Here is a 115,343-nt window from a genome sequence, read left to right on the forward strand (position 1 = left end):
AGGATATAAGGATTTTGATGCACCAGGTGTGATTGTAGCAGCGCCGTTGCCTGCGTTTCTCATATTCTTGGTATAAGTTAATCCTACATCTATATTTATGTATCGGTGAATGCGCTACGGTAATCTTTTACCAATATCAATCCATTTCCTTGGTCATCTACCAGGTCTGCATAAGGATATAAGGATTTTGATGCACCAGGTGTGATTGTAGCAGCGCCGTTGCCTGCGTTTCTCATATTCTTGGTATAAGTTAATCCTACATCTATATTTAATTTATTATTTACTTTAAATGTGTTGTTTGTTCGCAAGTTGACTCGATCTATTTGTGCATCACCAAGATTGTTGGGGATCCCTTTACTCCAACCACCACTCAAATAATAATTGATACCGGAAGTGTTTCCACTTACACTTAAATGGTTATCTTGGTTAATTGCCGTTTGATAAAAATATCTATCTAAATCATTCCTAACATCCTGATTACGTAATTTATCAATATGTGCATTAGCTTCTGCTACTGTAAGCTGACCTTGTCTCTGCTTAGCCAGTATTTCTATAACAGGGGTTAAGGGCTGCGGTAAGCGGGTTGCATTAATTAATGCGTTATAGCGTCCCTGATTAAACAAATCTCTTTCTATGTCAATAAAATCGCTACTCGAAATCCTGCTGCTATAAAACTGATCAGGCTTTTCGCTGACCATTACATTCGAACGTAAAGAAACCTGTGGCTTTGCAGTTTTACCACGTTTGGTGGTAATTACAATTACCCCATTTCCTGCCCTGGCTCCCCATATAGCCGCCGCAGAAGCATCTTTGAGTATAGTAAAACTTTCTATGTCATTTGGATTGATATTATTGATGTCTCCATCGTAAGGGAAATTGTCCAGGACAATTAAAGGATAGGTATTGGAATTGATAGTATTCCGCCCTCTAATTAAAAGCTGGTTAGTCGAGTTAGCACCTCGAGTCTTATTAAACAAAACCCCAGGTGTTAAATCCTCAATCCTGCTCAGTACGCTCGTTCCCATTGTCCTGTTCACCAATTCATTGTCTATCACATCAAAACTTCCCGGATGGTTCTTATCAATCACCTGGTAACCTGTACTTCCTTTTACTGCCACTTCTTCCAACTCTCCCGTAACCTGGTTCAGCTTAATCTCCAACGGCATTACGGTGCCTTTTAAAGGCAGTTCCAATTGCTTGTAGCCTACATACGAGATCAACAAAACCGCATCATCGGCCAGGCCTTTCATCACAAATTCACCCTCACTATTGGTATTGGCTACTGTATTCTTTCCCTTAACCCTTACCGATGCCCCCGGTAGCGGTTTCCCCGTTTCATCCACCACACGGCCCCGCACATCCCGATCAGCCCAGCGCTCAGCCAGGCGCTCCAGAAAGGTGGGTTCTTCTTTTTTTAATACAATGTTGTTTTTAATAATCTGGTAGGTAAAAGGCAGGTCCTTAAGTACTGTTTTAATGGCTTCCTCAACAGAAACATTATTTAGTTTTAAACTTACCTTTTGGTCTTTAAGATCTTTTAAATCGTATAAGATCTCGTAACCACTTTGGTTGGTTATAGATTGTAAAACTTTTTCAATAGGCGTATGATTGGTGTTGAGCGTTATCTTCTGTCCAAATCCCCTGGCACTAACCTGTATCAGGGCAATAATTAATATGAAAATGGTTAGTTTCATTATTAATAATAGTTTAGGCGGTATACGCAAAGGCATACCTATGTTATCAGCAATAATTTGCATAACTTTACTTTGGTTGAGTTGATAATAAATTTGTTAGTCGATAAATTTTTATGCCGGTCTTGAATCGGCAAAGGTTGGCTCAATCATTTGCCGGCAAGTGGTCGAAACACTTTCCGGCTTCTTTTTGAAGCTCCTTTTTGGTTTAGTTTCTCTGGTTCATTAAGGCGTTGCTGCTGTTCCTCCTATTGTTTAGTTAGCTGATCATATGATTTAATGAGGGTTGGTTAAACCCTCTGATGATATCTTTTATTTTTTCACTATTATTTTTTTGTTTTCTATTGTAAACTTAAGCCCCGAAAATTTAAACAAACCGAGTGCTTCAGAAACATTTACATTACGGTTAATGCCCCCTGTAAATTTCTTATCCGGTATGCCATCAGGGTAAACCACTTCTACATCATACCATCTGGCCAGTTGTTTCATCACCTCTTGTAGCGGGGTTTCCCTGAACCGGAATTTGCCATTTTTCCAGGCTACGGCTTGTTCCGCATCTACTTCCTTTACTGTTATACCGGTGCTACCCGTGACAAAGGCTTGTTGATTTGGTTTTATAATTACACTACCTGTTTCACCTTCTTTCCCCGAAAGCCCAGGAGAAGCCACCTTTACACTTCCTTCCAGTAAAGTAGCTCTTGTGCTATTTTCATCGTCATAAGCACTAATGTTAAAATGCGTACCCAATACCGTTGTTGTCAAATTTTTGGACTTTACTACAAAGGGTTGATTTTTATTCCTAAATACTTCAAAGTAGGCCTCGCCGCTCAGTTCAACTTTACGTACACCGCCACGCTCATTTAGCGGCGCAGTATAAGTTAAACTCGATGCGGCGTTTAGCCACACTTTACTGCCATCAGGCAAACGCACCTGATAAGTTCCACCCCTGGGGGTGGCAAGGGTAAGGCTTCGTCCAGCCCCGTCATCTCGACCATATGGGAGAGATCTCTTGTCTGTGCTATTCAAGAGATTCCTCTCTTCGTTCGAAATGACAGGTGTGTTATCATTGTAGGTTAATTTTGAAGCATCAACAATTACCCCGGTTTTAACATCGCTTAGGAGTATGGTTTTACCATTGGCAAGGGTAAGGGTTGCGGTGTTTTTACCCGGGGCAATGTCGTTAGTATAGTTTGCAGAACCAGAACCAGGTTCAGGATTACCTGGCGCTTTAAAAAAGAATACCCCAAAAACAATGGCTGCTACCGCAGCAGCTACGCCGATGATACGAGACCAAAGTTTTATCTGGCTTTTTCTTGCATGACCGTGCAACTGATTATAAATCTCCTCCTGGGTTTCAGTAAGCATCTCTTTCCTTTGTTGCGCATTCAGTTCTGCCCATGACGGATATTTAAGCTGATAGGCATTATAGTAAGCATTGTACAATGCGATTTCCTTTTCTGAAGCTGTACCATCTGCTACTTTTCCTGCAATCTCAATATACTTATCTTTTTCCATCATCAATTGAATTTTGGCTTTATACCTGTAAGGCACAAAAAATAAACGTACCCCCCAGGTTGTGTTAAAATAATTTTAAAATAATATGAAGCTGTTGTTATAGAAAGAAAAACAATAGTGCACTGCCGGGGCCAAGTTTCTCTTTTATTTTTTTTAGGGCTATAGTCATCTGGTTTTCCACGGTCTTTTCGCTAATGCCCATTTGTAATGCAATTTCCTTATTACTCAGTTGTTGATAGCGGCTCAACCTGAATATTTGGCCATACCTGCCAGGAAGCTGATCTGCTAAACTTTTTATGAAATCTGATAATTGGCGAACCTCTATGGCATTTTCTTCATCATCGCTGCTAAGCTCTACCGTTGATAGTTCCATAAAAAATCCTTTACCGATCTTATTGTCGCGAATGTAGTTGGCCGTTTTAAATTTTACCGCAGTTAACAGATAGGCCCTGCAGTTAGAGATATTCAAATGTAACCTGTTTTGCCAAAGCCAAATAAATATATCCTGTATAACGTCTCGGCAGCTGTCCCGGTCACGGAGTATGTTATACGCCGATCCATATAAAGCATCGGCATGCCGGTGATATATTTCGTTAAAGGCAGAGTAATCTTCCGCTTTTATCAAAACAAGCAGTTCCTGGTCAGTGTAAGTACTGTAATCACCCATTCCCTTTGTATTTTTCCCTATTAAAATTACTGAATATTTTCTGCAATTGTATAGATAAATTCATATTACCTGGTTAAAATTTAGAAGATTTATTTTAATAGTGTATGGTTAACACTCAGGTATTTAATCCTAAAAACAGGTTTTTAGTTGCATCAAAGCCTGTTTTTAAAAGAAAATAAATTTCATCAGGAAATAGATTTATAACCTAGGCACATGTATTGCACAAAGCCTGCAGATGGCTTCGGAGATGGGGTACCTTTTTCCGAAGCCATCTGCGGGTAATCTGCTTTCTGTATGCTTTCTGCCCAAGGTAGTGGGATTTGTGAAACTGGTTTTTGGACAATCTTTTTATCTATAATGGAAACTTTATATTAAAGTGTATATTTATAAAAGGGAATTTATCAATTAACATAACCATGAAAATTTCAATAGGAAATATTTAATTTCACATGAAGAAACATTTTGAGATTTTAGATGCCTCAGAGGATTAGCTGCTATCATCGTTACTATCTATCATCTTTTAGAAGGCATAGCTGGCACTTATGATGTTAATCCCTTTCATCATGCCTACCTGGCTGTCGATTTCTTTTTTTTGCTCTCTGGTTTTGTAATAGGGCATGCATATGATAGCAGATGGGATACGATGACAATTTCGCAGTTCCTTATGATCAGACTACAAAGGTTACATCCGTTGGTTGTACTGGGAACAGTTATCGGCGCTTTGACCTATATATATGACCCTTTTGTAGGGAACAATCAGCAGGTTGGTACTGTTGCAATTGCTGTAGCATTTATACTTGGAATTCTGCTGGTGCCGGCTCCTACGTTACCAAATCGGTGGCATGAAACCCACTCTCTAAATGGGCCAGCCTGGTCTTTGTTTCAGGAATATCTGATTAATATATGCTATGCTTTTTGGGGTAGAAAAATGAAGATCAAAACATTGTTAGTATTTGTTGCCGGATCGGCCATTGCTTTAACTATTACTGCTGTTCATTACGGAGATCTTCAGGGCGGTTGGTCATGGCAAAATATCTGGGTGGGACCTGTGAGGGTGACCTTTCCTTTTTTTGCAGGTTTGTTAATTTATCGCCTGAATTTATTGGTCAATATTAAATTTCCTTTCCTATTAACATCTTTACTTTTGCTTGTTGTATTTGTCGTACCTCATATTCCTCGTTTTAGAACTAATGGGCTGTTTGATGCGGCCTGTGTAATCCTGGTATTTCCTTTAATTATTTCAATTGGCGCAGGTAGCCAGGTTAAAGGGAAGCTCGCTGCTGCATGCCTTTTTATGGGCCAGATATCTTATCCGCTCTATTTACTTCATTACCCATTTGTCCACCCTTATATTCATTGGGTTACAGATAAAAAACCAGGTAGCACAATGGCGGCACTTGTTGCCTGCATTTTAATACTTAGCCTGATAGTCGGGTCATGGATAATCCTTAAAGTTTATGATATTCCGGTAAGAAAAAAGCTGGCTCGGCTGCGCAATCCTACGCGGGGTCAGTAATCTATGCTGACTGGATGGAAGAAAGATAATGAGCCATAATTAGCGGGATTAGCTTTCGGGCTTGAGTTCCGCTTGTTTTCCAATTTAATGTTACCTTCCTTCAACAAAAACAGGTGTTTCGGTAACGGTTATTTCAAGAAAGCCGTTATTTGTTTTTACCTCTTTAGCCTGCATTTCATCAGCACCCGGAATTAAAGTATAAATTATGGCAGTTTTTGCGCCATTAAGGTCTAATTTATATTTTTCTTTTCTGTCTACCTCATCGGGAACAGTTAAAATATAAATGCTTTTTTTTCCTGACCGATAAATGTCAACTATCGGATCATCGTTTATGGTATTAAAATAGAAAAAATTTCCCATTAGCTTTTTAACCTGTAAAAAGTAATCGGCTACAGGTCTTCTTTTTCCGTTATCAACAAAACCTGCAGAGCCGAAAACGCCATTTTTTGGATCTGTATCATACAACTGATAATAACAAGACCTGTTTACACCATGTCGGGCATATAGCAGACTTGAACGTAACATCCAATCGGCCTGGGTAATCAGGGCCGACTTTGATCCTACAGGAACCGCCCTTTGTACGCTGCTTGTATTCAGGTCATACCCCGATTCAGTTACCCAAACTTCAAAGTTTTTTCTCAACATCTCAGCAAAATCAACAAAGGTATTTGCGATCTCTCCCTGATTGGTCAATTCGGGGGCCACTCCCCTCTTTTTATTTACAAAACGACCAAACCAACCCGTGTTATCATTTGAATAAAGATGATAATTGATCACGTCAAAACACAAATCTATAGTTCCGTCTGCCTTGTATCCCCTTTTTTCTTTGCACCACTCTACCATTTCTTTCAAATATTCTATGTCTGGCCGCCCCAATCCCCCCATTACCACTACCATATTTGAATCGGCGTTTTTTACACCAACCCCCTTCCCCATAGTTCCTTTATGACCATCATAAAAGGCAGATAGGTTAGCAGCATATTCCCTTCCAGTCTGGCGTGCTTTTGGCCCCTTCCACCACTTATCTGGTTCGTTGTTACACTCAAAATATTTTATCGTGTTCAGGCCAATTTTAACCGTATTTAGTACGTCATCAGGCCATCTTTTTTCCAGGTTAACTTTAACCAGAGCAGGATCCAGATCTTTATTAGATCCATAACGCGCTGCAAATTGAAATGCAGTTCTTGCCTGTGAAATATAAGAATTCGGATCTTCACGGTTTGCCTTGTAAGGTACTGGCACATGGTCATAATCCTGCTCAGCCTTAGGATAAGTAAGGTATAACCAGTCTGGTGTGCTCTTCATACAAACCAACACATCTATCCCTTCTTTCTTGCAACGTTCGTAAATCACGTCATAATTCCATCCGCCCCTTGCTGTAGGGTTAAAACTATACTTTCCTTTTTTATCTTCCAGCTTTTCCCAATCCAGATAATGCCTTACCATCCCAAACGATTTGATGAGCTCAAATTTAGGCTCATACATTTTGGTATTCACACCTGGCTCATCATGGTTCTGCAAAAAATCCCATTCAAAAGCATTGATGCCTAAAAGATTTTTCATTTGAATGTTTCTGACCCGAATCACCTTTTCGATCCTTTGGTCACTTATTTTGTCTGACTGACAAGCACTAAATAGAATAACTGCCAACACCATGGCGTATTTTTTTTTCATACCATTACATGTTAAGAACATCTACTAAGTTTAAGAAGGGTAACTGCTATTTTAAATGATTTTTTTACCGCTAAGAAATCCTAAGCGGTTTTTTATTCTGGATAGCAAATCATAATCGCGCATTTTTTTAGTAATTTGACTAAATCCTCTGGATATTGAATTTTTGATACTGTAAGGAATGCTATTTTCCGTTGATAAGTACTTCAACCTTCCATACTCTACGAAATTTTCCATCTTTGCTCCATACCTATCTACAATACTAGCCCATTCGTCGTGTGGACTAACACCAATTTTAAGGTACAGTTCCCCTCCGCCTACTGGAAGTGTGTGTTTCATAACTACTGTATCAAAAATAACCATTTTGTTTTTAGGATAGTTCAACAGTTTTGACCATACGGAATCAATTCCCCAGCTGGATTTGTTTTCCACAAAAGTTGGCAACATCAATTTCAACGTCTGACTGTTAAAAAGTGGCGCCATTACTTCAATCTGACCAACATATCTTAAAAATGCAGTTGGGTCCTGTTTAAAAATTGGCCAGCTACAAAAGGAATCAGCTGATAGTGCTGCACAGCTGATGCTGGTATCAAATGCCTTACTTAAATTAAAAAGCTGGTTTATCGATTCGGTATCGATATAAATATCGTCATCTAAAAAATAGAAATAATCATAATGCTGTAGCCATTCGGGATTTATTTTGGTCAATAAGGTAAAAATCATTTTATACTTAAAATCTTTTAAATGATAAAAATGATCCACACTTTTAACTACGTCCTGGTTGTTAATATGTTCATGATAAAAAAGCAGGCAAATGTCAAAATTACGCTCTTCTTTATTTTTAAGCCACGCTTCCTCAAATAAATATGATTTATTTCCACATGGAGCTATAACTATATTCCTTTTATGCATAAAGCTATTCTATTACTATTCTCATTTTAAATATACAATAATGAGAACACTAACCCGTTATTATTGCTAAAATAGTGCCATAGCTAGAATTTTTATTTTTTTTATTCGAAATAAAAAACAGCCCCCCCCTTCTAAAGGCATAAAAGAACCAAAGTTAAATTTTTATCTTTTTCTTTAACGTTTAATTAATTATTTCTACCCATTATACCGAGTAATATTTTCCCCATTTTAGGGGAAAAAACATAAAAATCTCAACAAATAAGTGTGCCAGTATATTTTTTTCATTTACTACATCCCCAAACTCAATTATTCAAGAAGCCTTAAACCATATTTAATGGCACAATTTCTATCATTTTGTCACATAAATGTCATATTGAAACATTTCTATTACACAACGGAACCGAGTAAAACATTCCCCATTTGTTTTAAAACGCATTTTTGAGGATTTTTTTTAATTATTAACATTTGAGTAACTATTTTCAGTTATAGAATTGAATTTAAATTTCCTTAAAATTGCATCAATCAATAGGGAAAAATATTATGATTACATTTATGGGAAAAAAACTAAACATGCATTATTTGTTTTACATGCTGATCATTGGCTGTGTAAGCTGTAAAAAAAATCCGAGTCTGATTGCAGACAGTGTTCAGCCCCCAATAGAAACTCCGGTTACACCTGACCCACCAAAGCCAAACCCACCTACCCAGGAAATTATTTATTCTCAAACCTATGAATTAGGAACCGGCTCCGGAAGGCTTACCATAGATGGCAAATCTTTAAACATAGATGGCAACATTTTAATAAAAGTTAAAGGCGGAAAATATGATGGGATATCCATTTCAAATATCAACGGAATTAAAGGGTCTGTAACCATACAAAACGACGGGTTGGTTTCGATGACCACAGGTCAAATGAGGCTTGCAAATTTAAACAATGTAATTATAACTGGAAACGGTACAACTGGAATTGATAAAGGATTCACTTTTACAGGTAATACCTTTAGACCAGTTGAAGTTGACGGAGTGCTAAATAACTTTACCTTTCAGTACGCTTCTTTTAAAAATATCGGCGACAACGTAATAACATATAAATATATAGAGCCTTACAATGGATCTGAAGATTCTTACTCTAAAAATTTAAAGTTCCTGCATATTGATTGCGACAATACAGGTCAATTCTATTCTGGTGCAGGTACAGCAGAAAATGGATCAATCCTGGGCTTGATTAAAAATATTGAAATTGCTTATCTGAATTTTCAAAATTCCCCAGGTGTTGGCTCCGTTGTTTGGATAGGAAATGCAGAAAACTACGATATCCATCACAATACAATTAACAATATAAACACTGCAAACAACAACCATAATGGAATATTTTTGCTGAACGGAAATGGTAAGTTTCATCACAACAAGGTCAGTAACCATCAAGGAAATGCAATAAGGGCTTTTTCTTTCAGTATAGGTACAACACCAAAATCTGTTTTGATCTACAATAACATTGTATTTAATTCACGTAAATATTCTGCTTTTGAAGTTCAGGCTTTCAACTATAACATTATGCCCGGAAAATCAACTTATGTTCATGCAGAGGTATTTAACAATACATGTGGCAGCTTAAACATGAATAACGAATGGCAGGGAAATCTTGTTGACGTATATGGTTTGCAAGGCGGTACTTGTAAAGTTTATAATAATCTTGCCTATAACCTACCGGCTCCCTATGTAATTGCAGGACAGGTTTCGGATTTAGTTCCTATTGCTTCTAACAACTTATATTTTAAAACTTATTCAGATGCGGGAATTGTTAACGAGCAGAGCTTTAACCTAAACGCTAATTCCCCTGTAAAAGCTAAAGGGATAGCAAGCCCTTTACTTTCCGACGATTTTTATGGTAACTCAAGAAGTGCTACTCCTACTATAGGAGCAGTTGAATAGACCGCACACTGATACAACTTTGAAGCACTTTTCCATTTAGTTCATCCTTAATGTGAAGAGTGCTTTTTTTGTTTTACAAATCTTAATTATATCCTATATTTGCCATCCGTACACTTGCTGCTATGGATAAACCCCTGACATTATTTGAAGACGTAACGCTATTAATAACCCATTATAATAGAAGTGAATCTTTAGAACGCCTTTTAAATGCATTTACCGATCTTAAACTTGGGTTTGGAGAAACTGTTGTTTCTGACGATTGTAGCAATGCATATCATTTGAACAAGCTTTACAGGCTGCAGGAACAATTTAATTTCAAACTGGTTACTACACCAGTTAATGGCGGGCTTGGACACAACATCAATAAAGGCCAGGACGCGGTAAGCAAAAAATACACGGTTTATATACAGGAAGATTTTGTTCCGCTGGCCCCATTTGAAGCACACTTTAAAGAAGCTTTAAACATGATGATCGAAGATCATTGCTGGGATCTGATCACATTTTATTCTTATGTTCCATATCCCTATCTCCGCCCCTATAAAAATGGTTTCTCAGAAAAGATATTCCATTGGAATCCCATTTATTCCAACAATCTTAAATTTTATCTTTATGGAGACCATCCTCATTTAAGAAAGAGCGATTTTTTCAATAAATTTGGCAGGTACAAAGAAGGTATAAATGGAGATGAAACAGAGATGGAAATGAGTTTATCTTTTATCAGGAATAAAGGGCGATCACTTTTTTACAATGACCATTATGGTTTACTGGACCAAATCAATTCAAATCTAGAACCAAGTACAGCTTCCTTTAGAAAATCATGGAAGCAAAGTAAATCGCCTGCTGTTACTTTAATCAGATGGTTTTACCTGAAGTATAAATTTTTAAGGTTAAATGCCAGATTGTTAAAAAAACAGTAAAAAGACCTTTGCTACTTTAATCAAAGTAAATAATCATTATATTTATTGCAAATAAAAATATTGATAGCATCTATAGCTTCTGACTAATCAACCATAATGACACAAAATTCAAATCTGCATATTTCGGAAGTCACCCTATTGATCACTCATTTTAACAGAAGTGAATCATTACAACGTTTACTGAATACCTTAAACTCATATAAAATCTCTTTCGACGAGGTCATTGTATCTGATGGTGGAAGCAGAGAAGAGCACCTGTCTGCAGTAATCAAACTGCAACAGGAATTTGGTTTTACCTTATTAACCTCAGAAACCAATAAAGGCTTGGGTAACACGATAAATGTAGGTCAGGACGCAGTTAAAACCCCATATATTTTATATATCCAGGAAGACTTTGTACCTAAAGCAGCGCTTGGGCAGGCCTTGATAGATGGACTGGAAATCATGAAGAACGAATCGCAATGGGATATTGTAAGATTCTATTCATTTCCATGGGCTCCATTCCCATACCTAAAACCCTACAAATCAGGGTTTTCAGAAATGAAATTCAGTTTATGGCCGTGGTATATCAGTCATATTAAATTTTATGTTTACAGTGACCATCCTCATTTAAAAAGACGCAGTTATCCAGAAAAGTTTGGAAGATACATTGAATCTCCGAAGGGAGATGTTACCGAAATGGGTATGTGTAGAACTTTTCTGAAAAAGAAAGGCAGAGGGTTATATTTTGATAATTTCAAAAATTTATTTGAACATGATAATAGTGATCATGAACCCGGGTTATTCCGTCCTGAAAAAATTAAAACAAAAAAATATTCAGATATAGCCCCCTTATATTGGCTTTATCTGAAATTCAAAACACTAAAAGAAAGTGTTGCATTTATCGTGAGTAAATAACATCGCATTACTCCAAATTTCAGGAATCAAGAAATTGAACATTATTTATGAGCAATAAGGCAAAGGCAATTAATGGAGCCAAGTGGACTACCATCTCAACTGTAGTGAATACTTGTCTGCAATTTGGACAAGTTGCGATATTGGCAAGGTTGCTAGAGCCCACAGCTTTTGGACTTGTCAGCATCAGTACACTGGTACTTAACTTTTTAAGCATTTTTGCGCATTTCGGATTTTCAAATTCCATTATTTACAAGCAGGAAAGCGATAAAAATATCTTGTCCACTATATATTTTCTAAATATTATGGTTGGTATACTGATGTTTATCGTAATTTATTTTACTGCACCATTATTAGTTTTATACTATAAAGAACCGGAATTGGCAGAGATCTTAAGACTTGCTGCTTTTTACTTTCCAATAGTGTTTTTGGGACAAATTTATAATATACTACTGGAAAAGGAATTACAATTTAAATCTCTGGCACTTACTGAAATTATATGTTCAGTACTAGGTACCTCTATTACTATTTATTTTGCTTATCAGGGATACCAGGCCAAAGCTTTAATATTTGGACTGCTCAGCGCTCAATTCCTCAAAATGATTATCCAAAACATCATAGCGAGAAAATATTTTTTTCCTTCTATACATTTTGATCTGAGTAAAATTAAAGAACACTTACGTTTTGGGATATTCAATATCGGGGAAAGTGTGATTAGTTTTGCAAACAATAATTTGGATACCATATTTATTGGGGGTTTTTTAGATGTAAAACAGCTTGGTTACTACACCATAGCTTCACAAATTGCAGTATACCCAGTAAGTAGGCTATGTCCTATAATTATCCAGATTTGTTACCCCATAATGGCAAAAATAAAGGACAATTTAGGGCAACTTAAAAATGCATATCTTAAAATTATTGATTTTTTAACTTTTTGCAACATCCCCCTCCTTGTGGGACTTTTTTTGATGGCAGAAAATGTTGTGCCCTTAATTTACGGTCCTGGATGGGAGCCCACCGTTCCACTTATTAAAATATTTATATTTATGGGTATATTCTCTTGTTTGGTCTATCCGCTATCTACGGTAGCTTATTCAACAGGGAAACCTAATCTATTGTTTTACCTGAGTTTAGTAATGCTCGTATTGAAATTTCCGATTATCTATTTTGCCAGCAATTATGGAATCTTAGGTATAGCAGTGGGATTTTTAATAACAAGCTTCATTGCTGTGATTTTAAATTTTATCCTTATTCAGCGTATGTTGGGTAGCTTTATGAAACCTTTCCTTGAAAACCTGTCTAAACCCATAATGTTCAGTTTATCAATGGTAGTGGTAATTTTGCTTTACAGGCAATTTATTGGAAACCTGGGCCTGGTGCATACCGTGATTCAGATTGCACTTGGAGGAGCAGTTTACGGGGTATTAACTTTAAAGTATAAAATATCTTTTTCGGAGCTTAAGAGCTTGAGAAGTTCGTTATAAGGCTATTCAAAACGCCTATAAAATGCATAATCAGCGAATTCAAGCAGTTCCCGATCTCCTTTACTATCTCCATAAGCATATAATATATACTCCTGTTTTTGTGGGTACTTTTCAAGGATTCGTTCAACTTTATGTTGTCCGTAACAGTTTACTGTTAAATATTCACCTGTTACAATTTGACCGTCCCTTTTTAATTGTGTAGCTAAAATTACATCAATCCCATAGGCATTAGCCCATGGTTTTATCCAGTTTTCGGCAGAAGCACTGATAATAATAACCTCATGATTCCTTTGCCGGTGCCACTTTATTCTTTCCATTGCAACAGGATTCAATACTGCTTCAACTGAAGGTACAAAAGATGCTGCTAAAGCATTCAGTTTGTCAATGTGCATGCCGTTAAGGAAATACTTGAACAATTGCCTTTTAGCCCTATGATTTGGGATTAACCTTAATTTAAATAGAATCAGGAAAGGAACCATATATAAGCTACCCAAAATTAATTGCTTTACAGAACTGATATGCCTGATAAAAAGGGGAAGCGTGTCACATGTGGTAATTGTTCCATCAAAATCAAATGCAGCTATTACCTGCTTATCCATCATCGGTTTATTGTTATCCATTTGTATTTACTATTTTCACCACATTACAATATGAATCCGAATAAATTTACTCAATCTATTAAGGCTAAACATCTTTAATTTCATCCGGAGGATAAAGTACAAAAGAATAAGGATTAGGTATAGGACTTTTATAAGAATTAAATAAGCCTAAATAGTTTACCGTCTTACTCTCGTCGGTCTTATTGATAAAAAAATCGCTGGATAAGAGATAGTACTTGATCAGGTCTCTGATACTGTCCGATTTTTCCCAGTTTGCATTGGTATAATAAAGAATTTTCCATTTTAAAGTTGCCACCGTATCATTTTTAATAAATTTAAAATAATCCTCTATATAGACAGAAAAACCTTTAGGTTCCAGCTTTAAATAGAACAGCTCCTTTTTGAGAATAAGGGCGGCGTATGTTTTCAGATCAGATCCTATAACATAAAGTGAAGCAGGTATAATACACAAGCCGACCCCCACTCCAGTTAATGTAATAAATTTTCTTCTTTCCATATTAAAATACCTTGTCTGCAGCAAATAAGGATAAGGCTGATAAAGTTAGTGTAGGATTGGATGGACCGTAAGTGGTAAAGGCACCCGCACCTATAACAAATAAATTTCGGTATTGATGATGGATCATGTATTTGTCTACCACCCCATCACTTTTAGCTGCACTCATGCGGGTTCCACCAATAATATGCCCTTCGTTTGGCTCGGTACCCTGATATATAATTTTTTCAACGGGTAAACATGATAAAACCCCTGGTAATTTCAACTTCATGTTATCTATGGCTTTTAGCGCATAATCAGACCTATCTTTGAAGTGGATTTCAGGCTTCAATTTATTTGATGTAGTTGCCACATAATTGGTATTGATCGGTAAATCTTCAAATACGAGTCTGAAACTGGCTACATTTAAATGTTTACCCCTTTCTACCCGGATATAATAAGGTGCATTATTTACTTCTATCAAACAGGCCGCAAAATCTTTTCTATGGTCTCCGTCATAAAACATATATCCATTTGCGTTTACCCAGCTGCTTCCGCCCACATTTTTTATATCATCCAGGTAAATCTGCACCTGCATCCCCAGCTGTTCACCTATCCCCCTCCCGGTTAAAGGGTTTTTATCGCCGGCATTTAATAAAATATTAGCATTAAAAAATGGATTGGCACCCAACACCACTACTTCACCTGAAATTGACAATACTTTACCATCTTTTTGAAAAAGCACTTTTCTGACTATATCATTTACGATTTCAAGGTTATAAACATCACAGCCATATTGGAGATCTACCCGTTCATCCTCATAAACACCTAGATTTCCATTTTCTATAGTAAATTTGGCATTTACCGGACAGGTATGACAGGTACTTAAGGCCATGCAGCCATTTCTATGCGCAATTTGCCTGCTGGCTCTGGCAGTTGGCTGACTGATGTATTTATTGCCATATTTTTTATGCAGTATTTTATCAACCAGGCTGAAGGTATGTGGCGGCAAAGGATATTTTCCTTTTCTTGGAAATGGGGTATCATCGGGCCCGGAGACTGTCATGATCTCCTCTGCTTCATAATAATAAGGATCCAGGTCATCGTAACTTACCGGCCAGTCCTGACCTACACCATATAAACTTTTTAACTTAAAATCGGCCGGCATAAACCGGGGTGTGCAACCCCACCAGCAGTTAGATGACCCTCCGTAAGCAGTGGTAAACTGCCATACCTTCTTCTCGTTCAAATTGAAGATATTATCCTGCCATGGTGAAGCATATTTTTGATAAGCAGATGATGCACCCTTTTCCACTTTAAGCCGCTCTGCATGTGGGTAAAAATAGCCCTTTTCTAAAACAAGTACTTTTTTGTTTTTTGAACCCGGTTTAGAAAGATACTTCTTTAAAAAAAAACTGGAAGCAAACCCGGTACCCACAACCACAAGATCGTAATGATCGTATTTCATTTCTTAAACAATTTTGGAAAAGCCTTTTCAGTTATAATAATAGTTATTTGCATTTTTCAGAAACCAATGTAACCAGGGTATGTCCACAAACATTAAAATACACAACAATATGGTAAACAAAAAAAGGTAGAGCATAAACCATTTCCTGGTATATAATTTTTCTGAACCCTGTACCGGCGAGTCATTTAAAAGCCCGATCCGCAGGTACCAGGAAAATAACAAAGCAAAAAAAGGAAAACTCACCAGCAATTCAATTCTGTCTTTGATTAGAAAAATCCCCATAAAAAACGCGGATGTAATACCATAAAAAAACATAGAAACCAACAGGCTGTTTTCGGTATAATATTTAAATGACCTTCTATATTGGCCGGCAATTTCCGGATTGGCGATTACCCTGAATTCTGCAAAACGTTTGGTGGCCATTAAAAATGCACCGCCCATCCAATAGGCAATAATAATACTTACAGGTGGAAAAGTATTGATCCAGTCTAAATCCCATTTGCTATTTGGAACACCTAAAGCCGGGCTAAAGATAAACCAACCAGCCGCAAACCTTATGGGGTTGTTTACAGATTCACTTAATACATCTAAAAAAACCCGGTCTTTACTTCTGAAAGGTTGTACATTATAAATAATACCCATAAAAAGTAAAAGTCCCGCCATCGACAAAAACTTCAGGGAAACAAGATAAGCTAAAAACAAACCTGCCACCGCCAAAAAAACATACTCCGTATATACGATTATTGGATTGATAACAGCAACGACCGAAGATCTCTTTTTCTTCAGCGGATGAAATTGATCAAAACCTGCGTCAAGGTATTCATTTATTACATAATTTGCTGAAGCGACCAAACAAATCCCAGCGATGCCACATATGATTTTATACAATAAATTGACATTAAACGGAGTATGAAAAATGGATAAGGCAAAGAGCATTCCGGGCACCATAAATAGATTTTTAACCCAATTATCTGGTCTTGCTATGGCCACATAATGGGATAATTTTGCCTTACTTCTTATATTTTTTTCAATGGGCTCGTATACAACCGTTGCCCCTTTTGGTTTATCTGTCATTTCATGACATAAATTTTCTCATTTCACGATGAATTCTGTACAAAATATTTATTTGGAGATAAAATTATCAAAAATTTCGATATTGTGCTATTGTAAACGAACAAAAATAAATGGCATGACAACTAAAAATCCGGATAAATCGGCTTATATTTTAAGTATGCTTATCCATTTGATTGTATTAGCTGGTATTAGCCTAAGATCATTTCATTTCATTTACAACAGATCGCTTTGGATGGATGAGGTTTACCTCTGTTCTACATTTATCAAAACCAGTTACAGCCATCTGGCAACAGCTGCGCTTGATTATGGACAAAAAGCTCCGATAGGATTCTTATGGTTAGTTAAATTAAGCGTGGATTTGTTTGGCTATACAGAGATGGTATTAAGAAGTATCCCATTTATTGCCGGAATAGTCTCCATCTTAATATTTTACCAGGTTTGCAAATACTTTCTATCCAAAGCCGGACAGATAGTAGCATTGAGTATATTTTGCTTTGCTCCGGCATTAATTTACCACAGTGTAGAGATTAAACAATATTCAATGGAATGTTTGGCAACAGTTGTAGCATTGTATTTATACGTATGCTATGCGCACAAAATCACCTTGAAAAATAACCTTTGCTGGGGCATTTTTGGTGCATTGATGATATGGTTCTCTTTTCCCATAATATTTATCCTTGCAGGTATAATTGGGGGGATTAGCTTAAACTATCTATTAAAAAGAGACTGGAAATCCTTACTTCCCAAACTTATCCCCTTTTCCATCTGGATTTTAAGCTTTGCGGTTAATTATTTTTTCTTTACCAAAAAACATGCAGATCCTTCAAATTGGGTAGTCTATTTTTTCAAAACCTATGATAACTTTATGCCCTTTCCGCCGCATTCGGCAGCTGAATTAAAATGGTATCCAAGAAACTATTTACAAATGCTGGACTATCCATTGGGCCTGATCTGGAATTTTAAAGAAACATCAAGTAACTCTTTAATTGTCCTGTTACAATGCGCATTACCCTCCATTGTATTATTTAGCGGTATATATAGCCTTTATAAAAAAAATATTCAGTTTTTTTATGTACTTACCTTCCCTATCGTATTGATGTTTTTAGCCTCAGGTTTATTGTTATATCCGATTATCGAACGGTTTTGGGTATTTATTTCTCCTATTTTTATATTGTTCATTGCCTATGGTTTTGAGTTTTATAGGCAGAAAATTAAATTGACTTATGGGGCTTTAATATTAGTGGTAGCTATTGTAGCCAGTCCGGTTATGCAATCAATTTATTACCTGGCTATGCCCATTAAATTTTATAAACATAAAAAGTCATTTATGAAGGAGGCCCTGCTAAATGTAAATGACCATTTCAAGCAAGGTGATGTTGTTTATAATTACTGGAACAATGCACCAGGCTATAAAGTATATCAGCATATACTTAATTTAAAATACACAGCAATTCAAGGTCAGGATTTTAGAAAAACAGCAAGAGACCATACGGATTATAACCAAAAGCTAAATAAAGATTTTACAAAGTTCAAAGGAAAAAAAAGGGTTTGGTTAATCTATAACAAGCAGTTTTTAACCGATATAGGGGATAAAATAGATGATCCGGACTGGTATTATAAAACCAATGTATCTCCCGGAAAAAATTTATTCAACGAATTTAATAAAATTGGAAAACCAGTATGGAATTTTGTATATTCGGACATTACAATTTATCTATTTGAAATTGAGGGATTTTAGATAAAAATCAATCGGGCAATGCTTTAGCAGATCTTTTTTATGCTTTTAAATGTGTATTCAAAAATATTAAACAGCCATTGATATGCGGATAGCTCATGTCATTATGGCTCATAAAAACAAGGATCAATTGCTAAGGCTAATTCAAAGCCTTAATCATCCTATGTTTGACATTTACCTCCATATAGATGCAAAAGTACATTTGGAACAATTTGAATCCTTCAATGCTATCCCAAATTTCAAGTTCATAAAAAATCGTTCCATATGCAACTGGGGAGGCTACAGTTTGTTTAAAGGAATATTAAATTGTATGGATGAGGTATTGAACTCGGGTGTAAAATATGATTTTATTAACCTGTTGAGTGGACAGGATTACCCCATTTGCTCAACTACTGAAATCTATAATTTTTTTAAAAACAACCAGGGCAAAAGTTTCTTAGCTTTTGAAGATTCTGACCAATCTTTATGGTGGAAAGAAGCTGCATATAGGTTTCAAATGTATCATTTTACTGATTTTAATTTTACGGGTAAATACTTTATACAAAAAATTATAAATAAAATTGCTCCAGCGCGAAAATTTCCAGAAGCAATGACCTTATATGGTGGTAACAAAGCTTGCTGGTGGACGATAAGCTCCGAAAGTGCTGTATATATATTGGAACAGTTAAAAAGTAAGTCTAAATTAAATAGATTTTTACGATTTTGCTGGGGTACAGATGAGTTTGTTATCCCTACATTACTGATGAATTCACCCCTGAAGGGAAGCATAGTAAACAACAATTTTCGTTACATTGATTGGTCTGAGGGTAATCCGAATCCAAAAATTTTGAGAACAGCTGATTTCATAAACATCATGGATTCAAAGATGTTATTTGCAAGGAAATTTGATATCGACATAGATCCTGCGGTTATGGATGAAATTGATACCGTCTTGCTGAATTTAAATCCGCCTGAATAACTTAACATAATATAAGGTTTATGATGACTATTGACAGAAGAGCCGATATATCTTACAAAGAATTTGTTAATGCTTATCAAAAGCCAGGAATTCCTGTAGTTATTGAAAATGCAACAAAAGTTTGGGGAAACAACCTCATGTTTACACCGGATTATTTCAGAAAGAACTTTGGGGATCGTGTGACCAGCTATGAAAACCAGAAATATACAATGACCGAAATTCTTGATATTGTAGGCAACAGTACCAAAGAAAATCCCGCCCCTTACCCCATGAAGTTTAATTTGCTAAGACAGCTTCCGGAAGTATTGGCACATATGGATCCCCTTGACCTCAATCTGGCAAAACCAAATTGGTTGTTTAGTAAAATATTTCCGAAAAATAAGATGGACCATAGTGTAGACCTGTTTATTGGCGGCCCTGGCAATCACTATTCTGTTCATAAAGATGCGTATGACGTACATGCATGGCTAATCCAACTTTATGGAGAAAAGGAAGTAATAGTTTTTCCAAAAGGTCATGATGAGCTGTTGTATGCAGGAAACATTGGGATAGAAAAAGGACGTTCGCCAATTAACATTTCTAATCCGGATTACGAAAAATACCCACGATTTAAAGAGGCATTACCAATGCGTGTAACCTTAAAGGCAGGTGAACTCATTTACATTCCAAATGACACCTGGCATACCACTATGGCCGAGGTCCACAACATTTCTATCATTATAGATCAATTGAATAATACCAACTTTAAGGCTTGGAGAAATGACATCTATAACTACAAAGCACACTACAATAAACCACGTGCAATTTTTGATTATTTTGCAGCAATAGCGATTGGAAATGCCTGCCGCATTGGGCAGATATTTGGAATGAAATTTTGACTCAAATACTACTTCTTTAGGATTTCTGAAACAAACTTTTTAGTGTAGAAGGTTGTTTTAAAGTAATCTGAATTATTTTCTTTGTAAACTGATACCAGGAGCGGTTAGCTAATGCAATACGGGCATGCTCTAGAATAAAAGTCATTTCAAGTTGCTTTTTCCATTTTTTAGTTATTGATCTGATAAAGGACCGATCCTTTAAATTTGCTTCATATTGCTCAAATAATTCAGAAATCAATTGGTCAACCTGTTTCTTCTGGCTTGCACTCCAGTAATGCAAAATTACTTGTGCTGCAGCTTTTATTTTTGTGCGGCGTTGTAGCGTAAATGAAAAAGCAAGTTGTTCACTGAGAAACCATTTGGAATGTTCATAAAATAGATCTGTTAGTTTCAGTATATCCGGAAGATAATTAAAGGAAGATTTGGAAATACCCAATATACCGGAATTCCAGCTATAATCAGTTTCGCTAAAAATTTCAGTTTTACCAGCAATACTAAAACTGGAAGAATTAAGGTATTTTATAAATGCAGTTGGATATTCAGGTTGTTTATAACTGGTAAACAAGGCAAGGCTTTCTGCTATCGTATGTTCCTTTACATGCATAAAACTCTGTCCACTTTTAAACTCCCCGGTTAAAATTTTAGGATTGGCAAAAAAAAATGTATCCGTATCTATAAACAGAAGATCTTGTTCCGGAAATCTCCGGGCTACATCATTAATGGCCACAACCTTTCTGCGATGTGAAAAATCAGTATTCCCCAGCATTTGTTTTAATAGCACAGGTGTTAAATGAATATATTGTATGGCTACTGAGAAGAAGTAAGGTTTAAAAAAATCTGGCTGGTCCGTATAAAGAATTATTCTGACACCTCTTTTCTCTACTTTTGTCCATGACAAAAAGCTTAAAATACAAAATACTGCCCTACAATATTCAGTTTTATTACCGTAAGAAAGCAATATCACATTTTTACTGATCATACAACTTTTATCCATATAAGAGAACCTACTGCACTTGCTGGTGTACGAAGTTACTACTTTCAAAGTCATTTTACTTTTTAGATATATCTTTCCTACTTGAACTCCAATATATTATTCAATTATCTGCGTTAAATAATTATATTCGTGCATTTAATAGACTTCATATAAAATGCAGCATCCTGGTCCAATCTATATTGTTTGTGTTTGTGACAATCACTACGCCATCCTATTAGCCGCTTTGATTAAATCAATTGAGATAAATCATAAAAGCAATGAAATTATAGAATATTTTATAGTAGAAGATGGGATTTCCAGGGAAAACAAAAATAGAATTACCAACTCTATTCATCAAAATGCTACAGTTATTCATTGGCTTCCGATGAAATCATGTCTTCCAGAAGAGGCTAAAATTCCAATTGATAAAAGCAGCTTACCCCTTAATATCTACACCCGTTTATTTATACCACATTTTATCCCTGACACAGTTAACAAAGTAATATTTCTTGATGTAGATATGATTGTATTGGAAGATATTAGCAAATTGTGGCACACTGACCTAGAAAATAATATTGTTGGCGCTGTTCAGGATCAGTTTATTCAGCTGGTAAGTCGCTGGGGCGGTGTAAGTAATTATAAAGAACTTGGCATTGCTGAAGATAATAAATACTTCAATGCAGGATTAATGGTGATTGACATTCAGAAATGGAAAGCCGCAGATATTACAGATAAGGTAATCCAATGTATATTTAAGAATAGTGCCTTAGCACAATTTCAGGATCAATATGGTTTAAATGCAGTATTGGCCAAAGACTGGAAAGAGTTGGACGCTTTATGGAACAGATTTGCCTATTCTGAAGACAAACGCCCTTTCTTAATTCATTTCACCGGTAGAAAGCCCATTTATAAAACTTATGAATTTAGTGAAGATTATAAAAAAATCTTCTTTGAGTATTTAAATCAGACAGACTGGAAAAACTTTAAGCCTATTAGTGAAACCAAAAGATACTTTAAAAAAGTAAAAAACATCCTGGATAAATTTAGTCAGATGTTAAAACGTTAGTTAGAGCAATCCATTTTTAAGCTGATCTGCAGCAAAATGGCATGCTCTGGCCGTTAGGGCCATATAGGTTAAAGATGGATTTTGACAGGCTGAAGAGGTCATACAGCTTCCATCGGTTACAAATACATTTTTAACGGCATGTATTTGATTAAACTGATTTAAAACCGAGGTCTTTGGATCTCTGCCCATCCTTGCCGTTCCCATTTCATGTACAGTGGTTCCTCCCGGCTTATTATAATTAAAACTTTTTGCAGTAAAGCCAGCCTTCTCCAAAATTTCTGCTGAGGTATTTTGTATATCTTTCATCATCGCCGTTTCATTGTCTCCGAAAGAAAAATCTATTTTAATAATTGGTATACCCCATTTGTCTTTCAACGTTGCATCTAGACTTATTTTATTGTTGTGATCAGGCAAACACTCTCCCCAACCAGCCATCCAAACTGTCCATGGACCTGGAGTGGTTAATTTTTCCTTAAAATCTTTACCAAATCCAGGATTATAAGATCGGTCTAAATAGGATTGGCGTTCACCATCTCCCTGAATATTGTACCCTCTTTTAAAAGCCAGGTTTTCATTGTCTTTTAAATTTCTAAATCTTGGAATCAAAAAACCACAGGGTCTTCTGCCTTTATAATAACTATCTCTAAATCCTTCGTGTACGCCATATGCTCCAGCTGAAGAATGGTGATCCATCAAATTATGGCCCAGCTCACCACTGTCATTGCCAAGCCCATCCGGAAAACGATCTGATATAGAATTTTTTAAAATAGCTGTTGTTGCTATTGTAGATGCATTTACGAAAATGATTTTTGAAAAAAACTCAAATTGCTCATTGGTATTGGCATCTATCACCCTTACTCCTTTTGCTTTTTGACTCTTATCGTCATAAATAAGCTCAGAAACAATTGAAAATGGTCTTAATGTTAAGTTACCCGTTACCATTGCCGCAGGAATGGTTGCACTGTTGCTGCTAAAATATCCCCCAAATGGACAACCTCTGGAACATAGGTTTCTGTATTGACAAGGCCCTCTGTTGTCCCATCCTCTGGTCAAGTTAGCTACCCTGGCTATGGTAAGCAACCTGTTGTCATAGTTTTTTTTAATAGACTGGGCAAGATGTTTTTCTATGCAATTTAATTCCATTGGACTTAAAAACTTACCATCTGGCAAATGAGGCAAATTTTCATTTTTTCCGCTTATACCAACAAAAGATTCGACGTAATCATACCATGGTGCAATGTCTTTATAACGGATCGGCCAGTCTACCGCAATGCCATCCTTAAGATTGGCCTCAAAATCCAGATCACTCCATCTATAACACTGTCTTCCCCAGGTAAGTGAACGTCCTCCAACCTGAAATCCTCTGTACCAGCTAAAAGGTTTTTCTTGGATATAAGGATGGTCCTCATCATTTGCAAAAAATTGTATATCTCCTGCATTAGAAATAGTTGTTTGTATAGGGTTATGCTGTGCCTCATTTAATGTATGAAACAACCTGTGCTTAAAATCCCATGGATTTAGATTGGCAGTAGGGTAATCTACTACATGCTTTACATCTCTTCCCCTTTCCAATAATAATGTTTTTAAGCCTAGCTTACATAGCTCCATGGCAGCAAAGCCCCCACTAATACCAGAGCCAATAACTATTGCGTCATAATTATTTGCTGCAAAGGATTTATTATTGATATTCATTCAGTTTATTATTTAGTGGCCCAAGACTTTTGATTGGGCAGCAATTTTATACAGGGCTGATAACTCGATGGTATATAATCATAGGCTAATCCTTCTGTTGCACCCAGATAGGAAGTACAATATCCAATAACGGTTAACTCTTTTAATTGAACAAAAAAAGGACGTCCCAAAAACTTATTTCTAATCTTATTAACTATTTCAAAACGGCTCTCAGCCTGTTGCTCAAAATGACCTAATATTTTAATCTTCTGATCCTGAGTGCAGGACTCGAAACTACTTTTGTAAGTATCCAGGGTATAATCTTTTAAATCCAATAGTCCGTTCATAAAGAGATTTTGATTTTGTTCACCTGTGCATTCGGTAATAAAGCTTATAATAAATTCTTCTACTTTAGCATCTTTAGAGCCGGGTGTATCAGTTCTCGGAATTATAGTTTCAGCAAGTTCCGCGATTAAAGATTTATTAGTACCTAGCATCTCCAGATCTGCTGGCCTAGGTGGTCTAAAGAACTTAAATATAGATATAGCAGAAACTGTAGCAAAACCAAAACCAATAATACCTATAGATGTCCTTCTGTTCATAATATCTTTGACGCAATAAATATAGTATAAGAATATAAATTGTGAACGCTATTCTCAAAATTAAAATTCCTAAACGAGCTACTACAGGCTGTTTCAAATGTAACCAGCAGAATTTTACTGTACTAGGATATTTCGATAATTATTGTGTAATTTGTAACATAACTAAGAAATATGACCTTATTTAGTAATCCATCTTGGATTAATGATTTTGAATTTAATTACACGAAATTAGAAGAAGTACCTCAAGAGGTATTTGATAACATTAATAAAGATCTTGATCTGATTATTGGGGAGAATCCATTAGTAACAGTGCTGATTTCGGCATGGAATGAGGAAATAAATATTTTAAGGTGCCTGGGTAGCCTTTCTAAAACGAAAGCCAATTTTCCTATTGAAATTATAGTAGTAAACAATAATTCTAAGGACAGAACTCAGGATACAATTGATAAACTGCATGTTACAGGCTTGTTTGAACAAAAACAAGGTTGTGGACCGGCACGTCAGTTTGGACAGGAAAATGCAAAAGGCAAATATGTTTTACTTGCCGATGCCGATTGTATTTATCCTCCATGTTGGGTAACAGAAATGACCAAAATACTCTCTAAACCAAATATAGTGTGTGTTTATGGCAGGTATTCTTTTATTAGTGAGCCCGGATTTCCAAGATGGAAACTGTTTGTACTGGAAAAGATGAAAGACGTAATTACCGAATTCAGGCAATTGAATCGTCCCTACTTTAATGCTTATGGTTTAAGCATGGGATATGTACATGAACTGGGATTAAAAGTAGGCTTTATTGAAACCAATTTTTGGGGAGATGATGGACAACTGTGTTTAGGCCTTATGAAATATGGTAAAGTTAGACAGGTTAGGAGTAACAAGGCCAGAGTATGGACGGGGCCCAGAACATTACAGCGCGACGGAAATCTTTCAAAAGCATTTCTGGTCCGGATAAAAAAAGAGTTAAAAAGATTCTTCAGGAATTTTGATTCAAAATTACCTGAAGATGCCACTCATGAATCAAAATCCCAAACCAATTGATGTTTTGCTGTTGTTTACCGCTCCAGGGTACTATCATAAATGCATTCTATTGACCGGGTCATTTTGACTACATTGAAATTTTCTTGTATAGTTTGCCCGGCAGCCTTACTGATCCTTTGTGTCAAATGCCGATCATGATAAAGCTGTAAAAGAGCTTCGGCTAGTTTTTTTGGATTTTGAGGCGGGATAAGTAATCCATTTTCTTCGTTGACAATTACTTCTCTGGCTCCGTCAATTGCGGTTACTACCACAGCTTTTTCCATAGCCATTGCCTCCAGCATACCTATGGGTAATCCTTCCCATAGTGAAGGCAAACAATAAACATTTATCGCATTCAGCACGTTTGGTACATCTTGTCTGAAATCCATGAAAATGATTCTGTCAGTTACATTAAGCTCTTTGGCAAGTTTTACGGCATCATTTTTTAAATCTCCATCACCTACAAACAAAAATTTAATGTCCAGATCTTCAGGCATCATCGCAATTGCCCTTACCAGAGTAAGCGGATCTTTTTGAATCGTCATTCTGACCACGTAACCTATCACAAAAGTATCTTTACTTAATCCTAATTCTGCTCTTAAATCAGAGAAATCGGCATCTGGATTAAATTTATTTAGGTTTATACCATATTTAACAACGGTAGCACGCTTCATCGGAAAAAGCTTTTTTGCATCATTAAGATTGTTGTCTGAAACACAGATCGTCAACCTTGATTTGTTGACCAGATATTTTTCCCCTAAAATTCTGAAATTTCGCAATAAAAATTTTTGATCAGGATGAAAAGACCAACCATGAACGGTATATAATACGGGAATGCCCAGTTTATTTGCACTAGAAAAAGTATTAGAATTAGCTCTTGTACCATGTGCATGTACGATGTCAATTTTTTCCTTTTCCAGGATAGCATGCACAGCACCCCACTTTGTAAAATCAAACGGTGTTTCTGTTTCAATTACATAAGTTTTGATCCCCTTAGCCTTCATCCGGTCAACCATTGGACCTTCAGTAAAAGAAAGTACAATGCTTTCATACCTATCCTTATTTAATTCCTCTACAAGATCAATAACATGGGATTCTCCACCACCAATTTTACCCTGGCGTATAGTTTGCAGTATTTTAATTTTTTTTGTTGTATTCATTCTTTTTCCTAAATAGACTAAGGCTTTACATCCTTAATTTGAGACCGGTATTCGTGTTTTGTAGCTACAGAAAATTTATTGGCCTTGTTTGCTTTCAGCAATGCAGCTATTTGATAATATATAAAACTAGGAGCATTTTTTAAAGACTGATAAATCTGTTCATTGGCCTGAAAATACTTCAGGGCTTTATAAAACATAAAAATAAATAATAGCCCTCCTATAATCCAGCCATAGAGTAGTTCGGGGAAAATAAAAAGATCAAAAAAGCCAAATAAACCACTTAACATCAGTAACATAAATAGTGGCGGGCGCAACAACATCAGGCTAAATAGAAACTGATTTCTATTAAAATTGATCACGGCGGTTACATTCATCTTAATGCCGAGTACAAAAAACTTAAACCAAGTATTGATCCATCTTGCTCTTTGTTTAACCAATTGATCTGATTTGGCCGTTTTCTCATCATAAACAATTGCCTTTTCTGCAAAGGCAATTTTCAACTTCCGTTTCAATAACTCGTATTGTAAAATTTTATCAAAGCCGGCACCTCCGATTTGCTGGTGTTCCAGACATGTTCTGTAAATGGCAGTGGTAAATGCCATTCCCGATCCGGCCAATGATGCAGAAGATCCTGCATCAAACAAAAGCTTGCGATCGATGAACCTATAATAAATGTCGCCAGCTTCATCAAGACAGGCATATTGGGAATTTAAATTTTTTGCTTGTCGTACACCCTGAACAGCAACATATCCCCGATCAAATAACTTATTTAGTTCATTCAAATATTCCCTATGAACTAAATTATCACTATCGATAATGGTCAGTCTTTCATGCAGTCTTTTAAAGTGTTGAATGGCATAAAAATGTGATTTAATATTACTTGCTAAAATATTTTCCGGTCTGAGTACAATAACTTTAGGATCGGAAAAAGTAAGTGAAGATATATCACAATTGTCAGCTACAATATAAATCAGATAATTGGAATAATCTAAATTAAGCAGAGAATCAACAACTGATGGAATCAGGTCCGTTTGTTCATAAGCTGTAACGATTATTGCATAATCTGCCTGATCAACAGTGGTTAAAATATCAGGTTGTTCCCTATTACCTCTAGTCAGTGTAAGCAGATATAAGATAAATGGGTATACTAGATGAAAACCAATAACACATTGCAAAAAAACGAGTAAAATAATTGGCCAGCTTGTAAGAAAAAAAACAATCATTCGATAAGTTATTTAACTTTTAGCATTTTATCAATTTCATTAGTCATTTTTTTTACACTTTCTTCCCATGTATGAGTAAGCGCGAAATTTATTCTCTTCAGTTTGGAAGCTTCATTGTTTTCGGCCAAAGCAATTCTGATCAGCATAATGTAATCCTGACCGGTTTCAGCAAGATAAACAAAATCTGCAAAAAACTCCATTGTTTTCGTTTTAGTAGCGACTACAGCTTTTCCCATAGCTAAATACTCATCAATTTTCCTTGGATAGTTACCTATAGTGATTTCATTGAGCACTTGCGGATTAATACAGACGTCAAATGAATTGATGTATGCGGGCAACTCATGAACAGGTTTTTGACCGGTAAAAATAACATTCTGCATTTGATGCAGTTTGCTTGATTTAAACTGTTCATCTTCAGGACCAACGAGCACCACATCACATTCTGGAAAAGCTTCAGCGATTTCTTCAATAACCTTTAAATCTAACCGTTCGCTATTGAGCGACCCGACATACCCTATTAATTTTCGGTCAAGGTTCTTTAATTCTTCAGGCACCGGAGTTGTTACTGCAATAAAATCCCGAACATCGCATCCCTGTCCTACATTGAATGAGTACGGGTTATATTGTCTGCAATATTCAGCAAGATATTCAGAATTACTAAAACACAAATCACTTTTCGCAATCAGAAGAGGTTCCAATCTTACACCATGCTTCTTCCAATAATTTACCCCAATCATATAGTCTCTGGAGTAATAAATGCTCAAAGTGGGCTTAAGGTATTCTTTTAAATAAAAAGCTTTAAACATCTCATTATCATTAAATAGAATTACGTTTTGAAAATCTAATTTTTCAATCGCACTAACTATTGATTTTGATAGTTTACCATTATTATTTTTGTTCAAAAAATTAAATAGTTTTGAAGAGTTAATCCAATTGATGGATTCAACAATACAGTCTGTATATAGGTTCCATAAATTATCCTGAACCTGATAAAGTCCCTCTTCTTTTTTACGGATTACCTGAAGTCTTTTTTGAATACGGGGGTTATTTTTACCCCTCATCATCGTAATTCTATCCAATGGGGAATTAATGTATAAAACCCTATTGGTTTTACTAAACTCCAATGCAATATCCTTACAATTACTACCAATTTCTGTATCCCAGGGCTGCTGACCTATGATAATGATGTCATTTTTGAATCCCATTTACCAAGTAATTGAATGAATCATATCCAGACTAATATTTTTTAAAATAAAGGCTGAAATTAAATAGTACATACCTATATACATATCTGATAAAATTAATGACAATATGATCTCTTTTTTTCCAGGAAGTTCTTTCCTGGGTCATGGTACTTGGTTCAGAGGAGGTATTGATCTGCTCAAATACTGTTTTAAACTGATCATATAATAATCCTTTCCCCTTCTTTTGTAAAAAAGAGATCATCATATCAAACTCTGTTTTTTCGGGATTTTTATTTTCAGCATATCTTCCAAACTTTTCTAAAAAATTGCTACGCTTCAGATGCGGATGATCGCTATACAAAGGGAATTTGTCAAGATTAAAAGAAAAATGGTTAAATACCATCTCTGAAAATCCTTCTTTGTAAGGCTTTTTATGGGTGTATTCTAAATAAGAATAGAATCTTACTGTATCCAATTCAGGCTGATTCATTAAAAATTCCAGCCCTTTTGAAAGTGGGATATAACAACCGGGTAACGGAATAAAATCCTCCTGAACATACAAAGTATAAGTTGAATTTACTGCATCCTGGCCTTTATTAATGTTATTTCCAAGACCTTTATTTTTAGCAGTGGTAATTAGATTAAATTGATAACGATGCTTTAGTGTTTGTATATATTCCAAATGCTCAGGCTTACTTCCGTCATCTGAAACCACAATTTCATTAAAAGAACAATCAACATTTTCAAAATTCTCCAATAGCCGCTCTAAAGATCTGCTTCTATTGTAATGCGTTACAAGTAGCGTAACATCTTTAAAGTGATGAGTTTTCTGATTCATGGGATATTTTCAGGTGTATATATTAATCAGGTTAATTTGTCCCAGTTTTTAGTAACCGGATTGTATTTTTTTATTATCCTGGCTGGATTTCCTACCGCCACACAAAATTCGGGAATGTCTTTGGTTACTATACTGCCCGCACCAATCACCGAGTGCCTACCTATCGTAACCCCTGCAGTGATAACACTATTGGCACCTATCCACACATCATCAGCAATAGTTATAAGTTTACAATTTACTTTTTGCTGTGACGGTGATACATCAGCATCCTCAAATCCATGGTTCAATCCTGATGCTACTATATTTTGAGCAAACATTACATTATTACCTATAGTAATTGGACCAATGATCACGTTTCCTAAACCAATAATCGTATGTTCGCCAATATTCACATCTCCAACACCATTATTTATTGTAGCAAAATCCTCAATAATTGATCTGGAGCCTAAATTAAATTCATTAAAGGGAAAAACGTCCATTCTTGTCTTTCTTCTGATTATGGTTTGCTTTCCCCTTGTATGTCTAAAAGGATTAAGAAACCATCTTACCCATAATCTCGGCTTATGATCATTGGCAGGAATTAAAAACAATAATGCTATCTTTTTAAGCCTGGGGTTAGATTTTATTGTAGAAATGAAAGATGGCATATCTTATGTATTATTATCAGTTTAAAATTCTTCCTGATCTTCTTCTCGTTTCATTGTATTAAGGCCACTGATAATCCCAATGATAAAACAAATTAGAACAGGGAGTGCAAATATTTCAAAAGGCATAGCGTTACAGTTATAAAAATAAATTACTCTTTTCTTTATTTTGCAATTCCGGACTGGAAAAAACCAAAACCCATGATAAATATACAACAATTGAAGTAGGCATAGTATTAATCACTTCATTTCCATAGCTGCAAAATAAAACACCGGCATAACCAGCTGTCAGTGCAATCATTTTGATTTTCAGTGCCTCATCTTCAATTTTCCAGACAATGCCACAACATCGTCCTAAAATAAACAACATAATACCTAGCCAAAGGGTAAGACCAACTATGCCATACATCGCCCAAATTTTAACAAAATAACTATCGGGCTGAACAGTAGACAAATATTTATCTTGATTATATTGTGTACCAAACGCACCAATAACCCCTAGTCCGCCACCAAAGGGCCTGGTGCTCATATATACTCTTAAATTTCTTTGCGTATTGAAACGGACATTTAACGAGGGGTCCTTAGGATTAAGCGCTGACCTTAAGCGGTAAATCTGATAATTGCCATCCCCAATATGGGTGAATTTGAGAAAACCTAAAAAACCTATCGCTAATATTCCACCCCAGAAGAGTACCTTAAATTTTTTACTCAGAAATATAGCTAAAAAGCCACCTACAACAAGGGCAAACAATGCACCTCTTGTTCCTGAAATTAACATGCCATACAACAGTAGAGCCGCGCATGCTAGAAAAGCAATTCGTTTCCATAGCTTAAAGGGACCAAGTGCCAAAATTAAGGCTATTAAACCAATATGTGCTTGAGATGCGCCAAACTGCCCGGCATCACTATAAAAAGAGAACACCCTTAATCTTCCCCATAAAATATGGGTTATGGAACCTCCGGAATCTAAAAACTGCTGTTCTCCTCTTGAAGGGCCAATGTACAATTGTTTAATACCGTTTAAAGCAGCTAAAGCTGATAATCCAATAATAAGAACAAGAAAAGTGTCTAAATGCTTATTCTTGTTTAAGATCAAAAACCCAAGTGGAATGATTAAAAAAGGATATAAAGCAGCCGATCTGATTTCCATAAGCCAGGCCATTTCATTTGATCCCGGATTTAAAACCTGTAAAATGCTCACTAAGAACCAAAATGACATTAGAAATAAAAGGCTGGAATTTAGTGCCTTCCAATCCTCTTTTGGTACACTAACAAATGCTGCAATCCAGGTTAACAGTATAAGGCCCTCTATAAGTGTCCCATATGGAATTCCTCCGATTTCTCTGGCAGGAATTCCGAATAGAAAGCAATAGGCTATTAAAATATATAAAAGGAAATTCCTCATGTTAAATTAGAAGTAGTGCTTCTTTTTGATCACTAGCTACGTCTTGATACAATTTCTACTTTGTTCAGCACCCAACCCAGAAATCCAGGCTGTTTTTTGATGTAGTTCACAAATTGTTTATCATTATCATGAATTGAGCAACCAGATTGAAATACTGCAATATTTTTCTCTGTAAACAACAACCACTCTTTTGCAAGATTGATATCATGAAGGCTATTTATATCAATAATAATAAGGTCAAATTCTTCACGGAGTACTTCAAAACCTGCCTTCAACGTTTTAATGTTCTGTAATTCCAGTAAAGAGTTTCTTGCAATATTCTTATTCATGACAGTGATGAGATCCTCAGTGTGAATTTCCCTTTTGATCAAAAAGGTCTGGAAATTCTGACCAGTAGTAAGCCCTTTGGTATCAGGTTTTACAACAGGTAGTTCATCTGCTATCAGCAATACTTTCTTACCTGTCATAGCGAAGGCATAAGCCAAACTATAAGCAACAAATGTTTTTCCAACTTCAGCAGTTAAACTAGTTATACCCAGAATTTTGCTATTATCAAGATCCATACCTGCACTGATCTCAAAGCGAAAAGATCTCAGAAGGTCTCTAAAAATTTCATAATTTTTATTATCCTCCTTGTCATCCCATATATTTCGCATGTTCCTTTCGTCACTTGTAATTCTGTTAAGTACACCTATGGTTTTAGATTTAGTGGCAAGCTCAAGCTGATTTCCAGTAGTGATGGACTGGTTCATGATAAAAAATAAGAACAAGCAACCAATTGTTAAGATCAAGCTGGAGAAACCAGCTCCGGCAAGGTATAAATTTGTTTTTGAAGGCTCTGCGTTTCCTGGCAATCCCATCTGATCAATTTGCAACCGCAGCCCCATATTTTGTTCTGTCCGCGTACCATTGTAACGGTCAAGTGCTGCCATGTAATCTTTGGTTGCTAAATCTGCCTCCCGCTGAAAATTTTGAATATCCGCATCATAAGGAACCATACTATTGTATTTGCCTCTTAAACTCCTCAATTCTGCGTCTAATGAGCCTAAACTACTCTTAGCCTGCTGAATAGCTATTTCAAGGGCCAATTTTTGCTGAATTAGCCCTTGTTTTGAAGCTTTCGGGTCCAACACATTTTCTTCTGCATTGAGTACGCCTTTTGCCGCCATAATTCTGTTCAGGGAATCAATTCTCTTTTGGTCAGAAGCCTTAAAACCACCATCAACCCATCTGTTATTGGCTATTTCCAGTTGTTTCTTTAAATTAATAATTTCCATATTATCCGATCGGCTGCTTCCTGAAAACACAGGATCTCCCCCCCTCAACTTGTTATCTATTGCAGCTATACCGCCAAGGTTAGACTGGATCAACTTTATCGCATCAGCCCGCATTGCTTCGTTTTGAGAAATTTGCGCATATACTGCGCCAGACTGACCTTCTAAATTAAGTACCCCCTTTGTTCTTTTAAAATTTGACAACGCCTCATTCTTGGCATTCATCACTACCTCTTTCCTTTTCAGTAAGGAATCCAAAAGAACGATTGAATTATTTTGATTATAATTTACATCGGCGCTATAATAGGATATGAATTCAGCAGCAAGGGTGTTAACCACATAAGCAGAAAGGTCTGGATTTTCCGATTCATATTTAAGACTGATAAAATCACTGTTATCTGCATGCGTAATTTCAATATCTTTCTTAAAACCATCTTCACCGTATCCCATAGATGCGACAATATCATAGAGTTTATATTTTCCTTTGTTATCGCTTAATGTCAATATTGATTTATTTAATAACTTTTCTTTAAATAACCTGATCACTTCCTGTCGATCCTGTTGATTTAAGGAGTCAATATTTGGACTGTATTTCCTAAATGCTTCCTTTGGTTGTTCTAAATCATGTAATATCAAATTATATGATAAAATGTTGATGATTTTTTTTAGTTTCAACTTTTCCATAATACTATTGAATTGTTGATTAACCTTAAAAAAGTCAACGTTCTGATCAGAAATCACTTGCTTAGAAGGATCTAATAATCCTGTTGCAATCTGAACTTCCGAACTATACTGACTGGGCAAATTTTTAACCAGGTAATAGGTAATGCTCACAGCAATTATTGGCACAATAATTACTACCCATTTGTATTTATATATATACTTCAGGAATGATTTAATATCCATTTATGAATTGCTTTATTCGGGGGATTACTTTTTAACGTCAGAAAGTTTAACTCCGATCATCTCTTCTAATAGATCTTTTGCTTTCAAGTAATTAACTTCAGCTTGAATCTGGCTAAGATCAGTACCTGATTGTGCTATTCTTGACTGATTGTAAGCGTCTAATGTAATCTCACCTTTTTCAAATTTATTCTTTAAACTTTCAGTAACACTTTTATTATCCTGGGCGCTTTGAGTATTAATTTTAAGTTGCTTTAACATTAATATATAGTCATAATACCTCCTTTTAACTTCCATTGTAAGCGTAGTATTATACTCTTCATCCTCTAACTGGCTAATTTTATACTCCCCCTTTGACCTTTTGACATCAAATGGTTTGGAGAGGAAACTTCCCAAACTTATATTCACACCAAATTGAACCCCATTTACATTATAAGGATTTATTGGATCAATCACCCTTCGGTCACTTGGTCTGTAATAATAAGATGCATTAAATATATCCAGATAGGACAGCTGTGAAGTAGTAACTCCCACTTTGGATAACTTTACCCTTTCTTCAAACATTTTTTTTCTAGGGAAGTTTTTCTTGGCCAAAGAAATGTAATTCTCCAGATCATTATAATTTATTTCACCAATTACAGATTGTTGGGCGGAAGCTCCAAAAGCTATAAACATCGAAGAAAATAGGGCAATTTTTAGTAAAGTTTTCATGGATTCTATTTAATAAATAAGATGGTCAATTTTTATTTTTTATGTGGTTGATATTATACTTTTTCTTTTTGTATCAATGCAGGTATTGTTTTTAATATGATCTTAAGATCCAAAAAGATAGAATAATTATCTGCATAATAATTATCCAGTTCTTTCCTTTCTGTCTCCGACATATCTTTTTTTCCCCGCTTACTGATCTGCCACAAACCTGTTAAACCTGCAGGCCCTAAAAACCTTGTCGACCATTCATTTGTAGTCAGCTGTTCAGCCTCATATAATGGCAGTGGTCTGTTACCGACCAGCGACATATCTCCAATAAATACATTGATCAACTGAGGCAGTTCATCTATACTGGTTCTTCTCAGAAAGGAACCGAGTTTTGTAATTCGCGGATCATCTTTAAATTTAACAAAAGCAGCCTTACCATTCTTTTTATTGGACTCATTCGAATATTGGTTCAGTTCAGCAATGGAAGCAATCATTTGATCGGCATCACTGCGCATTGACCTGAATTTATAAAAATCAAATATCCTGTATCCTGCTCCTACTCTTTTACTTCTGTATATCACCTCACCTTTTGATTCGAGTTTAATCAAAATGGCAACAACAACAAAAACAGGTGTTAAGAACAATAATGCAAAACCTGAAGCCAAAAGATCAAAAACCCGTTTGGTCAAAGGAATCTGATACTCCACATCCATCTGTTTAGAGAGTTCCAGCAGCTTTGGCTTGATCAATTTAAATTTTATCAGAAAATTCAGCCTTTCGTAAAAATCTTCAATCGGGAAAGGATAAGTATAATAATCATTTACTTTTAAGTCCAGTGCTTTCTTTCTCCATATTTTATCTTCCTTAACACCTAACAGTACAATAACCAGCCCATGAAGCAATGGATTCTTCTTGATGTACTTTACCTGATCAAAACAATCCTTGTTGTCATCTACCTCTATTAATATAATATCCGGTAAACTTAATAAAGACTGGTTATCCAGATGCCGCCTAAAATCATCAGGATTTTCTAAATGCTCTATATTAAAATTCGAATCAAAATCTTCAAAAACCACACTTTTGAGTAGTTTACCAAAATACACAATTTTTGCATTGATCTCAGGTCGATTTATAGTAGCTGTTATCATCATGAGAGGAGTTGTGTGATATGGGATTTTAAAATTGTAGGATTAAAAGGCTTCTCCACAAAACGATCTATTTTAAAGGGCATTTCTTTTACTTTATCCTCCAGATCATCAGCACCGGAAAGCAATATAACTGGTGTATTTCTATAAAAACCGCTTATTTTAAGATTTTTGATCAGTGTACTTCCGTCAAAATAGGGCATCATTAAATCAGAAATAATCAGATCAGGATCATTTCCCTCTTCCAGCCAGGCTATCGCTTCAATACCGCTTGTTTTGATAACCAATGTATAAGTAGATGATAATATAAAATTTAACAATTTGAGTATGCTTGGTTCATCGTCAACAACTAATATTATTTTTTTAACGCCTTCCTTACTCTCCATGGCTTATAAAGCATTTTTTTGGTTTATTAAAATTAATTCAAACGTAAACAAATAATTTCAACTAACTTGTTTTATTAAAGGTTTTTATAATTAAATATTCGTTTTATTTAAACTAAGTGTAAAAGTAACATTTTCTTACAAAAAGAATCAATAAATCATGAATTTTAGTGAAGTTGGGGCATATCTTTCCCAATTGAGCCCTAAATAAGGTTCAAACACCACATTCTTTCTTAAGGTTACTTAGCTTTAACAGTGAACGATCCCTCTCGAACTTCCCCCTCTTTACAGGAATTAAGCTCATTAGAAACAACACGTCCATAAGAATCTATGACCATTAACCGGATACCCTGGGCCTCGAGCGATTTAACCTGGGTCTTCAGATTGAAATCCGTTACATAAAAGAAAGGAATATCTTCGCTTCCATCTTTTATATTTACGTTATAATCTTTGTTTTGAACAGAATAACTTACCTGACAATCTTTACATTCAACTCTTAATATTCCTTTGTTACTGAGTACAACATTAGACAAATCATCTGTGAGGGATTCCTTTTTACAACTGCAAAAGGATAAAATGAGAAGAATCAATAGGGTGGTTGAGATTTTCATTTTTATTACTTTTTTTCAGAAAAACTAAATGAAAAAATCAGGCCACTAACATGAACAGGTAATTTTTTAGATCATTTTAACTCAATAACAGCTTATTTACAGGCCATATTCACATAAAAAGCATACATACAGGCGACATGTTATTGGGATACCCCTAAATTTAAAAACAACAACAATCCCCAAAATTCCCCAAAACGTGTATCAAAAGCACCAACATTTTAAAAACAGTCACCTTCTTAACGCAAAAACCAATTACAAATCATTCCGTATATATTCCATCAAGGCCCTTATAGGGGTAACTGAAATTTTATATAAAAAATACTCTTATAAATTAATAAACAAAACACTTATAATGAGTATATTAGCCAAATAATTATTAAAACACCGTTAAACAAACTCAGTAAAATGCTTTTTTATAGGTTTTGCTCATCTACATGTGATATAAATCACTATTTTTACTTAGTTGTTGAGAACAGCTTATCGGCAACCATTTTCATATGAAATACACACCTCTTCCCGAAAATGAGAAAGAACGATTAAGGGTATTACACAACTCTCAGGTATTTGACCCGACGTACGAGGCCCATTTTGAACGCATCACAGAATTAGCAGCCTCCACATGCGATATACCAATCGCATTTATCACCTTGATTGACCAAAATAAACAATGGTACAGATCAAATAAAATCTTCACTAGTGATGAAATTGCCATAGAAAATGAATTTTATCGTCAAACAATAAATTCTGCCGGAATTCTCGAAGTACTGGATCCGGGGGAGGATATCCGGTTTATAACCAATGCAAACCATCAGTACATTAAAATCAGTTATTATGCAGGCATTCCCCTGATTGATTCGAGTGGGAATATTATAGGCACTTTATCTTTATTTGATACCAAACCCAAAAATGAACTTACTTCCAAGCAAAAAAGAATAATTGAACTGCTTTCTATTGAAGTCATTTCTTTAGTGAATGAAATTAAGAGTAAAAAAGAACTTAATCATTTTTTAAAACTCTACAAATCTTCCCACGACCTAATCTGCGAGGCTGATATTGATGGTTTTTTAAAACGGGTAAACCCTGCTTTTACAAATACTCTCGGATGGCAGGAACAAGACTTGCTCAATAATTCTTTTTATAGTTTTATTCATCCTTATGATTTACAACCCACAAGCGATGAATTAAAAAAATTAAGCGATGGAAAAAATGCTGTAAACTTCAGCAATCGCTTTAAAACAAAAAAAGGAGAATACAGAACCTTACAGTGGAGTGTCACCACAGAAACGGATTCTCAGAAAATACTGGCAATTGCAAGAGATGTTACTAAAGATAAAAATCTTCAGCAAAAAATTCTAACCAGCGAGAGCAGGTTAAAATCATTTATCGAAAATGCACAGGGTTTAATGTTTACCCATGATTTATCAGGTAATCTTTTATTTATCAATAACGCCGGGGCCCATTATTTAGGCTACACAAAACAGGAAATGCAGAGCATGGGCCTGTTCGACCTCATCCCTAAAGACCACCATGCTGCACTTAACGATTACCTAAGAGAAATTAAAAATAAGGGTAAAGCCCAGGGGCTAATGACTACTGCACACAAAAAAGGTAACCATATCATATGGATATTCAACTGTGTGCTGGAAAATAACGTGACAAACAAGCCTTATGTTATCTGTAATTCAATTGACATCACAGAGCGGCATAACCTGGTAAAAGAATTAAGGACCAGGAATAAAAAACTTGAACTGGCCAATGACATTGCCCGACTTGGAAACTGGGAACTAAACATGGTTGAACAAAAACTGACCTGGTCTGAAGTTACCCGTCAGATATTTGAAGTAGGGCATGACTTTGAACCAAGTTTGGAAAGCGAACTGTTGTACTATAAACCAGGAACTACCAGGGAAAATAGGTTCAATGCACTTAATGCAGCTGTACTTCATGGAAACAGCTGGGACCTGGAATTAGAACTGCTCACCGCTAAGGGAAACGCAATCTGGATCAGATCAATCGGAGTTCCAGAATTCCTGGAAGGACGCTGTTATAAAATATCTGGCACCATTCAGGACATCACCAAAATTAAGCGCATGGAAGCGAACTTAATTTCGGCAAAAGAAGATGCAGAATCAGCCAATAAAGCAAAATCAGAGTTTCTGGCCAATATGAGCCATGAAATCAGGACCCCATTAAATGGTATCATCGGATTTACCGATCTGCTGATCAAAACGCAGCTCAATGAAACCCAGCAACAATATCTTTCTATAGTTACACAGTCAGGTAATGCCTTATTAAATACCATTAATGACATTTTAGACTTCTCGAAAATTGAGGCTGGCAAACTAGAGATGAACTGGTCTAAATTCAATCTCTATGAAATGGCAGAAGAATCTGCCGATGTTATAAAATACCAGGTACAAAGTAAGGGCCTTGAAATGTTGTTGAATATTTCGGCCGATCTGCCCAAATATATCTGGGCTGACGAACTCAGACTTAAACAGATCCTGATCAATTTATTAGGAAATGCTGTAAAATTCACTGAAAGCGGCGAAATTGAACTCAAGGTAGAAGCACTGACAAACCCTGAACTACCTGAAATTAAATACCGTTTTTCTGTGAGGGACACAGGTATAGGCATTAACCCCGATAAAAAGCTTAAAATATTCGATGCATTTTCACAGGAAGACGCATCTACAACAAAAAGGTATGGGGGTACAGGATTGGGCTTAACAATTTCCAACAAATTATTGGGGCTAATGAACAGTCAGCTCCAGGTTGAAAGTGTAATTGGTAAAGGAAGTGTATTCTATTTCGAAATTATCCTCCAGTCTGAGCCAGGTGAATCCATTGAGATACAGAACCTGGATAAGATAAAGAATGTCCTGATTGTTGATGATAACAAAAACAACAGACTGATCATCAATAAAATGTTATCCCTGAAACAGATCAGATCAGTGGAAGCCGGAAGTGGCCATGAAGCGATAAGCATGATCTCTAAGGGTGAAAAATTTGATGTGATCCTGATGGATTACCACATGCCTGATCTGGATGGACTGGAAACCATAAAAAAGATAAGGGAGATCCTGAAAGATTCAGATAAAGACCAACCTATTGTTTTGTTGCACAGTTCATCAGACGAAACAATTATAAAGGCCTGTGAAGAACTGAATGTACATCATCGTTTGTTAAAACCGATCAAGCTTAAGGATATGTACAGCTCACTTTTCAGGGTAATTTCTAAGAAAACTGAAAAACCGGGTGCAGCCGTACAGGAAGCAGAACGAATGGACGATCCGATCCAGGTTTTAATAGCAGAAGATAATGCGGTTAACATGTTACTGGCCAAGACCATTGTAAGACGAATTGCACCAAATGCCACTATATTCGAGGCAAAAAATGGTCTGGAAGCGCTGGAACTTTATAAGACAACCAAAATTGATATCGTTCTGATGGATATTCAGATGCCTGAAATGAATGGCTATGAAGCTACAAAAAAAATCAGGGCAGTAAGACATAAACCCCATACCCCTATAATTGCATTAACTGCCGGAAATGTTAAGGGAGAAAAAGAGAAATGCTTTGCGGCAGGTATGGATGATTTTATATCCAAACCCGTAGTAGCACATACCATTGCGCTTTCCCTGAAAAAATGGCTTAAGAACCCTACGGAAGACCCACATAGTGATCTGTCCCTATCGCCATCCGACGATTCAGATTACCACTTCAATATAGAATTGCTAAAAGAATATGTAGGTGATGATGAAACTGTTTTAACAAAAGTACTGGCACTCCTCAGAACCGAACTGATGAATTTCTCCAAAGAATTTAAGGAGCATACTTCAGTTAGAAACCTCAATAAGGTAAAGGAACTGGGTCAAAAGGTTTACGATACCGCAATAGTTTCCGGTTTAACTGCACTTGCCGTTATTGCAAAAAAAGTAGCTTCCGTTACTACTTACGATGAAACCGAAATTAACCAGTTGTTGGCAGAGGCCCAACAGGAAATCAAAACAGCAATAAGCTTAATTGTCAGATAATGTGATCAAATAAAAAAACCGGAAAAATTTCCGGTTTTTTTATTTATAAGACAGGGCAATTAATTCTTAGGTTGTACCCGGCCCGATTTTCTGTCCTGTCCTCTTCCGATCAGATAACCTGTACCAGCACCTACAACACCTCCAATAATAGCACCCCTGCCATCTTTTTTGTCAATAAGCACACCACCTAACGCTCCTGCACCAGCACCTATCACAGCGCCTTTAGCCGCCTGGCTCCAGCCTTTTTTCTTAGCCGGGGCAGCTGTTTCGCTACTATACTGACTGTTACTGGCGGCTTGGTTCCGTTCAGATAACAGCAGCATCCTTTTTTCTTCTTTTGCCTGAGCTAATTTGGCTTCTTCTTTTTCTTTTACCCTTGCTGTTTCTGCCCTTTTAAAACTATCAAGTTTCAAACTATCTTTAATGGCTGCTACAGCCTTTTGCTTTGCCAATGCTTCTTCTTTGGCATTGTTTGTACACGCCGAAAGCATTAAACCCAATATCATTATAGAAAATAACTTTTTCATAACTTTACATTTAATTAATATTATATAGACCTGAAAAAATGATGCCAAGATTACTTATCTGTTAAAGAAGAGTGGCCCGGGGGCTCTCTAGTATCATTCTGATCATCTTCTCCATCCGGATTTCCTGAAATCCGATCATTGTCACTGTCCAGATTACTATATATGGAACGTTCATCTGATGATCCATCGGCATCAAGGCCAAGGTTTTCCTTATATTCTTCGTTTAAAATTGATTTCCCGGATTTCTTCTCCTTTATTTTCTGCTTCACAATAAATACCTCCTTAAATATTAAATTGTATTTATAACAATACAATACCAGCAAAAGTTTACACCTGAGTTCCCTTTTCTCTAAAACTACCTGCCTGCAGGGCCATGTTTAACATTTTGATATTAAAGTTCAATTGATTATTTTCACAGCGAAATATATATCATAATTATGCGTACAACAGGAAAAGTTAAATGGTTTAATTCTGCAAAAGGATTTGGATTTATAACTCCGGAAGATGGAGGAAAAGATATTTTCGTGCATTTTTCTGCAATTGCAGGAGATTCATTCAGAGAACTGAACGAAGGGGACAGTGTAGAATTTGAATTGAATGATGGCAAAAAAGGTCCTGAAGCCCAAAATGTAACAGTACTTTAACTCGCAATTTATTCTATTAAAAAAGGGGGGTTGTTTAAATATAACCCCTTTTTCATTTTAAATTTCTACCAAACAGAAATACATCAGATGGGCCAACCAACAGCTCCGCTCAATTTACAAACGATAAGCATATTAGGTTGCGGCTGGTACGGAATCGAGTTGGCAAGGGAACTTGTTGCAAAAGGTTATACCGTAAAAGGATCCAGCACCACTGTACAAAAACTTCAGCTACTTGCTGAACAACAGATACAACCTTTCCTGGTCAATTTTGAAAAAGATAAAGAAAGCTACGATCCCCTGTTCTTTAAGACAGAGCTATTGTTTGTATGCATTCCCCCAAAACGAAGTGAAGGTCAGCAATCTGATTATCTACATAAAATTCAGCGGATCTGTACCGCGGCCCAACTTCATAAAATATCAAATCTGATATTTATAAGTTCAACAGCTGTGTATGGCGATCACAATGAAGAGGTAACAGAATTAACTGTCCCCAATCCTGAAACCGCTTCAGGTAAAGCCATTCTGGACGCCGAAAACCTTTTAAGCACACACCCCGGTTTCAATTGTACTATCCTTCGTTTTGGGGGCCTTGTTGGCCCTGGCCGACATCCTGGACGTTTCTTTGCCGGAAAAACAGATATACCCAACGGCCTTGCCCCTGTAAATCTCATTCATTTAACCGACTGTATAGGCATCAGTATACACCTTATTCAACATAAAATAGCCAACACCGTTATCAATGCATGTTCACCAGACCATCCTGCAAAACAGGATTTCTATGTGGCAGCAGCTATAAATGCCAAACTTCCTCCTCCGGTATTTAAAAATGAATTGCTGAAATGGAAATTAATCACAGGTATTCAGGCACCTTTGTTAAATTATACTTATCAGGTATCCAACTGGGCAAGCTGGTTTCAGCAAGACAACAACTTATAATAACATCAGTACAAAACAATAAATCAAGCTAATAAAGAAACGCTAATTATGAAATTGACAATATTAGGCGCAGCACAGCAGGTAACCGGAAGTATGCATCTGTTACAACTGGATAACTATAATATCATTGTTGACTGCGGACTTGATTATGAGAAAGAGACCTATCAAAACGAAAACCTTTATTTCCCCTTCGATCCTGCAGCTATTGACCTCGTTATACTCACACATGCACATATAGACCATTCAGGGAACCTACCCACCTTGGTGCGCATGGGTTTCAACGGACAAATCCTTTGTACCCCTCCTACCGCCGATCTTACAGAACTACTTTTACTCGATTCGGTAAATATTTTTCTTAGCAAACAAAATAAACGGTCCCGCAGTAAGAGAACCAAATCCGGTCCCGAACCCCTTTACCTGCAAAAACATGTAAAGGATACTGTTGAACGCTTTGTAACCATCAACTTTAATAAAGAATTCCAGATTAACAATCAGGTGTCACTTACCTTTATCCCCATAGGACACTTACTTGGCGCCGCTGCAGTAATATTAACGGTCCATGAAAATGGAACCATAAAAAAAATTGCCTTTACCGGCGATATCGGACGAAAAAACTATCCGTTGCTAACCAACCCACAACCTTTGCCCCCTGTAGATTATCTGGTCTGTGAATCTACTTATGGTGGACGTCTGCATAGTACCGACAGCACGCTGGAACAAAAGCTCATAGAAACAATTACGGAGTCCTGTATCAAATATCCCGGACGGTTGATCATCCCGGCATTCAGTATTGGCAGAACCCAGGCACTGGCATATGCCCTCAACAAAATATTCAGTAATGGATTGCTCCCTTCTGTAAAAATATTTATTGATAGCCCTCTTGCCGGTTCAGCAACAGAAATTTATAGCAAGTACCATCACCTGCTTAATGATGAGGCAATGGCATTTTACGAAAAAAACAACCACAGCTTTGAGTTTAAAGAACTTTCATATGTAAACGATAAACGCGAAAGCTTGTCTGTTTCTAATTACCATGAACCTTGTATCATCATCTCTTCGGCCGGTATGCTCGAAGGTGGCCGGATTCAGGATCACCTTTACTATAACATACAAAATTATTATTGTACCATATTGTTTATAGGATATTGCGCTAAGGGTACATTAGGGAACAGGCTTTTAAGGGGCGACCCCATTGTCCGGTTACGAAACCGTGATCTCATGGTATATGCAACTATAAAACAAACCGATCTGTTAAGTGGCCATGGAGATCACAATGATCTTTTAAATACAGTCAGACATCAGTCTTCCTTAACATTAAAACAGGTATTTCTGGTACATGGGGAAACGAAAAGTATCGGGGCACTGGCCAATGCCCTGCAATCAGAAGGATATGCCGTTTCCATTCCCCAAAAAGGGCAGAGCTTTGAATTGTAAGCCCTGCATGTGGCTAAAATTGTAGCAAATAGTATACACATTTTTGAGTATCCAAATCATAAATCTGTTCTTTTCCTTAAAAGAATAGCACTAATTAAGCTGTTGATTATTAACGCATTCAGAATTATTAATTTAGAAAACAAGCTTTGGCAAGGTTATTACAATCAGGTAAGCATCCAGCAGTTAAAAACTGGATATTAAAACATCTAATTATAGTAATATGAACTCAAGAATTACAAAAACAGCTTTAGCGCTGTCCCTAATAGGGTTATCAACGCAATTATTTGCACAAGATTCAGGTACCCAAGGAGGTAGATTTTCAGAGAAAACTTTTCGCACATGGTCGGTTGGTATTCATGGCGGTGTATTGAGCCAAAATACAATATTCAATGGTAAAGAACGCGACTTTCAAACTGCCAAAGAAAATATCGGTTATGGAGCCTTTATTAAAAAACAAATATTGCCTTCATTAGGTATCCAGGCTGATTTCCTGGGAGGAAAAGTTGAAGGATTAAGGTCTTATGCCGGTGTAGATGCAAATGGCGACAATACCTATCTGAATGGCTCCAGCTATCAAACTAAAATAGACTGGTCTGCTGCCTTAACCGCTGTTTATAACATTGCCAACATCAATATCAACAATGAAAATGCAGTATTGATTCCTTATGTTAAAGCTGGTGCTGGTTACATGAACGCAGGTGCAACAACCACTAACGTTCCGTTGTCTGCTAATGAAGGTTATAAAGAAAGATGGTTTGTTCCAGTTGGTGCTGGTTTTAAACTGGGTGTTGCCAAAGGCATCAATGTTGACTTAGGATACGATGTAAACTTTGTTAAATCTGACAAGTTTGATGGTTTCAATTCTGGTGGTAAAAATGACAAATTCTCTTATGGACATATAGGTTTAGAATTTGCATTGGGAAGCAAAGAAAAGCCACAATTGCAAAACTACAGCTCATTGGCAAATCTGCGTAAACAGTCAAAAGAAGAATCTGATGAATTGAGAAGAGCATTGTCTACTGCTGAGCAAAATGCAGCCAGAGATAGAGAACAATATGCTAAAGACATGGGAGATGATGACAATGACGGTGTAGCCAATAAATTCGATAAATGTCCTGGAACAGCATCTGGTACAGTTGTAGACGGATCTGGCTGCCCTATCAAGGTACAGCGGGAAGTCATCAAAGAAACTAAAGTTGTAGTAACAGAGGCCGACCGTAAAGTGGTTGATGAAGCCATCAAAAACTTAGAATTTGACTTGGGTAAAGCTACAATAAGGGCTAAATCTTATACCACTTTAAATAAAGTAGCTGCTTTGCTGATCGAGAAAAACTTTAGCCTGAAATTAGCCGGACATACAGATAACACCGGATCTATGGCGTTAAACTTACGTTTGTCTAAAGAAAGAGCTGAAGCTATCAAAGCATATTTAGTATCACAGGGTGCAAATGCTTCACGTATCGAAGCAACAGGTTATGGTCCAAACCAACCTATCGCATCTAATAAAACTGCCGAAGGTCGTCAGAAAAACCGTAGGGTAGAATTTACATTGTACTAGTAAAACAGAACGATAAAAAAAGCCCTGGCAGTTGCCAGGGCTTTTTTTTATCTATAGCATTTCCTTAATCCTGTTTAATTTCCTGGCTTTCTTTAGGTACAAATATCAGCGAAGCAATAACCGATAAAATTAATACCCCACCCACAATAGATAATGATAAGGGTGAAGATATATGGTAAAATGGTGCAATAACCATTTTAACACCAATAAATGCCAATATAATTGCCAAGCCATATTTTAACAGGCTAAACATATGAATAAAGTTGGCCAGCAGGAAATAAAGTGCCCTTAGCCCCAATATTGCAAATATATTTGAAGTATAAAGAATCAAAGGATCATCTGGGGCAATAGCAAAAATGGCAGGAATAGAGTCTACAGCAAACAGTAAATCGGTAAATTCAATTACGGCTACTACTACCAGTAAAGGTGTAGCCAGTTTAATTCCATTCTCTACCGTAAAAAATTTGGCACCATCAAACTCTTTGCTTACTTTAAAAAACTTATAAATTACTCTTGCTCCCGGACTTTTACTAAAGTCTTTTTCTTCGTCCTCGTCTTCACCAGCAAACCAGGATTTAATGCCTGCATAGATCAGGAACAGCCCGAAAATCAACAGCACAATATTGATCTTTACCAACTGTCCAAATACAGTCATCTCAGGCAAATAAGTAAGGTTAATCAACCCTACACCTGCAAAAATGAAAATTGCACGGAACAGCAAAGCGCCAATAATTCCCCAAAACAATACCTTATGGTGCAATTCCTTAGGCACATTAAAAAATCCAAACACCAGTATAAATACAAAAAGGTTGTCAACCGACAGGGCCTTCTCTATCCAGTAGGCCGACTGGAACTGCGTAAACTTCTCAAAACCCGAGGTTAGGTAAATTACCCCACTAAATGCCATGGACAAGCTGATCCAGACCACAGACCATATTGCTGCTTCCTTGCTGCTCACTGCATGCACCTTCTTATTAAAAACACCCAGATCCAATAGCAGCATTACTACTACCACAACTGCAAACCCAATAATAACACCGGGATGATTAATCATATTATCCATTTTTATTCTATTTTTTTTTCATTGATCTAATGGTGATAAAAATGCTAAAAAAGATCGGTTTTAAGCATCGTTTTCAAAATATTGGCCTGTACATCAAAATTGTTCAGGTGATCTAAAAAGTTGATATCCGAGATCTTGATGTAATTCTCTTCCAGCAACTTTACAATCTCTGTTGGAATATAGGTTTTTGCTGTAGCTGCACTACTCTCAAGCTTATCATTTTTATAAGCCAGCTCCTGTATCAACCTATCCTTTTCGGAAAGATGATTGTCCAGCTCAACCCCATTAAGTTTGTTCATGTCGCAAAACAAAAACAGGTTCCTGCTCGGGAAAAATAAAAAGTACCTGTCCAGATCTATAAACTTATACACTTCTACAATCAGCTGACCCGATTTTAATCCGTAAAAAAATTCAGTCCTGAAATCCTCTTTACACAACAGGCCCATTAACTTCCTTTCAATGCTGGCATGCACATCAATGTACATCTTATCTGCATTAAAATCTATCAGTGTACCCAACTGCGCTGTAGAAATATCATAATAAAAATCCTTCGCATATCTGGAACTGAAGGTATTGATGTTTTTGGCAAATGGAAATTCTTCTGTATGATCAGAAAGCACCTCAAATAGCTTTCTTAAAGATAAATTGATCTTTAAAGATTGTTTCTGTTTATCGAGGTTAAAGCTTTTTTCGGTATAAACCGAACTGCCAATCTTATCCATTAATTCTTTATTCAGCTCAATCTCATCATAAATCAAGGTCACATTCTTTTCGTTGCTTTTTTTAATTTTCCTCAGCAGCTCTATTAAGCTTGCAGTAAACTGAATATGGAACAATTCCAGTTTATCAATATCCAGCTCTTCATTATTCGCAAAAAGCTGATGGATTACCCTGCTCCGTAAATAAATTTTATAAACAGTTTCCTCCTGAAAAAAAGAAGAGAGCAACTGCAAACGGTTGATCTCTGTCTCCGATTCCTTTAAAATATTGATGCGCCGTTCATCCATTGTTAAAATTAATTAACCCGGGTCACGTTTTTCTTCAGTTCAGATTCTAAAGTTTTCAATTCACCGTCAAGTACTTTTCTGCTTTGCGCACCATCTTCATGAATTTTCTTAACCTCATTTAAGGTTTCTATTAATGAGGATGTAGTCCGTTTCAGCGTATCCAAAGAAACAATCGTTTTCTCATTTTCTTTCGCCACATCAATACTGTTCTGTTTCAGCATTTCAGCATTTTTCTGTAAAATGGTATTCGTTGTATCAGAAACCTTTTTCTGCATCTCCACATTGGCTTTTTGCCTTTGCAGTGCAACCGCAATCGTAAGCTGATTTTTCCATACCGGAATGGTTGTAGATACGATAGATTGTGCCTTTTCAGCAATAGAGGTATTGTTATTCTGCACTACCCTGATCTGGGCCAGCGATTGTAACATGATAAATCTTACAATTTTCATATCCGCCAAACGTTTGTCCAGCCTGCTGATAAAATCGCGCAGATCGGCAATCTCATAATCCTGGTAATCGGCAGGCCGGCCCTCCATCTCCGCGAGCTGAAGACTCAGCTCATTAAATTTAAGCTGACCGGAAATGATCAGTTCTTCCATCTGATGAATGTAACCCACATTGCTGTCGAACATCGTTTGCAAAGAACTGTTGTCCTTAATGGAATTTAAACGTCCTGCTTTGATCTTATTTGTAATCTTGTCAACATTGTTCACTACCACATCATACTTCTGAAATAGCTTTTTAACATCTACAACCAGATTTTTAAGGAATGGTATTTTAGAGATGAAAGATTTAAACCCGCTCTGTTCCAGCTCTCCAACATCAATATAATTCAGTTCGGTCAGCAATTCGTTGATCAGCCCACCAACCTCACCACTATTATACGTGCGTACAGACGATAAAAAATCATTGCTGTATTTCTCCATCGAATTTTGGGCATCGGCACCATAATTCAAGATAGAATTTACATCAGATGGCACCAGAGATTTACCAATCTCTTTATATTTCTGTTCATCCTCAGCGCTCAGTACAGTCAGGTCTACATTGCCTTCCTTATCAATCTTAGCCGGACTAAGGCTTTGTGTTTCATTTGGATTAGTTTCCATAATTTTTCAGATAAAAGCTAAACGCTTATAAATAACTTTGCGTTACGGTTTTAACGGTTTCTTCAAGCTTACGGTCTTTAGTAGGCTCACCAATCGCATTAAACTTCCATTCGCCGTTTTTCTTGTAAAACACACCCATTACCATCGAAACATGACCTCCAAAATTGGATCCATTTGCAATGTCATAAGTGGCAAATACTTCGTTTACTCTTTTAGGTGTTCCTTCATAAATCCTTATAGAAGCAAAAGGGATCGTTCCAAAATCATGTCCCCTAAAACTGTTCAACACAAAGGCTACATAATTTACAGCAGGGTTTAAGCCCGAAAAATCCAGGGTAATCACCTCATTATCCAGTCCATCGTCTCCCCCCATATCACCCGTTAAATCATCGCCACTATGTTTTACAGCGCCGTCTTTAGAACCCAGATTGCCAAAATAAACTACTTCAGTCAGCTGCTTCTGCTCATTGTAAAGTGCACAACTCGCGTCCAAATCAACAGCTTCTTTAGTTTTGCCAAACCCGAACAGCCCTTTTTTTTCTATTGCACCCCAGTTAATGCCTACACAAACACTTTGAAGTTTGCTTCCATTGCTTTTTTCCAGGCTAATGCGTTGTCCTTTTTGAAGATTAATTGCCATAATTTCTTATTGATATTTATTTAAATAATCCTGTAAACCGCCTTTCATTCCCATTCCTACAGCCTCAAATTTCCATTTCCCGTCGCGTTTATATATTCTGCCAAATTCAACTGCAGTCTCAATAGAAAAATCTTCTTCCAATTCATACTTCAGCAAAACTTCATTGGTAACCGCATCAAAAATACGTACATACGAATTTCTAACCTGTCCAAAATTTTGCCTTCTACTTTCCGCTTCATGAATAGTTACTACCACACAAATTTCTGAAACGCTTCCGCCAACTTTTGTTAGATCAACCTTAATCTGCTCGTCATCTCCATCCCCATCGCCGGTTAAATTATCACCAGTATGTTCTACAGCTGTATCCGGCGATTTCAGGTTATTATAAAAGACCAAATGTTCATCAGAAACCAGCTTCTTATTGTCATTCAGCATAAAAACAGAAGCATCTAAGTCAAAGGCAGTACCTGTAGATGAACTGTTTGTATCCCAACCCAAACCAATGGTAAATTTGGGCGCATCTATATTTTCTCTCTGCCCTTTTTGTAAGTTAATGGCCATAATTAAATCAATTTATAGTTTTTGTTATTTATGTAGTTTTTTAAAAAATTCAAATTTCCGGAATAGCAATCTATAGTATGGTAACTGTTACCTAACGATAAATTATACAGGTTATATATAAAATCTTCGGTCTGCCGCTCCAGAAATATGGAAAAGCTATTAAAATCGCAATTTAAGATATATTTAACAATCCTCGTATTAAAACAAAAATTACCACTTTTAATAATTTCATCCAGATCAAAAACAGACCTTACTTTATGGTAATTTAAATGATTTTCTATATTCGGATGAATATCATGGTTAGCCAGTTCAGCAAAATAGAGCATGTAAATATCATTTTTAAGTTCATACTCCTTCACCATTTTAAGGATCATCTTTTCATGGCTTCCTGTTATTTTGATATCATCCAGAAAGAACAACACCTTATCCCTCAGAAAGTCCTTATCAATATGAAAAGAATCGTTACCAATCAACTTAATCCTGTCCTCCGCACTCAAAGCCCCATAATCATCTTTATAAGTAATGGTCCTGTGTACCTTAGCTTCCTGAACTACCATACGTCCGTTCTCTACCAGCCAGTGGTTAAGCTGGTAAACAAAATAGTTTTTCATAGCAAAAGTAGCCGTAGGAATAAAACAATACGGACTGGAGATAACCACAATCTGCTCCGATATCTGGTTATCTTCCAAAAAACCCTTTATAAAGCCATCAGCAAGGTCTTTGCCAAATTTTTTGGCTACCCGGTCATCTCCAAACTTAAAACGGCTGTAATCATCGGCACTAAAACCAAAGTTATTCGAATGGTGTATTTTATGCAGGGAATAAGTATATGGGATCATAAGAGTAAATGGCCTATAGATAAATGATTAGAGTTAATTTGCAGACTCCTGATACCAGCTTTTTCAGCACCTCTTACATCTGCAAGCGGGTTATCCCCTATATGTATAACCTCTGTTAAATTCAATTCCGGATGCTTTTTTTTATCAATGGTATCCAGCATAAGCTGGAAAAACTGCTGATTAGGCTTAGAAAGCCTTACCTCATCCGAGTAAAGCTGAAAATCCAGGAGTTCATCCAGTCTCAGCTCCTGCAATACCCTTCTAAGGGTTTTACCTTTAATAAAACCGGTATTGCTCAACAAACTGGTGGTGCTTAAGCCAGATTCTTTTAAGCGGTACAAAACATTGGTGCTATCGGCACAATAAACCTGAGGCATATATTTTAGTACCAGCAATTCCATTTCATTATACAGCTCATCTATAGCTATATCCTGAAATTCGGTCGAATAATTATTGATGATACTGATCACCATCAGGTACATCTCTTCGGCATCAATATTTTTCCCCGTTTTTTCATTGATGCTGTTCACCATCAGGTCAACTTGTCTGAACACCACACAAACCTCTTCGAAGCTCTTTTTTACACTGTTAAAATTAGTGTAAAAATAACGTGCCCGCTCGGTTTTAAAAGCAGGGTTGGACTTGATCAGGGTAAGCCACAGGTCGAAAGAATAATGTTTATAAAAAGGCATTATGAGCGCATTTTTTTAAAGTTCAGACGCATTTTAATCCCTAATGTTACAAATTTAGACGTACAGTCCGAAATTTAATTTAGAAAAACACAGCGCCTATCCAACTTTATCCAATGATTTTCTGTCGTTTAAGGTAGCCGTTTTATACTTACTCGGCGTAAGACCTGTAATCGCCTTAAACTGGGTCGATAAATGTGCACTGCTGCTGTATCCCATCTTATAAGCAATCTCATTTAAATTCAGCTCGCCATATTCAAGTAATTCCTTTACCTTTTCAATTTTTTGCTGGATAATGTACTTTTCAATGGTCAGGCCTTCAGCATCAGAAAACTGCCTGCTCAGGTAAGCATAATCCTTATTTAATTTATCTGCTATTTCCTGGCTCAGGCTCTGTTGCAGCTCATTCAGCTCCGAATAATGGATCAGATCAATCACCTGTGTTTTAATCTGTTCAACCAGCTGGTCTTTTTCCTTATCCATCAACTCAAATCCCAACGTTCCTAAAGCAGCAGCAATGTCCTGCAGTTGTCCCTCATTGGCCTCAGGTTCAATAGCTATTTTTCCTAAAGAAATCTCTTTCACTTTAAACCCAAAATTTTCCAGCTGCTGCCTCACAATCATGATACAGCGGTCGCAAACCATATTTTTAACATATAACAACATAAAGCAACAGAATTAATATGCTTAACCAAAGTATGAGCTCAATTACAAAGATACCCTTAAATTAAATTAATTTATAATCCTGCGTAGGGGTAAATGTTCATCTGGTTGTCCTAATTAAAACAAGACAAAAAATGAACTTTACATTTTACAAAATCAACACACAATTAATGGCCCTAAAGGCCATAACCTGTTTACTTTTATCCATAGCTGGTTTAAGCGCTTCCGGACAAAACAAGGCAGCGGGTAAAATCCATGTCGGTATAATTTATCCTTTAAGCACCAATGGCAGCCACGCGGCACTCGACACCAATAACCTGTCTATCCATCTGCTGGCAGGTATTTCGGCATCAGAACAGGGAGCCTCTTTTGCAGGTATTTCTAATATCGTCCGCAATGGAACCAAAGGATTTCAGTTTGCTGCCTTTTCAAATCATATTGGTAAGCAGGCCGAAGGTGGCCTGTTCGCTGGCTTTTTAAATACCTACGCAGGGGGCGATGCGTTTGCTGTCGCAGGTTTCAGCAATGTAGCTACAGCTGACGTTAAAGGCGCGCAGTTCGCCGGCTTTGCCAATGTATCCAAAAGCGTAAAAGGCGCACAGTTTGCCGGTTTTGCCAATATTGCTAAAACTGTAAAAGGGCCTCAGTTTGCAGGTTTTATCAATTTATCTAAAAAAGATGCTGCCCTCCAGTTCGCAGGCTTTATGAATAAAGCTACAGATGTTAAGGGCAGTCAGCTGGCTGGCTTTATCAATATCGCAAAAAAAGTGAAAGGGGCCCAGATAGCCGGCTTTATCAATGTGGCCGACAGCAGCGATTATCCCATCGGGATTATCAATATTGTAAAAAATGGCGAAAAAGGCATTGGCATTAGCACCGATGAAACACTCACTACAATGTTGTCTTTCAGGTCTGGTGGAAAAGTACTTTACGGCATTATCGGTATAGGTTACAATTTTAAAAACACCGATGAAGTATATGCTTTTGAAGCTGGCCTGGGTGCACACTTTTTCCAGTCGCCCACTTTTCGCTTAAATGCAGAAATTGCAGGTACCGGACTAGAAAGTTTCAAGGCAGGCGAATACTTCAAAACCTCGTTTAGGTTAATGCCCGCCTTCAAGATCAGTCCTAAACTTGAAATCTTCGGCGGACCTTCAGTCAACTATCTAAACACCAATACGTTTGAAGGACGCAGCTTAAACAAAAGCTATATCAATACATGGGAAAACAAATGGGGCAATAATTTCCAGGCCCTGTACATCGGTTATGGAGGCGGTATACAATACCTTTTTTAACAAAAAAATAAATCATCACAAGCTACAAAAAAAACAATCATGAGAATTTTAACCTTGATCACATTATTGGGCATCCTATTTACAGGCTGCTCTAAAGACAAGCTCAGCGCAAGCGGCGACAAAATAACAGAAGAACGCAATCCGGGAGACTTTAACGGCATAAGTACCAGCGGCTCAAACTCGGTATACATCACTTATGGAACTGAATTTAAAGTGGTACTGAAAGGCTCCAACAACCTGATCCCCTATTTTAAAACCAGTGTAACCGGCAACACCTTATATCTGGGTTACGAAAAAGCCAGCGTACAGCACGATGATGTTGAAGTATTTGTAACACTGCCCTCCATCAGGAAAGTTTCGATAAGCGGTAGCGGAAAAACCCTTTTACAGGGTTCCTTTCCAAGAGCTATTGATTTCAAATTGTCAATAAGCGGTTCTGGTAATGCTACAGTTCAGGACGCCTTTGATTCAGATGAAGTATTGGTACAGATCTCCGGCTCCGGTAAAGCTGACCTTCAGCAAATAAACGCAAGAAAGGCACAGATAGACATTTCCGGAAGTGGCGATGCAAAGCTGAAAGTGGAAGAAAAGTTAAAGGCCAGGATCAGTGGAAGCGGGAAAATTTACTACACCGGAAACCCTGATGTAGACGCTGATGTAAGTGGCTCTGGCAAAGTTATCAAATTTTAAATTTACAAAAATGGTATACAGGGATATGCTGCAGGACATTAAACAAAGTGACGGTTTAAAAGAACTGCTGTTCTTTATTTTTGCGAGTCCATCAAAAGTCTACAAACATAAAGCCAATAAAAACCTCCGGCAATCTAAAGCAGCCGTTCCACTGGGTAAAAGGTTGCTCAGGAGTATATTGATCATTTTAGCCATGCTGTTGTTGCTAAGCCAGTCAACATTTGCACAAAAACAGGTAGAACCAGAAAATTTGCCTACTCCAAAAGGCAGTAACCTATTGTTCTTCTTGCAGCGCGATCCGGATGCAAACACTGTAGTTTATGAACTTAACTACAACAGCGACGGCACTTTATACCGCAATAATCCCATTAAAGGTTCCTGGATCAGGTATGAAGAGGCACAAATGTTCAAAGAGCTGACCAGTATTGAAAAGAAATTTGCCTACGGTATAAAAAGCAGGCCCATTGGCGAAGATGAGTATGAGATCAGGCTGGTGGCCTATAAAAAGATGCCCATGTATCTCAGAAAATCAGAAACAGATCAGAAATACCACATTTACATTAAAGATGAAGGTAAAAACCTCTTGCTAAAAAGGGTATTTGTAAGGGTAAATGGAGGTAGCTTTTGGTTTCCAAAAATACAGTATATAGATTTGATCACCACAAACTGTGCAACCGGAATAGAGATTTTAAAAAGAATAAGAACCTGAACTGATATATTTGAATAAGATTTAAACCCTTGGAGTTAAAAAGCAGCATTTCGGCAAATACATCACAACCATATGATGACCAAGCTTTTGAACAATTGTTCAAAGCACATTTTAAGGCCTTGCACGCTTATGCCCTGGCCTTGTTAAAAGATGAAGATACCGCCGAAGAAATAGTACAGACCATGTTTTTAAAATTTTGGGAGAAAAGGGAGCTGTTGAATATCCAGACCTCGGTTAAGGCCTATCTTTATAAATGCGTTTACCACGACAGCCTGAACTTTTTAAAACATGAAAAGATTAAAACAAAATACCAGGATTTTGCAAGCTATACCATGAACAGCCATCATGAACCCGCCTCTTCAAAAGCAGAAATGACCGAACTGGAATACCAGATTGGAAAGGCCTTAAATGAATTGCCCGAACAATGCCGTACCATATTCCAGATGAGCAGGTTTGAAGAATTAAAATACAGGGAAATAGCAGAACAGCTGGGCCTGTCTGTAAAAACTATAGAAAACCAAATGGGCAAAGCGCTCAGAATAATGCGACTGAAGCTGGCCGACTTCCTTTCGCTCATTTTATTAGGCCTGATGTATTACAGGGATTTTTTTAACTAGCAACAGCATGACGGATGAATTATTGATAAAGTTTCTGCTAAAAGAAACAAGTGAAGAGGAAGGCATAGCCGTACAAAACTGGTTAGACGCCGCTCCTTCCAATGCAAAACATTTTGAACAGTTTAAACAAATATGGAACAGCAGTAAAAAGCTTTCCACCCAAAGCAATGTTAACGGAGATGAAGCCTGGCTAAGGTTTAAACAAAGAGCATCAGCCGCACATCAGCCCCTTGTACGCCGCATAAAACCAACCTACCAATGGCTTAAAATTGCAGCCGTTCTTTTCCTCATTGCTGCTATATGGTCTGTATACAGTATCTTTTCACCGGTTTCCTATACACCCATAACCGCTGGCAACACCATAAACAAACAATTGCTCCCCGATGGGTCTGAAATTACACTCAACAAAAACACCCAACTCAGCTATGCAACTAATTTTAAAAAAAACAGAAGCGTCCATCTGCAGCAGGGTGAAGTATTTTTTAACGTACTGCACGATAAAACCCGGCCATTTGTAATTGATGTAGACAAAATTGCTGTACTTGTAGTGGGTACCTCCTTCAATGTAAAACACTTAAACCACCAAACTGAAGTTATTGTCGAGACCGGAATCGTAAAAGTAAGCCTTGGCAAGGATGAAATAGCCCTTCACAAGGGAGAAAAAATAATCATAAAAAACACAACCGACAAACTGGTTAAAATGCAAAGTACAGATCAGCTGTACAATTATTACCGCAGCAACGAATTTGTATTGAATAATACCCCTTTATGGCGTGTAGTTGAAGTTTTAAATGAGGCTTATAATTCAGAAATCGTGATTAAAGATCCGGCCATAAGAGACCTGACCTTATTTACAACTTTAAAAACCACAGCAAGTTTAGCCGATAATTTAAAAACAATCTGTCTTACGCTTGATTTAAAGTCTGTCCGTAACGAAAACCAGCTCTTGTTGTCTAAAAATACCAAATGAAATTAAAACTTACGCTCATCCTGTCCATCCTTACCGGATACCTGCAAGCCCAAATGCCACTTGCCCCTTCTAAACACAATTTAGAAAAAAGAGTAAGTATAGAAGTAAAAAATACGCAGATATCAGAAGTACTCACCAGGGTTAGCCGCGCCGGGGCATTCTATTTCTCTTACAGCGGGGCCTTGTTCACAACAGATAGCCTGGTTAGTCTGAATGTCAGAAATACGCCGGTAAGGGAAATATTGGACAGGCTTTTTAACAACAAGGTAGATTACAAGGAAAACGGGGAATATATCATTCTCCGTTATGCAGCAAACCACCTTACCATAGAACCTGAAAACATCACTACTGCCGACAAGCTTTACCTGATCAGTGGTTATGTAATAGATACAGAAACCGGTCGTAAGGTTAAACAGGCCAGTGTTTATGAAAAACGTCTCTTGCAGTCTACACTTACAGATCATGAGGGCTTCTTTAAACTGAGGTTTAAAGGTGACCATAATGAAGTGATATTAACAGCTGCCAAAGAAAACTACAGAGACACCACGCTCGTCTTCCTATCTGACATTAAAGTGAAACCAGAGGGTTATAAAGACCCAAACGCAGATGAAGCAAACGGTCTGTTCAGTGATGTCGAAAATTCGGGAATCGGCAGGTTCTTCATTTCTTCCAAACAAAGGATCCAGAGTCTAAACATCCCCAGTTTTTTTGCCAACAGTCCTTTTCAAACTTCACTTACACCAGGTTTAAGCTCCCACGGCATCATGAGTTCCCAGGTGGTCAACAAATTTTCACTGAATGTTCTGGGTGGTTATACCGCAGGCACAGATGGACTTGAAATTGCAGGGCTTTTTAACATTACCAAAGGTGATGTGAAGAAATTACAGTTTGCTGGTCTTTTTAATGAGGCTGGCGGCGCTGTAAACGGTTTTCAGGTGGCAGGTTTACTGAACAATGTAAGTGGCGAAAAGAAAGGCTTCCAGGCAGCCGGACTGCTTAACCGTGTTAAAGGCGAAACTGAAGGCTTTCAGGTTGCCGGTCTTTGCAACTTGTCGGCCAGGAGTATGAAGGGTGTACAGGCAGCAGGAATTGTAAATGTTATTAAAGAAAATGTTGATGGGGTACAAATTGCTGGAATTGCCAACCTGGTACGCAAAGACATGGAAGGCACCCAGATAGCTGGTATAGCTAATATGACCAGGCACTTAAAGGGGGTACAAATTGCTGGTATTCTTAACTATGCCAAAAAAATGGATGGTTTGCAGCTTGGCCTTATCAATGTATCAGATACTTCATCCGGTTACAGTTTAGGGTTGATAAACCTTGTAAAACATGGCTATCATAAAATAAGCCTGTTTACCAACGAAACTGTAAACACCAATCTGTCTATAAAAACAGGTAATTCCCATCTTTATACCATTTTATTTGCAGGCTTAAACCTATCACAAAACGAAAAATTACGAACTGTGGGTATAGGCCTTGGCCATGATTTTATTTTTAACAGGTGCTTGTCTGTTGGTCTTGAAACAACTGGTCAGCTGCTCTATCTGGGTAAGTGGGACAGTACCAACCTTTTGAGTAAAGTTCAGGCCAACCTGCAGGTACAGCTGGTTAAGGGCATAAGCCTCTTTGCGGGCCCTGCCTACGCTGTTTACAGCAGCGATAATCCCGCCAATTCCAGTTCAGCAGGCTATAAGCAAAACATTGTTCCACAGCACCATACCAGCTTTGGCAGCAACACAAAGGGCTGGCTGGGTTTCAATGCCGGCATTACCTTCATGTAAAACATTATAAACAAAATCTCAGTATGGATCTGTTGGCTTTGCTAATGCTTTGACAGTTGTCGTTTTTGTCTTCCCCCAATCCCGGTCTTCCCTAAAATCCTCATCTGCATGAAAATAATAATCCCGGTTCCCATACTTACTTGTGCCTATATTTTTAATTGGCTTATTCTCCCTGACTTTGCTCTTCATGTTAAAAAAATTAAAAGTTTAAACATAAAACAAGATTTATGCAAAAAGGTTTGTCATAAATTATCTGCATTATTGTGCACATACTTTCTTAACAATTCCATATTTCCGATCGCATTGCCCATCGTATTGTTAAAATAGCTATAAACCTCTTTTCCTTCAACCAGCCAGTCCCTGATATAAGTCGCATATTCATATAAAAAATCATCCGGATAACTTCCCTTATAATCTCCCTCAGGCCCATGAAAACGCAGATATACAAAATCAAGCGAATTGTTGAGTAACTGTCCCCCTTCGCTAAGTTTATCATGAAGAACGGGGGCCATACTGAATTCCTCCAGCAAGTCATAGGTATCCTGCCGATACCAGCTTTGGTGCCTGAATTCAACAGCTATGTGCCACAACAGATCAGGGTCTGCCCTGCGTATGCAGTTCAAAAGTTTAGTTAACTCCCGGATATGTACAGGCTTAATGCTGGCGGGGAACTGTACCAGCAAACAACCTTTTTTACTGCCCGCACTGGCAATCCGATTCATAAATTCTGCAACTGCCTCAGGTTCAAAATCAAGGTTCCTCCTATGTGTAATTTCCTGCCACAATTTAAAGGTAAACTTAAAGCCTGCTGGCGTATCTGCCGCCCATCTGGCAACAGTTGAAGCCATGGGCATTTTATAAAATGTGCTATTGATCTCTATACTGTTAAAAAGAGAAGCATAATAACTCAATCTGCTCCCGGCCTTAAATTCTTCCGGATAAAATTCTTTGTTGGGTACGGGCAATAACAAACCACTGGTACCAGAATAATATACTGTACCTTTAACATATTCCATATCATCAGCTTAATTTCTATTATAACCAGTCCACAATATGAATTGTTTGAACCCCGGCTGTTCAAAAACATTCAAACTACTTGTCGCAGCTGCTGCTTTTAAGCCTCAGTCTAAATGAACTTTGCTTTGCCGGGCCAGCTTTCTAAACCTTATGTAACAGGCAGTGCTGTACAACAACCAAAGCAATAACAGGTGCAGCAAAGCAGCGGCATAGGCCAGCAAGTCGGCACCAGATTGAACTATGGCCGTGTATATTTTAATAAATGGCGTAGTGGGCAGCAGCATGGATACCCACTGTATCGGCACTGGCAGTGATTCAAAAGGCCAGGTATATCCGGTAATCAGGAAAATGGGATAGGTTGAAAAGGCCATCACCTGGAGGCAAAGCAATTGCGATCTGAACAAAGAACCTATAAATTGGGCCATGGGTATCAATGTAAACAACAAAAAGAGCAGCAACACGCCCAGTTGGAAACCACTGCCCCGCATGGGCAAATTGAGTAGCCTAAAGTTTACATTCAGGAAAAAGAAGCCATAAGCGCCAAAAACAACAAGATAAAATAAACCTTTGCCCCAGATTGCGGTTGAAATGCCAGCCTTAAACCATTCTTTTATACTGCCCTGCTGCCTTTCTCCGGCAACGCTTTCCGATAGGCCGATCAGTAGTGTCTGCTGTAAGATCAGGGCCAGCAATGCAGGCAACAGAAAAGCTCCATAACTGGACCTTTCATTAAACATCGGGCGGTAATCCAGGGTAATGGGCATTACATTTTGCATGGCCATAGCCCTGCTTAAGCCTTCACTCTTTTCAAAATACTGCAGCCTTATCCCCGCTCCTACAGTAAGGCAAATCTGCTGCACGCTCATTAATAAATCACTGGAAGGCAGAAATCTTGCCGCATTTACCGCAAGTACTACATTACTTTGTTTAAGTGTCAGCAAATTACTTTGTGTACCCCTGGGGATATAAAAATAACCCTGACAATTACCGCTGTACATCTGTTCTTTTGCAGTTTCCAGGTCAGAAAAATGGATCAGTTCCACCAGCTGCGAATTGTTTATCTGCTGTTGCAGCAGGCGGGACAATCTCGACTGGTCGTCGTCTACCACAGCCAGTTTTACCTGCTCTTCTTCTTTATTGATATAAATACTGCCATAAAAAAAAGCGTACAGCAAAGGTGCAATCAATAGTGTAAGCAATAAACTATGGTCCTTTGCCACCAAGGTAACCTCTCTTAAAAAGAGCTGGATTAAAGATGGTTTATGCGGCCTGCTCATTTACGCTGCTGTTAAATTGGTGCTGAAATAATAAAATTGCGGTCGGAAACATTACCGCACAAAACAAAACAAGCTTATTGATGTCAGCCTGCGCATAATGCATGGGCAGGTTCATGTAATATACTTTAAAAAAGGCGTCCAGAAACGGCGTATAAGGCATAATGGTCGCATAATATTGATCGTACCATGGCATTGCCCATCTTGGAAAAGTAAAACCACTAAAAACAAAGGCTGGTGAAGTGTAAAACAAGGCCACATCACCCGATAACATCACATCCTTAAATAAAGCCGAAATGAACATACCGATACCTATACAGGCAACCGACAACAAGGTGTACATTAAAAAGAACTTGCCTGTCGCAACCGGCACACCAATACCAAACCAGGGAAACAGGACAAAGGCAATCAGTATAAAATTAACCCAGCTAAAAACCAGGTGTGCAATGGTTTTAGCGGTAATAACCAGTAAAGCAGAACCCTTGGCCAAACCGTAAAGCTCCTGCATGGTATTCGTTTTCCATTCGTAATTCAATGCCAGCATACTGCTGATGATAAGGATCATCTGGATACCTACTGTAATCAGCCCCGGAACCAGGTATTCCTGGTAATTGTAACTGGCATTATACAATTGATAACTATTCAGTTTAACCGGATTGGCCAATGCCATAGCCCGGTCTGCTTTCATACCGGTCTTTACCAGTTTTTGCAACACCACACCCGAACTGCCCATAATAACCACTTCAGCTACGGCTTTATAGATCAGTTTGGCAGGCACCAGTGATGCTGCATTGGTATAAAGGGTTACATGGGCCTGATGCCTGCTGTAAATGTCTTTCTGCATGTTTGCCGGAAAATGAACAGCCCCCAGTATTACTCCATTTTGGATCAGCTGCTTAACTTCTGCTTCAGTACCTACTCGGCGGGTAATCTGTAAGGTTTCCCGCTGTTGCAGCAGGAAAATAAGCTGCCGGCTTAGGGGCGACTGGTCTTCATCCCAGATGGCGAAAGCCAGGTTTCTGGCATCCCGTTGTTGGTAGATCAGGGCATAAAATGAGAACAGCAATCCGGGTATCACCAGCATTACTATGTAAAATACCGGCAAACGAAGTATCCGTTTCCATTCCCGTAAAATAATATGCCCCATTGCTTGCATCAGGGCAGGATTAATGAAGCCGTCATCCCCGAACGTAAACCTTTAACTGCGGCCAGGTTCTCAGGCTTAAACTCTACAGTAAACGTACGCAGCTCAAATTGCCCTTTATCTTTTGAAGGCACCCAATTGGCAAATTCGAGCGTAGGCGAAATGGCAGATACTTTTACTTCAAAAGTTTCAGACTCACAACCAGGAATGGTCACTTTTGCCATAGCTCCTACTTTCAGGTCTTTCGCCCTGTCCTGCCGGATATTGAACCTTATAAGTGATGAATTTTTCTTTTCAATGGTCATCATCGGATAGCCTATAGAAACAATTTCCCCCTGATGGGTAACCAGGCTCGAGATCACCCCAGCTGCCGGGGCATAAACTTTGGTATTGTCGCCAAGCGCTTTGGTCAGCTCATAAGCCTGCTCTGCCTGTTTTACGATGGCATTGGCCGTTTTGATGATTTCGGGGCGTGTGCCATTTTTCAGCATCTGCAAATTGAGCTGTGCTGTTTCCATTTCTTTTTTTGCAGCCTGATACCGAAAGTAAAAAACATCTTTTTCCTGCCCGGAAATCACGTCTGCATTATACAAGCGTTCCATGCGCTGGTAGGTGGTATTGAACAGCTTATACTGCTCCTCACTAATCTGATAAAGTTTTGATGTAGCCTCAATCAGCTCAGGTCTGGCGCCCTGCACCAATAGTTCCTGTTGTCCTTTGGCAGCATCTATAGCCGATAAGGCCTGCGACTTAATGGCATCAATTTCATTGGAACGCAAAATAGCCAGCAGCTGTCCAGCCTTAACTGTATCTCCCTGTTCTACCAGCAGGGAGTCCAGTCTCCCTGGAAACTCCGCAGCCACATCTACACTGGAAGCATCTACCATGCCGATCAGGTGCGTTTCATCTTTATTTCCGGCAAGAAAGAAAAACAAGGCCACTATAACAACAAGTATGGGGATAAGCAGTGCCCAATAGTTTTTTATAAATTTCTTCATAGCTGTATCTTTTCCTGTTAATCCTACTGATAAAATTACCTGATAAACTGACTGATTTGCTGGGGGTTCCCTAAACTGTTAAAATAGCCGGCAAGCGCCAGGTAATAACCCAGCACAGCCGTATAATATGCTTTTTCCATTTCTGCTTCTATCAGCACCGCATCATTTACATCTTTGGGCGAAGACAGCTGGTTTTCCATACGTTTGGTAATTAACCGGGATGTGGTCTGCGCCTCTTTCCGGGCATTGTCGAGTACCCCAACTTCATTTTCCAGCGAGGTCATTTGATTTTTTGCAATTTTTGATTGCACCTGCAGCAGCAGCCCTGCATTTTCTTCGGCAAGTTTAGCCTCCTCAACCAGTTGCCTGGCAGCAAGGGTACGCTTCCGGGTTTGCCCGTTAAACAACGACCATTGCAGTTCAACCCCAACAAACCAGTCGGGCATGGTTACCGGCAGGTCGCGCTGGTACAAATTGTAATTGCCTATCGCAAAAATATTGGGCAGGGCAAATGATTTGCTGATCTTTTCAGAGGTTTTGGCATAAGCGATTTTACTGGCCGCCAATTGATATACAGGATTTTCTGTCCAGTAATCACCCTGGGCCGCCACTGCTGCAATCCCCGTGTATGTTAAGATATCCGAAATCACCACATTGGTATCCAGTGGCAGGCCCATAAGTTTATTCAGTTCCAGATGGGCATTCTGCTTATCCAGCTTAAGGCTCGTAAGCTGGCTTCGGGCCTGCATCAATACCACATTGGTCCAGCTTTTTTGATAAGGGGCCAGAATTTGGTTTTTTACCAGCTCGTCTGCATAGTTCTTATTTTTGCTTAATGCCATCACAATAAACTCCTGCTTATTTAAAATGGTATTCAGGTACAAAATCCGCAGGTATTGCAGGGCAATGAGAAAATCAACCTCCTTATTCACCACATTCACATTGATACTCGCTGTGTTGACCAGCGATTGTGCCAGATTTTGCGCGGCATCCAGCTTATTTCCCAGAAATATGGGTTGCCTTAATCCAAGACCAGCAACAAAATACGACTGTTTACTAAGTTCCGGATTATAATCAGGATAAATGCTACCAATGATATTTTTCGAAGTATTGTAAATCCTGTCCTGTACGGCCTGCGATAGATTATTACCGGTAATTTCTTTAAACACCTCATTTGCAGCATTCACACTTTGCTGGGATGAGCCATTTACAATTCCATCCTTAACGGTTTGCAGGTTTATGGTCAGAGGGCTGCTCAGATAAGTATAGCTTGACAATAAATCTACCTTGGGTAAATAACTCTTTTTTTCGGCCTGCAGGTTGTACTGGCCGGATAATAAGGCAGACCTGGCCTGCTTTACACTAAGGTTATTTTTTCTGGCTAAATCAAAACAGGCATTCAGGCTTGTAGTCTGGCCATAAGCCTCCACCTCAAAAACCATAAAAAAGTAAGCCAACAGGTATACAAATAACTTATACCGTTCCTTTTTGAGCAGATGAGCAGGTAGATATTTAATCATACAGCATTATAAAAAGATGCCAAAGCAGCGTTAATATATAGGTAACAACATAAGATGCAAAAAGTTTGGCTAAAACAAAAAAGGCTGCCAAAGGCAGCCTTTCCTAAATTATCTATTAAAATATTAAGCGCTCAGGCCCTTTTTAAAACTCAACGACGGATACCATGCCTTTAAGCCAAACATCACTGCACCATAAATTACCGTTCCATATAAGAACTTCAATTCGAAAGGAACAGCGGCTACCAGACAGGCCCAGAAGCCAGCCAGCGTAGGTGGATACAATCCGGGAATGTACATCGCACTGATATCAGCCACTACCCAGTGGATCAGAATAACTGAAATGGCTGCCATAACCAGGTTTTGAACATTAACTTTTTTCAACAATACCCTACTTACAGCCACCATAAGGATAAAGGCTATATAAGTCCAGTACCAGCCATCATAAAAGAAACCATAACCAGAGGTTCTGGCAATAAAAATATCACTCAGTAACAGCACGGTTAACGGAAAACCAAAGGCTTTAAGCGGATTGTTGAAATAAGCTGCACCAAACATGGCAATGGCCCCTACCGCCGAAAAATTTGCAATATCCTTAAAATTATCAGAATGGGGTGCCGCCACGCGGATAATGCTGACAAGTACTACAACCAATATCAGAATTACAGTACTGGGATTAAATTTAGATTCAGACATGTTCATTTAATTATAAAACAAAGTTATATTATTTCTATGGATAACAAAACAGGCATCGTTTAACTTTAATTTTATTTAACCAAACTAAGGTCAGCCACCCCCATAATCTCGGTAGACAACTCTCCCAAGATGCCTAAATTGGCCTGAATGCCTGTTTGTATTTTAATAAAATCTATGCCCGACAGTGAAACCGGCTTTCCCTCGGCATCAACTGCATTCGCAATATCAAACTGGTCTCCACCCACCGCATTGTCGGCATAACCCCAGGCAAAAGGAAAACTGGTAATCAAAGTACCCGGCTTAATCCCTGTCAAAGGCAACAAAGAGCCCTTTAAAGTATATTCATTGCCCGTAATCCAGGCAGGGAAAGCCTGAACATTTGTACCACTGATTTCGACTACACCGGTATTCCCTTTATTGTCCCTCCAGGATACATTACCCCCCTTTGCAGGTTTGGTATAGGTCACTTCATAATTACGGATATAGCCTTCTTTGCCAAATTCACTGCCTTTTAACTCATACCAGGTATCATCGGGCTTACCATTGCCGTTCGCATCCTGCATCACCCATACCACACCCGGCTCTGCCCAATTAAACTGCGCATTGCCATAAATAACAAGGTCATTTTTGTCGTTTTCGTTAATTACCGTATGGTCAAAACCCAAAACAATAAAGCCACCCCAGGCACCCAAAGAAACGGCACCTTCCTGGCCTTCCAAACTTTTAGCACCTTCCATGCTGCCAAGGGTTTTATTGGTGTATTGTCCTGGTCCGGGTAAAAACTCAAACACTTTGGTTACGTAACTGTTGCTGCCAGGGCCCGATGGCACAGTAGGCACCCCCACATTGATCACATATTTATAGCTAAAAATACCGGCACTATTGGTGGCCGTATATTCTATATTGTAAATTCCGGCAGCTGCAGGCGTAAAATCGTAATCAGCGGTATTGCTTTTAACTTCACCTTCCAGTTTCCACTCCTGTGCATACACCTTATTGTTTACATTAAACGCCGAAAACGAGATCGTCTCATTCACTTTACCGTTAATAGGACTATTTTCGATATTCATTTTAACCACAGGGATCTGCTCCGTTTCTTCATCCTTGGTACAGGCAGTCCACACCGCAACACCCAGCAAGATCAAAAGCAAATAAAGTTTAGTTTTCATAGCAAGGGCCTTTCCTTAAAATTATTTATAGTTGTATTTAAATACTGCACTTTGTGGGATTGAACCGGTAGCAAATTCAAATTTCTTTTTGCCATCAGCTCCAAAACAGAAAAATTTACCATCGGTCGAATAATCGGTTGCATCAGCTAAATATACGTCATTACTAAGTGGATTAACAGTAACGCCATAAATATTACTTACAGCTGTTCCATCTGTAATAAAATCAGCACCAATAGTAGCATTTGCGAGATTAAACGTTTTTATAGCCGATGGATAATCGCCGGTAATTACATAAGCCTTTGCACCTGAGATGGTGATTGCATTTAAATCATAGTTATAAGTCTGCACTTTGCTATCTGTAACACTGCTCAATTTTTCAAAAGCAGGAGCAATAAAAGGCTGATATTGCCCTCTGGTAACGACAAACAAATCTCCACTTGCTGAAGCAGCTATTTTATTGGCATTAAAACTTACCGGAATTTCTTTTAGTTTGGTAAAACTGTTCAGGTCAACCACAGAAACTGACGAATTTATCGGATTGCTTACATAGGGATGCAAAGAATTGGTAACATATAACTTATTGTTTACAATAGCCATTTCTTCCATCGCACCACCTGCTTCCAGTCGTGCTTCAATACCTAAACTGGCTGTATCTATTTTAGTTATAAAACCATCATATCCGGATACATAAGCTTTCCCTTTGTAAAAAACGACATTTCTTGGAGAAAAATCTTTGGTATCATTAAAGAACGGGATTCTTTTAAGCGATTTACCTGATGCAATACTAATTACCTCAACATAGGCATCTTTATCTGTATCGTTATCCCCTGTAACCACACAATACATTTTGCTTCCGTATTGTTTCAGAGCACTGGCACCAGTCCCCAGGTTAATTCCGTTCTGTTTTTTAAAATAGTCCTTTTCTACAGCCTCGGCAGCTATATCATAATAGGTAATGGTACTCTTGTTTATCTGGCCAAATGGCCCCTCACACAACACATACACTCCGGTTGTAGCACTTGGCTGAGGGTCAATTGGCGGCAATTTATCCTTTTTACAGGCGCCCAATACCAAAACGAAGGCCGATAATATAACCAGCGCCTGTTTTTTAAAGTTAAAGTTGTTCATCATGTTTGTTTTATATATTAATTTCATTCTCATTTTTTTAAATGTAAACTCAAGTCAATTGCACCGCCTATTTCGGAAGAAATTTCTCCAAGGAACCTCGCTCTAGGATTGGTCCTGTCGGGGTCATAAGGATTCCCGTTCGAATTCTGTCCGGTATATACCTTCACAAAATCAATATGCGACAGCTGTACCTTTTTACCCTTATCATCCACAGCCCAGGAAATATCTAAGGAATTGTACGCCGAGCCTTTACTTGCCATCAATGCTTTAAAATCTTCCGATCCATTGTCGGCATAACCCCATTCAAAGGGTTTATTGGTAATGATACTTCCATCATTCAGCGTATTCTTTAAAAGCGTACCCGTAAAGCTCAGTTCCTCCTGGTTCTTTATCCATAAAGGGTAATACTGTTTGCGATGAAAATTGTTTCTTAAAACATAGCCTTCCTTACCCTGGTTATCTGTCCACCTGATGTCATCAGTTGTATTTTTAGGGTTATAATAAGTGATCTTATAATTTTTTATGGTCTCTGTTTTATGGTATTCACTTCCGGCCAGCTCAAACCAGGGGCCATCATCTGGTAAACCATTGCCGTTCAGATCCTGCATCACCATTACAATGGCAGGCTCAGACCATTCCATATTCACCCCCGTTAAAGGGTTACCATAAATACCAATATCAGCGCCTTCAGCATTTGCTATAGAATGGTCGAAACCAAATATCAGGTAACCCCCATAACCACCTAAAGAAACCAGGCCCTCGTTTGCTTTTCCAACCAGTGTTTCGGCAGCCTCAGGAGTACCCAGCCCTTCGTTAATGAACTGTCCCGGGGCAGGCAGGTATTCATATATTTTACTGATAAATTTTGAACTCGAAGAAGTTACCGGTCTGGGCTCGTAAACTGTGGCCTCAGGTTCATTTTTTTTACATGCGGTTAAACATAGTTGAAAAGCAGCAAGAGCGATGAATGCCGGTTTTAAATTCCTCAGCGTGATGTTTTTGTTGAAAGTCATTTTTAAACGATATATGATTTAATAAATAAATGCAAAGTGTGCGGGGATATCCCCTGTTTTAACAGACCATTTCATTTTCCCGGCCGCATTGAAACCATACAGCATACCCGGCGAAACATAATCTTTGGCGTCGGTAACATATACATCTTTTGTAAAAGGGTTCACTGCAATCCCATAAGGGATGATGATCTTTTTATCCGTGCCGTCTGTAATAAATTTTTTATCCGTCAGCACCTCATCCTTTACATTCAGTACTCCGTAGGTAATGGTGTTATTGCCAGTCAGGTAACTGAATACAGTACCATAAAAATAAGCCAGGTCGCCATCAATCGCCAGGTTGCTGATGCCAATGTCAAATGATTTTTTTATGGCATCTGTCTGCGTATCTATCACAAAAAGCTTAGAGGGGATGTCGTAATAATTCCCCCTCGAGGTCACATAGAGGTCGCCGTACTGATCAGCTTTAATACGGTGCAGATTGATCGCCACATCTATATTTTTTAGCACCTGAAAAGTATTCAGGTCCAATACAGACACTGTGCGTTCATAGTTGGGCGGACTATACCCCCCAGAATTGGCCACATACAATTTTTCTCCAACAATGGCCATTTCTTCCGGTTGCCGGCCCACTTCCACCCTTTTCTCTTCCTGCAAACTCAGTGTGTCTATCCTGGCAACAATACCCCTGGGCGCACTTGGGTCACCAACCCTTCCCAAATAGGCGCTCACATAAGCTTTACCATTATGAAAAGTGATGTAACGGCAATTGATCATATTGATCTGACTGATCTTTTTACCTGTTTTCACATCCAGTACTTCTACTTTATTGGAAACATTGACCACTACGTATAACTTCGACCCATATACCCCGATATCATTGGCCACATCACCAAGCCCCTTAATCACCTCAGGATTGGCCGTACCATAGATATTTTTGCGGTAAATCCCTTCTCTCAGGTTAAGATAATCGAGGGATGCCTTGTTCATGTTCATGTTCCCCTCGTTCACCACATAAAACCCTTTCATTACACTGCCCGGATCGGGTGTCAGCATTTGTGTCTCTTCTTTAGAGGGCTGCAGGTCCTTTCTGCAGGCCACAAACACCAGGCTGCACAGGCATATAATTAGCTGTATATTTTTCATGTCAGTAAGCATAAGATAAGGTGAAACGATACGACCGGCCCGGCATTGGAAAATTGGTAACCACTTCATAATCTTGATTCAAAAGGTTGTTTACCTCGACCGATACTTTAACACGGGCATGTTTTAAATCTTTATGGTAATGAAAGGCAATATCATGGGTGTACCAGGGCTGAACATAATTTTCAATAATATTGGCACTTTGATCATAACGCTCGCCCGTATAGATATAACTGTAGTTCAGACCCAGGTTTCTCCAGTCGGCACCAGCAGTAAAGGAACCACTATGTACAGGAATATATGGGATCTGGTTCTTATAGTTCAGGTTCACATCTGTCATGTTCAAAGCCTTCTGATAGGTATAGGTAATACCGGTGTTGACCATCAGCTGATCGGCAATACGCCAGCCGGTCTGTATATTCACATCCAGGCCCCTGATCTCTACCAACCCCAGGTTCTGCATGCTCCAGGTAAACAAATTGGCCCCTGGAACTGCAACAATCTTATTTCTGATCTTGTTGTAATATACGTCCGACTGTATACTGATCTGGTTCAGCAAATGATTGTCAATCAACCTGATATAGGTAAATCCAAGATCGTATTGTTTTGCATATTCCGGTTTCAGGAAAGTGTTCCCCAATAGGGTATAATACAGGTCATTAAAAGTAGGCATCCTGAATATATCCTTATAAAATCCGCGTAAACGAAATTCCTTTAAGCGGAAAGGCTGCCAGGAAACCATTACAGAGGGCTTAAGTTCCCTTTTATTACCCGCAGAAAAATAGCGTTCTACCTCATCATTAACCAGTGTGCCCAGCAAATTGGCCTGAATATTTAACCTGTCCAAATGAATTTCGGTAGCCAGGGCCAGCAGGCCCGTATGCCTGGTAGGATATGAAAAACGATCCATATTGGCGTCCAAAGTGTTCCATTGGTAATCGCCCGACAAAACGATATCCCAGAATGAACTGAGCTGGTAACGGTTGGCCAGCGAAAAATACAGCTCCTGCTGTTTATAGATATTTGTCAGAAACCCAGTATCTTTTACATAGTTCGGATCAAGATATTTGGTATAGTCGCTGGCATATTTAACAGCAGCCAAAAGATGATATTTGTGCAGGTCTTTTTTGAAGGTCGACTGCGCAAAAAAGTTTCTGTTCCACATTCTCTGCGGAAAACGCCATACATTATTTACTATGGCCCCTGGCAAGCCCTGTTTGTCATTGTATCCGTACAACTTAACCGTCCACAGACTGCTATCCGGCAATACCCCGTTCAGTCCAAGCTCAAGCCGCATGGTCTCAATCCCCCCATCTTCTCTTACTGCCGTGGTATCATAGCCGTAATTCCTTACCCTGAACTTGTAACGGCCACTTGCTTTTTTCCATTCGGCACTTAAGGAACTGTATATGCTTTCGCTGATTTTATGCTGCCAAAGCACAGAAGGATCTATCAGGCCAAATGAACCACCTTTTAACGTGGCTTTCCATTTATCACTGCGCCCATCTTCAAAATCAGGCTGCGTTGAGTTTATATACAATGAACTTCCGGCGGCAAAGCCTTTCGCCGATTGAAATATGGTACTCTTTTGCCCGTTATACAGCTCAATTTCGGCTATGTTGTCTAATGAAAATTTTCCCAGGTCGACCTGCCCGTTCTGTGCATTGCCCAATTGTACCCCATCGTAAAAAACAGCAGTATGGTTGGTACCCATGCTGCGCACATTGATGGTTTTTAAGCCACCAATGCCACCATAATCTTTTAACTGTACCCCCGAAAAATACCTGACGGCATCGGCTACCGATAAACTGTTCAGGCGTTGCAACTCTTCGCCCGAAAGGATTTGTAAAGGTGTAGATGAAGTTTGCCTCCTGCCAATCTTTATGGTTCTGATCTGTACTTCTTTAAGTTGGTTTACCTTATCAATAGAATCGGCTTTTTTAGCCTTAACCACATCCTCCTGGGCAAACAAAGTGAGGGGCATAAAAATCCCCAGCCAAAGTATAGCTTTAAAAAAAACAGAGAAACGACAATTCATGCCACGTATGGCACTTGATTTTCTTATCATTTTGATGTGAGTTTTTACCCACAGCAAACAGTTAGATCAAGGAAATGAAATACAATAAACAAGCACTCACTCCAAGCTTCAATCCCCGAAAGCTATGAAATATTACCACTTATGGCAGGTCTTCTGACTTACTCCCGGATGTTCTGCCTTCCCAATCATCCTTCCTTACAGGATAAAAAGTGGCTTCGATTTGAACACCGTTACAGAGCTTACAGCTGCGGGACAGTTACGGAATCACACCGTATTCCCTTTTAATCCCGGTCAACATAACCGGGAACCAAAAGCGATGCAAATGTAATTAATTATCCGGCCATCACCAACATCAGGCTTTTATATATTTTTTTAATACCTATATTTATCAGCATTAACCTATCAAATAATGAACAGGATCATTCTCCCCTTATTGCTGCTCATCAGCTTCCATACCATGGCCCAAAAAACCGACACCTTACTTATTGAAAAACTGATGCGACAAAACCCTGAACGCTTTTCAGGTGTTTTAAACCATCCTCAAAAAAATCAGGTACAGGTATTGTATACCCAGGTAAACCGCAATGCGGCAAACAAGATCAGCTTCAAATCCTTTAGTTACAATTTAAACGACCACCGCTACTTCTACCCTGCCAGCACCGTAAAGCTGGCCGCTGTTATTTTTGCACTTGAAAAAATAAATGAACTTAAAATAAAAGGCCTTACTGCGCAAAGCAGCATGATTACGGATAGTGCCTGGGCCGGCCAAACCAAAGTAACGACCGATAAAACCGCTAAAAACGGATTGCCCTCTGTTGAGCACTACATCAAAAAAATATTGCTGACCAGCGACAACGATGCTTTTAACCGCCTGTTTGAGTTTATTGGACGTGCCGAAATCAACAGCAAACTACAGAAATATGGTTATCAGACCAGCCGTATCCTGAACCGACTGGCCATAGGCGATGCCGGCGAGTCGGCCAAACATACCAACCCGATAAAATTTTATAACGGCAAGGAACTGGTATACACCCAGTCTGCACAATACGACCCGAAAGAATACCCCCTTACTTTAACCCATACGGTAATGGGTATCGGTTATATCGACAGCGCAGAGAAACTGGTAAACAAACCCTTTAACCTGGCCAACAAAAATGCATTTAGCATCTCCGATCAGCAGGCACTGATGAAAAAGCTCATCCATCCCGAAGCATTTCCAGCCTCAAAAAGGTTTAACCTTCGCCCTGCAGATTATCAGCTGATCTATACTTATATGAGCAAGCTCCCTACAGAAAGCGATTATCCTGCTTATGACCCAACAGAATTCTGGCCAACTTATGCCAAAATGCTGTATTATGGGCGCGAAAAGAATGCCGTCATTAACCCCGACCTGAAAATATTTAACAAGTACGGCGATTCTTATGGCTTTATCATCGACAATGCTTATTTTAAAGACGATAAAAACAACATCGAATTCTTTTTAACGGCAGTGGTCCAATCCAACGAAGATGGCATCTATAATGATGGAAAATACGAATACGACACCGTATGCTTTCCTTTTATGAAAGCGCTGGGCCAAACCATTTACAGCTACGAACTGGAAAGGAAAAACAAAAAATAAACTTCAGCAACCTACTTTTGCTCAAGCAGCTGCTGTTTGATCAGGTCCAGCTGATCGGCTTCTGCTTTGGCCAGTACCGGAAATTTAAGGTCCATCTTTTTAAAGGTTTCGGCCAGGATATGGCTGATGGCCAGCCTGCTATACCATTTCTTATCTGCCGGAAGAATGTACCAGGGCGCGGCATCCGTAGAAGTGGCCTCAATGGCTTCTTCATAGGCTTTCATGTAATCCTTCCATAAAGCCCGTTCTTTAATGTCACCTGAAGAAAACTTCCAGTTTTTTGCAGGATCGTTGATCCTGTCCAGAAAACGCTGTTTCTGCTCTTCCTTAGAAACATGCAGAAATATTTTTACGATAACCGTCCCGTTGTCCGTCAGGTGTTTTTCAAAGTTCCGTATGCTCTCATACCGCCGCTGCCAAAAATCCTTATCAATCTTCTTAACCTGAGTATAACCCGGTATTTTTTCATTGAGTATGTATTCCGGATGCACTTTACAAACCAGTACATTTTCATAATGTGAACGGTTATGGATCCCTATCCGGCCCCGTTCCGGCAATGCTTTATAATGCCTCCATAAAAAGTCGTGGTCGTATTCTTCCGATGTAGGGGTCTTAAAACTGTATACCTGGCAGCCCTGTGGGTTTAAACCCGACATAACATGCTGTATAGCACTGTCTTTTCCGGCGGCATCCATAGCCTGGAACAGAATAAGTACAGACCGTGAATCTGCTGCGTAAAGGGTTTCCTGAAAACTGCTTAAAGCAGTTTTGATCTCTTCCAGTTCTTTTACTCCCTCTTCTTTATCTTTTTCGCCTCCATAGGAAGTTGGAAAATCAGCGAGTGAAACTTTCTTGCCTGGCCTGGCCAAAAACTGTTCTAATTCTTTTTTCATAAATATATTGTTGTTTTTATCGGTAATGATAAACCTTTATGAATTTACACTAAAATTTAAGTAAATTAAATCTGTTAATTTGTATTGTAAATTTTAACACTATTTAACACAAACTGTTTTACGATTTTTTGATATTTACCCCATGTTTAAAGAAATTCGCAATAAGTACATTCGTTATTCAAGCATATTCCTTTTTTGTATCATCACCTTCTTTTGTGCCCTGCAGCTCAATTTCTTATGGTTATTCGGTTATTCCCCTTCTTATGAGGACATTAAGACCCCAACCCTCAGAGTGGGCTCAGAACTCTACACTTCCGATGGAAAACTGATTGGCCGTTATTATAAAGAAAACCGCACCCCGGTTAGCTTTAATGAAATATCGCCCAGCGTTATCAATGCATTGGTAGCCACCGAAGACGTCCGTTTCTATAAACACATGGGTATTGATTTCCGTTCTCTCCTTTCCAGCGGCATCTCTACCGCAACAGGCGATAAACGCGGGGCCAGCACCATTACCCAGCAGCTGGCAAAAAACCTCTACAGAACACGTTACAATAAGTCACAAGGCCTGTTAAGCCATGTTCCCCTGCTCCGCACGCTTGTGGCAAAACTCAAGGAATGGCTTACAGCCGTAAAACTGGAGTCCAACTACTCCAAAAACGACATCATTACCATGTACCTCAATACGGTATCTTTTGGAAATAATGCCTATGGCATCAAAACTGCATCCCGCATCTATTTTGATAAGGAGGCCAGTGCACTTGAAGTGCCGGAATCGGCCCTATTGGTGGGTATGCTCAAAGGAACAACCACCTATAACCCCATAAGAAACCCTCAAAAAGCACTGGAACGCCGCAACGTAGCGCTGGCGCAGATGAACAAATACAATTATATTTCTGCTGCTGACCTGGCTACCTATAAAAATACCCCCATAAAACTCAAAGAAGGCCGGATTGATGAAGGAAGTGACGGCGACTCTTATTTAAGGGCGGCGGTAGACAAGTACCTGGAAAAATGGTGCAAGGACAATGGTTATGATCTGTATGAAGACGGATTGAAAATTTACACCACCATAGATTCAAAACTTCAGAAATATGCAGAAGAAGCTGTTGCCGATCAAATGAAAATCATACAACGCAGGTTTTACAGCGTCTGGGGCAATCAGGATCCATGGGAAGATTCTGAAGGGAAAAAGGTCGACTACCCGGATCGCGCCATGCGCAACCTCCATATCTTTAAATTACTGGAAAAAAAATATCCAAACAGCCCCGATTCCATAACAGCTTATTTCAACAGGAAGAAGAAGATGAAGATCTTTACCTGGAAAGGCGATCGCGACACCTTATTCTCTACCATGGATTCTATCCGTTATTATGGCAAAATCATGAATACCGGCATGATGACCCTGGATCCTTTTAATGGCAAGATCAGGGTATGGGTTGGCGGTCTCGACCACAAGTATTTTAAGTACGACCACGTTAACCAGGCCAAAAGGCAGGCAGGCTCTACCTTTAAACCTTTTGCCTATCTGGCTGCACTCGAAAGCGGGATGAGCCCCTGCGATAAGTTTACCGACAAACCGGTAAGGATTGCCTACCAGGAAAACGGAAAAACTGAATACTGGGAACCTAAAAATGCCGACTGGAGCAATAGCTACCGAGAAATGTCGCTCCGCTGGGCCATGGCCAAATCTGTCAATACCATCACCGCCCAGGTTACCGAAAAAGTGGGCTGGGACAATGTGGTCAAATGGGCACATGAATGCGGCATCGACAGTCACCTCGAATCTGTTCCTTCCGTAAGTCTGGGCCCCAACGACGTATCTGTTTTTGAAATGGTAAAAGCTTACGGTACTTTTTTAAACGGAGGACTAAAAACAGACCCGATCCTTGTGGAAAAGATAACCGACCTGGACGACAACCTGATAGAAGAGTTTAAAGCCAAAACAAAAAGGGTCCTTACCGAAGAAATATCCTGGCTCATGCTCTACATGTTCAGGGGTGGTATGGATGAGCCCGGTGGTACTTCGCAAGCCCTCTGGGAATGGGACCTTTGGAAGAAAAACAATCAGATAGGTGGCAAAACTGGTACATCAAGCGATTATGTGGACGCCTGGTACATGGGCATCACCAAAGATCTGGTAACCGGCGTTTGGGTAGGTTGCGATGAACGTACCGCACACTTTAAAAACGGCGAAACGGGTGAAGGCTCCAGAACTGCCCTTCCCATCTTTGCCAAATTTATGGAAAAGGTATATAAAGATCCAAGTACGGGCTATACCATGGGTCCTTTCCCTAAAGCTACTGTTAAAATTACCAGGGAAATCAACTGCCCTACGCCAAGATATGAGGTGGATACCACATCCAACGACAGTCTGGCGGTAGACTCGGCCAATTTTGAAGTGCCCGCAACAGAAGAGCCGAAACCCGTTCAAAACGAGCCTGTAGTCCAAAAAACTGAAGAAAAGAAAACACCTGAGCCTGTTAAACAACCTGCCCCCGAAGTGCCGCTTACCAGGAAGGAAGAAAGGGAACTCAGAAAAAAACAACGCCAGGAAGAAAGAGAAAAAAAGAAAAACGGCAATCAGTAAACCTGGTTGTTTACACATTGCTTAAATAAGCTGCAATCTAGGTATTACTATTTTGCGTAAATTTAAAACCAACTCTTGAAATACAAGCGATATGAATAAAAGCTATACTTTCCTCAAAAGATTAATTCCTGTTCTGTTCATCTTCACGATGTTTTCTACCTCCCTTCATGCCCAGTATTTCGGACAAAACAGGGTTCGCTACAACAATGAGAAGTTTAAAGTACTGCAGACACCACATTTCGAGATCTACTATTACCTTAAAAATGAACGGCTGATACAGAAATTTGCCCAGGATGCAGAGACCTGGTATAAAATGCACCAGGAGGTTTTCAGGGATACTTTTCTGAAAAAGAACCCCATCATACTTTACAATAACCATCCTGATTTTCAGCAAACCACTGCCCTGCAGGGCGAGGTTGGCATAGGAACAGGCGGGGTTACAGAAGCTTTTAAAAACAGGGTAATCATGCCGGTGATGGAGCTGAATAACCAAACACGGCATGTTTTAGGTCATGAGCTGGTACATGCTTTTCAATACCACCTGTTGCTGGAAAAAGATTCTGTCAACCTGGAAAATGTAAGCCAGATCCCCTTATGGATGATAGAGGGTATGGCCGAGTACCTTTCTGTAGGAAAAACGGATGCCTTCACTTCCATGTGGATGAGGGACGCTTTGCTGAACAGGGATATCCCTTCCTTAAAAGACCTTACCAATTCCAATAAATATTTTCCCTACAGATATGGACAGGCATTCTGGACTTTTGTTGGCTCTGTATATGGCGATACCACCATCGTTCCCTTATTTAAGGCCACCGCAAAATATGGTTATGAGAACGGATTGAGGTATACCTTCGGGTATGATGACAGGACGCTTTCAGGTCTCTGGAAAAATGCCATTGAAGCGCATTACCGGCCCATGTTAAGGGCAGACAGCTCCCAGATCAGGATCACCGGAACAAAGATCATCGACAATAAAAATGCAGGGAACATGAACGTAGCGCCCTCCATTAGTCCGGATGGCAAATACCTTGCCTTCTTATCTGAAAAAGATCTTTTTGGAATAGACCTCTTTCTCGCTGATGCAAAAACCGGTAAAATTATCAGAAAGCTCAGCAGCCAGGTTGCCAATTCACATATCGACGATTTTAACTTCCTCGAATCTGCAGGTACCTGGTCGCCAGACGGTAAACAATTTGCCTTTAGCATTTTCAGCAAGGGCAAAAACCAGCTGATGATCATCAATATAGACAATGGCAGCGTTGCCTTGCGTGCAGATATGGGCGATGTGGCGCAGTTTGGCAACTTGTCCTGGTCGCCAAATGGCGATGACATCGCTTTCTCCGGAATGATACAGGGCCAAAGTGATATCTTCTCTTATAACCTTAAAACGAAAAAGGTTACCCAGATTACCAATGACGCCTATTCAGACTATGCCCCCGCCTATTCACAGGATGGAAAGAAAATAGCCTTTTCATCAGACAGGGCCTCTATAACTAAAAACAACAATACGGCAGTCCACTCCATCAACCTGAGTATTTACGATATTGAAAGCAAAACTTTAACTGATATCCCCGTATTCCCTGGCGCCAATAACCTCAATGCCCAGTTTTCTGGCGACAGCAAAAGGCTCTTTTTCTTATCCAACAGGGACGGGTTCAGGAATCTTTATGCGTACAACCTGGCCGACAATTCGGTTAAACAGCTAACCGATTATTTTACGGGGATCAGTGGCATCACGGAATTTTCTCCGGCCATCTCCGTATCCAGAAATGACGACATCGTGTACAGCTACTACCGTTCGCAGCGTTATACTTTATACAACTCCCCGATCAGCAGTTTCCGTTCAAAACCGGTAGATGCCAATGCAGTAAATTTTGATGCTGCCGTGCTGCCACCCATGGAAACCATTGGTGTTGACATTGTAAACTCCAACCTCGGCAATTTTGAACGCTTTGAAAAAACCATAGCAGATTCTATGCACCTTGTGCCTTACAAGCCTAAATTTAAGCTGGACTACCTCGCCAACAGCGGCGTAGGTGTTTCCACCAGCCGCTTCGGTACTGGTGTACAGGGTGGTATTGTCGGAATGTTCAGCGATATACTTGGTCGTAACCAGATCGTTGCCAACCTTTCTGTAAATGGGGAGATCTATGATTTCGGGGGACTGGTGGGTTACATCAACCAGCAAAACCGGATCAACTGGGGCCTAGCTTTATCGCATATCCCTTATATCACCGGTTTCCGAGAAATTGTTCCAACTACATTGGACAACAATGGAACTCCGGTTAGCGTAATTGACGACAGGACCAACCTGATCCGTACATTTGAAGACCAGGCACAGGTATTTGGTGCCTACCCTTTCAATAAGGTACACCGTTTTGAAGCAGGTGGTGCATTCTCACGTTACAGCTACAGGGTAGACCGCATCAGCAATTACTATGAGAACCTGAATGGTTATCCCGGTTATTACATCACTTCGGACAAAAGAAAAGTACCACTGAGCGAAGCGACCAATGATCTGGGAGTTCCGCTCAAAAGCTTTAGCATCTTCCAGCTCAATGCTTCTTTTGTGGGCGACAATTCCATCAATGGCATCACCTCACCCCTTGAGGGTTTCAGGTACCGCCTGGGCATGGAACAGTATTTTGGTGATTACAAATTCTCGGCAGCAACCATTGATGTAAGAAAATACTGGCGCTTAAAACCCATTACCATCGCTGCCAGAAGCTATAACTACCTGAGGATTGGTAAAGACGGCGAAAACTTATACCCGCTATATGTAGGATACCCATATTTCATCAGAGGTTATGAAGCGAATTCCTTATACAATAGTGGGAGTACCGGAACCAGTAATGGTTTTGATATCAACCAGCTTTCAGGAAGTAAAATGGCTGTATTTAATTTTGAACTCCGGCTTCCTTTTACAGGTCCAAAAAAGCTGTCTGCCATTCCTTCCAAATTTCTCTTTACAGACCTGAACCTCTTTTTTGATGCCGGTCTGGCCTGGAACGAAGACTCTAAAGTGGTATTTAAAAACCAGCCCACCAATAACATCAGACCCAAGCTGGGGTCTGACGGCCTGCCGGTTAAAGACCTCAACAATAATCCGGTATATACCGGTACCAACGAACGTGTTCCGGCATTAAGTGTGGGTATATCTTTACGTGTTAACGTATTCGGTTACTTTGTACTCGAACCTTATTATGCCATTCCATTCCAGCGCAAAGATATCTCAGCAGGTGTATTCGGCCTTACTTTTGCCCCGGGATGGTAAGCCCTCAGTTAACAGTACATTTAGTTAAAAATGTACTGTTAACAATCTGAGAGCGTGAGAGCGTGAGAGCGTTGAGAGCGTGAGAGCACCAAATTAAGAGAGCACTAAGAAAGTATACTGAACGACAGGTTTACCTGATTGACCATCTTCTTGTTGGTCGTAATGTGCTCAAAATCCAATCCTATAGTAAGATCTATCCAGTCTGGGTTACAGGAACGCACCAACCTTTCTTTTTGTGTCCGTGTAAACCTGCTGATCAGCTTAAAGCGGCTCAACGCCTGGGCCTCGGTCTTTAACTCCTCAAAGTAAACCAATCGCGTGAGCTGCTGCCCGCTGTCAAACAATAAACAAGGCATTTGTTTGTAGAAATCTAATGTCTTAATTAGATCGGAACTCATCCCAACATGTAAACTGGTCCTGTTCCTGTCTGTTACCACGTACACAAATTTTTTCATAACTATCTATAAAATTGCTTACAACTAAATAAATTAGTATATATTTGTACAATAATAAATATAACTAACTTTATTGGCACAATAATACTAATAATATTAGCAAAAACAAATTTATTTTAAAATTTTATTTTATGTCAAATATTTCAAGCAACCTGAAGTACTTAAGAAAGAAAAAAGGCCATACACAACAGCAATTCGCTGATGCTATGCAAATTAAGCGATCTCTTATTGGGGCATACGAGGAAGACCGGGCTGAACCCAAATATGATTTGCTAAAAAAAATAGCAGAATATTTCGACCTGACAATAGATGAGTTTATCAACGAAAATATCAATGACGACTGGAAACCCAAGCCAAAAAGCCAGGGATCTAACCTGCGGATATTAAGTATATCGGTAGACAAAGATGACAACGAGAATATAGAAATGGTTCCCGTAAAGGCAAGTGCCGGCTATCTCAACGGATTTGCAGACCCTCAATACATCAAAGAACTACCCAGATTTCAGCTTCCACTCCCCTTTTTAAAACATGGTACCTTCAGGGCCTTCGAAATTGTAGGCGATTCTATGCTGCCCATACAGCCTGGAAGTGTGATCGTTGCAGAATATATGGACAACTGGAACGACGTTAAAACAGGTGAAACCTATATCATTGTAAGCAGAACGGAAGGTGTCGTTTACAAAAGGGCAGGAAACCGTTTTAAAGAAAATAAAGAGCTTAAGCTAATCTCAGACAATAAGATCTACGATCCCTATACCGTTGCTGCAGATGACATCATGGAAATCTGGAAGGCAAAGGCATACATTTCAACTTCTTTGCCTGAACCAACCCCGGAACCTACTATAGAAACCTTGAGTGCTATGATGGCCCAAATGCAAAAATCCATCTCCCAGCTAAACAAAAACTAATGCACAAGGCGGAGCAGTTTATCCTCAATAAATTACAGCAAAGAACAGATAAGGGTATTCTACGAAAACTGCCTGCAAATACCTTTGCCTGCGACTTCTCCTCCAATGATTACCTGGGCTTTGCCGGTTCTGCCGAACTGAAAACAAAAGCACAAAACCTGCTTGTCCAAATCCCTGCTTATAAGAACGGGGCCACCGGCTCACGTTTATTAAGCGGCAACCATATTTTTACAGAGGAAACGGAACAATACATTGCCGGTTTCCATGAGGCTGCAGCCGGACTGATCTTTAATTCCGGCTATGATGCCAATGTTGGGCTCCTCTCCGCCCTGGCCCAGCGGGGCGATACCGTTATCTGTGATGAACTGGTCCATGCCAGCCTCATCGATGGTGCCCGCCTAAGCTATGCAAACCGTTATAGCTTTAAACACAATGACCTGCATGATCTTGAAACCAAGCTAAAAGCTGCCAAAGGTAGTATATATGTAGTTATTGAAAGTGTTTACTCTATGGATGGCGACATGCCCCCCCTGCAGGAAATCAGTACCCTGTGCCAGCAATACCAGGCCAGTTTAATTGTTGATGAAGCCCACGCAACCGGCATATTCGGCCGGCAGGGCGCCGGACTGGTCCAGGCAATGGGCCTGCAAAATAAGGTGTTTGCACGCATTGTCACCTTCGGAAAAGCAATGGGCTGCCATGGCGCTATTGTATTGGGCAGCCACAACCTCAGGGAATACCTCATCAATTTCGCCAGACCCTTCATTTACACTACGGCAGCACCTCTTCATACCATTGCCACTATAAAGGCTGCTTATCAGCTGCTGCAGGAAACAAACTATCCCCAGCTGATCAGTGATAAAATAGCACATTACCTCTACCTCATCGGGCAAACCTCTTTACCTGTCACCCAAAGCAGAAGTGCTGTACATACCATTTTATACCAAAACAGCAGCGAGGCCAAAACTGCCGCCGCTGCACTTCAGTATAAAGGCCTGGATGTAAAGGCCATCTTGAGCCCTACCGTAGCAGAAGGCCGGGAAAGGTTAAGGATCTGTCTGCACCTGTTCAATACAAACGAAGAGATAGAAACCCTGGTTAACGAACTAAAAGCAATCAAGCCCCATGAATAACAATACTTATTTCATTACAGGTATCGGCACAGGCATAGGCAAAACTGTGGTCAGCGCCATCCTCACAGAAAAACTGCAGGCCGATTACTGGAAACCCATACAATCCGGAGACCTGGAGATCAGCGACAGCCTGTTCATCAAGCACCTGGTCAGTAACCCCAAAACCATTGTCCACCCCGAAAAATACCGGCTGGGGCAACCACTCTCCCCACACCTTTCGGCCAGGATAGACGGTGTGCAGATCAGTATTGAGGCCATCAGACCACCAGCAACAGACAACAATCTGGTCATCGAAGGCGCCGGAGGCTTAATGGTCCCGCTTAACGACAATGAGCTGATACTCGACCTCATCAAAGCCCTAAATGCAAAAGTAATCGTTGTATCCCAAAACTACCTGGGCAGCATCAACCATACCCTGCTTACACTTGAAGTCTTCAAAGCGCACAGCATTAACGTAGAAGGTCTCATATTTAACGGAACACCCAATCCCGAAACTGAGGCCTACATCAGCCAGTACAGCAAAGTAAAAGTATTGGGCAAAATCCCAAAAATGAGTATTGTCGACCGGGAAAGTATCCTAAGGGCCGGCCAATACATCAACCTCTAAACCATAAAGCACAAAAAAAAGGGGGCAATATCAGCCCCCTTTCCAATAAATATTATTGATAATCTATTTTACTGTATCAATTACCGCTTTAAAAGCTTCCGGATGGTTCATTGCTAAATCAGCTAAAACTTTACGGTTCAAACCAATATTTTTAGCAGCTAATTTACCGATTAACTGAGAGTAAGATATACCGTGCTGACGTGCTCCGGCATTGATACGCTGGATCCACAATCCGCGGAATTCTCTTTTCTTAACTTTACGGTCACGGTATGCATATTGCAAACCTTTTTCTACCGTATTTTTAGCAATGGTGAAAACCTTGCTTCTTGATCCCCAATAGCCTTTGGCTAAATTTAAGACCTTTTTCCTTCTTCTTCTCGAAGCTACTGCGTTTACCGAACGTGGCATGTTTTTGTTGTTTTTGATAAACGGTGTTGCGTATTACAGCAAACTTACTACCGGGTACCTGGTTAAAAATTTAATTATTTACCGATGCAAAGCATACGTTTAACGTTGCCCATGTCAGCGTCAGACACCATTGATGTTTGACCTAAGTTACGCTTACGTTTAGTCGACATCTTGGTTAAGATGTGGCTTTTGTAGGCGTTCTTCCTTGCGATTTTACCTGTTCCAGTAAGCGAAAAACGCTTTTTAGCACTGGAATTGGTTTTCATTTTTGGCATAACCTGTGTTTATTTATGTAATTTATTTATTTCTTAGCAACTTTGGGTGCAAGCGTTAAAAACATACGCTTACCTTCTAACTTAGGCAACAGTTCAACCTTCCCTATATCTTCTAAAGCCTGGGCAAATTTCAACAGTAAGATCTCTCCCTGCTCTTTATAAACAATTGCCCTACCTTTAAAATGAACATAAGCCCTAACTTTTTCCCCATTTTCCAGAAAACTAATGGCATGTTTTAGTTTAAACTGAAAATCGTGGTCGTTGGTATTGGGTCCAAACCTGATCTCTTTAATTACAGTCTGCTTCGCATTTGCTTTAATCTCTTTCTGCTTTTTCTTCTGCTCGTAAACAAACTTACTGTAATCAATAATTCTGCAAACCGGGGGCACCGCATTCGGAGAGATCTCTACCAAATCCAGTTCCAGTTCGTCGGCAAGGGCCAAAGCTTTTGCCAAAGGATAGATCCCTGGTTCAACATTATCTCCAGCTAATCTTACCTCTTGTGCCCTGATAAACTGATTAATATTATGTTCTGCTTCTTTTTTCTTAAAAGGAGGACGTGGTCCCCTGTTAAATCCTGGTCTGCCTAATGCCAAATTTGTATCTTATTTAAACTGTTATTTCTTTAATTAATAATTCACTAAACTCCTGAAGGGTCATTTCGCCTAAATCTCCTTCTCCATGCTTCCTCACCGAAGCCTTCCCTTCAGCCATCTCCTTTTCGCCGATAATCAGCATATAAGGGATTTTTTTGACCTCTGCGTCCCTGATTTTCCTTCCAATCTTTTCATCACGAAAGTCAATCAGCCCGCGAATATCGGAATTATTTAATTCATCTGAAACTTTTTTTGCATAATCTTCATACTTTTCTGAGATCGGCAGGATAATGAACTGTTCAGGTGAAAGCCATAAAGGGAAATTTCCGGCGCAATGTTCAATCAAAACCGCAATAAACCTTTCCAGTGAGCCAAAAGGTGCCCTATGGATCATCACCGGTCTGTGTTTCTGGTTGTCGCTTCCGGTATATTCCAGTTCAAAACGCTCTGGTAAATTATAATCCACCTGAATGGTACCCAGCTGCCATTTTCTGCCCAATGCATCCTTCACCATAAAATCCAGTTTCGGCCCGTAAAAAGCAGCTTCACCATATTCCACTACAGTCGGCAAACCTTTTTCATCAGCAGCCTCTATAATTGCGGTCTCTGCCAGGCGCCAGTTTTCATCGCTGCCAATATATTTCGCCTTGTTTTCCGGATCCCTTAAAGAAACCTGCGCAGTGTAATCGTCAAAGCCCAAAGATTTAAACACATACAATACCAGGTCAATTACTTTTTTAAACTCCTCCTTTACCTGGTCCGGCCTGCAGAACAAATGTGCATCATCCTGCGTAAAGCCCCTTACACGGGTTAAACCATGTAGTTCCCCGCTCTGCTCATAACGGTATACCGTACCAAATTCAGCAAAACGCAATGGCAGGTCTTTATAAGAACGGGGTTTTGTTTTATAGATCTCGCAATGGTGCGGACAGTTCATCGGCTTCAGGAAAAACTCTTCTCCCTCCTGCGGTGTCTTTATCGGCTGGAACGCATCCTTACCATATTTTTCGTAATGGCCCGATGTGATGTATAAATTTTTATGTCCGATGTGCGGGGTTACGACCTGTTCATAGCCGGCCTTGGCCTGGGCCCTGGTTAAAAACTGCACCAAACGCTCACGCAAAGCAGCGCCTTTAGGCAGCCATAAAGGCAGTCCCATCCCTACTTTTTCTGAAAAAGCAAAAAGTTCCAGTTCTTTACCCAGTTTACGATGGTCTCTTTTCTTTGCCTCTTCTATCATGTGCAGGTACTCGGTAAGCTCGCTCGCTTTCGGGAAAGTAACCCCATAAATACGTGTCAGCTGCTTCCTTGTCTCATCTCCGCGCCAATAGGCACCGGCCACATTCATTAACTTTACAGCCTTCACAAAACCCGTATTCGGGATATGCGGGCCACGGCAAAGATCTGTAAATTCACCCTGGGTATAAAAAGTGATCTTTCCATCTTGCAAACCTTCTAAAAGGTCCAGTTTGTACTCATCACCCTTTTCTTCAAAATATTTAATGGCATCAGCTTTACTGACGGCCTTACGTTCAAAAACCTCTTTCTGCCTGGCCAGCTCCAGAATCTTCGCCTCAATCTCTTTAAAATCGTCCGACGAGAACTCCCGGTCACCAAAATCTACATCATAATAAAAACCGGTCTCAATTGCAGGTCCTATCCCAAACTTGGTTCCAGGATACAGGGCTTCCAAGGCTTCGGCCATAATGTGGGCCGATGAATGCCAGAAAGTAGCTTTACCGGCCTGATCGTTCCAGGTCAGCAATTTTACGGTGGCATCCCCTTCAATAGGCCTCGACGAATCCCATACTTCGCCGTTCACTTCGGCGGCTAAAACATTGCGGGCAAGGCCCTCAGAAATTGATAAAGCAATTTGATGGGCAGTTGTGCCCTTTTCATACTGGCGGCTGGAGCCGTCAGGGAGTGTAATGTTAATCATCTACAACTATGATTTAAGTTTATTAAAAAAATTTAAACAATCACTTACAAGGTGATCTTTTTGTCAAAAGCAAAGTTAATCAATATTCTGTACTTTCCAGCCAGCCATTTGTCAGTACATCGGCTAAATGCATGGTTTTAAGCGGAATATTGTTTTTATCAATGTATCCCTGCAGGTGCATCAGACAGGACAGATCTGTCGAAATGATGAATTCCGCACCCTGTTCCAGGGCATTGTTTACCTTTTGCTGGGCCATGGCCGAGGATATGGAATCAAATTTAACCGCAAAGGTCCCACCAAATCCGCAGCACATATCCGTGTCTTTCATTTCCACCATCTCCAGGCCATGCACTTTAGACAGCAGCAGCCTGGGCTCCTCTTTAATTTTACATTCCCGCAGTCCGCTGCAGGAATCATGGTACACCGCTTTTCCATCCAGTTCTGCACCAAAATAATCCTTCTTCAGTACGTTCACCAGAAAATCGGAAAGCTCAAATATATTGCTCTGTATACTCCTGCACTTGTTATGTACAATGGTATTGGTAAACAAGTCGTTAAAGCCATTTTTCACCATCCCCACACAAGAGGCCGATGGGGCTACAATATAATCTGTTTCCGAAAAATCGTTTAAAAACTTGATCCCCGTTTCCTTGGCCTGTTCCCAGTAACCGGCATTATAGGCAGGCTGTCCGCAACAGGTCTGTTCAGAATTATAAAACACCTGGCATCCTGCCTTTTCCAGCAATTTAACGGTATTAAATGCAGTTTCAGGATACAATTGGTCAACAAAACAGGGTATAAATAATTCTATCTTCATTTCATTTCAACTTTTCTAAGCAGCAGCAAAAATACCAAACCTATAACGAAAAATGATGCCAAAGCAATAATTGAATTCCGCATGCTACCTGTTGCTTCCTCTATAAAAGCAAAGCTGAACAGTCCGATCACAATGGCCAGTTTCTCTGTAACGTCATAAAAACTAAAAAAAGAGGCGGTGTCAGGCGTATTAGCCGGTAAAAATTTAGAGTAGGTAGACCTGGATAAAGACTGGATCCCGCCCATAATCATCCCTACAACTGCAGCCAATGCATAAAACTGGTATTCATTGCTGACAAAATAAGCGCAGCCGCAGGCCCCTATCCAGATGAACACCACAAAGATCAGCACCCGTACATTTCCAAACTTTTCGGCAAAACGCGACATCAGCATGGCACCGGCAATGGCCACCAGCTGTATAATTAAAATTATAGCAATCAGTTTGGCTGTTCCCAGGTTCAGTGTTTTTTCGCCGAAACCTGCAGCAGCAAGCATAATGGTCTGCACACCCATCGAGTAAAAGAAGAAAGCAGGTAAAAACTTCTTCAGAAATTCCAGGTGTCTTAACTGTTTCCAAACTTTAGCCAGTTCCTGAAAACCACTATGGATCACATGCTTATTGATGGCCACATAATTGGGGCTGCCAGGCGGCAGTTTTCTGAAAGAGATCTGTGCAAAACCGATCCACCACAAACCAACCAGCAAAAACGATAGCCGGGGTGGAAAAGAAAGATCCGTAATCCCAAACAATTCAGGCTTCAGTACAAAAACAAAACAGATCAGCTGCAACAGCACACTGCCTACATAACCATAGGAATAGCCCTTCGCACTCACCTTATCCTGCTGGTCTGGTGTAGCAATCTCAGGCAGATAAGAATTGTTGAATACCACACCACCTACATAGCCAATCGCTGCAATTACGAAACAAATGATGCCCAGCTCCAGTGTGTCCAGCTTAAAAAAATACAGACCCATACAGGCAATCCCCCCTATATAGGTAAACAATTTCATAAAAACCTTCTTGTTCCCCCTGTAATCGGCCATCGAAGTCAGGATGGGCATCAGGATCACCATGATCAGGTAGGCAAAAGAAAGCGCATAATTGGACAGGGCCGTATTGGTAAACTGGTGACCAAAAAAACTGACCTGGTCGCCATGTTCCTTCGTGGTGGTAATAATGGTATAATAGGCCGGAAATATAGTTGAGGTGATGACCAGGTTATAAGCAGAATTTGCCCAGTCGAAGAATGCCCATGAGCGGATTACCTTCTTGTCGTTTTTTTGTTCCATGTATTCAATAAGGGCGCTAAAATAGCTAAAAAACCAAAAGCAGACTAATTTACTTTCTCCAGTTTTGTGGCCCCCGATTTTTTCTCGTCCACCTTTTTGGGATTGCCTTTATAATAGATCTCACTCGATCCTGAAGTTTTCACTTTCAGCTCATTCAGCACATTGATATTGGCCTTACCACTGCCATCTGTATCAATATTGTATATCCCAACTATAAAATCAAAGGCATCCACCCTGGCCGTACCGTTAATTTTCAGGTCGTGCACCCCGGCCTGTCCGCTCAGCGCAATTTTACCTACACCATCAACCCTTGTTACTACTTTCCTTGCACTTAAATTCATGTTCACATCAGCTGCGCCCGAAAAAGAAAGGTCCAGGTCATCGGCATAAATACGCCCTTCCCCAACAGCTTTCACCGCACCGTCCAGCTTCAGCGACCTCAACTCCCCTATTCCTGCCCTTACCACAATCGAATCTGTACCACAATAGTGGTCGTAATCCAGTTTCAGCCTTAATTCAGAACCGGAAACATCGGCCTTCACGTAAGTAATGATATTGGAATCGGCATCCACCTGGATCTTGTAACTGCTGTCCTGCACCATCACCAGTTTAATGGCCCCTTCTACTTTTATCCGATCAAAATTCTTTACAGATACCGCCCTGCTCACATGCCGGCCGGCATCTTCAATACATTTGTTTTCGCAGCCTGTAAATAAAACAGGTATCAATAAGGCTATAAGGGATATTTTCTTCATCATATTTAAAGGTAATAATTTTTACCATCTGTTTTAATCTTTCCGGCATCCAGCAATTCACGGATACGTCCAAGGCGTTCGTTTTCTGTTCCTGTACTTACCGCATTTACCAGCACATCCAGCAGGTAACTCTCACTTTGCAACAGGGTAACAATCTCAAAATCCAGCTTATCCTTCAGCATGGCTGCATCATCGGCTTTTTTTTCGGCCAGGCACACATCACAAACACCACATTTATCTGCCTCCGGTTCATCAAAGTAAGTGAGCAACTGTATACTTCTGCAAATCTTTTTACCGGCATAAGCCAGCACCGCAGTAATCTGCTCGGCCTGGATCTGTTTACGCTGTGCAATGTATTTCAGGTCGATATCCATATGGCTAAAATCCAGCCTTGGCCGGATATACTGTAATTGTGGTTGATCTGTTTGCGGGATATAAGACAATAAGCCCTGTTCCTGTAAATTGTTCAGCTGCCGCAGCACATCGTTATAGGAAATGCGCAGTTTTGCTGCAATATCCGCCTCGCTGATCTTTACATATTGTTCAAATGAACCACCGTACAACCTCAGTATGGCTTTTATCAGCGGGTCATAACCTGCGTTTTCTATCTGGAAACGGTAAACATCTTCATTGCCCACCACAAACAATACCCTGGAAGGTAAAAATATGTTTTCCGACAAGGTAATGTATCCATCGTGCTCCAAAAATTTTAAGGCGCCCATCGTTTTAATTACCCCTAAATTAAAGCGCTTACAAAAATCGGCCAGGTCAAAACCAAAACTCAGCCCTTCCCCTGCCCCATAAGCCAGCTGAAAATAATTACCCAGGTAATGGTACACTTTTCTGATCTCCTCAACCGAAGGAAAACTAGCTGTATATTTGGCTTTTAAGGACAATTCGTCCGATTTGTTGGCCAGCAATATGGTATAAGCTTTTTTACCATCCCTCCCTGCCCGGCCCGCTTCCTGGTAATAGGCTTCCAAACTTTCCGGAAGGTCTAAATGTACCACAAAACGTACATCAGGCTTATCTATTCCCATTCCAAAAGCATTCGTCGCCACCATCACCCGGATGCGGTTCCGCTTCCAGTCCTCCTGTTTCCTGAAACGTTCTTCCTTCTCTACCCCAGCATGGTAAAAATCTGCAGCCACCCCGTTCCTGCTCAAAAAAGAGGCTACTTCGGCAGTCTCCCTCCGGTTGCGCACATATACCAGTCCGCTACCGCTTACTTTATTTACAATACTGATCAGCTTTTTGTACTTATCTTCATCATCCTGCACTACATAGCTCAGGTTTTTACGGGCAAAGCTCTGTACAAAAACATGCGGTTTTTTAAACTGCAGTTTTTCCATAATGTCTGTTCTCACAAACTTCGTAGCAGTAGCCGTCAGGGCTAAAACAGGTACATCGGGATGGATTTCCCTGATCTCACTGACTTTCAGATAGGGTGGCCTGAAATCATAGCCCCATTGCGAAATACAATGGGCCTCATCTACGGCAATCAGGTTTACGTTCATGTAAGAGATCCGCACGCGCACCAGTTCCGATAATAAACGTTCCGGCGAGAGGTACAAAAATTTGATCTTTCCGTAAATGCAGTTGTCAAGCAAAATATCGATCTCCCTTTTTCCCATCCCTGCATAAATGGCCACTGCATCAATGCCTTTTGCTTTAAGGGCCTCTACCTGGTCTTTCATCAGCGCCACCAAAGGCGATATCACAATACAAATCCCTTCTTTCAGCATAGCAGGCACCTGGAAACAGATCGATTTCCCACCACCAGTAGGCAACAAGGCCAAAGTATCCTGCCCGTTTAAAACCGATCTGATAATTTCATCCTGCAATGGCCTGAAACCATCATATCCCCAGTACCGCTTTAATATCTCCGTCTCGTTCATAAAAAGGTTACCCTCCAAAACTATAAAAATGAACTGATATTATTAAATTAGCAAAAAAATCACTCAACCGGCTATATGAGAACATCACTACTCCTGTTAATTCTTGTATTCTCTTTTTTTAAATCGTCATTCTCCCAATCTCCCACACCTGGTCCCGACAAACAATGGGACATAGAAAAATATAAGGGCAATACCAAAACCTTTACCTTTAACACAGATGAAGGTACATGGATGAACCTGGATGTAAGCCCTGATGGCAAGGATATCGTGTTTGACCTGTTGGGCGACCTCTACATCATGCCCATTAGCGGGGGTTCAGCCGTTTTGTTAAGCAGCGGGCCGGCCTGGGATATCCAGCCCCGCTTTAGCCCCAATGGCCGGTACATATCCTATACCAGTGATAAAAGTGGTGCCGACAACATCTGGATCATGAACCGTGATGGCTCCGGCAAAAGGCAGATATCCAAAGAAACTTTCCGTTTATTGAACAATGCAACCTGGATGCCCAACAGTGAGTACCTCATTGCACGCAAACACTTTACCGGTACCCGTTCGCTGGGCGCGGGGGAAATGTGGATGTACAGCATTTATGGTGGTGAAGGTGTACAGCTGACCAAGAGAAAAAATGACCAGCAGGATGCCGGAGAACCCAATGTTTCGCCAGATGGCAAATACCTTTATTTTAGTGAGGACATGTCGCCCGGCCCTAACTTCGAATACAGCAAAGACCCTAACGGCATGATCTATGCCATCCGTCAGTTAGACCTGACCAGCGGCAAAATTACCAGCCTGATTGCTCAGCCAGGCGGGGCAGCCCGGCCACAGGTTTCCCCGGATGGAAAAATGATGGCCTATGTAAAACGCATGCGCCTAAAATCTGTACTGGTATTGCAAAACCTGCAAACGGGAGAAGAATGGCCCATCTATGAAGACCTGTCGCACGACCAGCAGGAAACCTGGGCCATTTTTGGCGTTTACCCCAATTATGCCTGGACACCCGATGGCAAGAGCATCATTTTCTATGCCCGTGGCAAGATCAAAAAGATCGACCTCAATTCATTGTTCACCAATAACCTCCCATTTCATGTCACCGGTTCACAAACCATACAGCAGGCCCTGCATTATCAGCAGCAGGTGTTCAGCAATGATTTTACGGTAAAAATGATCCGGCAGCTTAACACTTCTGCCGACGGCAAATTTGTTGTATTTAATGCCGCGGGCTTCCTCTATAAAAAAGACCTGCCAAACGGGCTGCCTGAAAGGGTAAGCAAGGGTATCGACTTTGAGTTCGAGCCCGAGATCAGTGCCGACGGCAAATCTGTCATTTATACCACCTGGAGTGATGAATTTAAAGGGGCTATTAAAAAAACCGACCTGAAATCGGGTAAAACAGTTACGCTGACCACCGAAAAAGGCTTTTATTATTCCCCTTCTTTTTCCAATAAAGGCGATAAGATCGTGTTCCGAAAAGGAGTGGGCAACGACGTGCTTGGTTATGCTTTTGGCCGGGGAACAGGAATTTTTACCATGCCCGCCAGTGGTGGCCCGAAAACACTGATCACCGAGAATGGCATCAGGCCCAAATTCAATGCCGACGACAGCAGGATCTATTTTCAATCCAGCGAAGACGGAAAAAAGGCATTCAAAAGCATAGACCTGAATGGCGCCAACGAACGGACGCACTATACTTCAACATACGCCACACAATTTGCACCCAGTCCGGATGGCAAATGGATGGCCTTTACAGAGCTTTTCAACATTTACGTTACACCGATGGTAACTACGGGCAGGCCGCTCGACCTGTCGGCCGGCAACAAAACCATACCACTTACCCGCATCACCAAAGATGCCGGCACCTATATCCACTGGAGCCACGACAGCAATAAATTGTTCTGGACACTGGGCGAACAGTATTTTAGCCGTGATGTAAAAACAGCATTCAACTTTACCGATGGCTCAACAGCGCAGATCAAAGCACCCGACAGTACTGGCCTGGCCATAGGCTTAAAACTAAAGACCGATGTTCCAACCGGCCTCACCGCACTTACAGGTGCCAGGATCATCACCATGAAAGGCGATGAGGTGATAGAGAACGGTGCTATACTCATTGAAAACAATAAAATTGTATCCATTGGCAAAAACCTGCCCCTGCCAGCAAACACAAGGGTAATTGATGTAACAGGAAAAACCATTATGCCGGGTATCGTAGATGTGCATGCACATCTGCGCAGCAGTCCGGATGGCATTACACCGCAGCAGGACTGGTCGTACCTGGCCAACCTGGCCTTTGGGGTAACCACCTCACACGACCCTTCCAGCAATACAGAAATGGTGTTCAGTCAGTCGGAAATGATCAAAGCAGGCCGGCTTACCGGCCCCAGGTTATATTCTACAGGCTCCATCCTCTATGGTGCCGATGGCGATTTTAAGGTAGTCATCAACAGCCTGGACGATGCCCTGTCTAACCTGAGAAGACTAAAAGCAGTGGGTGCCTTTTCTGTAAAATCCTACAACCAGCCCCGTCGCGATCAGCGTCAGCAGATCATCGAGGCTGCAAGGCAATTAAAAATGATGGTTGTGCCAGAAGGCGGCTCTACCTTTTTTACCAATATGAACATGATTGCCGACGGGCATACGGGCATTGAACACAGCATTCCGGTTGCACCTGTTTTTAAAGATGTAACCACCTTCTGGAACAAAACTGAGGTAGCTTATACCCCTACACTCATTGTTAGCTATGGCAGTCAGTGGGGAGAAAATTACTGGTACGACCGTACCAATGTATGGGAAAATGAGCGCCTGATGGCCTTTACCCCCAGGTCCATCATAGACCCGCGGGCCAGGAGAAGAACAACGTCAGAATATGGCGATTACGGTCATATTGAAGTGGCCAAAACGGCCAGGCAGATTGCCGAGGGGGGCACCAAGGTAAATTTAGGCGCGCATGGGCAGATCCAGGGACTGGGTGCACACTGGGAACTCTGGATGCTGGCACAGGGTGGTATGACCCCTTTACAGGCCATCAGGTGTGCCACCATAAACGGCGCGGCCTATCTGGGTATGGACAAAGAGATCGGCTCACTGGAAATCGGAAAACTGGCCGATCTGATCGTGATGGATGCCAATCCGCTGGACGACATCAGGAATTCGGAAAAAATTAAATACGTAATGATCAACGGCCGTATTTTTGACAGCCTGTCTATGAATGAAATAGGTAACCGCGAAAAGGTACGGGGTAAATTGTGGTTTGAGACTGGAAAGGGAATGGTTTATTCCTTCCCGACCGGCAATACCGAAACCTGGACTTATACCATTCCCAATTGCGAATAAAATCGGGTAAGAACTGCCAAAGGGGCTCCCCGCAGTTTTCTTAATAAGAGAATTGGAACAACTTAATTATCAACAGGGATTCAACAGGGAAATAACAGGGAGAGAACAGGGACTTAACAGGGATAAATTCCTGTTAATTTCTTATTATTTCCCTATTGTTTTCCTGTTTATTATTAATCATAAATAAACAATACCCAATCAAGAGCTAGATTAATTACTCTAAAAGACATTTTAATTTCTCTACAAGAAATGGAAATTTTCAAAAAAAATTAAAGCTGCTGGGCAATGACGAAACCACTGGCCCAGGCCCATTGAAAATTATAACCGCCCAGCCAGCCGGTTACATCTACACACTCTCCACCAAAATACAGGCCAGGTATTTTTTTACATTCCAGGGTTTTGGACGAGAGCTCATCCGTGTCTATACCACCGCGCATTACTTCAGCCTTATCATAGCCCTTGTCACCGGCAGGTTTCACTTTAAACCAATGGATGGTCTGTTCAATCTGTTCCATTTCTGCTTTGGTTAAGGAGGCAACCTGCTTATCAATTGGCAAATATTTGGCCATGGCCTCGGTAAATTTCCTTGCGTAATAGCGGTTAAACAAGGAAGACAGGAGCGCTTTACCATTCTGCTTGCGCTCTGTTTCTATCAAAGCAGTAATATTTTGTCCGGGCAATAAATCAATGTTGAACACCTCTCCTCTTTTCCAGTAGGATGAAATCTGCAAAATTGCAGGCCCGCTTAACCCCCAGTGTGTAAACAGGATATTCTCTTCAAACGCGATGCGCTCGTTGCTCACCTTACAATAAACACTGTTTCCGGACAGCTGTGCGTACCAGTCCTCATCTTTCCCGGTTATGGTAAGCGGTACCAGCGCAGGCGCCGTTTCCACAATTTTCAATCCCTGTTTCCGGGCAAAGCGCAGGGCAAAATCGGTAGCCCCCATTTTTGGGATGGGCAATCCACCTGTAGCCATCACCAGTTTTGGGGCTTTAACCACATGGCTTTTTGTCCCTTTGGCATAGTTTACAGCAAAACCAGCCTCCAATATTTTTATATCAGTAACCACTGCATCACAAATCAGCTCCTGTCCAAAATCCTCGCAAAGCGCAGTAAAAACGGCTACAATGGCTGCAGCATTGTTACTTTCCGGAAACAGCTGCCCAAGGGTCTTCTCTTTTCCATTGATGCCATAAGTCTCAAAAAAACTGATGGTATCCTCAACTGTCCACTGTGTAAAAGCCGATTTAATAAAATGTCTGTTTCCAGAAATAAACTGCTCGTCTGTAGCAAACAGATTGGTATAATTACACCTTCCGCCACCTGAGATCAAGATCTTGGCACCAGGCTTCGCATTCTTTTCCAGCAGGATGACCCGCTTGCCAAGGTACCCTGCCTGTACCGCACACATCAAACCACAGGCTCCGGCACCAATAATTATAGCATCTGCATCCATCAATCCGTTTATATTGTTATTTTTGTGCAAAATAAGCATAACTTTTTCATATAGATATGGCAAAACAAATAAGTGATCTGAAATTGGGAATATTGGGCGGCGGACAACTCGGCAGAATGCTGATCCAGGAAGCCATCAATTATAACCTTACGACCCTGGTTTTAGATCCGGATACCGATGCTCCCTGTAAACATCTTGCAAATTACTTTGAATGTGGCTCTATTACCGATTTTGACACCGTTTACAACTTCGGCAAAAAAGCAGATATCATTACCATAGAAATAGAAAAGGTAAATATTGAAGCATTGGAACAACTGGAAAAGGAGGGAAAACAGGTTTTCCCGCAATCCCGGGTAATCCGCCTGATCCAGGACAAGGGAGTTCAAAAACAGTTTTTTAAAGAAAACAACATCCCAACAGCACCTTTTCAGCTGGTAAATACCAGAGAAGAGATGCGCCACAGCAGGTTTGCGTTTCCTTATATACTTAAACAGCGCCGAGATGGCTACGACGGTAAAGGCGTGATGAAAATAAACAATGCAGCTGATATTGAGCAGGCCTTTGATGCGCCCTGCCTGATTGAGGAAATGATAGATTTTGAAAAAGAGATTGCCGTTATTGTGGCCAGAAACGCTAATGGGGACATGAAAACTTTTCCGATGGTAGAAATGGAATTCAATGCCGAGGCCAATCTGGTCGAGTTCCTGATCTCTCCTTCTACTTATCCTGAAGCGCTTCAGAACAAGGCCGAGGTAATTGCCAAAAACATCGCTTCCTCCCTTAACATCACCGGCTTACTGGCCGTAGAAATGTTTGTGACCAGGAATGGGGAGCTGCTGGTCAATGAGCTGGCACCAAGACCACACAATAGCGGACATCAAACCATTGAGGGCAATTATGTTTCTCAGTTTGACCAGCATTTAAGGGCAATTTTTAACCTGCCATTGGGCGATACACGCAGCATCAGCAATGCAGTGATGATTAATCTGCTGGGCGAGAAAAACCATAATGGGGTAGCCAAATATCAGGGATTGGAAAAAACCATGGCCATTGATGGGGTATATATCCATCTTTACGGTAAAAAATACACCAAACCTTTCCGCAAAATGGGCCATGTTACGGTGGTAGACCAAAACCGGGAAAGTGCAGTACAGAAAGCAAATTATATTAAAAATACATTAAAAGTTATTTCATAAATGAGCACAGAGCGCGTAAAAGCTGGCATTATCATGGGCAGCAAATCGGATCTTCACATCATGCAGGATGCAGCCGATATTTTCAAGGAATTTGGGGTTGAATTTGAAATGACTGTGGTATCGGCACACCGCACTCCGGAAAGGATGTTTGAATATGCCAAAAATGCAGCTTCAAGAGGCTTAAAAGTAATTATAGCCGGGGCCGGCGGCGCAGCCCATTTACCGGGCATGGTAGCTTCCATCACCACTTTACCGGTTATTGGGGTACCCGTAAAATCCTCAAATTCTATCGACGGATGGGATTCCATCCTTTCTATTTTACAAATGCCAAATGGCATTCCTGTAGCCACTGTAGCTTTAAATGCAGCAAAAAATGCAGGCTTACTGGCTGTACAGATCCTGGCTACGGCAGATGACTCACTTGGACTTAAAATGCAGGCCTATAAAGATGAACTGCGAAAAAAGGTTGAAGAAAGCGCAGCTGAACTGGAAGGCTAGACATTAAAATCAATTCAGACTGGGATCCTGGGGGAAATTGCTGACATGGGCATATTTTGGCCCCAGGTTAATGATTACCTCGCGCCATAGGTTTTCTTCATTGCCGGAGAAAACCACATCCGGATGAAAAGCATCTGATACGATCCAGGTATTCTCTTTCATCTCCTTTTTTAATTGTTCCTTTCCCCAGCCAGAATAGCCGATAAAAAACTTGATCTCATCTTCATGAATATGCTTGCTGTTGATGAGTGCTTTGAGCGTTTCAAAATTACCGCCCCAGTAAATCCCCTTCGCAATTTCCTGCCCATCCCCTATCTTATCGTAACAACGGTGTACAAAATGGATGGTATCGGTTTCTACCGGTCCGCCAAAATATACCGGAAAATTGGCTTCCGCGAGTTCAGGGATCACATCTTTAAGCAGCAGGGTGCTGCATTGGTTCAGGATAAAGCCAACTGTACCTTCCTCCTGATGGTCCGTAATTAAAATTACGGCACGCTTAAAATTAGGATCCATTAAAAATGGTTCTGAAATTAACAATCGTCCCAATGAAGGTTGTAACCTGCTTATCATTTTGGAAATTTAGGGATAAAATTGAATAAACTAAAACCTATTTTTGTATGATGGACCACAATAAAAATAATTTGCATGATTTAAGACAGGAATACCGCGCCGCACAACTTACAGAACAAGATGTAGAGAGCGACCCTATCCTGCAGTTTGGAAAATGGTTTAATGCTGCTGTAGATGCACAATTGTACGAACCCAATGTAATGACCCTGGCCACATCCGACCGGTTTGGCAAGCCTTCGGCAAGGATTGTACTACTAAAGGGCTTTGATGAAAATGGTTTCGTCTTTTACACCAATTACGAGAGTAAAAAAGGAAGGGACCTGATAGAGAACCCACAGGCCGCACTGGTGTTTTTCTGGGCCGAACTGGAACGTCAGGTACGTATTGAGGGGGTAGTGAGTAAAGTTGATGCCGAAACATCTGCCGCTTATTTCCATTCCCGTCCTGCAGGCAGCCAGATCGGTGCCCTGGCCTCGCCGCAAAGCAAGGTACTGGACAACAGGGAGTCACTTGAACAAAAGGTGGCCGCACTGACTAAAGAATTTGAGGGCCGTGAAATTCCCCGTCCGCTACACTGGGGTGGCTACCTCATAGAACCTTCGCATCTCGAGTTCTGGCAGGGCCGTCCCAGCAGGCTGCACGACAGAATTGCTTACGATTTAGTGGATGGTTCGTGGATTATAAATAGATTAGCGCCTTAAAAACGTTAAACTAACCTCATAAAAATAAACTAAATGAAAAACATTGCAGTAATCGGCTCTGGCACAATGGGTAATGGTATTGCGCATACTTTTGCGCAGTTCGGTTACCAGGTAAACCTTATTGACATCCATCAGGAAGCCTTAAATAAGGCTATGGATACTATTGGTAAAAACCTTGACCGCCAGGTGGGCAAGGGAACACTTACAGCAGCGGAAAAGGCAGGTACACTGGCCAACATTACTACCTTTACAGAAATGCAGACGGGTGTGGCCAATGCCGACCTGATTGTAGAGGCGGCCACCGAAAACCTGGAGCTTAAGCTAAAAATATTTAAGGACCTCGATTTTTTTGCCAAGCCGGAGGCCATTCTGGCCAGCAATACTTCTTCCATTTCCATTACGCATATTGCTTCGGTTACCGGCCGTAGCGATAAAGTGATCGGCATGCATTTCATGAACCCCGTACCGGTAATGAAACTTGTAGAAGTGATCAGGGGTTATGCCAGCAGTGATGAAACCACTGGAACGGTGATGGAGCTTTCCAGAAAACTGGCTAAAGTTCCGGTTGAGGTAAATGATTATCCGGGCTTTGTAGCCAACAGGATCCTGATGCCAATGATCAATGAGGCCATTTATACGCTTTACGAAAATGTGGCCGGTGTAGCAGAAATTGATACGGTAATGAAATTGGGCATGGCCCACCCCATGGGCCCTTTGCAGCTGGCCGATTTCATTGGCCTTGATGTTTGCCTGGCTATTTTAGAGGTATTACACACTGGTTTTGGCAATCCGAAATATGCACCATGCCCATTACTGGTAAATATGGTGATGGCAGGCAAAAAAGGCATTAAGTCTGGAGAAGGTTTTTACAATTATGCCAATGGGCCAAAAGAGGCAGTTGTAGCTGCCAAATTTAGCCAACCAATGCTATAATTCTAATTTTTAAGCGTATTTTTGAATAATGAACGAAAATCTTGATCCATCATCCGAAAGCCTTTCACCTGTAGAACGCGATATTGAAAAAGTACTGCGCCCACAGGCTTTTGATGATTTTACGGGACAGGAAAAGGTGATGGAAAACCTGAAGATCTTTGTGAAAGCGGCCAAGCTACGTGGCGAACCGCTGGATCATGTCTTGTTACATGGCCCCCCCGGACTGGGTAAAACCACACTTTCCCTTATCATTGCCAATGAAATGGGCGTGGGCATAAAGGTGACCTCCGGCCCGGTTCTGGATAAACCCGGGGATCTGGCAGGGCTGCTGACCGGTCTGGATGAAGGCGATATCCTTTTTATTGATGAGATACACAGGTTAAGCCCCCTGGTTGAAGAGTACCTGTATTCGGCCATGGAAGATTTTAAGATAGACATCATGCTCGAGAGCGGTCCGAATGCACGCTCTGTACAAATCTCATTGAACCCTTTTACCCTGGTTGGTGCCACTACCCGCTCCGGCCTGTTAACTGCCCCCTTAAGGGCAAGGTTTGGCATCAATTCCAGACTGGCCTACTACGATGCCAAGCTACTGACCACCATTGTACTGAGGTCATCAGAAATTCTGAAAACCCCGATTACAGATGAAGGGGCCTACGAAATTGCCAGAAGGAGCCGTGGAACACCACGTATTGCCAATGCTTTATTAAGGCGTACCAGAGATTTTGCGCAGATCAAAGGTACCGGAGAAATAGATACAGAGATTGCCCGTTATGCTTTAAAAGCACTAAATGTGGATGAACACGGACTGGATGAAATGGACAATAAAATACTGACCACCATTATCGACAAGTTTAAAGGTGGTCCGGTAGGTTTAAAAACTATAGCTACCGCTGTTGGTGAAGATGAGGGTACCATTGAAGAGGTTTATGAGCCTTTCCTGATTCAGGAAGGTTTTTTAATGCGCACTTCAAGAGGCCGGGAAGCCACTGAGGCAGCTTATAAACACCTGCAAAGAAATTTCCCCGGGCAAACCGGAAGATTATTCTGATAAAATTTTTTTTAGGCACCATTTCTGTTTCAGAATAGCTAAATTTAGCTGATATGAACATAGAAACAAGAAAACTGACCTTAGCCGATTACAATGACTTGAAGGAATCCATGCAGGAGGCCTATGAAACACTGGGACAGATATGGAGCAAAAACAGCATCGAAAGGTTGCTGAAATTATTTCCTGAAGGCCAGCTGTGCATTGCAGTGGATGATAAGGTGGTAGCTTGTTCTTTATCCCTCATTGTAGATTATGATGAATATGGGGATAAACATACTTATAAGAACATTACCGGTGATTATTCTTTTTCTACCCACGACCCCGAAGGGGATGTGCTGTATGGCATAGAGATTTTTGTACATCCCGAATACAGAGGCCTAAGGCTGGGCCGCAGATTGTATGAAGCACGCAAGGAGCTGTGCGAAAACCTGAACCTGAAAAGTATCATTGCAGGTGGCAGGATCCCTGGCTACCACGAATATGCCGATCAGCTGAGCCCCAGGCAATACATAGATAAGGTTAAGGCCAAAGAAATATATGACCCTACCCTTACCTTCCAGCTGTCCAACGATTTCCACGTCAGGAAAGTACTGAAAAACTACCTGCCCGGCGATCATGAATCCAAGGAATTTGCCACTTTAATAGAATGGAACAACATCTATTACCAGGGCATCGATGCCTCTGCCCGTTCGGCCAAGACCATCAGGATCGGTCTGGTACAATGGCAGATGCGACTTTTTCCGGATATTGAAGCTTTTTATGAACAGGTAGAGTTTTTTGTAGATGCTGTGAGCGGCTATAAATCCGATTTTATTGTATTCCCCGAATTTTTCAACACCCCATTGTTGCATCCATACAATCATTTACCAGAAATGGAGGCCATGCGTAAACTGGCCGAACAAACAGCCGAGATTGTAAAAAGGATCCAGCAATATGCCCTTTCATATAATGTAAATATCATATCCGGCAGTATGCCTATTGTAGAGAACAATAAGCTTTATAATGCTACCTATTTATGCCACAGAAGTGGTAAAACAGATGAATACCGGAAAATCCACATTACCCCGAATGAACAGAAATACTATGGAATGGTGGGTGGCGATAAGATCCAGGTGTTTGATACCGATTGCGGTAAAGTAGGGATATTGATCTGTTATGATGTGGAATTTCCTGAACTGAGCAGGCTTTATGCCGATCAGGGCATGCAGATCCTGTTTGTACCTTTCTTAACCGATACCCAGAATGGTTATACCCGGGTAAGGCATTGTGCGCAGGCCAGGGCCATAGAAAATGAATGTTATGTAGCCATAGCAGGTTGCGTGGGCAATTTGCCTAAAGTAAACAATATGGATATACAGTTTGCCCAGTCGGCCGTATTTACCCCTTCTGATTTTGCTTTTCCAACCAATGCGGTAAAGGCCGAAACTACGCCAAATACCGAAATGATGCTGGTGGTGGATGTTGACCTGCATTTGCTGGATGAGATCCATCATTTTGGTACAGTAAGGATACTGAAAGACCGTCGCAGGGATTTATATGAAGTAAGGCTGTTGAAATAACAGCCTTATTTTTTTAACTGTGCGCACCTTTAAAAAACAGCCAGTAGACCAGTAAAGCGATAACCAGTAAAGGGATAAGCCACCTCAATATGACTGCGGCACCGTTGATGTCCTTCTCTTTAACGGCCTGCGGCGATGGTCCCGGATCGGCCTGGTGATGGGCATAATCGTGCTCTATGGGTTTATGTGGTTTGTTCGTCTCTTCTGTATGTTTAGCATCTGAATTTTCCATGACTTTAAGTGTTGGTTAATTTAATAACAATACGGGCCTGAAAAAGTTTACATTACAAAGCCTTATCTTTGCAAAAGATGTTGAACAATGCTTCCAGATACAGCAAGCTGATTAAAGCCGAGGCCCTTAGGCTTGGCTTTATGCAATGCGGTATTGCCAAAGCAGATTTCCTGGAAGAGGAAGCGCCAAAACTGGAGAAATGGCTGCACAACAACCATCACGGACAGATGGCTTACATGGAAAATCATTTCGACAAAAGGCTGGATCCCAGATTGCTTGTGGAAGATTCCAGATCTGTCATTTCTTTGACCCTCAATTATTTTCCTGCTGAACAGCAGCAAGATCCCGATGCCCCAAAGATCTCTAAATATGCTTATGGCATGGACTATCACCAGGTGATCAAGGATAAGTTGTACCAGCTGCTGAACTTTATAAGGGAAGAAATTGGCGAGGTTGCCGGCAGGGCATTTGTAGATTCGGCGCCGGTGCTGGACAGGGCCTGGGCAAAACGTGCAGGCATTGGCTGGATTGGCAAAAACAGCAACCTCATCAATAAGAAGAGTGGTTCCTTCTTTTTTTTAGCTGAACTGATTGTAGACCTGGAGCTGGAGTATGACCAGCCCTTTACGGCAGACCATTGTGGCACCTGTACCAAGTGCATAGATGCCTGCCCTACTGATGCCATTTTATCACCCTTTATCATCGACGCCAAAAAGTGTATCTCCTACCTCACCATTGAACTGAAAGAAGAAATTGACCAGGACTTTAAAGGTAAAATGGACAACTGGATGTTTGGCTGCGATATATGCCAGGATGTTTGCCCCTGGAACAGGTTTTCCGCCCCGCATTCAGAACCTATGTTTAAACCAAATGAGCGCTTGCTGCAAATGAAACGGGAAGACTGGCAGGACATTACAGAAGATGTGTTTAAAACGATCTTTAAAAATTCGGCAGTAAAGCGCACCAAATATAAAGGGCTGACCAGGAACATTGATTTTATAAAAAAGAGTTCTTAAAAGAAGCACTACCTGAGCAGAAAAACATTGTCGTTGGGGTCTTTATCCGGGACATGAACACTACCCAGTGTGACTTTTTTAAGTGTTTTAACTGTACTTACCTCAATATCGGTCCAGGAGTTGCCTTTTTCCCATACCCCGATGGTTTTATGTATTTCTGCTAAAGTACCATCTGCATATTCCATCAACAGGTCAACCGGCAAAGGTTTCGTACTTTTATTCTCTATCCTGATGCGATAACCTTGATCTGTTTTGTCTGCGGCTTTAATGGCCATGTCTGTTACCCCTTCTTCAAAAAACCAGGCTTTCCAAAACCAGTTCAGGTTTTTGCCCGAGCCCTCATTCATGCAGTAAAAAAAATCAAAAGGCATAGGGTGTTTGCCATTCCATTGTTTAATGTAATGGTGCAGGGCTTTGGTAAACAGCTCATCGCCCAGGTAATCTTTAACAAACAGATACCCCATTGCAGGCTTAGGATAGGAGTTGGTAAAAGAACCTACCCCTTTTAAATCTGGTGTTAATGTAACTATAGGCACATCATTTTTAGTACCTGAAGATATAGCGGTCGACTCTACCCCATATTCGTCCACCAATGTAGTGTCTATCATCGGGGCCAGCAGCCATTCTGCTATGGTTGCCCAGCCTTCGTCCATCCAGCCATATTGGGTTTCGTTGGTACCCATATAAAAGGGAAACATGGTATGGAATACTTCATGTACGGTAAGCGTAATGGCATCTTTTCTTTTTGCTACAGGATTGTCGTTTACCATCATAGGATATTCCATCTGATCCAGTCCGTCAAAAACAGTTTCATGCGGATATGGAAAAGCCCATTTAGGAAAAACATGGCTCATCAGGTATACCGTTTGACTGGCAAAATCTGCCACTTCATAATAATCTTTATGGATAGGGTTAAAAACGGCATCTACCCTGGTCCTTCTTTTGGTCAGGGAGTCCACCAGTACGCTCGACGATTTCCACAGGTAATGGTTACTGGTAGCGAAAACAAAATCGGTAACGTTTTTTGCTTCAAACACATAAGTATTAAATGCTTTGTTACTGGTTACCTTTTTTTGTTTCAGGTCCTGTTCCGTAATCACATCTACGATTTCATCCGTTGCTTCTGCCTTGCTTAAACGACTGGCTATCTCTTTTTTAAATACGGCATCAGCATTCAGCAGATTGCCTGTAGCCCAGATCACGTACCGCTCGGGAACAGTAATTTCTGCCTTAAAATTACAGAAGTCGTTATAAAACTCTTCTTCTCCTGTGTATGGATATTTGTTCCAGCCATCTATATCATCGTAAACCGCTATGCGCGGAAAAAAATAAGCTACAAAATGCGCACTGTCGTTTACCTGCCCTGTACGGATATGTGAGCCCTTATTTAAGATGTACTGATAATCAATGCTGAGCTTCATGGACTTTCCGGGTGCAAGTGCTGCAATCCCGGTATGCATATTGGTCCCTTCAATGACCAGATCGCTGCTGGCCAGGGTTTTCCCATCTGCCTGGACAGACAGGATGTCGAGCCCATCCCCCAGGTCTCTGGTATCTACTTTTGTTTTGGGATTTGCTCCTTTCTGATACAGATTGGGGTAAAGTTTAAACCAAAGCTGTTTAAGGGTATCCTTACTGTTGTTCACATAGACAATCTCTGCAAGGCCCTTCAGCTCCCTGGTTGAAGGGTTAAAATTGATTTTTAACTTATAATCGGCCGTATTTTGCCAGTATGCAGGTCCTGGTTTACCGCTAATGTCCCTTGTCCCCCTTTCATAAGCAGCACGTATATTTGAAGGGACCGGTAAATTTTGCTGGGCATGTACCCGGGCAAACAGCATGACGCACAATGCCGTTACCATTGTCCTTTTCTTCATAAAAATTGCGGGTTATTTTCCAAATTTCATCTTCAGCTGCTCCAGCATATCGTTGGTCAGCTCAGCAGCTGGTTTTTCTTTTTTAGGCTGCTGGTGTTGTGGCTTGGCAGGGTTTTGCTGCACTTTAACCGGTTGAGGAGTTTTTGGCCTGTTTGCTTCAGCCTGCTGCTGCCTTTCCAGTTTAAGCTGTTCCTTCTTTTTGTTCCAGCGGGTCCAGATCTCCTCGAGTTTTTTCTTGGTATATAAGGGAAAATCACCCTGCTTCATCCAGGCATAATAGCTGGGCTCAATGTCAAAAACCTGCTCAACAGTTTTGCCTTTATGTTTACCAAAATTGAAAGTCTCTTCATCATTTTCATTATAGACCATCCTTCCGGCAAAGTCAACCGGTTTGTTCATATTGGTAAAAGCATGAAGTGCCTCTACATCGTTTTGTACAGGCCTGGATATATTTCCCTGCTTATCCTCAAAATCAATATCTTTATAACGTTCTATCTGTGCCAGCAATACCTGATAGGTTGCCGTAATATCTGCTTCTGCGGAGTGTGCATTGATGATGTCTTTGTTGCAATAGAATTTATAAGCAGCCCTGAGGGTACGCTGCTCCATCTGATGAAATATGTTCTGCACATCAACAAATTTCCTGTCGGACATATCAAAATCAACCCCTGCCCTTAAAAACTCTTCCAGCAATACCGGGATATCAAACCTGTTGGAGTTGTAGCCTGCCAGGTCTGCATCACCAATAAAATCAGCAAGTTCAGTAGCTACCTCTTTAAATATAGGCTCATTGGCAATGTGTTCGTCGTAAATTCCATGGATCAGTGAAGCATACAATGGGATCGGCATTTCAGGATTGATGCGCATGGTCTTGATCAGTTCAGATCCATCTGGCATGGCTTTCAATATTGCAATTTCGACAATACGATCAGCACCTACATTAACACCAGTGGTTTCCAGATCAAAAAAAGCGAGTGGGCGTTTTAAATTCAATTTCATTTTTAACTTTTTGGTAGCTTTTCAAAAGTCGTAAAAATCATCCATTAATCCTCGACTTATTTGATAACATATTTTTCTGCAGGTATAATTTACAATCTATTTTTTTTTATTAGATTTCAGGCTATATCTTGCATCATATTTAAATTAACATATTTATTAAACGCTCAGATATGAAATATCTTCTTTTTCTGTTTGTATTTTTTTGTTCCATTGCTGTAAGGGCACAGGATTTTGGATTTGGGGAAATCAGCGGGGATGATCTTGACTTAAAAAAGGTAAAAACAGACAGCAATGCCAATGCAGTAGTGATAAGGGAATTTGGTACGGCATCAGTTCGTTTAGACGAAAGTTATGGCAATCTTTATATAGATTTTGAATACCATGTCAGGATAAAAATACTGAACAAAAATGGCTTCGGGAGTGCAAATGTTGTCATTCCCCAAAGAATTTATGGCGATAAGGAAGACATGGTCCAGAACCTGAAAGCAGTGACCATAAATTATATAGACGGGCAATTTACACAAACACCACTGGATAAGAAAAAGGTGTTTACCGAGAAAAAGAACAAATATGTGATACTGACTAAATTTACCATGCCCAATCTGGTTGAGGGCAGTATTATTGAATACAGCTACCGCCTCTATTCGCATGGCCTTTTTAACTTCAGGAGCTGGGAATTCCAGTCGGACATCCCGAAACTGTACAGCGAATACATTGCCATTATCCCTGCCCTTTACACTTATAATGTATCCTTACGTGGGGCACAGAAGCTCAGTTCACAAAATGCTGAACTCTATAAAGAATGCCTCAGAATTTCAGGAAGGCCCTATGACTGTTCAAAAATGACCTATATCATGAAAGATATCCCGGCATTGGTTGAAGAAGATTACATGACTGCCCCAAGTAATTTCAGGTCGGCCATTAATTTTGAACTCTCCGAATACTACCTGCTGTCGGGCGGGAAGAAAAGTGTAACCAAGGAATGGAAGGATGTGGACTTTGAGCTGATAAATGACAAATCATTTGGCAGCCAGATGAAAAGAAAAGACCTTTTTAAAGAGCTGTTGCCAGAGATCCTGAAAAATAAGACTGCACCGCTGGACAAGGCAAATGAAATCTATGATTACATTAAGCGCAACATCAAGCGAAACGGATTTATTGGAATTCAAACTGAAAATACAATAAAAAAAGCTTTGGAAACCCATTCCGGCAATACGGCGGACATTAACCTGGCGCTGGTAGCTGCATTAAGTGCAGCGAATCTGGATGCAGAAGCGGTTATCCTTTCGACCCGTTCCAATGGCACTGTGAATAACTTATACCCCGTGATCACTGATTTTAATTATGTAATAGCTAAGGTAAACATTGAGGGAAAAAGCTATTTGCTGGATGCAACAGAGCCTTTAATGCCATTTGGTTTGCTGCCACTCCATTGCATTAACGGACAGGGAAGGGTAATCAACCTGAAAAAACCCTCCTACTGGTATGACCTTAAAGCCAGTCAGAAAGAAACACTCCGGTACAGTTTAATTGCTGAGCTGGGAAAAGATGGAAAAATACGGGGTAACCTGACCATCCACGCCATTGGTTATGCGGCCTATAATAAACGTAAAAAGATCCTGGCAGCAAGTTCGGTGGATGAATATGTAGAGAAGCTGGATGAGAGTATGCCCCAGATCAGGATCCTTAAATATGCAATCCATAACCTGGACAGCCTGGAAAACCTGCTTACCGAAAATTATGAAGTTGAAATGTCAGCCTTTTCCAACCTCAATAGTGACCCTTTATTTTTTAACCCGTTTTTTATCGACCGGATCAGCAAAAATCCTTTCAATTTAAATGAGCGTACCTATCCTGTAGATCTGGGTGCAGAAAAGGAAATCCGCATCAACATGACAATTAAACTGCCTGATAACTATAATTTGGCCGACAAGCCTAAAGAACTGAACATGGTACTGGCCGATGCGGGTGGCAGGTTTATCTGTACAACTGCTGTTGAAGACAATATCCTGCTGTTTAACCAGCTGATGCAGCTTAACAAACCAATTTATAGCTCTGCAGAATACCTTTCACTTAAGGAGTTCTACAGCAGGATCATCCAATTGCAGAAAACAGATATTATCCTTAAAAAATCAAAATAGATGAAGTTGAAAGAACTGGTGCTACTGGCGCTGCTGCTTTGTACATTCCGCTCTTTTTCACAGGAAAGTTATACAGCAGATGAGATTCCTGCAGAACTGAAGAACCGTGCAAATGCGGTGATCAGGAAAATGGAGACCACCGTAGATATGCGTGCAAACGACAATGTAAGTTTAAACATCAAAAAAACGGTTACCATACTCAATAAAAATGGGGACGATGAGGCCGAACTGACCTTATTCTATGATAAAAATGTAAGCATAAAATATGTTAAAGGGATGATCCTGGATGCCTGGGGAAAACAGATCAGTAAATTTACGCTCAGTAATTTTACAGACCACAGTGCGGTAAACAATTTTTCTTTATTTGAGGATGACCGGGTAAAACATTTTGCCCCTACTGCTTTAGCCTATCCTTATACGATGGTATGCGAGTATGAGGTCAGGTCAAAACAGAACCTGGCGATACCTGACTGGTATGCCAGTGGCAGTGCAGGTGTTGCCGTTGCCCTGAGCAGCTATACTTTCATTTGTAAACCTGAAGATAAAATACGGGTTAAGGCTTACAATTATAAAGGAGAACCCGAACTTATCCAGACCGACAAGTTTAAAAGCCAGACCTGGACCGTAAAAAATATACCAGCTTTTAAACCGGAGCCCTATGCGCCAAACCCAAATGATTACCGCACCCATATAAAAGTTGCTCCCGAAGATTTTAATTTTTATGGTTATAAAGGAAAATACCAGAACTGGGATGAGCTGGGCAAGTGGATTTATACTGAACTGGTTAAAAACAGGCAGACATTGCCCCCTGCTGCCATAGCCGAAGTTAAAGCCCTTACGGCAGGAATAGATAACGATAAGGACAAGGCCCGAAAGATCTATGAATATGTGCAGAAGAAAACCAGGTACATTAGTGTTCAGATTGGTATTGGTGGCAACAGGCCCATTCCTGCAGCGGAAGTTCACCAGGTTTCTTATGGCGATTGTAAAGCCCTGGTAAATTATACCCAAAGCCTGCTGAAAGCAGTTAACATCCCCTCCTGGTATTGCGTGGTAAATGCAGGGGATTTCAAAAAGAACATGGAGACTGATTTTGCCAGTATGAACCAGGGAAATCATATCATTTTATGTTTACCGCTTAAAAATGACACCACATGGCTGGAATGTACCAGTCAGGATGCGCCTTTTGGCTTTCTGGGTAGCTTTACGGACGACCGTACGGTACTGGCCTGCACAGAAGAGGCAGGAAAAATATTAAAAACCCCGGCACTGACCACAGCAATGAACTTACAGGACCGCCGGGCCGAACTAACTTTAGACGGGGAAGGTAACATTAAGGGCAGCCTGAAAACTACGTTTAGCGGTGCACAGTATGACAATTGCGACAAAATGATCAATCAGCCTTTAACTGAACAGTTAAAATTACTGAAAACTGCATATGACATTGACAACATTAACTTCAGTTCACTTCATTACAAGCAGGATAAGGGCAGTAATCCTGTAACCACAGAGGTGCTGGACCTAAGTATCCAAAAATATGCAGCCCAGACCAATAGCCACATTTACCTGGTATTAAATGCTTTCAATAAAGAACGCAGTGTACCTGAAGTCAGGAACAGGACCCTGCCTGTATTTATCAACAGGGGTTATACCGATGTGGACGAGATCATTTACCACCTTCCTGAAAATGTGAGTATTGAGCTTACACCCGACAATAAAATACTTAAAAATGAATTTGGGAGCTATCAGGTAAGTATTAAAAAAGAAGACAGAAAACTGATCTATACCCGAAGGTTTATATTGAACAATGGCAGTTATCCGGCGGAAAAATATACTGATTTTTCGAACTTCATCACTGCAGTAAGTTCGGCCGACCAGGCTAAGGCTATTTTTAAGCTCAACTCAGCTCAATAATAAAATCCCCAGTGCAATGCCAATCACCATGATCAGGTACATCAGGATCTCAGTGGTGGCAAATTTGCTGTATTTGGTCCAGAATGAAATATCGTGCTTAGGTTTTGACATCCTTTAGTTTTTTAAAGATCCAGCCTTAACAATAGCCCTTTGATAGGCAGGCAGACTTAAATCGTCGACCACAACGCCCCTGGTAGTAGAGGCATGCACAAAATAATTGTTGTTCAGGTAAACCCCAACATGGTCTACTGCGCCGCCTCCGAAAGAAAAAAAGATCAGATCGCCCTCATTCAGCTGGCCCATACTCTTTTCTTTCACGGCATCAGCCTGGTCCCTGGACCTTCTGGGCAAGGTATTGCCATAAATATCTTTTTGCAGCAATAAAGCAAAGCCGGAACAGTCGACCCCCCTTTTATCCAGTCCCCCCAACCTATACTGAACACCTGTCCAATCGGTTATAAACTTATACAGGCTCCTGTTCTTTAAATGCGACATGGCGTCTGCAGCTTTGGCCGCAGCCGTACTGCCAGGCTTCACCGTATTCCGTCTTGAACTACAGGCAGAAAAAAATAATGCAACCAATAGCAGCAGCAGCATGCTGTATCTGTTTTTTCCGGATAATAAACTACTGATATTCATATTACTGTTTAATTAAACGCTGTATCTCGTCCAGCTTCAGCAAAGCCTCAACGGGTGTCAGCACGTTTACATCCAGGTTGTTCAGCATATCCCTTATTTTAACTAAAATCGGGTCGTCTACAGCAAACATATGCAACTGATAGGCCTGGTTCTGTACTTTTTTAATGCTGTCCTTAATGCTCTGGCCTTCTGTTCGGTCAATTTCGAGTTTCTTTAAGATCTCGTTGGCCCTGTTGATCAGCTTAGGTGGCATACCTGCCATCTTAGCCACATGGATACCAAAGCTATGCTCGCTACCCCCGGGGATGAGTTTCCTTAAAAATATTACTTTATTGCCCAGTTCTTTAATAGATACATTAAAGTTCCTGATGCGGTTCATGGTAGTTGCCAGCTCATTCAGTTCGTGATAATGTGTGGCAAACAGCGTTTTAGGCCTGGCCGTTGGATGCGTATGTAAAAACTCGGCAATGGCCCAGGCAATGGATATCCCGTCATAAGTACTGGTTCCCCGGCCGATTTCATCAAGCAGGATCAGACTATTATCAGATATATTGTTCAGGATACTGGCGGTTTCATTCATCTCTACCATGAACGTACTTTCTCCGGATGACAAATTATCCGATGCCCCAACGCGGGTAAAGATCTTGTCGACCAGTCCGATAGCAGCGGCCTTGGCAGGAACAAAACAACCCATTTGCCCCATGAGCACGATTAAGCCTGTCTGGCGTAAAATGGCCGACTTACCCGACATATTGGGACCGGTAATGATGATGATCTGCTGGGTATCGTTATCCAGGAACACATCATTGGTAATGTAGGCCTCGCCCACCGGCAGGCGCTGTTCAATAACCGGATGTCTTCCCCCTTTGATGTCGAGTACCTTGCCTTTATTGATCTCTGGTTTTACATAATGGTTTTTAACGGCCAGTTGGGCAAAGCAAAGCAATACATCCAGCTGGGCAATTAAAAAAGCGTTCAGCTGGATGGGTTTTATATAAGTACTTACCTGGTACATCAGTTCGTTGTACAGCTTTACTTCGATCTGCTGGATTTTTTCCTCTGCGCCCAGGATCTGCTCTTCATACTCCTTCAGCTCGGGGGTAATGTAGCGCTCGGCACTAACCAGTGTCTGCTTCCTGATCCAGTCGGCAGGCACCTTATCCTTATGGGTATGGGTAACTTCCAGGTAATAGCCAAAAACATTGTTAAAGGCTATCTTTAAAGATGGGATACCCGTTGCGGCAGCCTCTCTTTTCTGGATTTCCACTAAATAATCCTTACCTCCAAAGGAAATTTTTCGCAGCCTGTCCAGTTCCTCGTCTATGCCATCGGCAATCACGTTGCCTTTGATCAATAATGCCGGCGGATCCTGCTGTAATTCTCTTTCCAGCTTTTCGCGGATGCTTAAGCAAGGGTTCAGCTGATCAGCAAGAACCGATAAAAAGGGGTTCTTTGAGGCTTCAGCGATATTTTTAACGGCTTCAATATGGTACAATGCTTTTTTAAGCTGGCAAAGCTCTCTTGGCCCTACCTTTTGGAGTCCCACTTTGGAAATCAGTCTTTCCAGATCGCCGATCTGTTTGATGTGCGAGAGGAACTCCTGTAAAAGCGCGTCGTGTTTCACCAGAAAATCAACCATGCCCAGGCGTTCTTCTATAGGTTTCAACTCCTTCAGTGGCATAATGATCCACTTGTGCAGCAAACGGGCACCCATTGGTGTGCTGGTTTGGTCAAGCACTTCAAAAAGCGTTACCGCATTGTCATTGGCCGAACTTACGAGTTCCAGGTTACGGATGGTAAAGCGGTCGAGCCACATGTACTTATCCTCTTCCAAACGGGAGATGGAGGTGATGTGCTTTAAGTTGCGGTGTTCAGTTTCATTTAAATAATGTAATACCACTCCGGCAGCTACAATACCGGTCTGCAGTCTATCTACCCCAAAACCCTTTAAAGAATTTACTTCAAAATGTTTGGTCAGCGTTTCATTGGCATAATCGCCGGTAAAGGCCCAGTCGTCCAGATGATAGGTATAAAATTTATCCCCAAATGCCTCCAGGAATTCCTTTCTTTTGGTCTTTTGAAAAACAACCTCATTGGGCCTGAAACCTTGTAAAAGTTTATCAATATACTCTGCATTGCCTTGTGCGACATGGAATTCTCCTGTAGAAATATCTGCAAAAGACACCCCTATTGTATTTTTGTCAAAAAATACCGCAGCCAGATAATTATTTGATTTCTGGTTCAGAATATTGTCATTATAGGCTACTCCAGGAGTGACCAGCTCGGTTACGCCTCTTTTTACAATTGTTTTAGTGGTTTTGGGATCTTCCAGCTGATCGCATATGGCTACTCTTTGGCCGGCCCGTACCAGCTTGGAAAGATAATTGTCTAAAGAATGGTGCGGAAAGCCTGCCAGTTCCAGTGCGCCGTTGGGACCAGTTCCCCTCCTGGTCAGTACAATGCCTAATATCTGGGAAGTTTTAATGGCATCTTCACCAAATGTTTCATAAAAATCTCCAACTCTGAACAATAATAATGCACCCGGGTACTTTGCCTTAATCACATTGTACTGTTGCATTAACGGGGTTTCCTTAGTATGATCTTTAGCCAAAATGATTCTGTTTACAAAATCGTAAAGATACTACCTTGAGGCGTAGGCTTTGCGATTTGTTGAAAATTAAAAAAATGTGAATAGGTTTATAATTTTGTAATGTACATCAGGAAGAGCTCCAGTGCCTCACGTTTTTTGGCTGTAAGCTCAAAATCCAGTTTATGGAGCAGATAATCCTCCAGATCAAAATTCGCCTGCTCGGGCAATTCCTGTAAAAGTGCTTTCCTTTTGGACAGGCCGAAGGCCAGGGCCTCATTAAAATCATTGATAAAAGCCTGCGGAATAGGCTTATTGGCTACCCATGCGGCATACATAAATGGCAAACCTGTAAAATTCATCCATTCCTGCCCCATATCGTAGGCATAAGCAAATTCTTCTTTTCGCCCAAAGGTACGGTCGCCAATCAACACGATGGCATCTGTTTCTGCTGCCTGATCGGTGGTATAACTTACCTGTTGTTTAAAATGGAATTTCAGTAAAACTTTAGCCAGGTGATTAGAGGTCCTGGAATGGAGATCCAGTTTTACTGTGCCGATCTCGGCAACAGGTACCTTACTAAAAATGAACACAGAATTTACTGCCCCAACCGAGCCAATACAATAATCGGCTACAATATGGGCGTTAGGAACATCAGGTATTGCAGCTACGGGAATCAGACCTATATCTACCTGTCCGTCAATTAATTTAGCTGCACAATCTGTAGGAATATCCAGACTCAGGTCAATCTGGTCCAGCAAAGCTGAATGTTCGATTCCATAAATAAAAGGCTTGGTATTGGTATAGGAAACGGCAGAAATCTTAATCTTATTCAACAGTACAGGTTATTTTAAATGATCGGTATTGTTAAACTCAGTGATCACAAACTGACCTCCACTAAGTTCAACTTTATAAAGTGTGGTATTCTGATGGGGGAACTCCGTCATTTCGGAGATGGGTTTATTGGTAAGCAGGCATAAAAACAAGCGCATAGCCCGGCCATGCATACAAACCAATACGGTTTTCTCATTTGCAGCCCCTTTAATAACATTCAGCGCTTCCTGCTCTCTT

At 40.2% G+C, this 115,343-nt stretch carries 102 protein-coding genes, 1 pseudogene and 1 riboswitch (1 of these 104 cut by a window edge); of the genes and pseudogenes, 38 read left to right on the plus strand and 65 right to left on the minus strand.

All coding sequences use genetic code 11. The annotated features are described in order from the left end of the window. Positions 1-95: 95 nt before the first annotated feature. The 3 genes from HDC92_RS00090 to HDC92_RS00100 all read right to left on the minus strand — a co-directional run bounded on the left by HDC92_RS00090 (position 96) and on the right by HDC92_RS00100 (position 3,873). Positions 96-1,694 carry a SusC/RagA family TonB-linked outer membrane protein gene (locus HDC92_RS00090; protein ID WP_183871494.1) on the minus strand — a complete coding sequence of 533 codons (1,599 nt, stop codon included), beginning with the start codon at positions 1,692-1,694 and terminating at the stop codon, positions 96-98. 309 nt (positions 1,695-2,003) lie between these two features. Beyond that, the gene (locus tag HDC92_RS00095) at positions 2,004-3,209 is read right to left on the minus strand and encodes a FecR family protein (protein ID WP_183871496.1); all 1,206 of its coding nucleotides are present in this window, start codon (positions 3,207-3,209) and stop codon (positions 2,004-2,006) included. 94 nt (positions 3,210-3,303) lie between these two features. Next, entirely contained in the window at positions 3,304-3,873 is a 570-nt protein-coding gene (locus tag HDC92_RS00100; protein WP_183871499.1) for an RNA polymerase sigma-70 factor, read from the minus strand. A 487-nt stretch (positions 3,874-4,360) separates the two neighbouring features. Here HDC92_RS00100 and HDC92_RS00105 point away from each other — a divergent pair. Continuing rightward, a pseudogene (locus tag HDC92_RS00105) lies at positions 4,361-5,389 on the plus strand (acyltransferase family protein); the annotation flags it as partial. 90 nt (positions 5,390-5,479) lie between these two features. On the opposite strand, the gene HDC92_RS00110 reads toward HDC92_RS00105, so the two are convergent. Further along, positions 5,480-7,063, minus strand: a complete 1,584-nt coding sequence (locus HDC92_RS00110; protein WP_183871500.1) for a hypothetical protein — start codon at positions 7,061-7,063, stop codon at positions 5,480-5,482. A 51-nt stretch (positions 7,064-7,114) separates the two neighbouring features. Next, complete coding sequence (locus HDC92_RS00115) at positions 7,115-7,972, minus strand: hypothetical protein (RefSeq protein ID WP_183871502.1); 858 nt, start codon at positions 7,970-7,972, stop codon at positions 7,115-7,117. 552 nt (positions 7,973-8,524) lie between these two features. Between HDC92_RS00115 and HDC92_RS00120 the strand changes: the two genes are divergently transcribed. The 4 genes from HDC92_RS00120 (at position 8,525) to HDC92_RS00135 (ending at position 13,199) form a co-directional block, all read left to right on the plus strand. Continuing rightward, positions 8,525-9,904 (plus strand): hypothetical protein, encoded by a 1,380-nt coding sequence (locus tag HDC92_RS00120; protein WP_183871504.1) that lies wholly within the window; start codon positions 8,525-8,527, stop codon positions 9,902-9,904. 122 nt (positions 9,905-10,026) lie between these two features. Further along, positions 10,027-10,821: a glycosyltransferase family 2 protein gene (locus HDC92_RS00125; RefSeq protein ID WP_183871506.1), complete on the plus strand. Its 795-nt coding sequence runs from the start codon at positions 10,027-10,029 to the stop codon at positions 10,819-10,821. 96 nt (positions 10,822-10,917) lie between these two features. Continuing rightward, positions 10,918-11,718 carry a glycosyltransferase gene (locus HDC92_RS00130; RefSeq protein WP_183871508.1) on the plus strand — a complete coding sequence of 267 codons (801 nt, stop codon included), beginning with the start codon at positions 10,918-10,920 and terminating at the stop codon, positions 11,716-11,718. A 47-nt stretch (positions 11,719-11,765) separates the two neighbouring features. Then, entirely contained in the window at positions 11,766-13,199 is a 1,434-nt protein-coding gene (locus HDC92_RS00135; protein ID WP_183871510.1) for an MOP flippase family protein, read from the plus strand. Positions 13,200-13,201: 2 nt separating this feature from the next. On the opposite strand, the gene HDC92_RS00140 is transcribed toward HDC92_RS00135, so the two are convergent. The 4 genes from HDC92_RS00140 to HDC92_RS00155 all read right to left on the minus strand — a co-directional run bounded on the left by HDC92_RS00140 (position 13,202) and on the right by HDC92_RS00155 (position 16,833). Further along, entirely contained in the window at positions 13,202-13,819 is a 618-nt protein-coding gene (locus HDC92_RS00140; protein WP_183871513.1) for an HAD family hydrolase, read from the minus strand. Between the two features lie 64 nt (positions 13,820-13,883). Continuing rightward, positions 13,884-14,315: a hypothetical protein gene (locus tag HDC92_RS00145; RefSeq protein WP_183871515.1), complete on the minus strand. Its 432-nt coding sequence runs from the start codon at positions 14,313-14,315 to the stop codon at positions 13,884-13,886. 1 nt (position 14,316) lies between these two features. After that, positions 14,317-15,759: a GMC oxidoreductase gene (locus tag HDC92_RS00150; protein WP_183871517.1), complete on the minus strand. Its 1,443-nt coding sequence runs from the start codon at positions 15,757-15,759 to the stop codon at positions 14,317-14,319. Between the two features lie 27 nt (positions 15,760-15,786). After that, positions 15,787-16,833 carry a UbiA prenyltransferase family protein gene (locus HDC92_RS00155; protein WP_183871519.1) on the minus strand — a complete coding sequence of 349 codons (1,047 nt, stop codon included), beginning with the start codon at positions 16,831-16,833 and terminating at the stop codon, positions 15,787-15,789. A gap of 115 nt (positions 16,834-16,948) precedes the next feature. Here HDC92_RS00155 and HDC92_RS00160 point away from each other — a divergent pair, with 115 nt between their 5' ends. The 3 genes from HDC92_RS00160 to HDC92_RS00170 all read left to right on the plus strand — a co-directional run bounded on the left by HDC92_RS00160 (position 16,949) and on the right by HDC92_RS00170 (position 20,404). Continuing rightward, complete coding sequence (locus HDC92_RS00160) at positions 16,949-18,571, plus strand: glycosyltransferase family 39 protein (RefSeq protein WP_183871521.1); 1,623 nt, start codon at positions 16,949-16,951, stop codon at positions 18,569-18,571. An 82-nt stretch (positions 18,572-18,653) separates the two neighbouring features. Then, positions 18,654-19,526 (plus strand): beta-1,6-N-acetylglucosaminyltransferase, encoded by an 873-nt coding sequence (locus HDC92_RS00165; protein WP_183871523.1) that lies wholly within the window; start codon positions 18,654-18,656, stop codon positions 19,524-19,526. Between the two features lie 20 nt (positions 19,527-19,546). Continuing rightward, positions 19,547-20,404, plus strand: coding sequence for a cupin-like domain-containing protein (locus HDC92_RS00170; RefSeq protein WP_183871524.1), 858 nt, complete (start codon positions 19,547-19,549; stop codon positions 20,402-20,404). Between the two features lie 16 nt (positions 20,405-20,420). Here HDC92_RS00170 and HDC92_RS00175 read toward each other — a convergent pair whose 3' ends face one another. Beyond that, the gene (locus HDC92_RS00175; protein WP_183871526.1) at positions 20,421-21,452 is read right to left on the minus strand and encodes a hypothetical protein; all 1,032 of its coding nucleotides are present in this window, start codon (positions 21,450-21,452) and stop codon (positions 20,421-20,423) included. A gap of 100 nt (positions 21,453-21,552) precedes the next feature. Between HDC92_RS00175 and HDC92_RS00180 the strand changes: the two genes are divergently transcribed. Further along, a complete protein-coding gene (locus tag HDC92_RS00180; RefSeq protein ID WP_183871528.1) occupies positions 21,553-22,443 on the plus strand; it encodes a glycosyltransferase family 8 protein in 891 nt (296 codons plus the stop codon). Here HDC92_RS00180 and HDC92_RS00185 read toward each other — a convergent pair whose 3' ends face one another. Both HDC92_RS00185 and HDC92_RS00190 read right to left on the minus strand, forming a co-directional pair. Continuing rightward, on the minus strand, positions 22,444-24,135 hold the full coding sequence (locus tag HDC92_RS00185; RefSeq protein ID WP_183871530.1) for a GMC oxidoreductase: 1,692 nt from the start codon (positions 24,133-24,135) through the stop codon (positions 22,444-22,446). It abuts the gene before it with no gap. Positions 24,136-24,143: 8 nt separating this feature from the next. Continuing rightward, positions 24,144-24,716, minus strand: coding sequence for a gluconate 2-dehydrogenase subunit 3 family protein (locus HDC92_RS00190; RefSeq protein ID WP_183871532.1), 573 nt, complete (start codon positions 24,714-24,716; stop codon positions 24,144-24,146). Positions 24,717-24,887: 171 nt separating this feature from the next. Between HDC92_RS00190 and HDC92_RS00195 the strand changes: the two genes are divergently transcribed. Then, entirely contained in the window at positions 24,888-25,757 is an 870-nt protein-coding gene (locus tag HDC92_RS00195; protein ID WP_183871534.1) for a glycosyltransferase family 2 protein, read from the plus strand. 14 nt (positions 25,758-25,771) lie between these two features. Here HDC92_RS00195 and HDC92_RS00200 read toward each other — a convergent pair whose 3' ends face one another. The 6 genes from HDC92_RS00200 to HDC92_RS00225 form a co-directional block, all read right to left on the minus strand. Continuing rightward, positions 25,772-26,896 carry a glycosyltransferase family 4 protein gene (locus HDC92_RS00200; protein WP_183871536.1) on the minus strand — a complete coding sequence of 375 codons (1,125 nt, stop codon included), beginning with the start codon at positions 26,894-26,896 and terminating at the stop codon, positions 25,772-25,774. A gap of 17 nt (positions 26,897-26,913) precedes the next feature. Then, positions 26,914-28,119 (minus strand): glycosyltransferase, encoded by a 1,206-nt coding sequence (locus HDC92_RS00205; protein WP_183871538.1) that lies wholly within the window; start codon positions 28,117-28,119, stop codon positions 26,914-26,916. 8 nt (positions 28,120-28,127) lie between these two features. Then, entirely contained in the window at positions 28,128-29,324 is a 1,197-nt protein-coding gene (locus HDC92_RS00210) for a glycosyltransferase (RefSeq protein ID WP_183871541.1), read from the minus strand. 31 nt (positions 29,325-29,355) lie between these two features. After that, positions 29,356-30,141, minus strand: a complete 786-nt coding sequence (locus tag HDC92_RS00215; RefSeq protein ID WP_183871543.1) for a glycosyltransferase — start codon at positions 30,139-30,141, stop codon at positions 29,356-29,358. 26 nt (positions 30,142-30,167) lie between these two features. Further along, the gene (locus HDC92_RS00220) at positions 30,168-30,788 is read right to left on the minus strand and encodes an acyltransferase (RefSeq protein WP_183871545.1); all 621 of its coding nucleotides are present in this window, start codon (positions 30,786-30,788) and stop codon (positions 30,168-30,170) included. A 136-nt stretch (positions 30,789-30,924) separates the two neighbouring features. Next, a complete protein-coding gene (locus HDC92_RS00225; protein ID WP_255484266.1) occupies positions 30,925-31,881 on the minus strand; it encodes an O-antigen ligase family protein in 957 nt (318 codons plus the stop codon). A 13-nt stretch (positions 31,882-31,894) separates the two neighbouring features. Here HDC92_RS00225 and HDC92_RS25035 point away from each other — a divergent pair, with 13 nt between their 5' ends. Then, the gene (locus tag HDC92_RS25035) at positions 31,895-32,158 is read left to right on the plus strand and encodes a hypothetical protein (RefSeq protein WP_255484267.1); all 264 of its coding nucleotides are present in this window, start codon (positions 31,895-31,897) and stop codon (positions 32,156-32,158) included. A gap of 64 nt (positions 32,159-32,222) precedes the next feature. Here HDC92_RS25035 and HDC92_RS00230 read toward each other — a convergent pair whose 3' ends face one another. The 5 genes from HDC92_RS00230 to HDC92_RS00250 all read right to left on the minus strand — a co-directional run bounded on the left by HDC92_RS00230 (position 32,223) and on the right by HDC92_RS00250 (position 37,205). Next, on the minus strand, positions 32,223-34,370 hold the full coding sequence (locus HDC92_RS00230; protein WP_183871549.1) for a lipopolysaccharide biosynthesis protein: 2,148 nt from the start codon (positions 34,368-34,370) through the stop codon (positions 32,223-32,225). 24 nt (positions 34,371-34,394) lie between these two features. Further along, entirely contained in the window at positions 34,395-35,078 is a 684-nt protein-coding gene (locus HDC92_RS00235; RefSeq protein ID WP_183871551.1) for a TolC family protein, read from the minus strand. 53 nt (positions 35,079-35,131) lie between these two features. Further along, a complete protein-coding gene (locus HDC92_RS00240) occupies positions 35,132-36,217 on the minus strand; it encodes a sugar transferase (RefSeq protein WP_183871553.1) in 1,086 nt (361 codons plus the stop codon). Continuing rightward, complete coding sequence (locus HDC92_RS00245) at positions 36,214-36,597, minus strand: PleD family two-component system response regulator (RefSeq protein ID WP_183871555.1); 384 nt, start codon at positions 36,595-36,597, stop codon at positions 36,214-36,216. The genes HDC92_RS00240 and HDC92_RS00245 overlap by 4 nt, the downstream gene beginning before the upstream one ends. Before the next feature lie 236 nt (positions 36,598-36,833). Then, the gene (locus HDC92_RS00250) at positions 36,834-37,205 is read right to left on the minus strand and encodes a hypothetical protein (protein ID WP_015807773.1); all 372 of its coding nucleotides are present in this window, start codon (positions 37,203-37,205) and stop codon (positions 36,834-36,836) included. A 497-nt stretch (positions 37,206-37,702) separates the two neighbouring features. Between HDC92_RS00250 and HDC92_RS00255 the strand changes: the two genes are divergently transcribed. After that, positions 37,703-41,242 carry a PAS domain-containing hybrid sensor histidine kinase/response regulator gene (locus HDC92_RS00255; RefSeq protein WP_183871557.1) on the plus strand — a complete coding sequence of 1,180 codons (3,540 nt, stop codon included), beginning with the start codon at positions 37,703-37,705 and terminating at the stop codon, positions 41,240-41,242. Between the two features lie 59 nt (positions 41,243-41,301). Here HDC92_RS00255 and HDC92_RS00260 read toward each other — a convergent pair whose 3' ends face one another. Together HDC92_RS00260 and HDC92_RS00265 are read right to left on the minus strand one after the other, a co-directional pair. Next, a complete protein-coding gene (locus HDC92_RS00260) occupies positions 41,302-41,769 on the minus strand; it encodes a YMGG-like glycine zipper-containing protein (protein WP_015807771.1) in 468 nt (155 codons plus the stop codon). A gap of 50 nt (positions 41,770-41,819) precedes the next feature. Continuing rightward, positions 41,820-42,038 (minus strand): hypothetical protein, encoded by a 219-nt coding sequence (locus tag HDC92_RS00265; RefSeq protein ID WP_143715723.1) that lies wholly within the window; start codon positions 42,036-42,038, stop codon positions 41,820-41,822. A gap of 168 nt (positions 42,039-42,206) precedes the next feature. Between HDC92_RS00265 and HDC92_RS00270 the strand changes: the two genes are divergently transcribed. The 4 genes from HDC92_RS00270 (at position 42,207) to HDC92_RS00285 (ending at position 46,341) form a co-directional block, all read left to right on the plus strand. Further along, the gene (locus HDC92_RS00270) at positions 42,207-42,413 is read left to right on the plus strand and encodes a cold-shock protein (protein ID WP_015807769.1); all 207 of its coding nucleotides are present in this window, start codon (positions 42,207-42,209) and stop codon (positions 42,411-42,413) included. Positions 42,414-42,500: 87 nt separating this feature from the next. Beyond that, entirely contained in the window at positions 42,501-43,349 is an 849-nt protein-coding gene (locus HDC92_RS00275; protein WP_183871559.1) for an SDR family oxidoreductase, read from the plus strand. A gap of 48 nt (positions 43,350-43,397) precedes the next feature. Further along, on the plus strand, positions 43,398-44,783 hold the full coding sequence (locus HDC92_RS00280) for an MBL fold metallo-hydrolase (protein ID WP_183871561.1): 1,386 nt from the start codon (positions 43,398-43,400) through the stop codon (positions 44,781-44,783). Between the two features lie 220 nt (positions 44,784-45,003). Beyond that, on the plus strand, positions 45,004-46,341 hold the full coding sequence (locus HDC92_RS00285; RefSeq protein ID WP_183871563.1) for an OmpA family protein: 1,338 nt from the start codon (positions 45,004-45,006) through the stop codon (positions 46,339-46,341). Between the two features lie 64 nt (positions 46,342-46,405). On the opposite strand, the gene HDC92_RS00290 is transcribed toward HDC92_RS00285, so the two are convergent. The 8 genes from HDC92_RS00290 to HDC92_RS00325 all read right to left on the minus strand — a co-directional run bounded on the left by HDC92_RS00290 (position 46,406) and on the right by HDC92_RS00325 (position 52,912). Beyond that, positions 46,406-47,395, minus strand: a complete 990-nt coding sequence (locus HDC92_RS00290) for a TerC/Alx family metal homeostasis membrane protein (protein ID WP_238326460.1) — start codon at positions 47,393-47,395, stop codon at positions 46,406-46,408. Between the two features lie 53 nt (positions 47,396-47,448). Then, positions 47,449-48,411, minus strand: a complete 963-nt coding sequence (locus HDC92_RS00295; protein ID WP_015807764.1) for a hypothetical protein — start codon at positions 48,409-48,411, stop codon at positions 47,449-47,451. A gap of 8 nt (positions 48,412-48,419) precedes the next feature. Next, the gene (locus HDC92_RS00300; protein ID WP_015807763.1) at positions 48,420-49,517 is read right to left on the minus strand and encodes a toxic anion resistance protein; all 1,098 of its coding nucleotides are present in this window, start codon (positions 49,515-49,517) and stop codon (positions 48,420-48,422) included. Between the two features lie 25 nt (positions 49,518-49,542). Then, positions 49,543-50,157, minus strand: a complete 615-nt coding sequence (locus HDC92_RS00305; protein ID WP_183871565.1) for a TerD family protein — start codon at positions 50,155-50,157, stop codon at positions 49,543-49,545. 6 nt (positions 50,158-50,163) lie between these two features. Beyond that, positions 50,164-50,718, minus strand: a complete 555-nt coding sequence (locus tag HDC92_RS00310) for a TerD family protein (protein ID WP_015807761.1) — start codon at positions 50,716-50,718, stop codon at positions 50,164-50,166. Between the two features lie 2 nt (positions 50,719-50,720). Then, entirely contained in the window at positions 50,721-51,557 is an 837-nt protein-coding gene (locus HDC92_RS00315; protein WP_015807760.1) for a phosphoribosyltransferase family protein, read from the minus strand. After that, positions 51,554-52,249, minus strand: a complete 696-nt coding sequence (locus HDC92_RS00320) for an HAD family hydrolase (protein ID WP_015807759.1) — start codon at positions 52,247-52,249, stop codon at positions 51,554-51,556. The genes HDC92_RS00315 and HDC92_RS00320 overlap by 4 nt, the downstream gene beginning before the upstream one ends. 96 nt (positions 52,250-52,345) lie before the next feature. Beyond that, positions 52,346-52,912, minus strand: a complete 567-nt coding sequence (locus HDC92_RS00325) for a helix-turn-helix domain-containing protein (protein WP_015807758.1) — start codon at positions 52,910-52,912, stop codon at positions 52,346-52,348. A 131-nt stretch (positions 52,913-53,043) separates the two neighbouring features. On the opposite strand from HDC92_RS00325, the gene HDC92_RS00330 reads away from it, so the two are divergent. The 6 genes from HDC92_RS00330 to HDC92_RS00355 are packed head-to-tail and all read left to right on the plus strand — an operon-like array spanning position 53,044 to position 58,974. Next, positions 53,044-54,204 (plus strand): hypothetical protein, encoded by a 1,161-nt coding sequence (locus HDC92_RS00330; RefSeq protein ID WP_183871567.1) that lies wholly within the window; start codon positions 53,044-53,046, stop codon positions 54,202-54,204. Between the two features lie 39 nt (positions 54,205-54,243). Beyond that, positions 54,244-54,894, plus strand: coding sequence for a head GIN domain-containing protein (locus HDC92_RS00335; protein ID WP_183871569.1), 651 nt, complete (start codon positions 54,244-54,246; stop codon positions 54,892-54,894). Between the two features lie 10 nt (positions 54,895-54,904). Further along, complete coding sequence (locus HDC92_RS00340) at positions 54,905-55,603, plus strand: DUF4833 domain-containing protein (protein WP_183871571.1); 699 nt, start codon at positions 54,905-54,907, stop codon at positions 55,601-55,603. Positions 55,604-55,632: 29 nt separating this feature from the next. Next, positions 55,633-56,220: an RNA polymerase sigma-70 factor gene (locus HDC92_RS00345; protein WP_015807754.1), complete on the plus strand. Its 588-nt coding sequence runs from the start codon at positions 55,633-55,635 to the stop codon at positions 56,218-56,220. A gap of 7 nt (positions 56,221-56,227) precedes the next feature. Continuing rightward, positions 56,228-57,190, plus strand: coding sequence for a FecR family protein (locus HDC92_RS00350; RefSeq protein ID WP_183871573.1), 963 nt, complete (start codon positions 56,228-56,230; stop codon positions 57,188-57,190). Continuing rightward, on the plus strand, positions 57,187-58,974 hold the full coding sequence (locus HDC92_RS00355) for an STN and carboxypeptidase regulatory-like domain-containing protein (RefSeq protein ID WP_183871574.1): 1,788 nt from the start codon (positions 57,187-57,189) through the stop codon (positions 58,972-58,974). The genes HDC92_RS00350 and HDC92_RS00355 overlap by 4 nt, the downstream gene beginning before the upstream one ends. Before the next feature lie 18 nt (positions 58,975-58,992). On the opposite strand, the gene HDC92_RS00360 is transcribed toward HDC92_RS00355, so the two are convergent. From HDC92_RS00360 to HDC92_RS00415, 12 genes are all read right to left on the minus strand, one after another. Continuing rightward, positions 58,993-59,163, minus strand: coding sequence for a hypothetical protein (locus HDC92_RS00360; RefSeq protein ID WP_183871576.1), 171 nt, complete (start codon positions 59,161-59,163; stop codon positions 58,993-58,995). 53 nt (positions 59,164-59,216) lie between these two features. Then, positions 59,217-59,990, minus strand: a complete 774-nt coding sequence (locus HDC92_RS00365; protein ID WP_183871578.1) for a DUF72 domain-containing protein — start codon at positions 59,988-59,990, stop codon at positions 59,217-59,219. Positions 59,991-60,095: 105 nt separating this feature from the next. Continuing rightward, positions 60,096-61,268, minus strand: coding sequence for an ABC transporter permease (locus HDC92_RS00370; RefSeq protein ID WP_183871580.1), 1,173 nt, complete (start codon positions 61,266-61,268; stop codon positions 60,096-60,098). Next, positions 61,252-62,421 carry an ABC transporter permease gene (locus HDC92_RS00375; RefSeq protein WP_015807748.1) on the minus strand — a complete coding sequence of 390 codons (1,170 nt, stop codon included), beginning with the start codon at positions 62,419-62,421 and terminating at the stop codon, positions 61,252-61,254. Before HDC92_RS00375 ends, HDC92_RS00370 begins: the two co-directional genes overlap by 17 nt. Then, positions 62,421-63,407, minus strand: coding sequence for an HlyD family secretion protein (locus tag HDC92_RS00380; protein ID WP_183871582.1), 987 nt, complete (start codon positions 63,405-63,407; stop codon positions 62,421-62,423). Before HDC92_RS00380 ends, HDC92_RS00375 begins: the two co-directional genes overlap by 1 nt. A 35-nt stretch (positions 63,408-63,442) precedes the next feature. Beyond that, complete coding sequence (locus HDC92_RS00385) at positions 63,443-64,927, minus strand: TolC family protein (protein ID WP_183871584.1); 1,485 nt, start codon at positions 64,925-64,927, stop codon at positions 63,443-63,445. A 123-nt stretch (positions 64,928-65,050) separates the two neighbouring features. Beyond that, positions 65,051-65,620 (minus strand): DUF6580 family putative transport protein, encoded by a 570-nt coding sequence (locus HDC92_RS00390; RefSeq protein ID WP_255484276.1) that lies wholly within the window; start codon positions 65,618-65,620, stop codon positions 65,051-65,053. Positions 65,621-65,691: 71 nt separating this feature from the next. Further along, positions 65,692-66,789, minus strand: coding sequence for a cell surface protein (locus HDC92_RS00395; RefSeq protein ID WP_183871588.1), 1,098 nt, complete (start codon positions 66,787-66,789; stop codon positions 65,692-65,694). A gap of 21 nt (positions 66,790-66,810) precedes the next feature. Beyond that, positions 66,811-67,944 (minus strand): YncE family protein, encoded by a 1,134-nt coding sequence (locus HDC92_RS00400; RefSeq protein ID WP_255484277.1) that lies wholly within the window; start codon positions 67,942-67,944, stop codon positions 66,811-66,813. 2 nt (positions 67,945-67,946) lie between these two features. Beyond that, positions 67,947-68,930 carry a PKD domain-containing protein gene (locus HDC92_RS00405; RefSeq protein ID WP_183871592.1) on the minus strand — a complete coding sequence of 328 codons (984 nt, stop codon included), beginning with the start codon at positions 68,928-68,930 and terminating at the stop codon, positions 67,947-67,949. An 18-nt stretch (positions 68,931-68,948) separates the two neighbouring features. Beyond that, positions 68,949-70,073, minus strand: a complete 1,125-nt coding sequence (locus tag HDC92_RS00410; protein ID WP_183871594.1) for a YncE family protein — start codon at positions 70,071-70,073, stop codon at positions 68,949-68,951. A gap of 1 nt (position 70,074) precedes the next feature. After that, positions 70,075-72,138: a TonB-dependent receptor gene (locus tag HDC92_RS00415; protein WP_183871596.1), complete on the minus strand. Its 2,064-nt coding sequence runs from the start codon at positions 72,136-72,138 to the stop codon at positions 70,075-70,077. Positions 72,139-72,233: 95 nt separating this feature from the next. Further along, positions 72,234-72,435: riboswitch (cobalamin riboswitch) on the minus strand. A gap of 82 nt (positions 72,436-72,517) precedes the next feature. Between HDC92_RS00415 and HDC92_RS00420 the strand changes: the two genes are divergently transcribed. Continuing rightward, positions 72,518-73,729, plus strand: a complete 1,212-nt coding sequence (locus HDC92_RS00420) for a serine hydrolase (RefSeq protein ID WP_183871599.1) — start codon at positions 72,518-72,520, stop codon at positions 73,727-73,729. A gap of 11 nt (positions 73,730-73,740) precedes the next feature. On the opposite strand, the gene HDC92_RS00425 is transcribed toward HDC92_RS00420, so the two are convergent. Next, the gene (locus HDC92_RS00425; protein ID WP_183871601.1) at positions 73,741-74,622 is read right to left on the minus strand and encodes a polyphosphate kinase 2 family protein; all 882 of its coding nucleotides are present in this window, start codon (positions 74,620-74,622) and stop codon (positions 73,741-73,743) included. A 142-nt stretch (positions 74,623-74,764) separates the two neighbouring features. On the opposite strand from HDC92_RS00425, the gene HDC92_RS00430 reads away from it, so the two are divergent. Next, positions 74,765-77,212: a transglycosylase domain-containing protein gene (locus HDC92_RS00430; protein WP_183871603.1), complete on the plus strand. Its 2,448-nt coding sequence runs from the start codon at positions 74,765-74,767 to the stop codon at positions 77,210-77,212. A gap of 91 nt (positions 77,213-77,303) precedes the next feature. After that, complete coding sequence (locus HDC92_RS00435) at positions 77,304-80,486, plus strand: basic secretory protein-like protein (protein ID WP_183871605.1); 3,183 nt, start codon at positions 77,304-77,306, stop codon at positions 80,484-80,486. Positions 80,487-80,590: 104 nt separating this feature from the next. Here the strand turns inward: HDC92_RS00435 and HDC92_RS00440 are convergent, their stop codons facing one another. Continuing rightward, positions 80,591-80,941 (minus strand): GIY-YIG nuclease family protein, encoded by a 351-nt coding sequence (locus tag HDC92_RS00440; protein WP_015807735.1) that lies wholly within the window; start codon positions 80,939-80,941, stop codon positions 80,591-80,593. A 131-nt stretch (positions 80,942-81,072) separates the two neighbouring features. Here HDC92_RS00440 and HDC92_RS00445 point away from each other — a divergent pair, with 131 nt between their 5' ends. The 3 genes from HDC92_RS00445 to bioD are packed head-to-tail and all read left to right on the plus strand — an operon-like array spanning position 81,073 to position 83,589. Beyond that, positions 81,073-81,849, plus strand: coding sequence for an XRE family transcriptional regulator (locus HDC92_RS00445; protein ID WP_015807734.1), 777 nt, complete (start codon positions 81,073-81,075; stop codon positions 81,847-81,849). Next, positions 81,849-82,982 (plus strand): aminotransferase class I/II-fold pyridoxal phosphate-dependent enzyme, encoded by a 1,134-nt coding sequence (locus HDC92_RS00450; RefSeq protein ID WP_183871607.1) that lies wholly within the window; start codon positions 81,849-81,851, stop codon positions 82,980-82,982. The genes HDC92_RS00445 and HDC92_RS00450 overlap by 1 nt, the downstream gene beginning before the upstream one ends. Next, a complete protein-coding gene (gene bioD, locus HDC92_RS00455; RefSeq protein WP_183871609.1) occupies positions 82,975-83,589 on the plus strand; it encodes a dethiobiotin synthase in 615 nt (204 codons plus the stop codon). The genes HDC92_RS00450 and bioD overlap by 8 nt, the downstream gene beginning before the upstream one ends. 63 nt (positions 83,590-83,652) lie before the next feature. Here the strand turns inward: bioD and rplT are convergent, their stop codons facing one another. From rplT to HDC92_RS00495, 8 genes are all read right to left on the minus strand, one after another. Next, on the minus strand, positions 83,653-83,997 hold the full coding sequence (gene rplT, locus HDC92_RS00460; RefSeq protein ID WP_015807731.1) for a 50S ribosomal protein L20: 345 nt from the start codon (positions 83,995-83,997) through the stop codon (positions 83,653-83,655). Positions 83,998-84,071: 74 nt separating this feature from the next. After that, entirely contained in the window at positions 84,072-84,272 is a 201-nt protein-coding gene (gene rpmI, locus HDC92_RS00465; RefSeq protein WP_015807730.1) for a 50S ribosomal protein L35, read from the minus strand. Positions 84,273-84,298: 26 nt separating this feature from the next. Continuing rightward, positions 84,299-84,868, minus strand: a complete 570-nt coding sequence (gene infC / locus HDC92_RS00470) for a translation initiation factor IF-3 (RefSeq protein ID WP_015807729.1) — start codon at positions 84,866-84,868, stop codon at positions 84,299-84,301. 13 nt (positions 84,869-84,881) lie between these two features. Further along, positions 84,882-86,807 (minus strand): threonine--tRNA ligase, encoded by a 1,926-nt coding sequence (gene thrS, locus HDC92_RS00475; RefSeq protein ID WP_015807728.1) that lies wholly within the window; start codon positions 86,805-86,807, stop codon positions 84,882-84,884. A gap of 79 nt (positions 86,808-86,886) precedes the next feature. After that, positions 86,887-87,624, minus strand: a complete 738-nt coding sequence (locus tag HDC92_RS00480; protein WP_015807727.1) for a (Fe-S)-binding protein — start codon at positions 87,622-87,624, stop codon at positions 86,887-86,889. Continuing rightward, positions 87,621-88,913, minus strand: a complete 1,293-nt coding sequence (locus tag HDC92_RS00485; protein WP_183871611.1) for an MFS transporter — start codon at positions 88,911-88,913, stop codon at positions 87,621-87,623. Before HDC92_RS00485 ends, HDC92_RS00480 begins: the two co-directional genes overlap by 4 nt. A 44-nt stretch (positions 88,914-88,957) precedes the next feature. Continuing rightward, entirely contained in the window at positions 88,958-89,671 is a 714-nt protein-coding gene (locus tag HDC92_RS00490; protein WP_183871613.1) for a head GIN domain-containing protein, read from the minus strand. Between the two features lie 2 nt (positions 89,672-89,673). Beyond that, positions 89,674-91,566, minus strand: coding sequence for an ATP-dependent DNA helicase RecQ (locus HDC92_RS00495; RefSeq protein WP_183871615.1), 1,893 nt, complete (start codon positions 91,564-91,566; stop codon positions 89,674-89,676). Between the two features lie 75 nt (positions 91,567-91,641). Here HDC92_RS00495 and HDC92_RS00500 point away from each other — a divergent pair, with 75 nt between their 5' ends. After that, entirely contained in the window at positions 91,642-94,896 is a 3,255-nt protein-coding gene (locus HDC92_RS00500) for an amidohydrolase family protein (RefSeq protein WP_183871617.1), read from the plus strand. Between the two features lie 269 nt (positions 94,897-95,165). On the opposite strand, the gene HDC92_RS00505 is transcribed toward HDC92_RS00500, so the two are convergent. Beyond that, positions 95,166-96,395: an NAD(P)/FAD-dependent oxidoreductase gene (locus HDC92_RS00505; protein ID WP_255484279.1), complete on the minus strand. Its 1,230-nt coding sequence runs from the start codon at positions 96,393-96,395 to the stop codon at positions 95,166-95,168. Between the two features lie 17 nt (positions 96,396-96,412). Here HDC92_RS00505 and HDC92_RS00510 point away from each other — a divergent pair, with 17 nt between their 5' ends. Beyond that, the gene (locus tag HDC92_RS00510) at positions 96,413-97,552 is read left to right on the plus strand and encodes a 5-(carboxyamino)imidazole ribonucleotide synthase (protein WP_183871619.1); all 1,140 of its coding nucleotides are present in this window, start codon (positions 96,413-96,415) and stop codon (positions 97,550-97,552) included. Further along, positions 97,553-98,050: a 5-(carboxyamino)imidazole ribonucleotide mutase gene (purE, locus tag HDC92_RS00515; RefSeq protein WP_015807719.1), complete on the plus strand. Its 498-nt coding sequence runs from the start codon at positions 97,553-97,555 to the stop codon at positions 98,048-98,050. Positions 98,051-98,059: 9 nt separating this feature from the next. On the opposite strand, the gene HDC92_RS00520 is transcribed toward purE, so the two are convergent. Continuing rightward, complete coding sequence (locus HDC92_RS00520) at positions 98,060-98,623, minus strand: YqgE/AlgH family protein (RefSeq protein ID WP_015807718.1); 564 nt, start codon at positions 98,621-98,623, stop codon at positions 98,060-98,062. A 50-nt stretch (positions 98,624-98,673) separates the two neighbouring features. Here HDC92_RS00520 and pdxH point away from each other — a divergent pair, with 50 nt between their 5' ends. Genes pdxH through HDC92_RS00540 form a run of 4 tightly spaced genes read left to right on the plus strand, consistent with a single transcriptional unit; the run spans position 98,674 to position 102,867 of the window. Further along, positions 98,674-99,324: a pyridoxamine 5'-phosphate oxidase gene (pdxH, locus tag HDC92_RS00525; protein ID WP_143715849.1), complete on the plus strand. Its 651-nt coding sequence runs from the start codon at positions 98,674-98,676 to the stop codon at positions 99,322-99,324. Between the two features lie 33 nt (positions 99,325-99,357). Continuing rightward, positions 99,358-100,257 (plus strand): 3-hydroxybutyryl-CoA dehydrogenase, encoded by a 900-nt coding sequence (locus tag HDC92_RS00530; protein WP_015807716.1) that lies wholly within the window; start codon positions 99,358-99,360, stop codon positions 100,255-100,257. Between the two features lie 28 nt (positions 100,258-100,285). Beyond that, on the plus strand, positions 100,286-101,308 hold the full coding sequence (gene ruvB, locus HDC92_RS00535; RefSeq protein ID WP_015807715.1) for a Holliday junction branch migration DNA helicase RuvB: 1,023 nt from the start codon (positions 100,286-100,288) through the stop codon (positions 101,306-101,308). Between the two features lie 53 nt (positions 101,309-101,361). Further along, complete coding sequence (locus tag HDC92_RS00540) at positions 101,362-102,867, plus strand: bifunctional GNAT family N-acetyltransferase/carbon-nitrogen hydrolase family protein (RefSeq protein ID WP_015807714.1); 1,506 nt, start codon at positions 101,362-101,364, stop codon at positions 102,865-102,867. Positions 102,868-102,880: 13 nt separating this feature from the next. Here the strand turns inward: HDC92_RS00540 and HDC92_RS00545 are convergent, their stop codons facing one another. Next, positions 102,881-103,099: a hypothetical protein gene (locus HDC92_RS00545; RefSeq protein WP_015807713.1), complete on the minus strand. Its 219-nt coding sequence runs from the start codon at positions 103,097-103,099 to the stop codon at positions 102,881-102,883. Between the two features lie 77 nt (positions 103,100-103,176). Here HDC92_RS00545 and queG point away from each other — a divergent pair, with 77 nt between their 5' ends. Then, positions 103,177-104,115: a tRNA epoxyqueuosine(34) reductase QueG gene (queG, locus tag HDC92_RS00550; RefSeq protein ID WP_015807712.1), complete on the plus strand. Its 939-nt coding sequence runs from the start codon at positions 103,177-103,179 to the stop codon at positions 104,113-104,115. A gap of 8 nt (positions 104,116-104,123) precedes the next feature. Here queG and HDC92_RS00555 read toward each other — a convergent pair whose 3' ends face one another. Continuing rightward, the gene (locus tag HDC92_RS00555) at positions 104,124-105,992 is read right to left on the minus strand and encodes a M1 family metallopeptidase (RefSeq protein WP_255484298.1); all 1,869 of its coding nucleotides are present in this window, start codon (positions 105,990-105,992) and stop codon (positions 104,124-104,126) included. 12 nt (positions 105,993-106,004) lie between these two features. Further along, complete coding sequence (locus HDC92_RS00560; RefSeq protein WP_183871621.1) at positions 106,005-106,991, minus strand: 3'-5' exonuclease; 987 nt, start codon at positions 106,989-106,991, stop codon at positions 106,005-106,007. Between the two features lie 170 nt (positions 106,992-107,161). On the opposite strand from HDC92_RS00560, the gene HDC92_RS00565 reads away from it, so the two are divergent. Then, complete coding sequence (locus tag HDC92_RS00565; protein ID WP_183871623.1) at positions 107,162-109,132, plus strand: transglutaminase domain-containing protein; 1,971 nt, start codon at positions 107,162-107,164, stop codon at positions 109,130-109,132. After that, positions 109,133-111,046, plus strand: coding sequence for a DUF3857 domain-containing protein (locus tag HDC92_RS00570; RefSeq protein WP_015807708.1), 1,914 nt, complete (start codon positions 109,133-109,135; stop codon positions 111,044-111,046). Here the strand turns inward: HDC92_RS00570 and HDC92_RS25040 are convergent. The 5 genes from HDC92_RS25040 to HDC92_RS00590 all read right to left on the minus strand — a co-directional run. Then, the gene (locus HDC92_RS25040; RefSeq protein ID WP_015807707.1) at positions 111,035-111,157 is read right to left on the minus strand and encodes a hypothetical protein; all 123 of its coding nucleotides are present in this window, start codon (positions 111,155-111,157) and stop codon (positions 111,035-111,037) included. The genes HDC92_RS00570 and HDC92_RS25040 overlap by 12 nt on opposite strands. A 3-nt stretch (positions 111,158-111,160) precedes the next feature. Beyond that, on the minus strand, positions 111,161-111,685 hold the full coding sequence (locus HDC92_RS00575; RefSeq protein WP_015807706.1) for a C40 family peptidase: 525 nt from the start codon (positions 111,683-111,685) through the stop codon (positions 111,161-111,163). A 1-nt stretch (position 111,686) separates the two neighbouring features. After that, positions 111,687-114,296 carry a DNA mismatch repair protein MutS gene (gene mutS / locus HDC92_RS00580; RefSeq protein WP_221270902.1) on the minus strand — a complete coding sequence of 870 codons (2,610 nt, stop codon included), beginning with the start codon at positions 114,294-114,296 and terminating at the stop codon, positions 111,687-111,689. An 86-nt stretch (positions 114,297-114,382) separates the two neighbouring features. Continuing rightward, entirely contained in the window at positions 114,383-115,108 is a 726-nt protein-coding gene (locus tag HDC92_RS00585) for a menaquinone biosynthetic enzyme MqnA/MqnD family protein (protein WP_015807704.1), read from the minus strand. A gap of 9 nt (positions 115,109-115,117) precedes the next feature. Further along, a protein-coding gene (locus HDC92_RS00590; RefSeq protein ID WP_183871625.1) for a histidine phosphatase family protein crosses the window boundary here: on the minus strand, positions 115,118-115,343 show its 3' end. The gene runs 386 nt beyond the window's last position; only the last 226 of its 612 coding nucleotides appear in the window; the start codon falls outside the window, past its right edge; its stop codon occupies positions 115,118-115,120.

The sequence above is a fragment of the Pedobacter sp. AK017 genome (assembly GCF_014200825.1).
GTDB classification, from domain to species: Bacteria; Bacteroidota; Bacteroidia; order Sphingobacteriales; family Sphingobacteriaceae; genus Pedobacter; species Pedobacter heparinus.

Coding starts and splice junctions, on each gene's coding strand:
- HDC92_RS00090 (WP_183871494.1), bottom strand. CDS start 1,694: ATGAAACTAACCATTTTCATATTAATTATTGCCCTGATACAGGTTAGT.
- HDC92_RS00095 (WP_183871496.1), bottom strand. CDS start 3,209: ATGATGGAAAAAGATAAGTATATTGAGATTGCAGGAAAAGTAGCAGAT.
- HDC92_RS00100 (WP_183871499.1), bottom strand. CDS start 3,873: ATGGGTGATTACAGTACTTACACTGACCAGGAACTGCTTGTTTTGATA.
- HDC92_RS00110 (WP_183871500.1), bottom strand. CDS start 7,063: ATGAAAAAAAAATACGCCATGGTGTTGGCAGTTATTCTATTTAGTGCT.
- HDC92_RS00115 (WP_183871502.1), bottom strand. CDS start 7,972: ATGCATAAAAGGAATATAGTTATAGCTCCATGTGGAAATAAATCATAT.
- HDC92_RS00120 (WP_183871504.1), top strand. CDS start 8,525: ATGGGAAAAAAACTAAACATGCATTATTTGTTTTACATGCTGATCATT.
- HDC92_RS00125 (WP_183871506.1), top strand. CDS start 10,027: ATGGATAAACCCCTGACATTATTTGAAGACGTAACGCTATTAATAACC.
- HDC92_RS00130 (WP_183871508.1), top strand. CDS start 10,918: ATGACACAAAATTCAAATCTGCATATTTCGGAAGTCACCCTATTGATC.
- HDC92_RS00135 (WP_183871510.1), top strand. CDS start 11,766: ATGAGCAATAAGGCAAAGGCAATTAATGGAGCCAAGTGGACTACCATC.
- HDC92_RS00140 (WP_183871513.1), bottom strand. CDS start 13,819: ATGGATAACAATAAACCGATGATGGATAAGCAGGTAATAGCTGCATTT.
- HDC92_RS00145 (WP_183871515.1), bottom strand. CDS start 14,315: ATGGAAAGAAGAAAATTTATTACATTAACTGGAGTGGGGGTCGGCTTG.
- HDC92_RS00150 (WP_183871517.1), bottom strand. CDS start 15,759: ATGAAATACGATCATTACGATCTTGTGGTTGTGGGTACCGGGTTTGCT.
- HDC92_RS00155 (WP_183871519.1), bottom strand. CDS start 16,833: ATGACAGATAAACCAAAAGGGGCAACGGTTGTATACGAGCCCATTGAA.
- HDC92_RS00160 (WP_183871521.1), top strand. CDS start 16,949: ATGACAACTAAAAATCCGGATAAATCGGCTTATATTTTAAGTATGCTT.
- HDC92_RS00165 (WP_183871523.1), top strand. CDS start 18,654: ATGCGGATAGCTCATGTCATTATGGCTCATAAAAACAAGGATCAATTG.
- HDC92_RS00170 (WP_183871524.1), top strand. CDS start 19,547: ATGATGACTATTGACAGAAGAGCCGATATATCTTACAAAGAATTTGTT.
- HDC92_RS00175 (WP_183871526.1), bottom strand. CDS start 21,452: ATGACTTTGAAAGTAGTAACTTCGTACACCAGCAAGTGCAGTAGGTTC.
- HDC92_RS00180 (WP_183871528.1), top strand. CDS start 21,553: ATGCAGCATCCTGGTCCAATCTATATTGTTTGTGTTTGTGACAATCAC.
- HDC92_RS00185 (WP_183871530.1), bottom strand. CDS start 24,135: ATGAATATCAATAATAAATCCTTTGCAGCAAATAATTATGACGCAATA.
- HDC92_RS00190 (WP_183871532.1), bottom strand. CDS start 24,716: ATGAACAGAAGGACATCTATAGGTATTATTGGTTTTGGTTTTGCTACA.
- HDC92_RS00195 (WP_183871534.1), top strand. CDS start 24,888: ATGACCTTATTTAGTAATCCATCTTGGATTAATGATTTTGAATTTAAT.
- HDC92_RS00200 (WP_183871536.1), bottom strand. CDS start 26,896: ATGAATACAACAAAAAAAATTAAAATACTGCAAACTATACGCCAGGGT.
- HDC92_RS00205 (WP_183871538.1), bottom strand. CDS start 28,119: ATGATTGTTTTTTTTCTTACAAGCTGGCCAATTATTTTACTCGTTTTT.
- HDC92_RS00210 (WP_183871541.1), bottom strand. CDS start 29,324: ATGGGATTCAAAAATGACATCATTATCATAGGTCAGCAGCCCTGGGAT.
- HDC92_RS00215 (WP_183871543.1), bottom strand. CDS start 30,141: ATGAATCAGAAAACTCATCACTTTAAAGATGTTACGCTACTTGTAACG.
- HDC92_RS00220 (WP_183871545.1), bottom strand. CDS start 30,788: ATGCCATCTTTCATTTCTACAATAAAATCTAACCCCAGGCTTAAAAAG.
- HDC92_RS25035 (WP_255484267.1), top strand. CDS start 31,895: ATGATTAAAAAAGGATATAAAGCAGCCGATCTGATTTCCATAAGCCAG.
- HDC92_RS00230 (WP_183871549.1), bottom strand. CDS start 34,370: ATGGATATTAAATCATTCCTGAAGTATATATATAAATACAAATGGGTA.
- HDC92_RS00235 (WP_183871551.1), bottom strand. CDS start 35,078: ATGAAAACTTTACTAAAAATTGCCCTATTTTCTTCGATGTTTATAGCT.
- HDC92_RS00240 (WP_183871553.1), bottom strand. CDS start 36,217: ATGATGATAACAGCTACTATAAATCGACCTGAGATCAATGCAAAAATT.
- HDC92_RS00245 (WP_183871555.1), bottom strand. CDS start 36,597: ATGGAGAGTAAGGAAGGCGTTAAAAAAATAATATTAGTTGTTGACGAT.
- HDC92_RS00250 (WP_015807773.1), bottom strand. CDS start 37,205: ATGAAAATCTCAACCACCCTATTGATTCTTCTCATTTTATCCTTTTGC.
- HDC92_RS00255 (WP_183871557.1), top strand. CDS start 37,703: ATGAAATACACACCTCTTCCCGAAAATGAGAAAGAACGATTAAGGGTA.
- HDC92_RS00260 (WP_015807771.1), bottom strand. CDS start 41,769: ATGAAAAAGTTATTTTCTATAATGATATTGGGTTTAATGCTTTCGGCG.
- HDC92_RS00270 (WP_015807769.1), top strand. CDS start 42,207: ATGCGTACAACAGGAAAAGTTAAATGGTTTAATTCTGCAAAAGGATTT.
- HDC92_RS00275 (WP_183871559.1), top strand. CDS start 42,501: ATGGGCCAACCAACAGCTCCGCTCAATTTACAAACGATAAGCATATTA.
- HDC92_RS00280 (WP_183871561.1), top strand. CDS start 43,398: ATGAAATTGACAATATTAGGCGCAGCACAGCAGGTAACCGGAAGTATG.
- HDC92_RS00285 (WP_183871563.1), top strand. CDS start 45,004: ATGAACTCAAGAATTACAAAAACAGCTTTAGCGCTGTCCCTAATAGGG.
- HDC92_RS00290 (WP_238326460.1), bottom strand. CDS start 47,395: ATGATTAATCATCCCGGTGTTATTATTGGGTTTGCAGTTGTGGTAGTA.
- HDC92_RS00295 (WP_015807764.1), bottom strand. CDS start 48,411: ATGGATGAACGGCGCATCAATATTTTAAAGGAATCGGAGACAGAGATC.
- HDC92_RS00300 (WP_015807763.1), bottom strand. CDS start 49,517: ATGGAAACTAATCCAAATGAAACACAAAGCCTTAGTCCGGCTAAGATT.
- HDC92_RS00305 (WP_183871565.1), bottom strand. CDS start 50,157: ATGGCAATTAATCTTCAAAAAGGACAACGCATTAGCCTGGAAAAAAGC.
- HDC92_RS00310 (WP_015807761.1), bottom strand. CDS start 50,718: ATGGCCATTAACTTACAAAAAGGGCAGAGAGAAAATATAGATGCGCCC.
- HDC92_RS00315 (WP_015807760.1), bottom strand. CDS start 51,557: ATGATCCCATATACTTATTCCCTGCATAAAATACACCATTCGAATAAC.
- HDC92_RS00320 (WP_015807759.1), bottom strand. CDS start 52,249: ATGCCTTTTTATAAACATTATTCTTTCGACCTGTGGCTTACCCTGATC.
- HDC92_RS00325 (WP_015807758.1), bottom strand. CDS start 52,912: ATGTTGTTATATGTTAAAAATATGGTTTGCGACCGCTGTATCATGATT.
- HDC92_RS00330 (WP_183871567.1), top strand. CDS start 53,044: ATGAACTTTACATTTTACAAAATCAACACACAATTAATGGCCCTAAAG.
- HDC92_RS00335 (WP_183871569.1), top strand. CDS start 54,244: ATGAGAATTTTAACCTTGATCACATTATTGGGCATCCTATTTACAGGC.
- HDC92_RS00340 (WP_183871571.1), top strand. CDS start 54,905: ATGGTATACAGGGATATGCTGCAGGACATTAAACAAAGTGACGGTTTA.
- HDC92_RS00350 (WP_183871573.1), top strand. CDS start 56,228: ATGACGGATGAATTATTGATAAAGTTTCTGCTAAAAGAAACAAGTGAA.
- HDC92_RS00355 (WP_183871574.1), top strand. CDS start 57,187: ATGAAATTAAAACTTACGCTCATCCTGTCCATCCTTACCGGATACCTG.
- HDC92_RS00360 (WP_183871576.1), bottom strand. CDS start 59,163: ATGAAGAGCAAAGTCAGGGAGAATAAGCCAATTAAAAATATAGGCACA.
- HDC92_RS00365 (WP_183871578.1), bottom strand. CDS start 59,990: ATGGAATATGTTAAAGGTACAGTATATTATTCTGGTACCAGTGGTTTG.
- HDC92_RS00370 (WP_183871580.1), bottom strand. CDS start 61,268: ATGAGCAGGCCGCATAAACCATCTTTAATCCAGCTCTTTTTAAGAGAG.
- HDC92_RS00375 (WP_015807748.1), bottom strand. CDS start 62,421: ATGCAAGCAATGGGGCATATTATTTTACGGGAATGGAAACGGATACTT.
- HDC92_RS00380 (WP_183871582.1), bottom strand. CDS start 63,407: ATGAAGAAATTTATAAAAAACTATTGGGCACTGCTTATCCCCATACTT.
- HDC92_RS00385 (WP_183871584.1), bottom strand. CDS start 64,927: ATGATTAAATATCTACCTGCTCATCTGCTCAAAAAGGAACGGTATAAG.
- HDC92_RS00390 (WP_255484276.1), bottom strand. CDS start 65,620: ATGTCTGAATCTAAATTTAATCCCAGTACTGTAATTCTGATATTGGTT.
- HDC92_RS00395 (WP_183871588.1), bottom strand. CDS start 66,789: ATGAAAACTAAACTTTATTTGCTTTTGATCTTGCTGGGTGTTGCGGTG.
- HDC92_RS00400 (WP_255484277.1), bottom strand. CDS start 67,944: ATGAAATTAATATATAAAACAAACATGATGAACAACTTTAACTTTAAA.
- HDC92_RS00405 (WP_183871592.1), bottom strand. CDS start 68,930: ATGACTTTCAACAAAAACATCACGCTGAGGAATTTAAAACCGGCATTC.
- HDC92_RS00410 (WP_183871594.1), bottom strand. CDS start 70,073: ATGAAAAATATACAGCTAATTATATGCCTGTGCAGCCTGGTGTTTGTG.
- HDC92_RS00415 (WP_183871596.1), bottom strand. CDS start 72,138: ATGATAAGAAAATCAAGTGCCATACGTGGCATGAATTGTCGTTTCTCT.
- HDC92_RS00420 (WP_183871599.1), top strand. CDS start 72,518: ATGAACAGGATCATTCTCCCCTTATTGCTGCTCATCAGCTTCCATACC.
- HDC92_RS00425 (WP_183871601.1), bottom strand. CDS start 74,622: ATGAAAAAAGAATTAGAACAGTTTTTGGCCAGGCCAGGCAAGAAAGTT.
- HDC92_RS00430 (WP_183871603.1), top strand. CDS start 74,765: ATGTTTAAAGAAATTCGCAATAAGTACATTCGTTATTCAAGCATATTC.
- HDC92_RS00435 (WP_183871605.1), top strand. CDS start 77,304: ATGAATAAAAGCTATACTTTCCTCAAAAGATTAATTCCTGTTCTGTTC.
- HDC92_RS00440 (WP_015807735.1), bottom strand. CDS start 80,941: ATGAAAAAATTTGTGTACGTGGTAACAGACAGGAACAGGACCAGTTTA.
- HDC92_RS00445 (WP_015807734.1), top strand. CDS start 81,073: ATGTCAAATATTTCAAGCAACCTGAAGTACTTAAGAAAGAAAAAAGGC.
- HDC92_RS00450 (WP_183871607.1), top strand. CDS start 81,849: ATGCACAAGGCGGAGCAGTTTATCCTCAATAAATTACAGCAAAGAACA.
- bioD (WP_183871609.1), top strand. CDS start 82,975: ATGAATAACAATACTTATTTCATTACAGGTATCGGCACAGGCATAGGC.
- rplT (WP_015807731.1), bottom strand. CDS start 83,997: ATGCCACGTTCGGTAAACGCAGTAGCTTCGAGAAGAAGAAGGAAAAAG.
- rpmI (WP_015807730.1), bottom strand. CDS start 84,272: ATGCCAAAAATGAAAACCAATTCCAGTGCTAAAAAGCGTTTTTCGCTT.
- thrS (WP_015807728.1), bottom strand. CDS start 86,807: ATGATTAACATTACACTCCCTGACGGCTCCAGCCGCCAGTATGAAAAG.
- HDC92_RS00480 (WP_015807727.1), bottom strand. CDS start 87,624: ATGAAGATAGAATTATTTATACCCTGTTTTGTTGACCAATTGTATCCT.
- HDC92_RS00485 (WP_183871611.1), bottom strand. CDS start 88,913: ATGGAACAAAAAAACGACAAGAAGGTAATCCGCTCATGGGCATTCTTC.
- HDC92_RS00490 (WP_183871613.1), bottom strand. CDS start 89,671: ATGATGAAGAAAATATCCCTTATAGCCTTATTGATACCTGTTTTATTT.
- HDC92_RS00495 (WP_183871615.1), bottom strand. CDS start 91,566: ATGAACGAGACGGAGATATTAAAGCGGTACTGGGGATATGATGGTTTC.
- HDC92_RS00500 (WP_183871617.1), top strand. CDS start 91,642: ATGAGAACATCACTACTCCTGTTAATTCTTGTATTCTCTTTTTTTAAA.
- HDC92_RS00505 (WP_255484279.1), bottom strand. CDS start 96,395: ATGCTTATTTTGCACAAAAATAACAATATAAACGGATTGATGGATGCA.
- HDC92_RS00510 (WP_183871619.1), top strand. CDS start 96,413: ATGGCAAAACAAATAAGTGATCTGAAATTGGGAATATTGGGCGGCGGA.
- purE (WP_015807719.1), top strand. CDS start 97,553: ATGAGCACAGAGCGCGTAAAAGCTGGCATTATCATGGGCAGCAAATCG.
- HDC92_RS00520 (WP_015807718.1), bottom strand. CDS start 98,623: ATGATAAGCAGGTTACAACCTTCATTGGGACGATTGTTAATTTCAGAA.
- pdxH (WP_143715849.1), top strand. CDS start 98,674: ATGGACCACAATAAAAATAATTTGCATGATTTAAGACAGGAATACCGC.
- HDC92_RS00530 (WP_015807716.1), top strand. CDS start 99,358: ATGAAAAACATTGCAGTAATCGGCTCTGGCACAATGGGTAATGGTATT.
- ruvB (WP_015807715.1), top strand. CDS start 100,286: ATGAACGAAAATCTTGATCCATCATCCGAAAGCCTTTCACCTGTAGAA.
- HDC92_RS00540 (WP_015807714.1), top strand. CDS start 101,362: ATGAACATAGAAACAAGAAAACTGACCTTAGCCGATTACAATGACTTG.
- HDC92_RS00545 (WP_015807713.1), bottom strand. CDS start 103,099: ATGGAAAATTCAGATGCTAAACATACAGAAGAGACGAACAAACCACAT.
- queG (WP_015807712.1), top strand. CDS start 103,177: ATGTTGAACAATGCTTCCAGATACAGCAAGCTGATTAAAGCCGAGGCC.
- HDC92_RS00555 (WP_255484298.1), bottom strand. CDS start 105,992: ATGAAGAAAAGGACAATGGTAACGGCATTGTGCGTCATGCTGTTTGCC.
- HDC92_RS00560 (WP_183871621.1), bottom strand. CDS start 106,991: ATGAAATTGAATTTAAAACGCCCACTCGCTTTTTTTGATCTGGAAACC.
- HDC92_RS00565 (WP_183871623.1), top strand. CDS start 107,162: ATGAAATATCTTCTTTTTCTGTTTGTATTTTTTTGTTCCATTGCTGTA.
- HDC92_RS00570 (WP_015807708.1), top strand. CDS start 109,133: ATGAAGTTGAAAGAACTGGTGCTACTGGCGCTGCTGCTTTGTACATTC.
- HDC92_RS25040 (WP_015807707.1), bottom strand. CDS start 111,157: ATGTCAAAACCTAAGCACGATATTTCATTCTGGACCAAATACAGCAAA.
- HDC92_RS00575 (WP_015807706.1), bottom strand. CDS start 111,685: ATGAATATCAGTAGTTTATTATCCGGAAAAAACAGATACAGCATGCTG.